The organism is Pseudomonas sp. Irchel 3A5 (assembly GCF_900187575.1).
Classification (GTDB): Bacteria; Pseudomonadota; Gammaproteobacteria; order Pseudomonadales; family Pseudomonadaceae; genus Aquipseudomonas; species Aquipseudomonas folii.
In genome coordinates, this window is record NZ_FYDU01000002.1 from 1 (window position 1) to 115,343 (window position 115,343).

100 protein-coding genes, 1 tRNA gene and 3 pseudogenes (1 of these 104 running past the window's edge) are annotated in these 115,343 nt (G+C 57.4%); 53 read left to right on the top strand and 51 right to left on the bottom strand.

What is annotated here, in order from left to right:
• The coding region (gene tssI, locus CKW31_RS02595; protein ID WP_141230109.1) for a type VI secretion system tip protein TssI/VgrG at nucleotides 1–549 on the bottom strand (549 nt) is incomplete at its 3' end.
• 130 nt (nucleotides 550–679) lie between these two features.
• The gene (gene epsC / locus CKW31_RS02600) at nucleotides 680–1,633 is read right to left on the bottom strand and encodes a serine O-acetyltransferase EpsC (protein WP_095092905.1); all 954 of its coding nucleotides are present in this window, start codon (nucleotides 1,631–1,633) and stop codon (nucleotides 680–682) included.
• A gap of 193 nt (nucleotides 1,634–1,826) precedes the next feature.
• Between epsC and CKW31_RS02605 the strand changes: the two genes are divergently transcribed.
• The 16 genes and pseudogenes from CKW31_RS02605 to CKW31_RS02675 all read left to right on the top strand — a co-directional run.
• Nucleotides 1,827–2,822, top strand: coding sequence for a D-cysteine desulfhydrase (locus CKW31_RS02605; RefSeq protein WP_095092906.1), 996 nt, complete (start codon nucleotides 1,827–1,829; stop codon nucleotides 2,820–2,822).
• A gap of 286 nt (nucleotides 2,823–3,108) precedes the next feature.
• Nucleotides 3,109–3,906 carry a cystine ABC transporter substrate-binding protein gene (gene tcyJ, locus CKW31_RS02610; RefSeq protein ID WP_095092907.1) on the top strand — a complete coding sequence of 266 codons (798 nt, stop codon included), beginning with the start codon at nucleotides 3,109–3,111 and terminating at the stop codon, nucleotides 3,904–3,906.
• The gene (gene tcyL / locus CKW31_RS02615) at nucleotides 3,903–4,571 is read left to right on the top strand and encodes a cystine ABC transporter permease (protein WP_095092908.1); all 669 of its coding nucleotides are present in this window, start codon (nucleotides 3,903–3,905) and stop codon (nucleotides 4,569–4,571) included. Before tcyJ ends, tcyL begins: the two co-directional genes overlap by 4 nt.
• 3 nt (nucleotides 4,572–4,574) lie before the next feature.
• Nucleotides 4,575–5,318 carry an L-cystine ABC transporter ATP-binding protein TcyN gene (gene tcyN, locus CKW31_RS02620; RefSeq protein ID WP_095092909.1) on the top strand — a complete coding sequence of 248 codons (744 nt, stop codon included), beginning with the start codon at nucleotides 4,575–4,577 and terminating at the stop codon, nucleotides 5,316–5,318.
• A 579-nt stretch (nucleotides 5,319–5,897) separates the two neighbouring features.
• The gene (locus CKW31_RS02625) at nucleotides 5,898–6,632 is read left to right on the top strand and encodes a hypothetical protein (protein WP_095092910.1); all 735 of its coding nucleotides are present in this window, start codon (nucleotides 5,898–5,900) and stop codon (nucleotides 6,630–6,632) included.
• Nucleotides 6,633–7,062: 430 nt separating this feature from the next.
• Nucleotides 7,063–8,310 (top strand): SfnB family sulfur acquisition oxidoreductase, encoded by a 1,248-nt coding sequence (locus tag CKW31_RS02630; RefSeq protein WP_095092911.1) that lies wholly within the window; start codon nucleotides 7,063–7,065, stop codon nucleotides 8,308–8,310.
• A gap of 24 nt (nucleotides 8,311–8,334) precedes the next feature.
• Nucleotides 8,335–9,540, top strand: a complete 1,206-nt coding sequence (locus CKW31_RS02635) for an SfnB family sulfur acquisition oxidoreductase (protein WP_095092912.1) — start codon at nucleotides 8,335–8,337, stop codon at nucleotides 9,538–9,540.
• Entirely contained in the window at nucleotides 9,540–10,895 is a 1,356-nt protein-coding gene (locus CKW31_RS02640; RefSeq protein ID WP_095092913.1) for an LLM class flavin-dependent oxidoreductase, read from the top strand. The genes CKW31_RS02635 and CKW31_RS02640 overlap by 1 nt, the downstream gene beginning before the upstream one ends.
• A gap of 152 nt (nucleotides 10,896–11,047) precedes the next feature.
• Nucleotides 11,048–11,836 (top strand): MetQ/NlpA family ABC transporter substrate-binding protein, encoded by a 789-nt coding sequence (locus tag CKW31_RS02645; RefSeq protein ID WP_095092914.1) that lies wholly within the window; start codon nucleotides 11,048–11,050, stop codon nucleotides 11,834–11,836.
• Nucleotide 11,837: 1 nt separating this feature from the next.
• Entirely contained in the window at nucleotides 11,838–12,980 is a 1,143-nt protein-coding gene (locus CKW31_RS02650) for a methionine ABC transporter ATP-binding protein (RefSeq protein ID WP_095092915.1), read from the top strand.
• On the top strand, nucleotides 12,970–13,614 hold the full coding sequence (locus tag CKW31_RS02655; protein WP_095092916.1) for a methionine ABC transporter permease: 645 nt from the start codon (nucleotides 12,970–12,972) through the stop codon (nucleotides 13,612–13,614). The genes CKW31_RS02650 and CKW31_RS02655 overlap by 11 nt, the downstream gene beginning before the upstream one ends.
• A gap of 41 nt (nucleotides 13,615–13,655) precedes the next feature.
• On the top strand, nucleotides 13,656–14,282 hold the full coding sequence (locus CKW31_RS02660; RefSeq protein ID WP_095092917.1) for a class I SAM-dependent methyltransferase: 627 nt from the start codon (nucleotides 13,656–13,658) through the stop codon (nucleotides 14,280–14,282).
• A 205-nt stretch (nucleotides 14,283–14,487) separates the two neighbouring features.
• Nucleotides 14,488–14,979: a hypothetical protein gene (locus tag CKW31_RS02665; protein WP_095092918.1), complete on the top strand. Its 492-nt coding sequence runs from the start codon at nucleotides 14,488–14,490 to the stop codon at nucleotides 14,977–14,979.
• 185 nt (nucleotides 14,980–15,164) lie between these two features.
• Nucleotides 15,165–15,281, top strand: a pseudogene (locus CKW31_RS02670) (SAM-dependent methyltransferase); the annotation flags it as partial.
• A 198-nt stretch (nucleotides 15,282–15,479) separates the two neighbouring features.
• Nucleotides 15,480–15,563: pseudogene (locus tag CKW31_RS29450) on the top strand (SAM-dependent methyltransferase); the annotation flags it as partial.
• 124 nt (nucleotides 15,564–15,687) lie between these two features.
• Nucleotides 15,688–15,807, top strand: a pseudogene (locus CKW31_RS02675) (SAM-dependent methyltransferase); the annotation flags it as partial.
• 124 nt (nucleotides 15,808–15,931) lie between these two features.
• Here the strand turns inward: CKW31_RS02675 and CKW31_RS02680 are convergent.
• Nucleotides 15,932–16,390 carry a transposase gene (locus CKW31_RS02680; RefSeq protein ID WP_095092919.1) on the bottom strand — a complete coding sequence of 153 codons (459 nt, stop codon included), beginning with the start codon at nucleotides 16,388–16,390 and terminating at the stop codon, nucleotides 15,932–15,934.
• A 509-nt stretch (nucleotides 16,391–16,899) separates the two neighbouring features.
• Between CKW31_RS02680 and CKW31_RS02685 the strand changes: the two genes are divergently transcribed.
• Nucleotides 16,900–17,121, top strand: a complete 222-nt coding sequence (locus CKW31_RS02685) for a ubiquitin-like protein (protein WP_095092920.1) — start codon at nucleotides 16,900–16,902, stop codon at nucleotides 17,119–17,121.
• Nucleotides 17,122–17,335: 214 nt separating this feature from the next.
• Here CKW31_RS02685 and CKW31_RS02695 read toward each other — a convergent pair whose 3' ends face one another.
• The 16 genes from CKW31_RS02695 to CKW31_RS02770 form a co-directional block, all read right to left on the bottom strand.
• The gene (locus tag CKW31_RS02695) at nucleotides 17,336–20,434 is read right to left on the bottom strand and encodes an efflux RND transporter permease subunit (protein ID WP_095092922.1); all 3,099 of its coding nucleotides are present in this window, start codon (nucleotides 20,432–20,434) and stop codon (nucleotides 17,336–17,338) included.
• Nucleotides 20,431–21,498, bottom strand: coding sequence for an efflux RND transporter periplasmic adaptor subunit (locus tag CKW31_RS02700; RefSeq protein WP_095092923.1), 1,068 nt, complete (start codon nucleotides 21,496–21,498; stop codon nucleotides 20,431–20,433). The genes CKW31_RS02695 and CKW31_RS02700 overlap by 4 nt, the downstream gene beginning before the upstream one ends.
• On the bottom strand, nucleotides 21,495–22,613 hold the full coding sequence (locus tag CKW31_RS02705) for an efflux RND transporter periplasmic adaptor subunit (RefSeq protein ID WP_095092924.1): 1,119 nt from the start codon (nucleotides 22,611–22,613) through the stop codon (nucleotides 21,495–21,497). Before CKW31_RS02705 ends, CKW31_RS02700 begins: the two co-directional genes overlap by 4 nt.
• A 322-nt stretch (nucleotides 22,614–22,935) precedes the next feature.
• A complete protein-coding gene (locus tag CKW31_RS02710; protein ID WP_095092925.1) occupies nucleotides 22,936–23,148 on the bottom strand; it encodes a DUF6124 family protein in 213 nt (70 codons plus the stop codon).
• 1,088 nt (nucleotides 23,149–24,236) lie between these two features.
• Nucleotides 24,237–25,244, bottom strand: a complete 1,008-nt coding sequence (locus CKW31_RS02715) for an ABC transporter substrate-binding protein (protein WP_095092926.1) — start codon at nucleotides 25,242–25,244, stop codon at nucleotides 24,237–24,239.
• A 140-nt stretch (nucleotides 25,245–25,384) separates the two neighbouring features.
• Nucleotides 25,385–26,251 carry an ABC transporter permease gene (locus CKW31_RS02720; RefSeq protein WP_095092927.1) on the bottom strand — a complete coding sequence of 289 codons (867 nt, stop codon included), beginning with the start codon at nucleotides 26,249–26,251 and terminating at the stop codon, nucleotides 25,385–25,387.
• A gap of 149 nt (nucleotides 26,252–26,400) precedes the next feature.
• Nucleotides 26,401–27,279 (bottom strand): ABC transporter ATP-binding protein, encoded by an 879-nt coding sequence (locus CKW31_RS02725; RefSeq protein ID WP_238599647.1) that lies wholly within the window; start codon nucleotides 27,277–27,279, stop codon nucleotides 26,401–26,403.
• Between the two features lie 15 nt (nucleotides 27,280–27,294).
• Entirely contained in the window at nucleotides 27,295–28,191 is an 897-nt protein-coding gene (locus CKW31_RS02730) for a TauD/TfdA family dioxygenase (protein WP_095092928.1), read from the bottom strand.
• A gap of 279 nt (nucleotides 28,192–28,470) precedes the next feature.
• A complete protein-coding gene (locus CKW31_RS02735; RefSeq protein WP_095092929.1) occupies nucleotides 28,471–29,253 on the bottom strand; it encodes a MetQ/NlpA family ABC transporter substrate-binding protein in 783 nt (260 codons plus the stop codon).
• Between the two features lie 192 nt (nucleotides 29,254–29,445).
• A complete protein-coding gene (locus CKW31_RS02740) occupies nucleotides 29,446–30,654 on the bottom strand; it encodes an RHS repeat-associated core domain-containing protein (protein WP_095092930.1) in 1,209 nt (402 codons plus the stop codon).
• A complete protein-coding gene (locus CKW31_RS02745; RefSeq protein ID WP_176469769.1) occupies nucleotides 30,651–34,202 on the bottom strand; it encodes an RHS repeat domain-containing protein in 3,552 nt (1,183 codons plus the stop codon). Before CKW31_RS02745 ends, CKW31_RS02740 begins: the two co-directional genes overlap by 4 nt.
• A 138-nt stretch (nucleotides 34,203–34,340) precedes the next feature.
• Complete coding sequence (locus CKW31_RS02750; RefSeq protein ID WP_095092932.1) at nucleotides 34,341–35,303, bottom strand: hypothetical protein; 963 nt, start codon at nucleotides 35,301–35,303, stop codon at nucleotides 34,341–34,343.
• 392 nt (nucleotides 35,304–35,695) lie between these two features.
• On the bottom strand, nucleotides 35,696–36,646 hold the full coding sequence (locus CKW31_RS02755) for a sigma 54-interacting transcriptional regulator (RefSeq protein ID WP_095092933.1): 951 nt from the start codon (nucleotides 36,644–36,646) through the stop codon (nucleotides 35,696–35,698).
• A 93-nt stretch (nucleotides 36,647–36,739) separates the two neighbouring features.
• Nucleotides 36,740–37,321, bottom strand: a complete 582-nt coding sequence (locus CKW31_RS02760; protein WP_087274326.1) for an alpha/beta hydrolase — start codon at nucleotides 37,319–37,321, stop codon at nucleotides 36,740–36,742.
• A 506-nt stretch (nucleotides 37,322–37,827) separates the two neighbouring features.
• Nucleotides 37,828–38,508, bottom strand: a complete 681-nt coding sequence (locus CKW31_RS02765) for a response regulator (RefSeq protein WP_095092934.1) — start codon at nucleotides 38,506–38,508, stop codon at nucleotides 37,828–37,830.
• Between the two features lie 24 nt (nucleotides 38,509–38,532).
• Nucleotides 38,533–39,243, bottom strand: coding sequence for a Crp/Fnr family transcriptional regulator (locus CKW31_RS02770; RefSeq protein ID WP_095092935.1), 711 nt, complete (start codon nucleotides 39,241–39,243; stop codon nucleotides 38,533–38,535).
• Nucleotides 39,244–39,326: 83 nt separating this feature from the next.
• On the opposite strand from CKW31_RS02770, the gene CKW31_RS02775 reads away from it, so the two are divergent.
• The gene (locus CKW31_RS02775) at nucleotides 39,327–39,851 is read left to right on the top strand and encodes a DUF962 domain-containing protein (protein ID WP_095092936.1); all 525 of its coding nucleotides are present in this window, start codon (nucleotides 39,327–39,329) and stop codon (nucleotides 39,849–39,851) included.
• 162 nt (nucleotides 39,852–40,013) lie between these two features.
• Here the strand turns inward: CKW31_RS02775 and CKW31_RS02780 are convergent, their stop codons facing one another.
• The 6 genes from CKW31_RS02780 to dibA form a co-directional block, all read right to left on the bottom strand.
• Nucleotides 40,014–41,000, bottom strand: coding sequence for a sulfate/molybdate ABC transporter ATP-binding protein (locus tag CKW31_RS02780; RefSeq protein WP_095092937.1), 987 nt, complete (start codon nucleotides 40,998–41,000; stop codon nucleotides 40,014–40,016).
• Between the two features lie 3 nt (nucleotides 41,001–41,003).
• Nucleotides 41,004–41,876: a sulfate ABC transporter permease subunit CysW gene (gene cysW, locus CKW31_RS02785; protein ID WP_027898479.1), complete on the bottom strand. Its 873-nt coding sequence runs from the start codon at nucleotides 41,874–41,876 to the stop codon at nucleotides 41,004–41,006.
• A gap of 13 nt (nucleotides 41,877–41,889) precedes the next feature.
• On the bottom strand, nucleotides 41,890–42,711 hold the full coding sequence (gene cysT / locus CKW31_RS02790) for a sulfate ABC transporter permease subunit CysT (RefSeq protein ID WP_095092938.1): 822 nt from the start codon (nucleotides 42,709–42,711) through the stop codon (nucleotides 41,890–41,892).
• 189 nt (nucleotides 42,712–42,900) lie between these two features.
• Nucleotides 42,901–43,908 carry a sulfate ABC transporter substrate-binding protein gene (locus tag CKW31_RS02795; RefSeq protein ID WP_095092939.1) on the bottom strand — a complete coding sequence of 336 codons (1,008 nt, stop codon included), beginning with the start codon at nucleotides 43,906–43,908 and terminating at the stop codon, nucleotides 42,901–42,903.
• A 155-nt stretch (nucleotides 43,909–44,063) separates the two neighbouring features.
• Nucleotides 44,064–44,246, bottom strand: coding sequence for a sulfur starvation response protein OscA (oscA, locus tag CKW31_RS02800; RefSeq protein WP_003170956.1), 183 nt, complete (start codon nucleotides 44,244–44,246; stop codon nucleotides 44,064–44,066).
• Between the two features lie 323 nt (nucleotides 44,247–44,569).
• Nucleotides 44,570–46,486, bottom strand: a complete 1,917-nt coding sequence (gene dibA / locus CKW31_RS02805; protein WP_095092940.1) for a phosphodiesterase DibA — start codon at nucleotides 46,484–46,486, stop codon at nucleotides 44,570–44,572.
• Between the two features lie 154 nt (nucleotides 46,487–46,640).
• On the opposite strand from dibA, the gene desA reads away from it, so the two are divergent.
• Both desA and CKW31_RS02815 read left to right on the top strand, forming a co-directional pair.
• Complete coding sequence (gene desA / locus CKW31_RS02810) at nucleotides 46,641–47,825, top strand: delta-9 fatty acid desaturase DesA (RefSeq protein ID WP_095092941.1); 1,185 nt, start codon at nucleotides 46,641–46,643, stop codon at nucleotides 47,823–47,825.
• A 139-nt stretch (nucleotides 47,826–47,964) separates the two neighbouring features.
• A complete protein-coding gene (locus CKW31_RS02815; RefSeq protein WP_095092942.1) occupies nucleotides 47,965–48,951 on the top strand; it encodes a sensor domain-containing diguanylate cyclase in 987 nt (328 codons plus the stop codon).
• 412 nt (nucleotides 48,952–49,363) lie between these two features.
• Here CKW31_RS02815 and CKW31_RS02820 read toward each other — a convergent pair whose 3' ends face one another.
• The 3 genes from CKW31_RS02820 to gabD form a co-directional block, all read right to left on the bottom strand.
• The gene (locus tag CKW31_RS02820) at nucleotides 49,364–50,740 is read right to left on the bottom strand and encodes an HDOD domain-containing protein (RefSeq protein WP_176469770.1); all 1,377 of its coding nucleotides are present in this window, start codon (nucleotides 50,738–50,740) and stop codon (nucleotides 49,364–49,366) included.
• 323 nt (nucleotides 50,741–51,063) lie between these two features.
• Nucleotides 51,064–52,344: a 4-aminobutyrate--2-oxoglutarate transaminase gene (gabT, locus tag CKW31_RS02825; protein WP_095092943.1), complete on the bottom strand. Its 1,281-nt coding sequence runs from the start codon at nucleotides 52,342–52,344 to the stop codon at nucleotides 51,064–51,066.
• Nucleotides 52,345–52,518: 174 nt separating this feature from the next.
• On the bottom strand, nucleotides 52,519–53,961 hold the full coding sequence (gene gabD, locus CKW31_RS02830) for an NADP-dependent succinate-semialdehyde dehydrogenase (RefSeq protein WP_095092944.1): 1,443 nt from the start codon (nucleotides 53,959–53,961) through the stop codon (nucleotides 52,519–52,521).
• 352 nt (nucleotides 53,962–54,313) lie between these two features.
• On the opposite strand from gabD, the gene CKW31_RS02835 reads away from it, so the two are divergent.
• Nucleotides 54,314–54,390, top strand: a tRNA-Arg gene (locus tag CKW31_RS02835).
• Nucleotides 54,391–54,574: 184 nt separating this feature from the next.
• On the opposite strand, the gene CKW31_RS02840 is transcribed toward CKW31_RS02835, so the two are convergent.
• Nucleotides 54,575–54,940: a hypothetical protein gene (locus CKW31_RS02840; protein ID WP_095092945.1), complete on the bottom strand. Its 366-nt coding sequence runs from the start codon at nucleotides 54,938–54,940 to the stop codon at nucleotides 54,575–54,577.
• A gap of 210 nt (nucleotides 54,941–55,150) precedes the next feature.
• On the opposite strand from CKW31_RS02840, the gene CKW31_RS02845 reads away from it, so the two are divergent.
• The 8 genes from CKW31_RS02845 (at nucleotide 55,151) to CKW31_RS30240 (ending at nucleotide 62,354) form a co-directional block, all read left to right on the top strand.
• Nucleotides 55,151–55,393, top strand: a complete 243-nt coding sequence (locus CKW31_RS02845) for a DUF4177 domain-containing protein (RefSeq protein ID WP_095092946.1) — start codon at nucleotides 55,151–55,153, stop codon at nucleotides 55,391–55,393.
• Nucleotides 55,390–55,596, top strand: coding sequence for a membrane protein insertion efficiency factor YidD (gene yidD, locus CKW31_RS02850; protein WP_095092947.1), 207 nt, complete (start codon nucleotides 55,390–55,392; stop codon nucleotides 55,594–55,596). Before CKW31_RS02845 ends, yidD begins: the two co-directional genes overlap by 4 nt.
• A 660-nt stretch (nucleotides 55,597–56,256) precedes the next feature.
• Nucleotides 56,257–57,252, top strand: coding sequence for an AAA family ATPase (locus tag CKW31_RS02855; protein ID WP_095092948.1), 996 nt, complete (start codon nucleotides 56,257–56,259; stop codon nucleotides 57,250–57,252).
• Nucleotides 57,253–57,281: 29 nt separating this feature from the next.
• On the top strand, nucleotides 57,282–59,630 hold the full coding sequence (locus CKW31_RS02860) for a S8 family peptidase (protein ID WP_095092949.1): 2,349 nt from the start codon (nucleotides 57,282–57,284) through the stop codon (nucleotides 59,628–59,630).
• 555 nt (nucleotides 59,631–60,185) lie between these two features.
• Complete coding sequence (locus tag CKW31_RS02865; RefSeq protein WP_095092950.1) at nucleotides 60,186–60,686, top strand: TIR domain-containing protein; 501 nt, start codon at nucleotides 60,186–60,188, stop codon at nucleotides 60,684–60,686.
• A complete protein-coding gene (locus CKW31_RS02870) occupies nucleotides 60,683–61,561 on the top strand; it encodes a macro domain-containing protein (protein WP_095092951.1) in 879 nt (292 codons plus the stop codon). Before CKW31_RS02865 ends, CKW31_RS02870 begins: the two co-directional genes overlap by 4 nt.
• Before the next feature lie 501 nt (nucleotides 61,562–62,062).
• On the top strand, nucleotides 62,063–62,248 hold the full coding sequence (locus CKW31_RS30235) for a DUF3077 domain-containing protein (RefSeq protein ID WP_371856673.1): 186 nt from the start codon (nucleotides 62,063–62,065) through the stop codon (nucleotides 62,246–62,248).
• Nucleotides 62,241–62,354: a hypothetical protein gene (locus CKW31_RS30240; RefSeq protein ID WP_371856674.1), complete on the top strand. Its 114-nt coding sequence runs from the start codon at nucleotides 62,241–62,243 to the stop codon at nucleotides 62,352–62,354. Before CKW31_RS30235 ends, CKW31_RS30240 begins: the two co-directional genes overlap by 8 nt.
• A gap of 43 nt (nucleotides 62,355–62,397) precedes the next feature.
• Here the strand turns inward: CKW31_RS30240 and dmeF are convergent, their stop codons facing one another.
• Both dmeF and CKW31_RS02885 read right to left on the bottom strand, forming a co-directional pair.
• Complete coding sequence (dmeF, locus tag CKW31_RS02880) at nucleotides 62,398–63,330, bottom strand: CDF family Co(II)/Ni(II) efflux transporter DmeF (RefSeq protein ID WP_095092952.1); 933 nt, start codon at nucleotides 63,328–63,330, stop codon at nucleotides 62,398–62,400.
• A gap of 12 nt (nucleotides 63,331–63,342) precedes the next feature.
• A complete protein-coding gene (locus CKW31_RS02885; RefSeq protein ID WP_027899987.1) occupies nucleotides 63,343–63,618 on the bottom strand; it encodes a metal/formaldehyde-sensitive transcriptional repressor in 276 nt (91 codons plus the stop codon).
• 126 nt (nucleotides 63,619–63,744) lie between these two features.
• Between CKW31_RS02885 and CKW31_RS02890 the strand changes: the two genes are divergently transcribed.
• From CKW31_RS02890 to CKW31_RS02900, 3 genes are all read left to right on the top strand, one after another.
• A complete protein-coding gene (locus tag CKW31_RS02890; protein ID WP_095092953.1) occupies nucleotides 63,745–64,647 on the top strand; it encodes a LysR substrate-binding domain-containing protein in 903 nt (300 codons plus the stop codon).
• Nucleotides 64,648–64,967: 320 nt separating this feature from the next.
• Nucleotides 64,968–66,275: an MFS transporter gene (locus CKW31_RS02895; protein ID WP_371856675.1), complete on the top strand. Its 1,308-nt coding sequence runs from the start codon at nucleotides 64,968–64,970 to the stop codon at nucleotides 66,273–66,275.
• Nucleotides 66,272–67,531: an amidohydrolase family protein gene (locus tag CKW31_RS02900; protein WP_095092955.1), complete on the top strand. Its 1,260-nt coding sequence runs from the start codon at nucleotides 66,272–66,274 to the stop codon at nucleotides 67,529–67,531. The genes CKW31_RS02895 and CKW31_RS02900 overlap by 4 nt, the downstream gene beginning before the upstream one ends.
• Nucleotides 67,532–67,918: 387 nt before the next feature.
• On the opposite strand, the gene CKW31_RS02905 is transcribed toward CKW31_RS02900, so the two are convergent.
• From CKW31_RS02905 to CKW31_RS02920, 3 genes are all read right to left on the bottom strand, one after another.
• Nucleotides 67,919–68,110 (bottom strand): hypothetical protein, encoded by a 192-nt coding sequence (locus CKW31_RS02905; RefSeq protein WP_095092956.1) that lies wholly within the window; start codon nucleotides 68,108–68,110, stop codon nucleotides 67,919–67,921.
• Nucleotides 68,111–68,456: 346 nt separating this feature from the next.
• Nucleotides 68,457–68,789 (bottom strand): hypothetical protein, encoded by a 333-nt coding sequence (locus CKW31_RS02915; protein ID WP_095092958.1) that lies wholly within the window; start codon nucleotides 68,787–68,789, stop codon nucleotides 68,457–68,459.
• 133 nt (nucleotides 68,790–68,922) lie between these two features.
• Nucleotides 68,923–69,174, bottom strand: a complete 252-nt coding sequence (locus CKW31_RS02920) for a hypothetical protein (protein WP_095092959.1) — start codon at nucleotides 69,172–69,174, stop codon at nucleotides 68,923–68,925.
• Between the two features lie 220 nt (nucleotides 69,175–69,394).
• On the opposite strand from CKW31_RS02920, the gene CKW31_RS02925 reads away from it, so the two are divergent.
• Genes CKW31_RS02925 through CKW31_RS02935 form a run of 3 tightly spaced genes read left to right on the top strand, consistent with a single transcriptional unit; the run spans nucleotide 69,395 to nucleotide 71,660 of the window.
• The gene (locus CKW31_RS02925) at nucleotides 69,395–69,829 is read left to right on the top strand and encodes a DcrB-related protein (RefSeq protein WP_095092960.1); all 435 of its coding nucleotides are present in this window, start codon (nucleotides 69,395–69,397) and stop codon (nucleotides 69,827–69,829) included.
• A 23-nt stretch (nucleotides 69,830–69,852) separates the two neighbouring features.
• Nucleotides 69,853–71,130: a PAAR domain-containing protein gene (locus tag CKW31_RS02930; RefSeq protein ID WP_095092961.1), complete on the top strand. Its 1,278-nt coding sequence runs from the start codon at nucleotides 69,853–69,855 to the stop codon at nucleotides 71,128–71,130.
• The gene (locus CKW31_RS02935) at nucleotides 71,127–71,660 is read left to right on the top strand and encodes a hypothetical protein (protein WP_095092962.1); all 534 of its coding nucleotides are present in this window, start codon (nucleotides 71,127–71,129) and stop codon (nucleotides 71,658–71,660) included. Before CKW31_RS02930 ends, CKW31_RS02935 begins: the two co-directional genes overlap by 4 nt.
• Nucleotides 71,661–71,674: 14 nt before the next feature.
• On the opposite strand, the gene CKW31_RS02940 is transcribed toward CKW31_RS02935, so the two are convergent.
• From CKW31_RS02940 to tssA, 11 genes are all read right to left on the bottom strand, one after another.
• The gene (locus CKW31_RS02940) at nucleotides 71,675–73,615 is read right to left on the bottom strand and encodes a type VI secretion system Vgr family protein (RefSeq protein ID WP_095092963.1); all 1,941 of its coding nucleotides are present in this window, start codon (nucleotides 73,613–73,615) and stop codon (nucleotides 71,675–71,677) included.
• Nucleotides 73,616–73,662: 47 nt separating this feature from the next.
• Nucleotides 73,663–76,353, bottom strand: coding sequence for a type VI secretion system ATPase TssH (tssH, locus tag CKW31_RS02945; protein WP_095092964.1), 2,691 nt, complete (start codon nucleotides 76,351–76,353; stop codon nucleotides 73,663–73,665).
• Entirely contained in the window at nucleotides 76,346–77,398 is a 1,053-nt protein-coding gene (gene tssG, locus CKW31_RS02950) for a type VI secretion system baseplate subunit TssG (RefSeq protein WP_095092965.1), read from the bottom strand. Before tssG ends, tssH begins: the two co-directional genes overlap by 8 nt.
• A complete protein-coding gene (gene tssF, locus CKW31_RS02955) occupies nucleotides 77,362–79,221 on the bottom strand; it encodes a type VI secretion system baseplate subunit TssF (RefSeq protein ID WP_095092966.1) in 1,860 nt (619 codons plus the stop codon). Before tssF ends, tssG begins: the two co-directional genes overlap by 37 nt.
• The gene (gene tssE / locus CKW31_RS02960) at nucleotides 79,218–79,730 is read right to left on the bottom strand and encodes a type VI secretion system baseplate subunit TssE (RefSeq protein ID WP_371856676.1); all 513 of its coding nucleotides are present in this window, start codon (nucleotides 79,728–79,730) and stop codon (nucleotides 79,218–79,220) included. Before tssE ends, tssF begins: the two co-directional genes overlap by 4 nt.
• On the bottom strand, nucleotides 79,727–80,167 hold the full coding sequence (locus CKW31_RS02965; RefSeq protein ID WP_095092967.1) for a hypothetical protein: 441 nt from the start codon (nucleotides 80,165–80,167) through the stop codon (nucleotides 79,727–79,729). Before CKW31_RS02965 ends, tssE begins: the two co-directional genes overlap by 4 nt.
• On the bottom strand, nucleotides 80,167–80,616 hold the full coding sequence (locus CKW31_RS02970; RefSeq protein WP_095092968.1) for a type VI secretion system amidase effector protein Tae4: 450 nt from the start codon (nucleotides 80,614–80,616) through the stop codon (nucleotides 80,167–80,169). The genes CKW31_RS02965 and CKW31_RS02970 overlap by 1 nt, the downstream gene beginning before the upstream one ends.
• Nucleotides 80,617–80,682: 66 nt before the next feature.
• Nucleotides 80,683–81,171 (bottom strand): type VI secretion system tube protein Hcp, encoded by a 489-nt coding sequence (locus tag CKW31_RS02975; RefSeq protein WP_095092969.1) that lies wholly within the window; start codon nucleotides 81,169–81,171, stop codon nucleotides 80,683–80,685.
• A gap of 137 nt (nucleotides 81,172–81,308) precedes the next feature.
• A complete protein-coding gene (gene tssC, locus CKW31_RS02980) occupies nucleotides 81,309–82,802 on the bottom strand; it encodes a type VI secretion system contractile sheath large subunit (RefSeq protein WP_027900004.1) in 1,494 nt (497 codons plus the stop codon).
• Nucleotides 82,803–82,817: 15 nt separating this feature from the next.
• The gene (tssB, locus tag CKW31_RS02985; RefSeq protein ID WP_027900005.1) at nucleotides 82,818–83,333 is read right to left on the bottom strand and encodes a type VI secretion system contractile sheath small subunit; all 516 of its coding nucleotides are present in this window, start codon (nucleotides 83,331–83,333) and stop codon (nucleotides 82,818–82,820) included.
• Between the two features lie 97 nt (nucleotides 83,334–83,430).
• Nucleotides 83,431–84,447 (bottom strand): type VI secretion system protein TssA, encoded by a 1,017-nt coding sequence (gene tssA, locus CKW31_RS02990; RefSeq protein ID WP_095093269.1) that lies wholly within the window; start codon nucleotides 84,445–84,447, stop codon nucleotides 83,431–83,433.
• 401 nt (nucleotides 84,448–84,848) lie between these two features.
• On the opposite strand from tssA, the gene tagH reads away from it, so the two are divergent.
• The 17 genes from tagH (at nucleotide 84,849) to CKW31_RS03080 (ending at nucleotide 106,874) form a co-directional block, all read left to right on the top strand.
• Nucleotides 84,849–86,276 (top strand): type VI secretion system-associated FHA domain protein TagH, encoded by a 1,428-nt coding sequence (gene tagH, locus CKW31_RS03000; protein WP_095092971.1) that lies wholly within the window; start codon nucleotides 84,849–84,851, stop codon nucleotides 86,274–86,276.
• Nucleotides 86,277–86,324: 48 nt separating this feature from the next.
• Entirely contained in the window at nucleotides 86,325–86,828 is a 504-nt protein-coding gene (tssJ, locus tag CKW31_RS03005; protein WP_095092972.1) for a type VI secretion system lipoprotein TssJ, read from the top strand.
• Between the two features lie 15 nt (nucleotides 86,829–86,843).
• On the top strand, nucleotides 86,844–88,178 hold the full coding sequence (tssK, locus tag CKW31_RS03010; RefSeq protein WP_095092973.1) for a type VI secretion system baseplate subunit TssK: 1,335 nt from the start codon (nucleotides 86,844–86,846) through the stop codon (nucleotides 88,176–88,178).
• A gap of 6 nt (nucleotides 88,179–88,184) precedes the next feature.
• On the top strand, nucleotides 88,185–89,507 hold the full coding sequence (locus tag CKW31_RS03015; protein WP_095092974.1) for a DotU family type VI secretion system protein: 1,323 nt from the start codon (nucleotides 88,185–88,187) through the stop codon (nucleotides 89,505–89,507).
• Entirely contained in the window at nucleotides 89,504–93,010 is a 3,507-nt protein-coding gene (tssM, locus tag CKW31_RS03020; RefSeq protein WP_095092975.1) for a type VI secretion system membrane subunit TssM, read from the top strand. Before CKW31_RS03015 ends, tssM begins: the two co-directional genes overlap by 4 nt.
• Nucleotides 93,007–93,657, top strand: coding sequence for a type VI secretion system-associated protein TagF (tagF, locus tag CKW31_RS03025; protein WP_095092976.1), 651 nt, complete (start codon nucleotides 93,007–93,009; stop codon nucleotides 93,655–93,657). The genes tssM and tagF overlap by 4 nt, the downstream gene beginning before the upstream one ends.
• Nucleotides 93,658–94,377 carry a PP2C family serine/threonine-protein phosphatase gene (locus CKW31_RS03030; RefSeq protein WP_095092977.1) on the top strand — a complete coding sequence of 240 codons (720 nt, stop codon included), beginning with the start codon at nucleotides 93,658–93,660 and terminating at the stop codon, nucleotides 94,375–94,377.
• An 11-nt stretch (nucleotides 94,378–94,388) separates the two neighbouring features.
• Nucleotides 94,389–97,421 carry a serine/threonine-protein kinase gene (locus CKW31_RS03035; RefSeq protein WP_095092978.1) on the top strand — a complete coding sequence of 1,011 codons (3,033 nt, stop codon included), beginning with the start codon at nucleotides 94,389–94,391 and terminating at the stop codon, nucleotides 97,419–97,421.
• Nucleotides 97,421–98,137, top strand: coding sequence for an ABC transporter ATP-binding protein (locus CKW31_RS03040; RefSeq protein ID WP_095092979.1), 717 nt, complete (start codon nucleotides 97,421–97,423; stop codon nucleotides 98,135–98,137). The genes CKW31_RS03035 and CKW31_RS03040 overlap by 1 nt, the downstream gene beginning before the upstream one ends.
• Complete coding sequence (locus CKW31_RS03045; protein ID WP_095092980.1) at nucleotides 98,137–99,339, top strand: ABC transporter permease; 1,203 nt, start codon at nucleotides 98,137–98,139, stop codon at nucleotides 99,337–99,339. Before CKW31_RS03040 ends, CKW31_RS03045 begins: the two co-directional genes overlap by 1 nt.
• Nucleotides 99,332–101,053 (top strand): SUMF1/EgtB/PvdO family nonheme iron enzyme, encoded by a 1,722-nt coding sequence (locus CKW31_RS03050; RefSeq protein WP_095092981.1) that lies wholly within the window; start codon nucleotides 99,332–99,334, stop codon nucleotides 101,051–101,053. Before CKW31_RS03045 ends, CKW31_RS03050 begins: the two co-directional genes overlap by 8 nt.
• An 86-nt stretch (nucleotides 101,054–101,139) precedes the next feature.
• Nucleotides 101,140–102,075 carry a type VI secretion system-associated lipoprotein TagQ gene (gene tagQ / locus CKW31_RS03055; RefSeq protein WP_095092982.1) on the top strand — a complete coding sequence of 312 codons (936 nt, stop codon included), beginning with the start codon at nucleotides 101,140–101,142 and terminating at the stop codon, nucleotides 102,073–102,075.
• 94 nt (nucleotides 102,076–102,169) lie between these two features.
• Nucleotides 102,170–103,075 (top strand): NAD synthetase, encoded by a 906-nt coding sequence (locus CKW31_RS03060; RefSeq protein WP_095092983.1) that lies wholly within the window; start codon nucleotides 102,170–102,172, stop codon nucleotides 103,073–103,075.
• Nucleotides 103,072–103,518: a PspA/IM30 family protein gene (locus tag CKW31_RS03065; protein ID WP_095092984.1), complete on the top strand. Its 447-nt coding sequence runs from the start codon at nucleotides 103,072–103,074 to the stop codon at nucleotides 103,516–103,518. Before CKW31_RS03060 ends, CKW31_RS03065 begins: the two co-directional genes overlap by 4 nt.
• Before the next feature lie 13 nt (nucleotides 103,519–103,531).
• A complete protein-coding gene (locus tag CKW31_RS03070) occupies nucleotides 103,532–103,975 on the top strand; it encodes a hypothetical protein (protein ID WP_095092985.1) in 444 nt (147 codons plus the stop codon).
• A gap of 372 nt (nucleotides 103,976–104,347) precedes the next feature.
• Nucleotides 104,348–105,109 carry a hypothetical protein gene (locus tag CKW31_RS03075; protein ID WP_256582473.1) on the top strand — a complete coding sequence of 254 codons (762 nt, stop codon included), beginning with the start codon at nucleotides 104,348–104,350 and terminating at the stop codon, nucleotides 105,107–105,109.
• Between the two features lie 421 nt (nucleotides 105,110–105,530).
• Nucleotides 105,531–106,874, top strand: a complete 1,344-nt coding sequence (locus CKW31_RS03080) for an MFS transporter (protein WP_095092986.1) — start codon at nucleotides 105,531–105,533, stop codon at nucleotides 106,872–106,874.
• 116 nt (nucleotides 106,875–106,990) lie between these two features.
• Here CKW31_RS03080 and CKW31_RS03085 read toward each other — a convergent pair whose 3' ends face one another.
• Complete coding sequence (locus CKW31_RS03085) at nucleotides 106,991–107,497, bottom strand: GNAT family N-acetyltransferase (protein ID WP_095092987.1); 507 nt, start codon at nucleotides 107,495–107,497, stop codon at nucleotides 106,991–106,993.
• Between the two features lie 336 nt (nucleotides 107,498–107,833).
• On the opposite strand from CKW31_RS03085, the gene CKW31_RS03090 reads away from it, so the two are divergent.
• Nucleotides 107,834–109,075: a nucleoside recognition domain-containing protein gene (locus tag CKW31_RS03090; RefSeq protein ID WP_095092988.1), complete on the top strand. Its 1,242-nt coding sequence runs from the start codon at nucleotides 107,834–107,836 to the stop codon at nucleotides 109,073–109,075.
• Nucleotides 109,076–109,084: 9 nt separating this feature from the next.
• Here CKW31_RS03090 and CKW31_RS03095 read toward each other — a convergent pair whose 3' ends face one another.
• From CKW31_RS03095 to CKW31_RS03115, 5 genes are all read right to left on the bottom strand, one after another.
• Nucleotides 109,085–110,290 (bottom strand): DUF5924 family protein, encoded by a 1,206-nt coding sequence (locus CKW31_RS03095; RefSeq protein ID WP_095092989.1) that lies wholly within the window; start codon nucleotides 110,288–110,290, stop codon nucleotides 109,085–109,087.
• A gap of 287 nt (nucleotides 110,291–110,577) precedes the next feature.
• Nucleotides 110,578–111,960, bottom strand: coding sequence for a pitrilysin family protein (locus CKW31_RS03100; RefSeq protein WP_095092990.1), 1,383 nt, complete (start codon nucleotides 111,958–111,960; stop codon nucleotides 110,578–110,580).
• A 72-nt stretch (nucleotides 111,961–112,032) separates the two neighbouring features.
• On the bottom strand, nucleotides 112,033–113,685 hold the full coding sequence (locus tag CKW31_RS03105) for a Na/Pi cotransporter family protein (RefSeq protein ID WP_095092991.1): 1,653 nt from the start codon (nucleotides 113,683–113,685) through the stop codon (nucleotides 112,033–112,035).
• A 349-nt stretch (nucleotides 113,686–114,034) separates the two neighbouring features.
• Complete coding sequence (locus CKW31_RS03110; protein ID WP_095092992.1) at nucleotides 114,035–114,802, bottom strand: TerC family protein; 768 nt, start codon at nucleotides 114,800–114,802, stop codon at nucleotides 114,035–114,037.
• A gap of 87 nt (nucleotides 114,803–114,889) precedes the next feature.
• Nucleotides 114,890–115,343 carry the final stretch of a CitMHS family transporter gene (locus tag CKW31_RS03115; RefSeq protein WP_095092993.1) on the bottom strand. 854 nt of this gene lie beyond the right edge of the window, so 454 of the gene's 1,308 nt are visible here — the last part of the coding sequence; its start codon lies beyond the right edge, outside the window; its stop codon occupies nucleotides 114,890–114,892.

Sequence of the window (115,343 nt, forward strand, 5' to 3'; positions counted from 1 at the left end):
GTCAGCAAACACCAGCAGATGCTCGTCAGGACTGTGCTGGAAGTGAAAATGGATACCCTCTTCTTCACACAGCCTGCGTACGAAATGCAGATCGGTTTCCTGATACTGGGTGCAGTAATCGCGAGGCCTGCAGGGCTCGCGCAGCCTGAACGCAAACCCGTTGCTGAAGATGGCGTGATCCTTGAGCACCAGCGCGATGATGTCCGGGACAGTCTTGCCTTGAAAGATCCGATGATTGCGGCGGTATTCCAGACGCTTGAGGCTGGGCACCAGCTGGATGAAGTAGTGGGTAAAGCGCTTGCCGGAATCACCCTGCGCGACTTCGCCAATCTGCCCGTGAAAACCATGACCGTCAGCGTCAGTTTTCAGGAAGGCCAGACGGTGCAGCAGATCATCCAGTTCGAGATTGGCCCGCTCGCTGACCAGCTCGATGCGTACGCTGAACGGGCGGCTGATGGATTCTTTGGCGGTAAAAGCCAGCACCCGAAAGTCATGCTCAAGCCCGGCAATTTCCAGCGTGAACGAGGCGCGATTGGCGGGGTTGAACATGGGCAAGTCCTTGGCCTGAGTAAAAGGCGGGACTTTGCACTAACCCTCAATAACAAGAAGTCGGATGCTGCGAACAGCATCCGTAGGATTTATCCCTATTAATAAGCGATAAAACATCAGAGGCCGACAGCTACTTCTGACTCCCATCATCCTGCTGCAACAGATTCGCCTGCGTCAGGTTGCAACCCGCTGGCACGCTGCGCGTCAGCCACACGTTGCCGCCAATGGTCGAGCCTTTACCAATCGTGATGCGGCCCAGAATCGTTGCGCCAGCATAGATGACCACGTCGTCTTCGACGATGGGGTGCCGGGCGTGGCCTTTTTGCAGTTGGCCGTCTTCGTCTGCCGGGAAGCGTTTGGCGCCCAGGGTGACGGCTTGGTAGATGCGCACGCCCTCGCCAATGATGGCGGTTTCGCCGATGACGACACCCGTACCGTGGTCGATAAAGAAGCTCGGGCCAATCTGTGCGCCGGGGTGGATGTCGATGCCGGTGGCGGAGTGGGCGATTTCCGAGCTGATCCGGGCCAGCAGCGGTAAGCCTGCGCGGTACAGATGATGGGCGATACGGTGGTGGATGACGGCGAGAATTCCGGGATAGCACAGCAGCACTTCATCAACGCTGCGGGCTGCGGGGTCACCGTGATAAGCGGCCAGCACGTCAGTGTCGAGCAGCTTGCGCATCTCAGGCAATGCACGGGCAAAGCCCTGAATCAGGTCCAGTGCCTGCTTATCGAGCGCACGAACGTCTTCGGAGCGCTGATGCGCCACGTAGCGCAACTCCAGTCGGGCCTGAGCCAGCAGCGCATTAAGCGCCACGTCGAGGGTATGACCGACATAGAAGTCTTCACTTTCTTCGCGCAGATCCACAGGGCCCAGGCGCATGGGGAACAGCGCACCGCAGAGCGCTTCAAGAATATCGCGCATGGCCGCTCTGGAAGGCAGTTCTCGGCCGCCGTGCTCACCGCTGACCCGCTTGTTGCGTGCTCGCCAATCATCACGCGCCGAGCGCAGTTCACTGACGATCTGCTGCAACTGCCAGTGACTGGATTGGCCTTCGGCGGATGCCTCTGGTGTATCACTCACGCTGACTCTCCTCGGTTCGGGGGCGGCTTTTTAGTGGGGGCCGCTGATACGGCCACTCTACGGCAAACATTTCAGGCGAAAAAATAACAATTTGAGTAGGGCTTTTCTTCTGAGGGCATAAGCAGTGAGAAGTTGCCCTGTAGGGAGTGTCTGCTTATAGTCCTGCGACTCTTTACACGGCTTACCTATCCTCATGATCAAACAACAGCTCGCTCAATTTAATCGCCTGGACTTGATCGGTGCCCCCACGGCACTGGAAAAACTGGAGCGCCTGTCGGTCTGGGCGGGCCGCGACATCTATATCAAGCGCGATGACACCACGACGCTGGCATTGGGCGGCAACAAGGTTCGCAAGCTGGAATACCTCGCCGCCGATGCGCTGGCCCAAGGAGCTGACACGCTGATAACAGCGGGCGCCATTCAGTCCAACCATGTGCGTCAGACCGCTGCCCTGGCCGCCCGCCTGGGTCTGGGCTGTGTGGCGCTACTGGAAAACCCGATCGCCACCGAAGACAGCAGTTACCTGCACAACGGCAATCGTCTGCTGCTGGACCTGTTCGACGCCAAGGTCGAAATGGTGGAAAACCTCGACAACGCCGACGAGCAATTGCACGCACTCGCCGCCCGCCTGCGTAACAGCGGCAAAAAGCCTTATCTGGTGCCGATTGGTGGCTCCAATCCGGTTGGGGCACTGGGTTATGTAAAGGCAGGCTTTGAGCTGGCCGAGCAGATCAAGCAGACCGGGCTGGATTTCGCTGCGGTCGTGCTCGCCTCCGGTAGCGCCGGTACGCATAGCGGGCTGGCCCTTGCTCTGGCTGAAGCCTTGCCGCAGTTGCCCGTGATTGGTGTGACGGTGTCGCGCCCTGAAGAAACTCAACGCCCGAAGGTGCAAAGCCTGGCCGAGCGCACCGCCGAGCTGTTGGGCGTAACGCTGCCCGAAGCTTTTAACGTGGAGCTATGGGACGAGTATTTCGGCCCGCGCTATGGCGAGCCTAATGCCGGCACTCTGTCTGCGATAAAACTTGTAGCGAGCCATGAAGGTCTGTTGCTGGACCCGGTCTACACCGGTAAAGCCATGGCCGGGTTGCTGGATGGCATCGGCCGTGGACGCTTCGATGACGGCCCGCTGATTTTCCTGCACACCGGTGGTGCGCCTGCGCTGTTTGCTTATCCGGGTGTGTTTGCTTAAAGCTCAATACCTGACGCTACTTTGTAGGAGCTGCCGAAGGCTGCGATAGCGGAGTGTCAGACATTGACCTTCGCAGCCTTCGGCAGCTCCTACAAGAACGCGACTAATTATTCAAAAATCGAATATGAATCAGGCTTTTAGTTATTTTGAACCATAACCAGCTGCTCTTATGATCGCCGCCAGCACGGATCAAGCGCTGAAAAAGCTGGATAAACATCCGCTGCCAACGTAGCGTTCGTCAGGTCCGATTCTTGCCTGAAACCAAACAACTTAAATGGGGCTCGTCATGATTATTTCCGCCATTCGGCGTACCGTTCTGCTTTCCACCCTGGGCCTGGTGCTCGGTTCCGGCTTGATGGGTCAAGCGGTTGCAGGTGAGCAACTGGATCAAATCAAAAAGGCTGGCACGATCAAGGTCGGTCTGGAAGGGACGTACCCTCCGTTCAGCTTCCAGGATGAAAGCGGCAAGCTGACCGGCTTCGAAGTCGAGTTCTCCGAGGCACTGGCCAAAGAGCTGGGCGTCAAGGTGCAACTGCAAGCGACCCCATGGGCAGGCATCCTGGCGGCGCTGGAGTCCAAGCGTCTAGACGTGGTGATTAACCAGGTCACCATTTCCGAAGAGCGCAAGAAGAAGTATGACTTCTCCGAGCCGTACACCATCTCCGGTATTCAGGCGCTGGTGCAGAAGAAAGACGCAGACAAATTCAAAACCGCAGCCGACCTCAAGGGCGCCAAAGTGGGCGTAGGTCTGGGTACTAACTACGAGCAATGGCTCAAGGAAAACGTACCGGCCGCCATCGTCAAAACCTACGACGATGACCCAACCAAATATCAGGACCTGCGTGTCGGCCGTATCGACGCCATTCTGGTTGATCGCCTGGCTGCGCTCGAGCTGATCGCCAAAACCAAGGACAGCCTGGCTGTTTCCGGCGAACCCTTCTCCCGTCAGGAATCCGGTATCGCCATCCGTAAAGGCGAGCCTGAACTGGTTGCGGCCATCAATAAAGCCATCGACAAACTGCGCGCTGACGGCACCCTTGCCAAGCTGTCGCAGAAGTATTTCCAGGCTGACGTGACCAAATGATTGAAGAGGGTCTAAAGCTTGCGCTGGACTCCGCGCCCTTTCTGATAAAGGGCGCGTACTACACGGTCTTCCTGAGCCTGGGCGGTATGTTCTTCGGGCTGCTGCTGGGCTTCGGACTGGCGCTCATGCGCTTGTCACCGATGATGCTGCTGCGCGGCATCGCCCGGGTTTACGTGTCGTTCTTTCGCGGCACGCCGCTGCTGGTTCAACTGTTCATGATCTATTACGGCTTGCCGGAGTTAGGCATTGAACTGGAACCCCTGACCGCTGCGCTGATCGGCTTCTCGCTGAACATGGGTGCTTATGCCTGTGAAATCCTGCGCGCCGCGATTGCCTCGGTTGATCGTGGTCAATGGGAGGCTGGTGCAAGTATCGGCATGACCCGCGCGCAGATCATGCGCCGGGCCATTCTGCCTCAGGCCGCCCGCACCGCGCTGCCGCCACTGGGCAACAGCTTTATCTCGCTGGTCAAAGACACCGCGCTGGCGGCCACTATTCAGGTGCCGGAACTGTTCCGTCAGGCACAACTGATCACCGCCCGCACCTTCGAAATTTTCACCATGTATCTGGCAGCCGCCTTGATCTACTGGATTCTGGCGACGGCGCTTTCGTACCTGCAAAACCGTCTGGAAGAGAGAGTAAACCGCCATGATGTGGAGTCTTGAAGCATGATCGTGGTTGAAAAACTCACCAAGGAGTTCAAGGGTCAGCAAGTGCTCAAAGGCATCGACCTGAAGGTCCAGGCCGGCGAGGTTGTAGCGATTATCGGTCCCAGCGGTTCGGGTAAAACCACCCTGCTACGCTGCCTGAATTTCCTCGAAGAACCCACCAGCGGCAAGATCATCGTGGGCAACATCGAAATCGACGGCAACCGCCCGTTGAGCAAGCAGCAAAGCCTGATCCGCGAGCTTCGTCAGCACGTAGGTTTTGTGTTCCAGAACTTCAATCTGTTCCCACACCGCACTGCGCTGGAAAACGTTATCGAAGGGCCGGTCGTGGTCAAGAAGATGCCGCGTGAAAAGGCCTCCGAGCTGGGTCGGCAACTGTTGGCCAAAGTAGGGCTGGCAGGCAAGGAAGACTCCTACCCGCGGCGCTTGTCGGGCGGTCAGCAGCAGCGCGTGGCCATCGCCCGCGCCCTGGCCATGGAACCGGAAGTGATTCTGTTCGACGAACCCACCTCTGCGCTGGACCCCGAGTTGGTGGGCGAAGTGCTGACCGCTATTCGCGCTCTGGCTGAAGAAAACCGCACCATGGTCATCGTCACTCACGAAATGAACTTCGCCCGGGACGTCGCTAATCGTGTGGTGTTTATCGACAAGGGTGTGATTGTCGAGCAGGGCGATGCGAAAGAGCTGTTCGCCAACCCGCGCGAAGAACGGACGCGGCAATTTCTGGAACGAAGCAGGAACTGATCCTACAAAGCACAGCACAGAAACCTGCGCCTTCTGGCGCTGCTCCTGCTGGCTTTACATTTGTACATCAATCAATCGATCAAACCCGTGATTGATGTACTTCCAGAATCGCTGGAAAGCCATCTAAAAACCTGAACAGAAGTCCTCCTCATTTCCCACTCAATGAAATGGAGGGGGCTGCGGCTGCGTGCTCGATTCCTTTGCCTGTTCGGTCGGCTAGCAGGTTTTCATGGCTAGCAAACATAACTGTTTATTTCCTCAGGTAGGACGAACTAAGCCAATACGGTCAACAGTTTGACGAAACTCTGTAGGAAGTATCTTATTTCTTCGTACACGCCCAGCTCAATCCATTAGCGCCTTGACAGATAAGCGTAAACGACATTAGCTCAAGACCAACAGGAACTTCTAACGCCTTCGAATAGTTGCAAGCGGGATTTACCGACACTTTGTAATGCTTCCCATAAGCTCGAACTATACGTTAACTATCCACAGGATGAACTCGAGGTGCATAGCAATGATTCCAGAAATAAATTTGTTACAACTATCAATGATCAACTCAATTATGACGGGCATTCAGACATGACTCACACACTTTGCAAAACAGGCGGTCAAAAGCTGTTCCCACCTTACGTTCCGCAGGCCCACAGACATGGCGTTGGCATTCGCGCCGCTGCCCATTTGCTGGTCAACATTGACCCTTACCCGGACATGGACGCAGGCGACCTGATCGAGTTGTACTGGGGCGGTTGCTACGTCGCGTCAAAAGTTCTGGATAAGTCCGATATTGGCTACACCATGGTGCTGCGGGTACCGGAAAGCTTTCTGCAGAGCGGTACCGTCAAGACCTACTACCGACTGATGAAGATCGGCGGCGCACCGATTACCTCACCCTGCCGCAGGCTGAGAGTGAAGCTGGACATGCCCGGCGGGCTGTTGATCAATGACAGTCGCGAAGAAAACCAGGGGCTGGCCCCCATCTGTCTGCCGGACGCCGTGATTCGAAACGGTCTGATTACCAGTGACGTCAAGAAAGGCCTGCCACTGTCCATCGAGCCGTACCTGAACATGGCGCCTTGCGATGAAATCACCCTGCGCTGGGGCGATCTGCGGATGGACCTGGAGCCGCTGGATGCCGACAACGTTGGTAAACCCGTCAAGCTGATCGTGCCCGCTACCTTGATTCGCGAGGCGGGCGATGAGCCGCAACTGGAGGTGACGTATTGCGTTATTGATCGAGTCGGTAATAACTCTCGCTGGGCGCCGCCACGAGAAATCAGCGTCAGCACTCTGGATAATCGTCCCGGGTATGACTGAAAACTTTTTAATTCAAGCCAATATGCGAAGTTGTTATAACTTCGTGTATTGGCCTACTCACCCTGAAATGCGAACAGGCTCACAAACTCACTACACCCAAGACAATTCCTACAACCAACTGCATCTTCGCCTACAGGCATATTCATAAAATACACAAACAACTGACTAGGCTTTCTGAACGACCTACCGTCATTCGGAATATACGCTCATGAAAGTCAGCAAGCCTATCAAACTGTGCATCCTTATTGTGCTAATTGGCTCATGCCTGACCTACGCTCAAACCGCATGAGCAACCGTGATTTAGTCTTCTATGCTTATTCCAAAAAATTCGTATATTTAAATTTTTAGTCGCCTTAGGGTATATGCACCGGACCACCGGACATCGTGTTTTTTCTTCGCCTTCTTTGGGGGGCGTTTTTGCGAGGTTCGAATGGTCGTTTCAACGTCTCACACCCACTTGGCTGAGCGCGGCTCGGATATCGCGCCGCCGTTGCACCCTGCGCGGATATTACAAAATGACGCCCAGGCAATCGAAGCCGCACACGCACTGGCTGCACAAGCCCGATTGCAGGCTGCCGAGCGTGATGCTCAGCGCTTGCTTCCTTGGCAGCAGATCGAAGCGTTTACCCGTAGCGGCCTGGGCAGCATCTCCATACCGCGTGCGTACGGCGGTCCGCAAGTTTCGTTCGTGACCGTTGCTGAAGTCTTCAAAATCATCTCCGCTGCCGACCCGGCGCTGGGCCAAATACCACAGAACCAGTTCGGCATCATTCATCTGCTGTTGAGCAGTGCCAACGAGCAACAGAAAAAGGCCTTGCTCAGAAGCGTGCTGGACGGCTGGCGGATCGGTAATGCCGGCCCCGAGCGCGGTACTAAAAATACCCTGGAGCTGAAAGCCCGTCTCACTCACAACAAAGGACGCCTCGTCCTCAACGGCCAGAAGTTCTACTCCACTGGTGCGTTGTTCGCGCATTGGGTCGCGGTGAAAGCGTTGAACGACCAGGGTCAGCAAATCATGGCCTTTGTGCCACGGGGCAGCGCGGGATTGAGCATTGTCGACGACTGGTCGGGCTTCGGCCAACGCACCACCGCCAGCGGCACGGTGCTGCTGGAAAACGTAGAGGTGCACAGCGAACTGGTTGTCGAAAACTGGCGCCTGTCACTGACACCCAATATTCAGGGTGCAGTCTCGCAACTGATCCAGGCGGCCATCGACGCAGGTATCGCCCGAGGCGCCATCGACGACACCATCACGTTCGTGCGCGAACGCTCGCGGCCCTGGGTTGACGCTCAGGTAGAGCGTGCCAGCGATGATCTCTACGTAATCGCCGACATCGGCAAGCTCAAACTCGAACTGCATGCCGCTGAGGCGCTGTTGCGTGAAGCGGCGAAAGTCCTGGATGAGGTCAACGCTGCTCCCATCGACGAATTCTCCGCTGCGCGCGCATCAATTGCCGTGGCCCGCGCCAAAGTCCTGACCACTGAAGTGTCACTGCTGGCCAGCGAGAAGCTGTTCGAACTGGCGGGCAGCCGCGCCACCCTGGCCGAGTTCAACCTAGACCGGCACTGGCGCAACGCTCGCGTTCACACCCTCCATGACCCTGTGCGCTGGAAATACCACGCCGTCGGCGCATGGCACCTCAACGGCACCCTGCCCGCCCGCCATTCGTGGATTTAAACCAGACCACTGGAGTACAACGTTATGAGTTTGCAATCCCCGCCGCGGAACCGTGCTGCCGTTATCGAAAACGATGAACAGGCCCTGCACATTGCTCAGGAACTGGCCGCCCACTTCAAACGTGAAAGCGCGGTACGTGACCAGGAGCGTCGGCTACCCCATGTAGAACTGGATCTGTTCAGCGCCTCCGGCCTGTGGGGCATCAGCGTGCCCAAGGCATTTGGCGGCGCAGGCGTGTCGAATGTCACCCTGGCGAAAGTCATTCGCCTGATCGCCGAGGCGGATGGGTCTCTCGGGCAAATTCCTCAGAATCATTTCTATGCTCTGGAAGTCCTGCGCGTCAACGGTAATGCCGATCAGCAGAAGCGCCTGTATGCCGAAGCATTGGCAGGTTTGCGTTTCGGTAATGCGCTGGCCGAGCTGGGTACCAAAACAGCCCACGATCGCACCACTCGCCTAAGTCGCGAAGGCGACGGCTATCGCATCAACGGCCGCAAGTTTTACTCGACTGGCGCATTGTATGCCCAGCGTATTCCGACTTCGGTTGTCGACGAAAACGGTGTGCAGCAGTTGGCGTTCGTGCCCGCTGACAGTGAGGGCCTGACCGTCATCGACGACTGGAGCGGCTTCGGCCAGCGCACCACCGGTAGCGGCTCGGTGGTCTTTGAAAATGTTTATGTGGACGCCCGCGACGTCGTGGCATTCCAGAGTGCATTCGAGCGCCCGACCACCGTCGGGCCATTGGCACAGATCCTCCATGCCGCCATCGACACCGGCATCGCCCGGGCCGCCTTCGAAGACGCTCTGCACTTCGTTCGCACCCGCACCCGCCCATGGATAGACTCCGGCATCGAAAAGGCCGTGGACGATCCGTTGACCCTGAGCAGCTTCGGGAAGCTGAGCGTTCGCTTATTCGCCGCCGAAGCATTGCTGGATCGCGCCGGGGAAATCCTTGATATCGCTCAGGCCGATAGCAACGCCGAGCATGTGGCCGCCGCATCAATTGCCGTCGCCGAAGCCCGGGCCATCAGCACCGAAATATCACTCGCGGCGGGCAGTACGCTGTTCGAACTGGCTGGTAGTCAGGCGACTCTGGCCGAGCATGACCTTGACCGACACTGGCGCAACGCTCGCGTCCACACGCTGCACGACCCGGTACGCTGGAAGTATCACGCCATCGGCAATTACTACCTCAACGACACCAATCCTCCACTGCGGGGGACAATTTGATGGCGAAGAAAAAGATCCTGCTCAATGCCTTCAACATGAACTGCATTGGCCACATCAACCATGGTTTGTGGACTCATCCACGAGACAACTCGACCCGCTACAACACCCTCGAATACTGGACCGAACTGGCACAGCTGCTGGAGCGCGGTCTGTTCGACGGCCTGTTTATCGCTGATATCGTCGGCGTATACGACATCTATCAGAACTCGGTGGACGTGACGCTCAAAGAGTCCATCCAGTTGCCGGTCAATGATCCGCTGCTACTGGTGTCAGCCATGGCCGCAGTGACCAAAAACCTCGGCTTCGGTCTGACTGCGAACCTGACTTACGAAGCGCCTTATCTGTTCGCCCGGCGCATGTCGACGCTGGATCACCTGAGTCGTGGTCGGGTGGGCTGGAACATCGTCACCGGTTATCTGGACAGCGCTGCACGGGCCATGGGCCTGACCGAGCAAGTCGAACATGACCGCCGCTACGATCAGGCCGATGAATACCTTCAAGTGCTCTACAAGCTCTGGGAAGGCAGTTGGGAGGAGGACGCGGTCATCAACGACCGCGAGCAGCGGGTTTACGCCCAACCGGACAAAGTGCACAAGGTTGAGCACAAGGGCGAGTTCTATCAGGTCGAGGGGTATCACCTGTGCGAGCCGTCCACACAGCGCACGCCAGTGCTGTTTCAAGCGGGCAGCTCGGAGCGAGGCCTGCAGTTTGCCGGGCGACATGCCGAGTGCGTGTTCATCAGCGGCCAGAACAAGGCCGCGACCCGGGAGCAGGTCGACAAGGTCCGCGCCAGTGCCGTTGCGGCCGGACGCAACCCGGAAGACATCAAAGTGTTCATGGGCCTGAACGTGATCGTCGGCAAGACCGCAGCCGAAGCGCAGGCCAAGCTTGCGGAGTATCGCGAGTTCGCCAGCGCCGAAGCCGGTGTCGCGCACTTCGCCGCCTCGACCGGCATCGATTTCTCTCTGTACGAGCTGGATGAACCCATCCAGTACGTGAAGAGCAACGCCATTCAATCAGCGACCAGGAACCTCAAGAACAACGACTGGACCCGGCAAAAACTGCTCGACCAGCACGCCTTGGGCGGGCGCTACATCACCTTGGTGGGCTCGCCTGAACACGTCGCCGACGAGCTGGAATCGTGGATCGCCGAAACCGGTCTGGACGGCTTCAACCTGACCCGCATCGTCACCCCGGAAAGCTACGTGGACTTCATCGACCTGGTGATCCCCGAGCTGCAACGCCGAGGCTCATACAAAACCGCTTACGACAGCGGCAGCCTGCGGGAAAAGCTGTTTCCCGAGGGCGGCGCGCGTTTGCCAGAGCAGCATGTCGGGGCCAGTTACCGACGCTGAACCCTGTGGGAGCGGTGCTTGCCCGCGATAAGGACACCGCGACTCTAAAGTGAACCGCGTCCAGCCTCATCGCGGGCAAGCACCGCTCCCACAATAAAAATGCGTTCAACCCTACACACAACTAAACCCCAGCAACACACCGGACACCCACCATGAAAAAACTCATCAGCACCCTGGCCCTGAGCCTGTTAGCCCTCACCGCCCATGCCGCGGACGAACCCCTGAAAGTCGGCACCACCGCCGCTTTCGCCATCCCGCTCGAAGCCGCGGTTCAGGAAGCCGCCAAGCAAGGCCTGAAAGTCGAGCTGGTGGAGTTCACCGACTGGATCGCGCCCAACGTCAGCCTCGCGGCGGGCGATATCGACGTGAACTACTTCCAGCACATTCCGTTTCTGACCAACGCCAAAGAAGCGGCCGGGTTTGATCTGGTGCCGTACGCGCCGGGGATCATCAACAACGTCGGCCTGTACTCCAAGAAGTACAAAAGCTTCGATGAACTGCCAACCGGCGCCACCGTGGCCATCGCCAACGATCCGATCAACAGCGGTCGAGGTCTGCAACTGCTGGCCAAGGCCGGTTTGATCACCCTCAAACAAGGCGTGGGTTACAAGGCCACCGAGGAAGACATCGTCGCCAACCCGAAGAAAATCAAACTGATTCAGGTCGAGGCCGTACAACTGGTTCGCGCTTATGACGACGCGGATCTGGTTCAGGGCTACCCGGCCTACATTCGCCTCTCGAAGACCTTCGATGCCGAATCAGCCATCCTCTTTGACGGTCTTGATCACCCCGAATACGTCATCCAGTTCGTGATCAAGCCGCAGAGCAAAGACGATCCACGCCTGGCCAAATTCATCGACATCTATCAGCACTCGCCAGTCGTGCGCGCCACTCTGGACAAGGTCAATGGCAAGCTCTACCAAGCTGGCTGGGAAGGTTGATATGAATGCATCCGTGCAACGCCAACTGCCACCTGAACGGACGGGCGCAGCGCATTCGGCAGCTTATTCGACGAGCAGCGCCGAGCTGCACGCCGACCTGAATCGCGCGCACGTGCGGTTCATCAATCTGGGTAAAACCTATCAGGGCCAGCAAGGCCCGGTAGATGCACTGCAAAACATCGACCTCGCGATCCAGAAAGGCGAGATCTTCGGCATCATCGGTCGCAGCGGTGCGGGCAAATCCTCGCTGATCCGCACCATCAACCGTCTGGAACAACCCAGCAGCGGACGGGTGCTGATCGAGCAGACCGACATTGGCGAGCTCAACGAAGACAAGCTGGTGGAGCTGCGCCGACGGATCGGCATGATCTTCCAGCACTTCAATCTCATGTCGGCCAAAACCGTATGGCAAAACGTCGAGTTGCCGCTCAAGGTTGCGGGCGTGCCCAAGGAACAGCGTCAGCGCAAAGTCACTGAGCTGCTGGAACTGGTGGGCCTGCAAGACAAGCACAAGGCATACCCGGCGCAATTGTCCGGCGGCCAGAAACAGCGCGTGGGCATTGCTCGCTCGCTGGTGCATGACCCGGCGATTCTGCTCTGCGACGAAGCCACTTCAGCGCTGGACCCTGAGACCACTCAATCGATCCTCGGTCTGCTGCGCGAGATCAATCAGCGCCTGGGCCTGACCATCATTTTGATCACCCATGAAATGGCCGTGATTCGCGATATCTGCGACCGCGTCGTGGTCCTCGAACAAGGCCGTGTCGTCGAGCAGGGCCCGGTCTGGCAAGTGTTTGGCAATCCGCAGCATGAGGTCAGCAAAACGCTGCTCGCCCCGTTGCAACATGGCTTGCCGGAAGATTTGCAGGCGCGGCTTTCAGTTCATCCACAAACAGCGGAGGCCAAGGTGGTGCTGGATCTGCACTTCACAGGGGACGGCGGCGAAGAACCCGATCTGGCGGCATTGTTTGCAGCCTTGGGTGGCCGGGTCAGTTTGCTGCAAGGCGGTGTTGAGCGGATTCAAGGGCGTGCGCTGGGCCACCTGCTGCTGTCAGTGGCTGGCTCGCCACACAGCGTCGACACCCTGTTGAACCAGGCGCGCAAACAAGCGCAACACGCGGAGGTACTGGGCTATGTGGTTTGATCGTTTGCTGCAGGGCGCCATTGATACCTTCCTGATGGTCGGCGTTTCGTCGTTCATCGCACTGGTGTTGGGCATTCCGCTGGCAGTGATTCTGGTCACCAGCGGCAAAGGCGGGATTTATGAAGCGCCCGCACTCAACCAGGTCCTGGGCGGCTTCGTGAACCTGTTCCGCTCCATTCCGTTTCTGATCCTGATGGTGGCGCTGATTCCGTTCACCCGGATGATCGTCGGCACTACCTATGGTGTCTGGGCGGCGGTGGTACCGCTGACCATTGCTGCCACGCCATTCTTTGCGCGGATCGCCGAAGTCAGCTTGCGTGAGGTCGATCACGGATTGATCGAAGCGGCGCAGGCCATGGGTTGCCGCCGCTGGCACATCATCTGGCACGTGCTGCTGCCTGAAGCACTGCCGGGCATCGTCGGTGGTTTCACCATCACGCTGGTGACCATGATCAACTCCTCGGCCATGGCTGGTGCGATTGGTGCGGGCGGCCTGGGAGACATCGCCTACCGTTACGGCTATCAGCGCTTCGATAGCCAGATCATGCTGACCGTGATCGTGCTGTTGGTGATTCTCGTTGCAGTCATTCAACTGGGCGGCGATCGTCTGGCCAGAGGTCTGAACAAACGCTGAGTGGGGTATATTTGGCGCCTCACTGCTCAGACAGAGTCGCCATGAAGCTCCAAGCGCAAGACCTCGCCCAGATCACCGACCAAACCCTCGGCCACTACAACCAGGTGGCCGAGGACTTCCGGGAAGGCACCCGCGACCACGACGTCAGCCAGAACATCGCCGCGTTGTTGCGCCACATTGAAGGCCAGGCGCCGTGGCAGATTCTGGATTTCGGCTGCGGGCCGGGCCGTGATCTGAAAACCTTCAGCAGTATGGGTCATGTACCGGTGGGCCTGGACGGCTCCGAGCGCTTCGCCGAAATGGCCCGCGCTGAAACGGGCTGCGAGGTGTGGCAGCAGAACTTCCTTGAGCTGGACCTGCCTGCTGAACGCTTCGATGGCATCTTCGCCAACGCCGTGCTGTTTCACATCCCCAAACAGGAACTGCCCCGTGTGCTGAGTGAATTGCACGCCACGCTAAAAACGGGCGGCGTCCTGTTCAGCTCCAACCCCCGCGGCGACAACCAGGAAGGCTGGAACGGCCCACGGTATGGCTCGTATCACGACCTGGAATCCTGGCGCGAACTGCTCAATGCTGCGGGGTTTGTCGAGTTGGAACACTACTACCGCCCGGCAGGATTGCCGAGAGAACAGCAGCCTTGGTTGGCGAGTGTTTGGCGTAAGGTTTGAGCTCCATTAGTCTATGTCGTAGAAAAAAACAGCGTAGCGGCCTGCGTTATGTAAATTTACATCTGCACAGGAAAACTTATTAATAGCAAACGGCGATTTAATAAAAATCAACCATTCCAACAATGTATAACCCCCCCTGAGCAACTTCAGAAGACTCAACTAATCTGACTGATAGCAGTTAATTTAAATCTATCAGGTAACGACCATGGCTAACCTCATACAAAACGGAACCTTTCAAAACGCCCAACTGCATCCTTGGACGTTCGACAACCCCAACCCCTCCTTCAAATTTATCCGTGACCCTGACAGCACCACGGGCGGATTCTGCATTGAACTTACGCCCGAGGGGCAACCCATATGGCTTGAGCAAATAATACCGATGACCGGGCCAGGTAAATTTGAGTTCGAAGCCAAACGCGTGGCGCAGAGCGGGGAACCGGCTGAATTCCTGTTGGGCGTTTCTCACAAAGATTCAAACGGCGGTGGAGGCTTAAACTTTGAACAACGGACTGTTGCCTCGGAGTGGGAGCGTTTTTCAATTAGCGTGCCCGAGTCCGAATACCAAATTATTTCAGGCTATGTAATGGTTGATATTTATGACATGTCCAAAGAAGGTGGAAAGTGGGCTCTGAAGAAAATAGGTATTATCACCCCCGTACTCTTCAGAAACTTTACTTTCGAGCAGGACGAGTCATAAAAACAGATAAAATTATTAACCCTCTTTGCAAGTTTAAGTTTAAAGGTACCAGCGCTGGCGAGTGTTTGGCGTAAAGCCTGAGACCGAGTCGCCCTCATCGCGGGCAAGCCTCGCTCCAACGGACGTGATATTTGTTGGAGCGAGGCTTGCTCGCGATGGCCTCGACTCGATCTACGGAATCCGAATCCTGGCAAGAACTGCTCAATGCTGCCGGGTTTATTGAGCGGGAATGCTGCTATCGCCTGGCTAGTTTGCCTCGAGAACAGCAGCCTTGGCTGGCGAGTGTTTGGCGAAAGGCTTAATACCGAGTCGACCTTATCGCGGGCAAGCACCGCTCCCACATTTGAACGCATTCCAACCTGAGAGCGCGATCTCTGTGGGAGCGGTGCTTGCCCGCGATACAGGCGACTCGGTCTAAAGACAGTTAAACCCATGCAGCATCCCAAAGCGGATACCCCCCATGCGCTCGACCAGTGAGGCTTTCACAGGGCTCAAGATCAATTGAGTTGGAGCATCACTATCGCCCGGCTAGTTTGCCGAGAGAACAGCAGCCTTGGCTGGCGAGTGTTTGGCGAAAGGCTTAATACCGAGTCGACCTTATCGCGGGCAAGCACCGCTCCCACATTTGAACGCATTCCAACCTGAGCGCGCGATCTCTTGTGGGAGCGGTGCTTGCCCGCGATGGCCTCGACTCGATCTACGGAATCCGAATCCTGGCAAGAACTGCTCAATGCTGCGGGGTTTGTCGAGTTGGAACACTACTACCGCCCGGCAGGATTGCCTCGGGATCAGCAGCCTTGGTTGGCGAGTGTTTGGCGCAAGGCTTAACACCTGGTCGCCTGTATCGCGGGCAAGCACCGCTCCCACATTTGATCGCATTCCAACCTGAGCGCGCGATCTCTTGTGGGAGCGGTGCTTGCCCGCGATACAGGCGACTCGGTCTAAAGACAGGTTAAACCCAAGCAGCATCCCAAAGCGGATAATCCCCCATCCGCTCGACCAATCCAGCCCGCACCGGGTTCATCACCACGTAAAAAGCCAGCGCTCTCAAATCCTCCTCCTTGCGAATGGAGCGGTCATGAAAGCCGGGTTGCCAAATACTCCCCGTACGACCTTGCGCAGCATTCACCGTCAGGTTGACGAGGGATTTAGTTCGCCCAACGACATAGCTCAAAGAGTCACTCTCGAGCTCGAACAACCAGTGAAAATGATCAGGCATCACCACCCAGGCAAGTGACTTAACAAGACCATCACGCTCAGCCTGTTGGAACTGCTTCGCTATGAGACGTCCGACTATCCAGTCACCAAAAATAGGCTGGCGGTCTTTGGTGTTAGCAGTTATGAGATAAATCCGGCCTTTTTCACTGTGGCGGCCAATGCGTAACTGTCGAGATTGATGAGGTGATCGCATTCCATTGCCTTTGAGCTCTAGTGGAACTCAAAAGGTAGGTCAGACAGGTGACATACAGCGCTGGATTAATTGGCTGGATGTGTCTGCTCCTCGAATCGAGGCGCGGCCATCACGAGCAAGCTCAGCTCCCACAGCGCTTGCATTACTGTGGGAGCCGGGCTTGTCTGGGCGGCATTCCGACGATTGAGTCAATGATTTACAGCTGGCTCACCACCTTTTTCAGCCTGCTCCCGCTGCCCATCACCCGGCTCTTTAATTCGGTGCCACGCCACCTGCAACGCGGCTACAAAGATAAGGTTCAGTCCATAACATCTATTTAATAGCGTCGAGCAATTAAAACAATAGCAAATAAATCTATGCATCCATGCGGTTGCGCACAGCTCACCGCGTATATCGAGCTACTCTTATAAAGAGAAAGGCCTATGACCGCATCTCGTGTTTATAACAACAGCAGCATATGAATGTGATAGCTGAAACCTAGCACGCAAAGAACATACAGAGATATAAAAATGATTATCCAGGTCCAATTCTTAGCACCACCGAAAATCATAGAAATTGATGTCGAACCGAACGACAGCATCCGGATCACGAAAGAAAAAATCGAGGATGCAGAAGGCATTCCGCCTGAAAAAATGCAATTAATTTTTAGCGGAAATAAACTCGAAGATATTAGGACGCTTGCCGACTACAACATTCTGCCTGGAAGTAAGATTCAGGTGGTGACATTATAAAAATCTGGAGGTCAGCACGTTACTCTTTAACGCTTTAATCCAGAAGTCCGCCCAGACTGTTTTCATGTCAAAGCGCAATTGCCTGGCGGAATGTTTCCACTCAAACAAAACGAGTCGTTCTCTTTGCGGGCAAGTCGGATCGATGCCCGCTCCCTCCAGCACAACCAACACCTGTTGGAGCGGGCGCGCATCGATCCGACTTGCCGCGAAAACCTTAACTCGATTGCGCTGGCTCACCACCCTTTTCAGCCTGCTCCCGCTGCTCATCACTCGGCTCTTTAATCCGATACCACGCCACATACAGCGCGGGCAGGAACAGCAGCGTCAGCAGGGTGGCGATGATGATGCCGCCGATCATAGCGTAGGCCATCGGGCCCCAGAAGACTTCGCGGGCGATGGGGATCATGCCAAGGCTGGCAGCCGCGGCGGTCAGCAGGATCGGACGGCGGCGGTGTTGGGTCGCTTCGGCCACGGCGTCCCATGGCAGGTATCCATCACGCTCATAAGCATCAATCTGTGTAACCAGAATCACTGAGTTTCGGATGATGATGCCAATCAGCGCCAATATGCCGAGGATCGCCACAAAGCCCATGGGCGTGCCGGTCGGAATCAGCGCCAACACCACGCCAATCAAGCCCAACGGCGCAACGCTGGCCACCAGGAACATCTTCTGCACACTGTGCAGTTGAATCATCAGGAACGTCGCCATCAGGAAGATCATCAGCGGCACGACACTGGCAATCGGACCTTGCGCCTTGCCACTTTCTTCGACTGTACCGCCAGTCGCGACCTTGTAACCCGTCGGTAAACCCGCAGCAAACTTGTCGATCTCAGGCTTGAGCTGCTTGACCAGATCGGTTGGCTGCATGTCATCAGCTACCGCCGCCTTAACCGTGATGGTCGGCTTGCGGTCACGACGCCAGACCAGTGGCTGCTCCAGTTCGTATCGCACCGTCGCAAACGCCAGCAACGGAATTGACGTACCGCCCGGCGTCACAATCTGCAGATTCTGCAGGGTTTCCGGCGAGCCACGCTCTGCATCTTCAGCACGGCCCACGACATCAATCAGGTAAATATCATCGCGAACCTGCGTGACAGGCGAGCCGCTGACGATGCTGTTCATCAACTTCGCGACGTCCTCGGACGACAAGCCCAACTGCCGCGCCTTGTCCTGGTTAATGTCGATACGCAGGACTTTGCCCGGCTCGTTCCAGTCGTAAATCATCTCGCCGACATGCGGGTTGGCGTCCAACAGAGTGGCCAGTTCGATGGCGTGCTGGCGGACCTTGTCGATGTTTTCACCACTGACCCGATACTGCAGCGGACGCCCCACCGGCGGCCCCATTTCCAGCGGCTGAACGAAGCTGCCGATGCCGACAAACTCTTCGCGCAGACGCTTGTTCAAGCGATCAGTCAAACCGGCGCGCTGCTCCAGGCTTTTGCTGACAATCACCAACTGCGCGTAATACGGATTTTCCAGTTGCTGGTCCAGCGGCAGGTAGAAACGCAAAGCGCCCTGACCGATGTAAGTGCTCCAACGCTCGATATCCGGATCGTCCTTGAGCGTGGCTTCAAAGCGGTCCACGACCTTGCGGGTTTCATTGATCGAAGCGTTCTGCGGCAGGTTCAGGTCGACGAGAACTTCCGGCCGGTCCGAGGACGGAAAGAACTGGTTCTGCACGAACTGCATGGAGAACACCGCCCCCACAAACAGCAGAATGGTGAAGATGATCGTGACCCAGCGATGTCGCATCGCCCAGAACATGCTGTTGTTGAAGCCTCGGGCAATGCGCCCTTCCTTTTCTTTTTCGTCTTTCTTTTTGATGTTGGCACTCAGGATGTGCACGCCAATCACCGGCGCGAACAACACCGCCACGACCCACGACACGAGCATCGCCACCGCAATCACCGCAAACAGCGTGAAGGTGTATTCCCCCGCCGAGCTGGCATTGAGGCCGATGGGCACGAACCCGGCGACGGTCACCAGCGTACCCGTGAGCATCGGAAACGCCGTCGAGGTGTAGGCGTAAGTCGCGGCCTGCTCCTTGGTCTCGCCCATTTCCAGGCGCGTGACCATCATCTCCACCGTGATCATCGCGTCATCCACCAGCAAGCCGAGGGCGATGATCAACGCGCCGAGGGAAATCCGCTGCATCGTGATGCCGCTGTATTCCATGAACACGAAGACCATCGCCAGCACCAGCGGGATCGAACAAGCGACCACCAAGCCAGCACGCACGCCCAGGCTGACAAAGCTGACGATCAGCACGATCACCACCGCCTCGAACAACGCGCTGGTGAAGCCACCGACAGCCTTCTCAACCACTTCGGCCTGATCCGACACGTTATGCACGCCGACGCCAACCGGCAGATTAGCGGTGGCGGCGTCCATGCGCTCGTGCAGCGCCTTGCCGAATGACTGAATGTTGCCACCCTTCTTCATGGCAATAGCCAGACCGATGGCTGGTTTGCCGTTGAAGCGGAACGACGGTTTCGGTGGATCGGCGTAGCCACGGGTGATATCAGCGATGTCACTCAAGCGGTAGAAACGATCATTGAGGCGCAGATTGACCTCAGCCAGATCCTTCTCCGACGCAAACTGCCCCGAGGTTCGCACCGAAATCCGCTCCGGCCCGGCCTCGATCACACCCGCTGGCGTGACCGCGTTTTGCGATTGCAGGCTTTGCACCACCTGGCTCTGATCCAGGCCTAGCGCCGCCAGCTTGCGGGTGGAGAAATTCAGGTACAGCACTTCGTCCTGCTGGCCGATCATTTCGACCTTGCCCAACCCCGGCACGTCGCGGATTTCCGTGCGGACCTGCTCGACGTAATCACGCAACTGGCGCATGGAAAAACCATCCGCCGTGAACGCGTAAATCGACCCGTAAACATCACCGAATTCGTCGTTGTAAAACGGTCCTTGGGTGCCTTGAGGGAATTGCGCGCGGATATCGTCGATCTTCTTGCGCACCTGATACCAGATCTCCGGGATGTCCTTCGCAGATGTGGTGTCGTGCAGGAAAATCATGATCGTAGACTCACCTGGACGCGTGTAACTCTTCACGTAGTCCAGCGAGTCCAGCTCTTCGAGTTTCTTCTCGATGCGGTCGGTGACTTGCTCAAGGGTTTCATCCACCGTAGCGCCCGGCCAGCGGGTTTGTACGACCATGGTTTTGATGGTGAAGGAAGGATCCTCTTCACGCCCAAGATTCATGTAGGAAAACACGCCCATTAACAGCGCGACGAACATCAGGTACCAGACAAACGACTGGTGTTTGATGGCCCACTCGGACAGGTTAAAACTCCCTTTCATCGCGGGCTTTCCTCATCGACTTTGACTTTTTGGCCCGGCTTGAGGCTGTTGACCCCGGCACTCACCACCCACTCGCCGGGTTTGATCCCGTTGCTCAACACAAAACTGTCACTGCTACGACTGACAACGTTCACTACCCGGGGATTAACAGTCTGGTTCTGCCGGTCAATGATCCACACCTGAGCCTTGCCATCGACTTCCTGCAACGCATTGATCGGTAGCTCAGTGCGCGAGGCAATGGCCGAACTGAGGCTAACGCTGATGGCGGTGCCCAGCCTGAAGGCTTCCGGCGTGTCTGACAGAGTCAGGCGTGCGCGACGGGTACGCGTGGCGCGCTCGGCTTGCGGTTCGATTTCGCGCAGCTTCGCAGTGGTATTGATCTGCGGATCCAGTTGGCTGGCGACCTTAAACTCGACGCCTTCGGGCAACTGGTCAGCCAAGGTTCCAGGCAAATCGATCACCGCTTCTTTGACGTCCGGGCGGGCCAGGGTCACGACTTCCTGCCCGGCCGTGACCACTTGCCCGGCCTCTACCTGCCAGCGAGTGACAACGGCCGCGTGATCGGCTCGTAACTCGCTGTAACCCAGTTGATCCTGAGCCTGGCTCAGTGCTGCGCGGGCTTGCTCCAGGGACGAGTTGGTGGTTTTCAGATCGGTCTGGGCGATATCCAGCTGCGCTTGGGCGCCCACGCCACGGTCGAACAACTCCTGTTGACGACGGGCATTGGCTTGCGCGTTGATCCACTGCGCCTGAATGCGGGCAAGATCGCCTTGGCGAGCACGTACGTTGTTCTGTTGATCGGTAGGGTCCAGCGTGGCGAGCAGTGCGCCTTTGGCAACTTCACTGCCGACGTCCACGCTGCGTTGCGCGATCCGTCCGCCGACCCGAAAGCCCAGGGTGCTTTCAAATCGAGCCTCGATGTTGCCTGCAAAACGCCCAAGGCTTTCCTCGGAAATCGCGTTGGCTTCGACATGCAGCACGGGGCGTACCGGTTCCGGCGCAGGCTCTTCCTTGCTGCACGCAGTCAACAGTGGCAGCAACAGCAACCACGACAAACGCTTCATGGCTGCACCTTCGCGGTTTTCTGTTTCTCGCTGGCGGCTATTTCCACCTGCATGTCCGGGTGCAACAACTGTCCACCCGCCACGACCACTTTCTCACCCGCCTTCAGGCCATCGGTGATGATGACTTTGGCGGTCAGGTAACGGCCAACGGTGACGGCACGCAAATTGGCTTTGCCTTGATCGTCCACCACCCACACGGCTGGCTTGCCCAATTGATCGCCCAATCCCTTGGTCAACGCGGCCCATGGCAGTTCGATGCTGGCCTTGCCCGGCGTGTTCAACGCCCCGCTGACCACTGAACCGAGGTCCATGCCAGCGGGTAATTTTTCGAGGGCGATTTTTACTTGCACGGTGCCGGTTTCGGCTGACACGGCGGGTGTGACTTCACGGACTTTGCCGACCGTTTTGATTTGCGGGTTATCCAGCAGCGTCACCACCACCGGCTCATCACCGGATGCCTGGGCGAACAGTGACTCATAGACGTTGAAGACGGCATCACGCTCGCCATCCCGGGCCAGGCCAAAAATCGGCACGGTGGCCTGCACCACTTGCCCGACTTCTGCCTGACGCTGGGTAATCACGCCCGGCGCGTCGGCGATCAGTGCGGTGTAGCTCAGTTGTTCACGGGCATTGGCCAATTGCGCTTGCGCGGCATGAAGCGCGCTCTGGCTACTGCGCAATGAGGCCTGCGCCGAATCGTACTCACTGCGGCTGGTATAGCCCTTGGGCAGCAGTTTTTCCTGCCTCACGAATGCCGCTTGGGTTTGCGTCACCCGCGCCTGTTCGGCAGCGACGGCAGCCACGGCGGAATCGACGTTGGTCTGTAAGTCCTTGGGGTCAAGCTTCGCCAGCACTTGCCTGGCCGTGACCCGATCGCCCACATCCACCATGCGCTGAATGATCTTGCCGCCCACACGGAATGAAAGCTGCGTCTGCACCCGCGCCTGAACATCACCGGTCAGGGCCACCTGAGCGGCGTAATCGGTGGTTGCGACTTCTTGCACATAAACACGCGGCAGATTGGCCGGAGGGGCTTCTTCTTTGCCGCAGCCGGCGAGAATGGCCAACGCCAACGTCAGACCGGACAACGCCAATTTAGAGGGGGAAACGGGCATGCAGACTCCTTATGCGGATGCCGTGCGCGTGCCTCGCTGTAAACAGTGGGTGGCGCCGTGACTATGCGACTCTCAGCGTAGATCAGGGTTCCTTGGGGTGTGCGATTGGTTGTGCAGAACAGGGCAACACGATCGGAGTCAGGGCGTCGGCTGGCGCTGGACCTGTGGGAAATTCTATGTCGGCCTGCAGGTTGATGAACGACGTGGGACCGGCTTTAGCCGGGAAAGCGGTCTTCCTGACGATAAAGATGTACTGAATGTACCGGCCTCTTCCCGGCTAAAGCCGGTCCCACGTCATCATTGGTTCCTGTCAGAGCTGGGCTCAGCGGGGTTCGACGCGCTCCAGTGAGCGGTCGAGTTCGGCTTTGGCCATGGCGATCAGATGGACAACCGAGAAGGCCAGGTCGCGTTTGGGGCCGTTGAGGGTGTCGCCGGTTTCGTAGGCGGTGGCGGCTGCGCAGCGCAGTAGATCGCTGACGTGGAGCAGCGATTCTTCGAGGGTTGGCAGCGGTGGATCGGGTGTTAATTTTTTCATCGTTGATTCCTTGTGTTAACGGAGCCACCGAATGTTCGCTGCTAAACAAATAGAGGGTGGCGGCTTTGTCGCGGGTTAGCAGACCGGTGGAATCAACAAGACCGGCGCACCCGAAGATGCCCCACGCAAAGCCGCCATAACGCGGTACTTGCGCTGTCAATTCACAAAGCAGGCTGCTAAACCCGATCACTGATGAGTCAGTGACGGACGCAGCCTAGTGTCCGAATTTGGCACGCGCAAGGGCTCAGGATTTTCTAGGAAACTTCACACAGAAGAAAGGGAAACGGCCGCAGGAAAGGGCCTTCAAAGGTGGGCTTTTCGTGAGATGAAGTTACAGATGTAATGCACATCCCTTGTGGGAGCGGTGCTTGCCCGCGATAGGAACGCTGCGGTCTAAAAGGTAAACCGCGTCATCGTTCATCGCGGGCAAGCACCGCTCCCACAGGGTCAGCGTCAGCCAGTGGATGGATATTCCAGACCGGTATCAGCTACCCGCACCACCATAGGCTAGGTGGGTTTTTCGTGAGGTGAAGTTACAGATGTAATGCACATCCCTTGTGGGAGCGGTGCTTGCCCGCGATTGGAACGCTGCGGTCTAAAAGGTAAACCGCGTCATCGTTCATCGCGGGCAAGCACCGCTCCCACAGGGTCAGCGCCAGCCAGTGGATGGATATTCCAGACCGGTATCAGCTACCCGCACCACCATGGGCTAGGTGGGTTTTTCGTGAGGTGAAGTTACAGATGTAATGCATATCCCTTGTGGGAGCGGTGCTTGCCCGCGATAGGAACGCTGCGGTCTAAAAGGTAAACCGCGTCATCGTTCATCGCGGGCAAGCACCGCTCCCACAGGGTCAGCGCCAGCCAGTGGATGGATACTCCAGACCGGTATCAGCTACCCGCACCACCATGGGCTAGGTGGGTTTTTCGTGAGGTGAAGTTACAGATGTAACGCATATCCCTTGTGGGAGCGGTGCTTGCCCGCGATAAGGTCTACGCGATCTAAAGTGAACCGCGTTCAGCCTTATCGCGGGCAAGCACCGCTCCCACAGGGTCAGCGCCAGACAGTGGATGGATACTCCAGACCGGTATCAGCTACCCGCACCACCATGCGCTTCTTCGAAGAAGTAATCCTTCCAGCTCGCCGCCTTGTTTTTCAAGACGCCCAGCTCTTGCAGCTTTTCGGCATAAATAAAGGTTCGCTGCGGGGTGATGGTGAAGTCGATTTCCGGATCGGAAACGATCTTCTCTACAAACGGTAGCGCCAGTTTGGATTGCTCTACCCGGATGTAGGTCTGGGCAGCGGCAGGCTTGTCGGCCTTGATGATCTTCTCGGCTTCAGCCAGGGCGTCGTAGAACGCCTTGTAGGTTTTCGGGTTTTCGTCGTGGAATTTCTCGGTGGTGTACAGCACGTTGAACGTCGCCTGGCCACCCAGCACGTCGTACGAACTCAGCACTTTATGCACGTTCTTGTTTTCCAGCGCCTGGTACTGGAACGGCGGGCTGGAGAAGTGCGAAGTGATTTCCGAACCGCCCGAGATCAGCGCCGACGTGGCGTCCGGGTGCGGCAGGCTTACCGAGATGTTGTCGAATTTCTTGAAGTTTTCGTTACCGAACTCTTTGGCAGTTTCGATCTGTAAGGTGCGCGACTGGAAGCCCACGCCTGCGGCTGGCACGGCGATGCGGTCTTTGTCGGTGAAGTCCTTGAGGGTTTTCACGTTCGGGTTGTTGGTCAGCAAGTAATTGGGCATCGAGCCCAGTGACGCAATGGCTTTGACGTTCTGTTTGCCCTTGGTACGGTCCCAGATGGTCAGCATCGGCGGTACGCCTGCGGACACCACGTCCAGCGCACCGGCCAACAGCGCTTCGTTCATGGCGGTGGCGCCGGAGATGCTGTTCCAGTCAACCTCAATGTCGATGCCCTGCTCTTTACCGTGCTTCTCGATCAGTTTTTGATCGCGCACCACGTCCAGGATCAGGTAACCGATACCAAACTGCTGGGCGATGCTGATCTTGCCTTCGGCTTGTGCACCGCTGCTGAGCAGGCCGATGGTTGCGGCGAGCGCAATGATGGCTGAGCGCTTGAAAGGAATTGCCATTTGAAACCTCACGAGAATTCGAATGTTTGTTTTTGATCTTGTGGGAGCGGTGCTTGCCCGCGATAAGGTCTACGCGATCTAAAGTGAACCGCGTTCAGCCTTATCGCGGGCAAGCACCGCTCCCACAGGGGAATTGCATTTCAGCGCTGCATACCCCAACGCTTGACGGTCAGGCGTTCGATGTTGGCAAACAGCAGGTTTTCCACCAGCAGGCCGATCAGGATGACTGCCGCCAGGCCAGCAAATACTTTGTCGGTGTATAGCTCGTTGCGGTTTTGAAAGATGTACCAGCCCAGGCCGCCTTTACCGGACGATGCGCCGAACACCAGTTCAGCCGCGATCAGGGTCCGCCAGGCGAATGCCCAACCAATTTTCAGACCGGCCAGAATTGATGGCAGCGCCGCCGGAATCAGGATGTGCCAGACGAAGCGCAAGCCTTTGAGGCCGTAGTTGCGACCGGCCATGCGCTGGGTTTCCGAAACGCCGAGAAAGCCCGCGTAGGTATTGAGCGCCAACGCCCACAGCACCGAGTGGACCAGCACAAAAATCAGGCTGTTCTGCCCCAGGCCAAACCACAGCAACGCAAGTGGCAGCAGCGCAATGGCAGGCAAAGGGTTGAACATCGCAGTCAATGTGCCGAGCAGGTCGCGACCCAGCTGAGTTGATACCGCCAGGGTGGTCAGGGCAAAGGCCAGGACGATACCGATCACGTAGCCCTGAATCAGCACGGTCAGGGAAATCCAGACCTTGTTGATCAGTTCACCCGACAGGATGCCTTCATAAAACGCGGCAGCGGTTTGCAGGAAGCTGGGCAGCAACAGGTCGTTGTTCTGAATCCGCGCGGCGACTTCCCAGAGCACGGCCAGCAAGATCAGAATCACGGTCTTACGGACCCAGCTCACTTGCCAGATACGTTGCGCCAGCGGGATGTCACGGGCCAGGTCTTCCTGAGTGAAAGGCTCCAGCGTGATTTCGTACTCTTCACGAATTGGGGGGGAAAGGCTCATGGTGTGACTCTCTTGGTATCTGTTGGCGCTGTTCCCCTGTGGGAGCGGTGCTTGCCCGCGATAAGGTTTCGGTGATTTATCTGCAACCGAGGTGTTCTTATCGCGGGCAAGCACCGCTCCCACAGGGGGTCAACGCCAGCAAGCAGAAATTAATAAGCGATCCGGATGTCCTGGAAGTTCAGCTCGCGGTCAACCGCCTGCTCTTCGCCTTCATCAAACAGCAGCCGGTGTATGCGCTGGGCGGTGTGCTGGAAACCGACGCCGCCGAGGCTTTTCAGGTCGTATTGATGGCTGTTGATTTCAGCGCGAACACGGCCCGGATGCGGCGACAGCAGCAAGATGCGGTTGCCGACCACCAGCGCTTCTTCGATGGAGTGCGTGACAAACAGCAGGGTGAAGCGCACTTCTTCCCACAGCTCCAGCAGCTCTTCCTGCATCTTGCGACGGGTCAGGGCATCCAGCGCAGCGAAGGGTTCGTCCATGAGCAGAATTTTCGGTTGCATCGCCAAGGCCCGGGCAATCGCCACACGGGCTTTCATGCCGCCAGACAAGGTGTGCGGATAAGCATCGGCAAAGGCGCTCAAACCGACTTTCGCCAGGTAGTAATGCGCACGCTCTAGTGCTTCCTTGCGCTTCAACGTGCGCGAGGCCAGCAGCGGGAAAATCACGTTTTCGATGACGGTTTTCCAGGGCGGCAGTTGGTCGAACTCCTGGAACACCACGATGCGGTCCGGGCCTGGCTCATGAACTTCAGCGCCAGCCAGACGAATCTGCCCTTCGCTGGGTTTGATGAAACCCGCCACAGCCTTGAGCAAGGTGGATTTGCCGCACCCCGAAGGACCAAGCAATACGAACCGATCAGCCGGATCAACTTCAAAGCTGACTTGATGAGTCGCCCGCACCACCCGCTCGGGCGTGCGGTATTCCAGACTCACATTCTGGACTTGCAGCAGGGCTTCAGCAGCGGGCTGGTCGACCTGTTGCGCAATCGAGTTTGCGCTAGCCGTGTGGCTTTGCAGAACAGTCATTAAAAGCTCCCGGTATTAGAACGGCGCATCGCCCTGAATGGTGGTGCGGTGCAGGCGGCGACGCAGATGGTCAGGGGTGCCGCCCGCCAGGTGGATCAGCGAGCGGTTGTCCCAGAAGACCATGTCGTTGGACGCCCACTGGTGGCGATAGACCCCTTCAGGGCGCACGCTGTGGGCGTACAGTTCATTCAGAATCTGCTGACTCTCGTCTTCCGGCAGGCCGACGATATGAGTGGTGAAGCCTTCACTGACAAACAGCGCCTTGCGGCCGTTTTCCGGGTGCGTACGCACGATCGGATGGCTGACCACCACTACTTGCGCCAACTGCTCGGCGGTCAGGGTCGGCCGCCAGTTTTGTGCGTTGTGCCCGTCGCGATAGCGCGAGGTGTAGCTGTGTACGGCAGAGCGGCCTTCAACAGCTTTGCGCAAATGCTCCGGCAGGGTGTCCCAGGCCAGGTGCATGTCGGCGAACAGGGTGTCGCCGCCTTCGCTTGGCAGTTCCTGGGCGTAGAGCATCGAGCCCAGGCTTGGCAGCTCTTTGTAGGAAAGATCCGAGTGCCAATATTTGCCCGCGTCACCAAGGCCCAAGGGCTGACCGTTTTCCACGATGTTGGAAACGATGAGGATTTCCGGGTGGTTGGCCAGCAGGAATTGCTTGAGGACGTGGATCTGCAGCACGCCAAAACGACGGCTGAAGTCGATCTGCTGTTGTGGGGTGATCTGCTGATCGCGGAACACCACGACGTGGTAATCCAGATGCGCGCGGTGTACGCGAGCGAAGTCGGCGTCATTCAGCGGTCGGGACAGGTCCAGCCCAACGATTTCCGCGCCCACTTTCTCGGCGAAAGGACGCACCTCGAACTGTTGAGGTGCCGCGTGAACAGGTGATGACGCGAGGGACGCTGCTGACATGACTCAGACTCCAGAAGACTGGTGGTGATGAGCCATGACTTTATAGGTATAAGAATCGAAATTTAAATATCGTTATCGCATATGGATAGTCCGGATTGAGCTAGGCACTCAAGGCGGACACCTGTAGGAGCTGACCGAGGTTACGAGGGCTGCGAAAGCGGTGTATCAGACAGACCGCAATTCGCAGCCTTAGGCAGCTCCTACAGATTCTCGCCAGAAACAAAAACGCCGACGCTGTTGCCAGCGTCGGCGTTGGGTATTACGTGTTCAGCTCAGCAATCAGAACGCTGGCAGTACCGCGCCTTCGTACTTCTTGTTGATGAAGTCTTTGACTTTCTGGCTGGTCAGGGCCTTGGACAGTTTCTCGATAGCGTCGGTGTGAGCGTTATCGGAACGGGTCACCAGGAAGTTCACGTAAGGCGAATCAGCACCTTCGATAATCAGCGCGTCTTTCTTCGGGTTGAGCTTGGCTTCCAGCGCATAGTTGGTGTTGATCAGCGCCAGATCAACCTGGCCCAGAGCACGCGGCAATACGGCCGATTCCAGCTCGCGGAACTTGAATTTCTTCGGGTTGGTGGCGATGTCTTTCGGAGTCGCCAGTGCGTCGGTCGGGTTTTTCAGTGTGATCAGGCCATTCTTCTGCAACAGCAGCAGAGCACGACCGGCATTGCTGCCTTCGTTAGGGATGGCGATGGTTGCGCCTTCAGGCAACTCGGAGATCGCCTTCCACTTCTTGGAGTAGCCACCGAACGGTTCAACGTGTACGCCGACACCGGTCACCAGTGTTGCGCCTTTACCTTTGTTGAAGCCATCCAGGTAAGGCTTGGTCTGGAAGTAGTTGGCGTCCAGACGCTTTTCATTCAGTTGCACGTTTGGCTGCACGTAGTCGGTGAAGACCTTGATTTCCAGATCCACGCCTTCTTTAGCAAGGTCCGGCTTGATCAACTCAAGGATTTCCGCGTGCGGAACTGGCGTAGCACCAACCACCAGTTTCTCGGCTGCTTGAGCCACGCTTACCGAAAATACGGCCGCCAGAGCGGTCAACAGCAATGTCTTTTTCATGCAATGTCCTTGGAGAAAATCGAGGTCGGTCTGTACGACAGCTCTTCAATGAGTTGCCCCCGGCGGCTTGTGCAGTCGGGGGCGTGGAGCGGACATTACCGATTTTCTTTATTCCAGGACAATATTTTTTTAGCGAATGCTTATGCTTTTTTTGAAGCATCAGTGTTGAGTAATCCCCGCGACCTGCGCATATCAAAATTCGCGTATTGCCTGCATCCGGTCGTCATCCACAGTAAGGAAGTCGCCTGGCTTGATATTGACTTGTCCAAGGCCTTTCGAGCCCTCATCGGCATCGCCGCGCACAAAGGCGTCGAGTATCGAGGGCGCTTCGTCAGACTGGCTGGTAGCCGGGGGGGCAATGTAAGGGATGACGTAATTATCAGTGTAAAAAACGCCTTTGGCGCCATAGCCGAAATATTTCGCCGCCTTCAAAACCTTCTCCGCATCGATCAGGCGATTCTGGATTGCGACCGTATTCCTTGCCCCCTTGCCCAGTTTTGCGACACCTCCAAGGCTTTTAAGCGAATTCCCGTTAGAGACCCTGACCGCACCTTGTCGAGCAACAGAAACGGGGCCGGCGTCGAAAAAGCGGGCCGCTGCCCGAGCACCGCGAGAGGAAACGGCCTTTGCTGCAGACGGAGATGCAAGTGATGCAAGTGACAGCCCCAGGCTGAGTTGCCCCAGGATTGCCCCTGCACTGGAGTCAGGCGCCAACTCGCCCGCCAACTCGCTGGCGATACTGAGCACCTCGCCTGCGATCCCGACGACCGCCGCGAAAATCAGCGGGCCTGTCAGTGGTGCGCCAGCGCCGAGCGTCGCAACCGTAATGGCTACGGCGGCAACCGAAATCACAATGCTTAGAATAGACTTCCAGGAAAAGTGCCCGGTGGGATCAGTCATGTTTATCGGATCGCCCAGACAATAGGCGTAAGGATTTACACCGCCCGATTCGAATGGGCTCATGCTGTCGGGGCTGTGAAAGCGCATCAGGACCGGGTTGTAAGCCCGATATCCGTTGCCCAGCAAATAACAACCAGTCACCGGGTCGGGTTGCTCGCCATTGAAGCCCAGCAGACTTTGCAGACCGCCTTCCACGGCACCGCCTCCGTACGGGGTGTAAACGCTGCGCTGGATCTGATTGCCCGTGACTGACTGCAAAACGCTGCCTTGCTGGTCGCACGCCAGCAGACTGTTCACTACGGTGTTACCTGATTGGGTCGACTGCGCCAACACATGACCGTCCGACTCCATCAGGCTGAGCCGTCGCCCGCCCTCTAGCTGTGTGGCAATACGGCCATCCCGATAAACCCGCGTGCTGACGGGGGCGCCCGTCGGCTCTACGCCAATCAGGCGATCCAGAGCGTCATAGCGGTAACTGATCAATAGTCCTTGATGATTCATAATTGCTCCTGCGCGACCGAGGCCAGACGGCCCAGCTCGTCGTAATTCTGGCGACGACCACGCTCGTCATTGATTTGGTTGCCATCGCGGTCGTAAGAAAATCTCGCTTGTTGTGCTGCATAGTCCGGATGGCTATGGCGAACGCGGCTCAGTTGAGTTTTGTCGAATTTCTCGTATTCGTACGTTGCGATGTTTTCGCCACCCATGAACATGCTTTTCAACTGGCGGATGTTGTCCAGCTCATCAAACTGGTACTCCTGTACACGAATCGCTTTGCCCGCCGCATCGACCGGCAAGTGCAGGCCGCTGCACGCGTAGCGCTCCAGACGACCACGCGAGTCATAGGCAAATGTCTCATCGCGCAGCACGGAGCTTCCGCGCAGCAAGACACGCTTGATGAGCTTGTCGTTATTATCGAATTGCTGGGACAGTTCTTCCGGTGGATTGGAATCAACCACCAGTACACGACGCACCTCACGGCCGAAATCATCGTATTCGAGCTGCGTGATGAGTTTGCGTTTACTTTGGGTATCGACAGTTTCGATCCTGCTGACACGTCCGTACGAGTCATAGCTGTAGTCCGCCCTGACAGTGCCGCGTACCACTTGGGCAGTGCGACAGAACGCGTCATAACGGGTGATCTGGGTGACGCCCGTTGCATCTACATATTCCAGCGGCAAACCTTTGAGAGAGGTGCGATGCAAGGCATTCAATGTGTTCTGGGCTTCAGTTATCTGATCGTTCTGCAATTTGCCGGACGGTAAATAGCGGCGCTGCTGCTGGTTACCCGGGCAGGAGGCCTGAATCAGCTTCGCATGAGCGCTGTCGTAGCGATAACTGGCAGCCAGGTTGCTATTGCCGCCAACGCTGCGCTCAGTCATCTGATTGTTCAGTGAAGGGTCATACTTATAGGAAATGACCTTGCCGCTGGCTTTGATATGGGTCGCCGGGTTCGGCTGAGCCCCCTCATACGTGAAGAGTTCCGTACGGCCGCCCACGGTGATGCTGGTTACGCGCATAAGACCGTCATACGTCCGTTCGCCAGCCAGATAATCATTGACCCAGATGTGGGTCGCCAGATCTTCCGTACTGTGTCGCACGAATGCTTTTCTGATCCGCGTACCATCGGGCAATTGCGTAATGACCAGGCGATCAGCAAAGTCGTACACAAATCGCGTCGTGCGTCCCAACGGATCGATTTTTTGTACACAGCGTCCCAAGCCGTCGTAGAGATACGACGTGATACCGCACGAAACACCTTTGCGATCAAAGCGCTCAACCGAGTCGTTTTTACCGAACACGTTTTTGGTGATAACTGTTTTACCGGCCTGATCGATACCTTGAGTCTGGACTAACGTAACTGGATCAAATTGATCGTGACTCACTACGCCATCAGGCCCGGTTGTCGAGACGCGATGCCCCCAATCGTCGTAGCGGTATTGGGTCTGTAATGCAAACGGTCTGCCGTCGAGCCAGTCGGTACTAACCTCTTCAACCAGTTGACCACGGGCGTCGTATTTAGCGTTATAAGTGGCGCGCATCGGCTGTCCGGTGGAGTCCATGTCTTGAACTTCAACAGCACACTTGCGGCTCATGCCATCAAAACGGGTTAGCGTTGCGGCGCCATTGGGCGCAACCGTCCGCGTTTGTACTACATCGCCGAGCGCATCAGCCAGATGGTAACTATGGGTTGTGGATACCTGGCTGGAGGTCTTCGGTGCAAGCCGCTCCAGGATCTTGCGGCCAAGCAGGTCATGGGCCGTTTCAAGGGAGACACCCAATTGCTCGACGGTTTTTACTTCTGCGCCGGTTAAACTGTTCTGCCATAGAGACTTGGTGCTGCGTGAACCATCCTTGGCTGCCAACGTAGTGTGTGTGCACAAACTGCCGCCAAGCAGCTCATAACGGTAGTGCATGGCAGTATCAATGCCATCTACAGTCTCGACCTGTTGTTTTACGCGGCCAAAGAAAGGGCTGTTAATTTCGCTCTCATACTGTCGAGTGATAGTAATGAGTGGGGTCGACTGCCCGCTTTGCGAAACCGCCTGTTGCGCCAGCGCTATAAAACGTCCCCGCTGCGGGCTGGCCGACTGTAGATGGGTGTAGCGGTAGCTCGTGATCAACGTAGGGGCGGGCGCGCGATCAGCAGCGGGTATCAGGGTTTTACGTTTGAGCCAGCGCACCGCTCCGAACGCATCTGCCGGGCAACCATCGGACTGTCCAATCGGATAATACTCAAAAACTTCAGTAATACCCGTGGGTGAAACCTTTTTGAGAATGTTGCCGAATTCGTCGTATTCAGTAAGCGTCGTTTCCTTGCGAACATGCCCAGGCTTTGCCGCATCGGACCACGACACCTCAACCTTTTTGGGTAATAAGAAGTTCAGAGGTTGATTCTCAAACGTCAGACCTGGCTTTTCATAAAACTCAGTAATGTTACTCACGGTTTTGCCGTTCTGACTTACGGTTTCTTCGACCTGTAGGTGGAAGCGGTTGTACGCCCTCTTGGTCCTGCGCACGCGACGCTCATTCGCACCGGTGCCCTCAACCAAATCCTCATAAACCTCGTATCTGTAATCACCGGTTGCTTTGTAGAGGCTGTCGCCGTCCTTGTTCCATGGGGCATTGGAGCGGTACCCGAAATAATTTCGATCCGAGTAACTATATTTCTTCGTAATCGGCGCCTGATTCATACGAGGGAAGGTCACATGCGATGCAACAGCAGGCAGGGCCTTAAGAGGCGCACCGTTGGGCAGCTTTAAAGCGGACGTACGATAGGTGAGTTGTTCAACGCCATCGGTGGGTGATTCCAGTCGGCTGATCAGACTCAAGCCTTCAACGGTCTGATACCGCAAGCGCCACGAAGCACTGGTGTTATTGTCCAGTAACATCGTTATTTTGGTGAGCCGACTGTTCTCTTGCTGAAATCTGAAGACCAGTTTTTCGGCCGGATTATCAGGCCATAGCGTCATGCTCAGCACGCGCGCTGAATCGTTACGAACGTCTAAAGTTAATAGCGTGCGGCTTTCATCTTTGATCTCGCGCAAGACACGGCGTCCTGCAACTGAAATATATGAAAGATTAACGACCCGCCCCTCAGGCGAGTAGATTTTCGAAACCAGCCACTCGTCCCGACTCGCCCCGGGATTACTAAGCACCTCCATAACCCCCGACTTATGCTCGATAATCAAGTCGCTGCCCAAGCGACTGGTTTTCAGGTCATTGACCTTTTTATCAGTAACGACCAAAGCATTACTAGAGAGGATCGCCCTGTGGCTGGCACCACTGGACAAGTTCAGTATTTTTGTTTTTTGGTTGTAGCTGGAGAACGGAATACCCCAGCCAACCCCGAAGCCAAGATTTTCTGTCTGTAGCGCGTTGGATCTTAAAGCCAAGGGTAATGAAGGACCACTCAATGTGTTCGCTAACAGATTAGACAGCGACAAGCTGACACTATAAGTACCCGTCCTCGGGTCTACACCCGAGCTAATAAAGCTGAGAAAATTGTACGCACCAGAGCGCACACTAGAAGACACTGAAACAGTCATATGCATATTCCAAATGGCAGGCAGGGGGGAGCCTTTAACAAACCCCCGCTGCACTTAAATTATTTGATGATCAGTTTTTTTGCAGGTGAGAAACCTGACACTTCTGAGACCAGCCCATAAATGGACAGGACAGACCGATCAATACAGTTCTAGTTCCGCATCAGAATCATTAACTGTTTTGAACCGCACATTAATACTGTGCTTGTTGCCATACATATCGATAGCGGCTATAGGCGCCTCTCGTCTCTGAGCCGATAACTGATCTGGACGCGCAAGAATTGGTTTTGATACCGCCACAATAGGTTGACCTTTTTTTACGTAGCCGGACTTGATCTGTCGAGGCCCGATCAAAATTGGGTGGGTGTAGCGAATCTCGGTTTGACCGGGTGCGGCATACCCCGTAAAAACAACCGGTATCAGCGACCCTTTAGCCCCATGCTTAACAAGGGAGGGCATGGAAAAGTCTATGAACTCAATATTGACACCCCCCACATTTAAAGCAAAAGGCCTGTAATCAAGGGCATTTTCTACTGCAAGCGGCTGAAAGGTATAGTCTGCAGCACGATAGGTAGGAGGCGTCACAGGGGTAAGGGTCACCGAAGAATCAAAATGCGCGGTAAAAGCCACGCCATCATCCCTCTTAATCCTTGCAGAGAGGTGAAGGGGTGCATCAGCCGTGGTGCGCACATAGACGTCCCGATACTGGGTAGAACTGTTGATTGACAGGTCCGTCATCGACATTTCGCCATTGAGGGACAAAGAGCTTTGTCCCGTTGGGAAGAAGCGATAACTATTATTTCTTTTATAACTCCAGCGCCACTTCGAAGCGGGCGGCCTTGGAAAAATTGCTCCAGTTGTCTGCACTACCCGTTCCGCATTGTGATAATCAATCAACTCAAGACTATCAATTTCTTTACTGCTCAATTGAACAGGATCGCCGTTTACATCCACAGCCTTAATGGCGACCCTGACTTTCACCTCCTGGCCACCATTCGCAAACAGCCGAGCAGGGCCCGAGCTGACCGCCAGCGAAAAGTCATCAAGAGTTTCCCAACGTTTAGCACTATTCACATTATTCATATCATCATCCTTAATATCCAAAATGGACGTTCCTTAGAGAAAAACCACTTCAGCCAGATACGCCGAAGATTGAGTGATCGCAATACCAAGACAGCCACTACCGAGATAATCCTGAGTACTTAAACAACTTTTGGACATCGTTGGATAGTTGAGTATCGCGCCTTGAATTCCAGCTTTATCCAATTCCGAATTTATGTCTACCGCATGTAATCAATAGCAATAAACGACCGTGAAAAAGGGTCAAAAATCACGACTTCAATGGTGAAATAACAACTTTCGACGGGGAATAATGAGCCGAGATATGTAGGAATTAATCCCTGATCGTGAAGGACTCTCAACTCTACCTTTTTACCCACCATAAAAAACGCCGCACCCTGACCAAGGATGCGGCGTTGAAAAACCGGGGATGTGGGTTAGCGGGTGAGATCGTCCAGCCTGGATTCGACCGTTTCGAGCACCCTTCGCAGTGCAAAGAGTTGCTCAACCTTTGCGTCAAGGAGAAGCTTTCCTACAAGCTGCTCCACTTGCGCTAATGGGTCTGCGCCAGCAGGCAGGTTCAAGTGCTCCGGCAAGATCTCGTCACCACTGCTGACCAGCAGCGCAAAGTGGATGACGTTTTCCAGTTCACGGGTATTGCCCGACCAGTTATGGGCTTCCAGAACCTGCTGCGCTGCGTCGCTGATCAGTGGCACGGCGAGGTTAAGGCGCTGGCTGTAAATGCCGAGGAAGTACTCGGCCAGCGGCAGAATGTTACCCGGCTGTTCGCGCAGTGGCGGCAGCTCCAGTCGCCCTTCACTGAGGTAATGGAACAGTCGCTCATGGAACTTGCCCGCCGCCACGGCCTGAGCCAGATCGATGCTGGTAGCAGCGACTAAGCGCACGTCCACCGGGCTTGGCTGATGCGCACCCACGCGGGTGACTTCATGAGTCTCCAGCGCCGCTAGCAGCTTGGTCTGAATCGGCAACGGCAAGTCGCCTATTTCATCCAGATAAAGGGTGCCGCCATTGGCTGAACCGAACCAACCGGCGCGGCTGCTGGCCGAGCCGCTGTGAGCGCCCGCGGCATAACCAAACAGTTCGGCGTCGGCATAGGTCGGGCTGATCGCGCCGCAATTGACCGACACGAACAAGCCTGTGCGGTCGCTGCCACGATGAATGTGCCGCGCCAGTAATTCTTTACCGGTACCGGACTCGCCCCGGATCAATACCGGCAGCGCCCGAGGTGCCAGTTGCTCCATTTCTTCACGTAACTGGCGGGAACGCGGATCGATGAATACCAACGCCTTGGCACGGATGCTTAGCGGACTTTTTTCTGCATCGGGGAAGGTCAACAAAGGCTGACCGAAGGGTTCATTCAGGCTCATGGCAAACTCCCGCCCGAGCCTTGCGACGGCTCAAACGTTAAAAAATCAAGTGGATCGGTGAGGCAAGCGCGATATGTCTCGCGCTGCATAAGTTCATGCGCGACGCCGTGCGTGTTGTTCCATTCGGCTCTGCAGGCGGTACAGGTAAGCGAATCCTTGTTCCCAGCGGCGATGACCTGATTTGACGTTGATATGTCCCGCCTCGCTGAGAATGCCGGTTTCAGCCCCCCAGTCGCGGGCCATTTCCAGGGCACGTTGAGTACTGACCGCCGCGTCGTTATCCGAGGTGACGATCTGCGTAGGAAACGGCAGCAGATCCTTGGGGATGGGCGCGAAGTTGCGCAACGCAGGCGAGCAGTTAGGTCGCTCGACATCAGCGGGCGCGACCAGCAAAGCCCCCTGCACCTGACGCAGCGACTCCAGCGGAGCCAGCCGCGCCCAATGCGCAACAGTGATGCACCCCAGGCTGTGCGCAATCAGAATCACGGGGGTACTGTCCGCCGCGATACTGCGCTGTAGTTCGCCGACCCAGTCTTCGCGACGCGGCTTGAGCCAATCGGCTTGTTCGACGCGAGCACTGTTCGGCAGGCTGTTCTGCCAGTGGGTTTGCCAATGCTCATCGCCTGACCCTTGCCAGCCTGGCACGATCAAATAGCGGATCGACTCGTTATGCATGGGGTCAGCCTCCTGCATGGGTGCGTTCATTGAGCGCAGTATAAGGAGGTGACATATATTCGTTAAGGAATAAGAAGCTATCAAACAATAGCTAAAACGAATATGCAGGGCAAAAAAAGGGATTGTCCCCTGCCTAAGGAACAACCCCGATAAAAACTGCTCTATGCGTGCCCGCCATCAGTGGGCACCGTTGAAGGTACTCAAGATTTGTTACAGATAGACGACTTTGTCTCTATCTGGACGAGCTGCTCCGCGACACCGCGCTGTCTCGCATCAAACCGCAGATCTGCAGGAGCAACCGGGGTGGCGCTCCACCGAGCAACGCGAGGCCGCGATGGCGGTGTGTGGGAGATTCCATGAGCTGACGTGGGACCGGCTTTAGCCGGGAAGGCGGTGTTTCTGACGATAAAGACGTAGTGAATGTGCAGGCCTCTTCGCGGCTAAAGCCGGTCCCACGACAGAGCGCCGATATCGGGAACACATCAAAACCTATGGAGGCGGTGCCTTCACCGCAAATCAAACGCCTCATCGTCCAGCAACGCCAGTTGATAGCCATCGTCACCCACGGCGTGAATCAGCTTGGGCAGATAGCGCTCGTCTATTTTGGAGCGCAGGCGCTGGAGGGCGACGCTGACAGGACGAGGGTCGTCATCAAAAATCTCTGCCGCGATTTGCTTGCGGGAGAGAACTTCGCCCTGACGGCTCGCAAGCAGCTGCAACAAGGCAAACTCCCTCTCTCCCATTGAAATCCGCTGTCCACCACGGCTGACACGTTGCAATGTCATGTCGATTTCCAGATCAGCAATGCTGATGCTGGCCGCGTCGCCTGTCGGGCCACGACGCAGCAGCTTGTGCACGCGTGCCAGCAGCTCTTCGTAACTGAAGGGCTTGAGCAGGTAATCATCGACGCCTAGCTCCAGACCGCGCAGACGGTCTTCGATGGCATCCGGAGCGGTCAGGAACAGCACGGGCGTTTCGCCGCGCTGACGGATCAGTTGCAATAATTGCCAGCCATTGAGGCCGGGCAGCATGACGTCGAGGATGATCAGGTCGTAGTGTTGCTCTTCGACAAAATGGCGCCCGTCCAGGCCATTGAGCGCTACGTCCAGGGTAAAGCCCGAGTCGGCGAAGCCTTCGGCCAGTTCGTTCGCCGTGCTGGCATCGTATTCAACTAACAGCAGCCGCATGGCTCACCTCGTTTGTTCAGGCCCTCAGCATAACGATTTGGCGCGCAGGGCGTTGGCCGCTTTACGTAATTTGACCACATCGAAGATTTCCACTTGCTCGTCAATCAGACGCAGGATCTTGCGTTGATGCATGTCTTGCAGCACGTCATATAGCTCGTGCGGCGACACGTCCAAGGTGCCTTGCGCGTCAATTTCGGCAAAGTTTATCAAACGCCGTGCATGGCTGAGGGGGCCGTAACCTTCAGCCAGCATTAACAGACGCCAGGCCACGCGGGCCTTGGCGGGTAGCAATTTGATGCGCTCCGGCCGCAGCAGCGTGATGCCCATCTTCTGGCTGAGCAGATCAGCGAAGGGACGCCAGTGAGCAGGGTTTTTCTCCAGCAGTTCATTGAGCACCGGCTGTGACACGTGAAGGAAGATGCTCTGCTCCATGGAGTAAACATCGAACCGGCGAGGCATGCCGTCGAACAACGAGACTTCGCCGAACCAATACGGCGTGCGGATGCGCTCAAGACGCGGAACCAGACGTTGATCGGCGGCACCGCCAAAACGCACAGAACCTTCTACCAGCGCATACAGCCCACAAGGTTCGTCACCCTTTTCGAACAGGAATTTACCTGGTGTCTTACGCGTCTGGCGAGCAGCGTCCAACAAGCTATCCTGCAAGGCGGCCGGTAGATGACTGAACCAAGGGTCGTTCATCAGACGCGAGCGCCATCCAGCTCCATTTGTCATGTATTGCTCCCTGTTACTGCTGATCACATCGCGTTAAAGACGAAACCGTAGCAGAATCGTTTATCGCTCAAAGAGGAATAATAATGAAAACCCTCACCGACCACCTCAGTCAATACGCGGCTTACCACCGCGACTCGCGGAATATCGCGACACACTTTGTAGGAATTCCACTGATCGTTGTTGCCGTCACGGTGCTGCTGTCTCGCCCCGGCTGGATGCTGGGCGGCTTTTGGCTCTCCCCGGCAGCCGTCGTCGCGGCAGCCTCGGTGATCTTCTATTTACGCCTTGATCGGCAGTTCGGCGTGTTGATGGGCGTATTGCTGGGCCTTTGCCTGTGGGCAGGCGCACTCCTCGCTCAGCAAACGACCATGGTCTGGCTCAGCGCTGGTGTGGGGTTGTTTGTGGTGGGCTGGGTCATTCAGTTCGTCGGCCACTATTACGAAGGCCGCAAACCGGCGTTCATTGATGACATCAGCGGGTTGATTATCGGGCCGTTGTTTGTCGTGGCGGAGCTGGCGTTTCTGGCAGGCATTCGCAAGCCGTTGCAGCATGCGATCGAAGAAAGATCAGGGCCCGTGCGCAAGCGGGATTTGAAGCAGGTGGTGTGAGGGCCTCACAAAACATCTGCATACGACCGACGTGGGACCGGCTTTAGCCGGGAAAGCGGTATTTCTGACGAGGCCTTTTCAGCGCCTGTTCCTACCTCTTCCCGGCTAAAGCCGGTCCCACGACATCGTGTCGATATTTGCGATTGATATCCTCACCAACCTTTAGATATTCGCAACCTTCTGCCAAACCTTCGGCTTGAAGTACAGCGTTTCGCCCCGCGCCAGACCGGTCAGGCTGTCGTGGTCTTTCACCACTTCGGCTTCGATCAGCTCGCTCTGGCCTTCAACCCTCAGGGTGATCCGGGTGGTCGCGCCCAGCGGACGGATGTCGCGCACTTCGGCGGCGTGGTGGTCTTCCAGCTCCGAGCGTGACAGCGACACTTCATGGGGACGGAACAGCACGTGCTCTTCGCCCACATGCAGACGGTTGGAGTCGCCCAGGAAGTGGTAAACGAAATCGCTGGCCGGGTTCTCGTACACTTCGCCCGGCGAGCCGATCTGCTCGATCACACCTTTATTCATGACCACGATGCGATCCGCCACTTCCATGGCTTCTTCCTGGTCGTGGGTCACGAAAACCGAGGTCAGGTTGATGTCTTCGTGCAGGCGCGCCAACCAGCGACGCAGCTCTTTACGCACCTTGGCATCCAGCGCACCAAACGGCTCATCAAGCAGCAGCACCTTAGGCTCAACCGCCAAAGCGCGGGCCAGGGCAATACGCTGACGTTGGCCACCGGACAACTGCTCCGGATAACGATCAGCCAGCCAGTCCAGCTGGACCATGTTCAGCAACTCGTGAACCTTGACCGCGATCTGGCTCTCATTCGGGCGCTGATTCTTGGGTTTCATGCGCAGGCCAAATGCGACGTTGTCGAACACGGTCATGTGACGAAACAGCGCGTAGTGCTGGAACACGAAACCGACGTTGCGATCACGCACATCATGGCCGGACACGTCTTCCCCGTGGAAAACGATGCTGCCGTCATCGGGGGTTTCCAGGCCGGCAATAATTCTCAGCAAGGTAGTCTTGCCGCAGCCGGACGGGCCTAACAACGCCACCAGCTCGCCACTCTGGATATCCAGATTGATGCTGCTCAGGGCTTTGAAGGCATTGAAGTTCTTGCTGACATTACGGACTTCGATTGACATGAATTATTCCTCCGCCGCACTTTGGCGCAGACGGTTAATGCGCGCTTCGCTCCACTGCTTGAGCAGCAGGATAAACAGCGCAAGGATCAGCAACAGGCTCGCCACGGCAAACGCTGCGACGTGGTTGTACTCGTTGTAGAGAATTTCGACGTGAAGCGGCAGGGTATTGGTGACGCCGCGGATGTGCCCGGAGACCACCGACACCGCACCGAACTCACCCATGGCCCGTGCGGTACACAGCACCACGCCGTAGATCAGGCCCCACTTGATATTCGGCACGGTCACGTACCAGAACATTTGCCAGCCATTGGCACCGAGCAGACGAGCCGCTTCCTCTTCCTGAGTGCCCTGCTCCTGCATCAGCGGGATCAGCTCGCGAGCCACAAAAGGCACGGTAACGAAGATGGTCGCCAGAATGATGCCCGGCAAGGCGAACACGATCTGGATGTCATGATCCTGTAGCCATGGGCCGAAAAAGCCCTGAGCACCGAACATCAACACATAGACCAGACCGGCAATGACCGGCGAGACCGAGAACGGCAGATCGATCAACGTCACCAGGATACTTTTGCCCCGGAACGAATATTTGCTCACACACCACGCAGCGCTGACGCCGAAGACCAGATTGAGCGGGACCGAAATGACGACCGCGATCACGGTCAGCTTGAGGGCTGACAGTGCGTCGGGTTCGAGGATCGCCGTGAAGAACGCGCCGAGGCCGTTTTTCAAACCCTGGGACACCACGATAAACAGCGGCAAGCCGAGGAACAGCAGAAACACAAGCCAGCACAGGATGATCAGAATCCGGCGCGACACCGCGCTGCCACGACGGGCGGCGTTGGCAGAGGCGGCGGCTGAAACAGATGAATGGGACATGTTCTGCGCCTCCTCAGGATGGGGTTTCGATACGCCGCTGCAGCAAGTTGATCAGCAGTAGCAGAATGAAGGAAACCACCAGCATCATCACGCCAATAGCCGTTGCACCCGTGTAATCGTACTGGTCGAGTTTGACCATGATCAGCAACGGCAGGATCTCGGTTTTCATCGGCATGTTGCCCGCAATGAAAATCACTGAACCGTACTCGCCCACGCCCCGGGCAAACGCCAATGCAAATCCGGTTAGCCAGGCAGGCAGCAAGGCCGGTACGAGAATATGACGGAACACTTGCAGCGGACGCGCGCCGAGGCAAGCTGCAGCTTCTTCGACTTCACGGGGAATATCGGCCAGCACCGGCTGCACCGTGCGCACCACGAATGGCAGCGTGACGAAGGTCAGCGCAAGGGTGATACCCAGTGGTGTGTAAGCGATCTTGAAGCCCAAGTCTGCAGCAAACTGCCCGACCAGACCGTTAGGCGCATACAGCGCGGTCAGGGCGATACCGGCAACAGCGGTAGGCAGGGCGAACGGCAGGTCGATCATCGCATCGATAATCTTGCGCCCCGGAAAGGTATAGCGCACCAACACCCAGGCCAGCAAAACACCGATCACACCATTGATGACAGCGGCATAGAACGCTGCGCTGAAGCTCAGTTTCAGCGCCGCAAGCACACGGGGTGCGGTAATGATTGCCCAGAATTGATCCCAGGTCAGCTGTGCGGCATGGATGAACATGGCCGCCAGCGGAATTAACACAATCAGGCTGAGATACACCACGGTGTAACCCAGCGTCAGCCCGAAGCCGGGTATGACGGGGGAGATGCGACGTGACATAAGTGTCCTTGGTTAACACACGGAACCCGCAAACGAGTGCGGGTCCTTTAGTTCAGCGAATACAACCGACTTGAAATGCCGGTCCGGTAGGAGCCAACTGGTTGGCGAGACAGTGGGCGCGGTGTGTCAGGCTCGCCGCCTCGCGAACAAGTTCGCTCCTACCGGGTCAACACGCTGCAATCGCCTGCATTACTGCGGCGTATAAATCTGGTCGAAAATGCCGCCGTCATTAAAGAACTTGGGCTGCGCAGTTTTCCAGCCGCCGAAGTCTTTGTCGATAGTCAGCAGGTCCAGTTTCGGGAACTGCTTTTCGTACTTGGCAGCCACTTCCGCGTCACGTGGACGATAGAAGTTCTTTGCGGCGATTTCCTGGCCTTCCTTGCTGTACAGGTGCTTCAGGTAAGCGGTCGCGATTTCGGTGTTGCCTTTCTTCTCGGCGTTCTTGTCGACCACTGCCACTGGGGGCTCAGCCAGGATCGACAGCGAAGGCACGACGATGTCGAACTTGTCCGCGCCGCCGTCTTCTTTCAACGCCAGGAACGCTTCGTTTTCCCACGCCAGCAGCACGTCGCCCTGACCGTTGTTAACGAACGTAATGGTAGAACCGCGAGCACCGGTGTCCAGCACAGGCACGTGCTTGAACAGTTCTTTCACATATTCGTTGGCTTTGGCTTCGCTGCCGCCGGTTTTCAGGCCATAGCCGTAGGCCGCCAGGAAGTTCCAGCGAGCGCCGCCGGAGGTTTTCGGGTTAGGCGTGATGACAGAAACGTCTTTCTTGACCAGATCGCCCCAGTCCTTGATGCCTTTCGGGTTGCCTTTGCGCACCAGGAACACGATGGTGGACGTATAAGGCGTGCTGGCGTCCGGCAGACGGGTCTGCCAGTTCTCCGGCAGGGTTTTGCCGAGCTTGGCGACTTCATCGATGTCGCCAGCCAGTGCCAGCGTCACAACGTCGGCGCGTAAACCGTCGATAACCGAACGAGCCTGTTTGCCCGAACCACCGTGGGATTGCTTGATTTCAACCTTGTCGTCCGGATGCGACTTTTTCCAGAAGTTGACGAACTCAGCGTTGTATTCCTGATACAGCTCGCGAGTCGGGTCGTACGAGACGTTCAACAGCTCGTAATCCTTTGCAACTGCAGAACCGGCAAAAACGGCACTGGCAAGTGCGGCCAGCGCGTAACGGCGTATGGACATGGGTCAAGCTCCTGGAAATCGGGTGGTGGTGTTGGCTTTTCTAATTTTTGGTTTGAGGCTTTTTGTAGGAGCCAACTTGTTGGCGAAGCGGTTTCCCTGAAACACCGCATCAAGCATCTCGCCAACAAGTTGGCTCCTACCGTGTTTTGCGTGTTTCAGCTCGGTTTGTTACCCGGATTCTGTAAACGAAACTTTTCTTTGCGTTCGATCTGGACGACCTGGGCGTTGTGCACCGTGATTTCAACAGCGCCGAAACGCAGGTCGCGCAGCGCACTCTGTATCTCGCGCAGAATCGCCGCTTCGTCCTGACCGTCAACGCTACGCAGAGATGCACTCATGATCGAACTCCTTGAAATTGATTGGCCTGCAGCCGCGACCGCGTGGATCTGCTAATGGCATGGAGGCAATCTTAGAGACGTGCGGATATTCTTAAAAATACTATTTAAGAATCTGCATATAACCAAAGTGCATTTACGGCAATTCCGCTGCCCAGGCATGACCAGGCGATAGACCTGTAGAAGCGCACGAGCACCGCGAGGCCGCGATACCGGTGTGTCAGGCATTCCGCCATCGCTGCCTCGCGGTGCTCGTGCGCTCCTAAAGGATGTATCTCAATTCCGTGGTTTGCAGGTAGTTTGAAAAAAGCCGCCACTTCGGCTAACTAAAAATTCGGCGCATGGGACCAGTCAATCTGCTCAGCCGGCGTTGGTCGCGCAAACCAGTAGCCTTGGCCCATCGGGCAATCGTTGGCCAGCAGGAACGACGCCTGATCCACCGTCTCGATGCCTTCGGCCAGCACCCGCATGCCCATGCTTTGCGCAAGGGCAATGATCACGCGCACGATGGCAATGTCATCGTCATCGCTGGGCAGACCTGCGACGAAGCCCTGATCGATTTTCAGCTTCTGCACCGGCATGCGCTTGAGGCGCAACAGGGAGGAATAGCCCGTGCCGAAATCGTCAATGGCCAGGCTCAGCCCCAGCGCGCGCAAGCGGTGCATCTGTTCAATGGCCTGATCAGGGTCTTCCATGACCGCGCTTTCGGTCACTTCCAGCTCCAGATGCGTGGGGTTCAGCCCAGTGTCGCGCAACACCTTCGCCACCCGCTCAACCAGATGACCACTGGCAAACAGTCGGCTAGAGATGTTGACGGCCACAAAGGAAATATCCACGCCCGCTGCCAGCCAGGCGCACATTTGCTGGCATGACGTGTTCAACACCCAGGCATCCAGCTCGGCAATCAGGCCACTCTGCTCGGCGATGGGGATGAACTCCCCTGGGGACACCAGACCCCGCTCGGGATGTTCCCATCGCACCAGCGCTTCGACGCCCAGAATGCGGCTGTTGTACAGGTTGTGAATCGGCTGATAAAACACCCGCAGTTCATTTCGCTCAATGGCCCCACGCAACTCACTGGCCAGATGCACACGCTGCTGGGCGTGAGCGGTCAGCTCTTCGGTATAGAGAGCATAGGTTTCGCGACCATCGCCTTTGGCCTTGAATAGCGCCGAGTCGGCATTGCGTAACAGTTGCGCAGGACTGGCCGCATCGCCAGGGAACAGGCTGATCCCAATGCTTGCACTGATGAACAGCTGTCGGTTTTCAAGCACGAACGGAGTTTTGAAACCGTCCAGAATCCGCTGTGCATACCCGGCCACCTGCACCACCTGCTGACAATTTTCGATCAGCAACGCAAATTCGTCGCCGCCCAGCCGCGCGAGGGTCATTTCATCATCAAACAAAGACCGAAGCCGCTCGGCGACCGCTTTGAGCACATCATCACCAACGTTGTGCCCAAGGCTGTCATTGATGTTCTTGAAGTGGTCCAGGTCGATCAATAACAGCGCACAGCCGCGCTTGTTCGAACGTGCGTAGCTGAGCGCTTGAGTCGTACGGCCGATGAACAGCAGGCGGTTGGGCAAATCCGTCAGCGGGTCGTAGTGAGCGAGTTGCAGCAGGTCCTGCTCAGAACGCTTGATGGCCGTGATGTCGGAAAAGACAGCGACGAAGTTTTTTATCTCACCGCTGTCGTCCTTGACGCTACGGATGCTTTGCCATTGCGGGTAGATTTCGCCACTTTTGCGTCGATTCCAGATCTCGCCGCTCCACTGCCCGGCACTGAGAATCGAGCGGTACATTTGCCGGTAGAACTCAGGACCATGGCGACCGGATTTGAATTTGCTCGGGTTGGCGCCCAGCACTTCATCCAGCTGGTAGCCGGTGATTTCCATAAAGGCGCGATTGACGTGAACGATTTTCCCCTCGCCATCGGTGACCACCACGCCCTCCAGGGTGCTGTCAAAAACAGCAGCCGCCAAACGCAAGCGATCAAGATCTTCGCGTTGCTGGCTCCGGGTGACTTCGATGCCCATGAAACGCAGCAGTTGGCTGCGAACCACGAAGATAAAAATCGCGCTGACCGCGACCCAGACGTAACCGCTCATCTGTTGAGCCAGCTCCAATCGGGCTGGATCTTCGATCAAACCGGGCAGCAAATGGTCGCACATGACGAACCAGAAAATGGACAAAACCCCGTAAAACAGGGCTGTTCGCAGTGCGTCACGCGAGGAGTCAGTCATAAGAAAGCTAGTAACCTTATGAAGTGCGGGATTAAAGATTAGGAAACATCTGGCGACTCTTATCTCTAAGGCCGACTGGTTTTATCTGGTGGCTCAGTGATAATGCGCACTGTTGGTTTTTTTTCAAAGCGTCTTTTCGAGGGCCCTATAGCCTATGTGGTACAACGGTTTGCTTGACCTTTCCGTCTGGCAGTTAATAGCAGTCACGCTGGCGATGACCCATGTGACTATCGTCGCCGTCACTATTTATCTTCACCGCTACTCCGCCCACCGCTCACTGGAGCTGAATGCGGGCCTAAAACACTTTTTCCGTTTCTGGCTGTGGCTGACCACGGCGCAGAACACCCGCGAGTGGACAGCCATCCACCGCAAACACCACGCCAAATGCGAAACCGTCGATGACCCGCACAGTCCGGTCGTCAAAGGCCTTTCTACTGTACTGCGCAAGGGTGCGGAACTGTATCGGGCCGAGGCGGAAAACCCGGATACTTTGCGAATTTACGGCAAAAACTGTCCGGAAGACTGGATCGAACGCAAAATCTATACGCCTTACCCGTTGCTGGGCGTGGCGATCATGGCAGTCATTGACCTGCTGCTGTTCGGTGCGCTGGGTATCACCGTCTGGGCGATCCAGATGATGTGGATTCCATTCTGGGCCGCTGGTGTCGTGAATGGCCTAGGGCATGCCGTGGGTTATCGCAACTTCGAATGCCGCGATGCGGCGACCAATCTGGTGCCATGGGGCATCATCATTGGCGGCGAAGAGCTGCATAACAACCACCACACCTACCCGAACTCGGCCAAGCTGTCGGTCAAGAAGTGGGAATTCGACATCGGCTGGGCGTGGATCAAAGTCTTCAGCGCCTTGCGTCTGGCCAAAGTCCAGCGGGTTGCCCCCATCGCGCATCGCGTCGAGGGCAAAGGCAGCATCGACATGGACACCGCCATGGCGATCCTCAACAACCGATTCCAGATCATGGCTCAGTACCGCAAGCTGGTGATCGGTCCGTTGGTCGCCCAGGAACTGGCCAAAGCCGATGCGTCGGTACGTCACCAGTTCCATCGCGCCAAACGGTTGCTGTCCCGTGAAACCAGCCTGCTGGATGACAAGCACCATCTGCGCATCCAGACCATGCTGGAGCACAGCCACGCGTTGAAAGTAATTTACGAAAAACGCCTGGCCCTGCAACAGATCTGGGTCAAGACCAGCAGCAACGGCCACGATATGCTGGCCGCCATGAAAGACTGGATTCACGAAGCAGAGGCCAGCGGTATCCAATCCCTGCGTGACTTCGCCGACCAACTCAAGACCTACTCGCTGCGCCCTGCGCACGCTTGAAGCCACTGATCAGCGCGCCTCAATTGGGGCGCGCCTGATTTGAACTTCATCTCCTAAATCCACTCAGAACAACTGCCCGCCACCCCTTGCGGGAAATGTTGTGGCTGTGCGCCGCACCTTATTTCTGAGATGCAGTGCCATGGACAACAAAAATCTACTGACACCCAATACCGACACCCCCGCCGCTGCCGAGACGCTACTGGCTCTGATGCATGCCCAGGCAGAGGTTGCTCGCCTGAGTGAGCGCGAGCAACTGTTCAGTTCGCTGCTGGTCAGCGTCAACGCCGTGCTCTGGGCGTTCGACTGGGCGACCCAACGGATGATCTACGTCAGCCCCGCTTACGAACGCATCTTCGGCCGCTCTGCAGGTTTGTTGCTGGCCGACTACGGCGAATGGCGCGACAGCATCTACCCCGATGACCTCAACTACGCTGAGCGCAGCCTCAACGAAGTTATCGAGAAAGGCGCTGTAGAAGATCGCGAGTACCGAATCATTCGTGCCGACGGCGAAGTCCGCTGGATCAGTGACAAATGCTTCGTGAGTCACCAGACCGACGCCGAACAGCGTCTCGTCGTGGTGGGCATCGCCGAAGACATCACCGAAAAGAAAGAGCTGGAAAGCGAGCTGCAGCGCTTGGCGACTACTGACGTTCTGACGCAAAGCAGCAACCGTCGGCACTTCTTTGAATGCGCCCAGCGCGAATTTGAACTCGCTCGCCTGCATGGCACGCCGTTGGCGTTTCTGTTGCTGGACATCGATGACTTCAAACTGGTCAACGACACCTACGGTCACCAGGAAGGTGATCTGGTGCTGCAGAAGATCGCGGAATGCGGCAGGACCACGTTACGGCGCGGTGATTTGTTCGGACGTATTGGCGGCGAAGAGTTTGCGGCGGTGTTCCCGGGTTGCGCACCTGACATGGCCAAACAGATCGCCGAACGGCTGCAACGTGAAATCCAGCGCTTGAGTTTCCAGCGCGGCGACAAAAGCTTCGGCATCACCGCCAGTCAGGGCCTGACCAACATGGGTGAAGACGACCAGAGCCTGGAACTCCTCTACGCCCGCGCTGATGCTGCGATGTATCAGGCCAAACGTCAGGGCAAGAATCAGATTGTGTTGGTGTAAGTGATTCGCGCAAGAGCCTGTTGGAGCGAGGCTTGCCCGCGAAAAACGATAACGCGCCATGACTGAAACACCGCAGCGCCTATATCGCGGGCAGGCCCGGCTCCCACAGTAAAACTCGGTTCCTGTTGGAGCGAGGCTCGCCCGCGAAGGACGATTACGCGGTATGCCTGACACACCGCAGCGCCTAAATCGCGCGTAAGCCTCGCCCACACAGGACACTTATGACGTGGGACCGGCTTCAGTTGGGAAAGCTGCCTGACAGACGCCACACACTCATCGGCTGTCCCGGCCTCTTCCCGGCTAAAGCCGGTCCCACGTCGTTACATTAGCTTGCAGGCAGACATAGCATTCCCAGCAGGAAAACGCATTCCAATTCAAATGAATGCGTGATGGCATCCTATAGCCAATGAAGCTACCTCGACGAATCCTGCTCAGCCGCTGGCGTCTCATCGGCAACCCCTTCAGGCTCCACTTCCGGCGTACCGTCCAGCAGATCCGGACCTTCGTCCTCGTCATCATCAGCCAACGTTTCCACCACCAGCCCCACCGGCGCTGCCAACAGACTTGGATCAGTCACGCCAGTCAGCTTCTTGCGGAGCCGCTGCAAGTCCGCGACGGTCAGCTTCAACAAGCGGGCGGGCTTGGTCTTGAGCAGGGTCGTCACGCTATCCTCGTCACTCAGGCGCGCCATGTGTCCGGCCAGGTTCATGACAAGCACTTCGCGGGTATAAACCCCGGTGTTGTACTGATAAACCGACGAAGTCAGCTCCCGCAGTTCAAGCGGCAAACGCCAGCGAACACGCAGCGCCGAACCGTAAGCCGCAGAGTACTGCTCCAGCGCTTTCTCGATCTGTTGATCATCCAGCTTGCCACCGGCCAGCAGCCATTCCTGCAAACAACCCAGCACCGCGAGATCGCCCAGCGAAAGGAGTAGCCCTGCACAGAAACAACGTTCGGGGTCGACTTCAAGCATGCCCGCCAACACCCGCGCGTATTCCGCGGTACGTTGCGACATCTCCCAGAACTCGCTGGCCTTCATCTGCAACGCATTGTTGGTCAGGATCGACATGCGCTTCTTGGTCAAACCGGAAACAATGCTGGCACTCTGCGGAGCCCCCAAAAGCGCCAGCGCCGCACCCAGCGTCTGCACAGGCTTGACCAGATGTTTGGCCGCCGTATTGGCAGCCGCAATCAGCACCGCAGTGATATGCGGGTCAGCGCGCAACTCCTGCTCAAGCAACACAGCATCGACGCTGCCGCCGACCTGGCTAAGCTTCAGCGCAGTGGCGACATCAACAAACAATGGCGCACCGTCGGCAGTGTCCCGGTGTTTTTCAAGGTACTTGCTGAGCGTCTGACCCGGTGCGAGCGCTGGCACTGCACCCGGCACCGGACACGCCAGCAGCAAGCCTTCAATGCGCTGGCGCAGCTTTTCAGTGTCCAGCGGCTTGGTCAGGTACGCCGTAGGCGCCAATGGCACGACCTCGCGAACACTGGCCGTGTCACCGCGATTACTGATCAGGATAAAAGGCAATGGAGGCTGACGACGCAAACCGCGCACGCCACGCAACAGACTCAAACCGTCGACAACAGGCAACTCTCTGGCGGCGATGATCAGATCAGGGATGTGTTTCTTCATGAACTCGACGGCCTGCTTGCCATCGCTGCAAATCTCGAGCGCAACATCGTCACGCACGCTCAGGATCAACTCACTGAGCGTTTCACGAATCCATGGATCGGACTCAGCAATCAATACCCGAGGGCCCGCAGGTAAATCTACAGCTGTCATCAGAACTCTCTCGTCGAGCAACTCATAACCAATGAACTGAAATGTATTTCCGTAGGAGCTGCCGAAGGCTGCGAAGCGGTGTATCAGACACTACGCCATTCGCAGCCTTCGGCAGCTCCTACACGTTCACGTCTTGCAGCACGAACGTACTGTGTCAGGAGCATTTTTAAATCCTCAACAGCAATGCACCCACCTTAGCCAATGCATACGAAGGGATATAGATAAAAACCCTCATTTACCCCTTTTAAACGCAAAAAAACCCGCCGAAGCGGGTCTTTTTTGTCCGTTTGGTCACATTTTAATCAATTGCGACCCTGGCATTTTCACGCCAGCTCAGCGAAACATTCTTCGATGATAGCCAGACCTTTATCCAGTTGCTCATCCGGCGAGGTCAGCGGTACCAGCACGCGCAACACGTTGCCGTAGGTGCCGCACGACAGCAGGATCAAACCCTTGTCGCGGGCTTTGGCCACAACCTGCGCAACAGCAGCGGCGTTGGGCTTGTGGGTGTCGCCGTTTTCGAACAGCTCAACCGCGATCATTGCGCCCAGCGCACGGACTTCACCGATCACCGGGTATTTGGCCTGAATGGCTTTAAGACCCGTCACCAGACGCTCGCCGACCGCTTTGCAACGATCCAGCAGATGCTCTTCTTCAAAGACCTGCAACACCGCCAGCGCAGCAGCACACGCCACCGGGCTACCGGCATACGTGCCGCCCAGACCGCCTGGAGCAATGGCGTCCATGTATTCAGCTTTACCGCACACACCGGCCAACGGGAAACCGCCAGCGATGGATTTGGCAAACGTAGTCAGGTCAGCGGTCACGCCCATCTGTTCCATGGCGAAGAACGTACCGGTACGACCCGCGCCCGTCTGCACTTCGTCAGCGATCAACAGGATGCCGTGCTTGTCGCACAGTTCGCGCAGGCGAGCCATGAACGCTTTCGGCGCCACGTAGAAACCACCTTCGCCCTGAACCGGCTCGATGATGATTGCTGCGATGTCTTTAGGCTCAGCATCGTTCTTGAAGATGCGCTCGATGCTGGCGATGGAATCGTCAACGCTGATGCCATGCAGTTCACACGGGTACAGCGCACGGAAAATACCGCCCGGCATCAGGCCCATGCCTGCCGAGTAAGGCACGACTTTACCGGTCAGGCCCAGGGTCATCATGGTGCGACCGTGGTAAGCGCCGGTGAACGCGATCACGCCAGCACGGCCAGTGGCAGCGCGAGCGATTTTCACGGCGTTTTCTACTGCTTCGGAACCGGTGGTGACCAGCAGGGTTTTCTTGGCGAAATCACCTGGCACCTTGGCGTTGATCTTTTCGCACAGCTCAACGTACGGCTCGTAGGCCAGAACCTGGAAGCAGGTGTGTGTCAGCTTGGTCAGTTGCTCTTGCACGGCGGCAATGATTTTCGGGTGCAGGTGACCGGTGTTCAGTACGGCGATACCGCCCGCGAAGTCGATGAACTCACGACCTTCAACATCGGTAACCGTGGCGTTCTTCGCGGACTCAGCGAAGATCGGGTGGATCTGGCCAACACCGCGTGGAACAGCGGCTTCGCGGCGTTGCATCAATTCTGCGTTTGTCTGGGTCATGTTTCCTCATTCGCCGCTCATCGGTCGGCGTGGTTCAAGGATCAAGCGGCGGATCAACACGTGACAGCATTCGATGATCGACTGTCACGGCCTCCGGCCACCAAAAAGGTTTTGGGTGCCACTAAAAACCGCCGAAACGTCGCTCTCGCGCCCCGGCGGCTGCAAACCCCTGCGTTAAACCGACAGGCAGAGGTATTTGATTTCCAGATAATCTTCGATGCCATACTTCGAGCCTTCACGGCCCAGGCCCGAGGCCTTGATGCCGCCGAACGGCGCGACTTCGTTGGAGATCAGGCCGGTGTTGATACCCACCATGCCGTACTCCAGCGCTTCAGCGACGCGGAACACGCGGCTCATGTTCTGAGCATAGAAGTACGACGCCAGACCGAACTCGGTGTCGTTGGACATGGCGATCACTTCGGCTTCGTCTTTGAAGCGGAACAGCGGCGCCAGCGGGCCGAAGGTTTCTTCTTTGGCAACGGCCGCATCTTTTGACACGTTGACCAGAATAGTCGGCTCGAAGAAGTTGCCTTCAATACTGTTGCCACCGAACAGCACTTTCGCGCCTTTGCTCACCGCGTCGGCAATGTGCTCTTTAACCTTCGCCACAGCCTTGCCGTCGATCAGCGGGCCAGTGGTGGTGCCGTCTTCCAGACCGTTACCGATCTTCAGCTTGGCCACTGCGACCTTGAGCTTTTCCGCGAACGCATCGTAAACCGCGTCCTGCACGTAGATCCGGTTGGCGCAGACGCAGGTCTGACCGTTATTGCGGTACTTGGAGATAATCGCGCCTTCAACGGCCTTATCCAGGTCCGCATCGTCGAACACGATGAACGGCGCGTTGCCGCCCAGTTCCAGCGAAACCTTCTTGATGTCCTTGGAGCATTCAGCCATCAACTGACGACCGATCTCGGTCGAGCCGGTGAAGGACAGCTTGCGCACGATCGGGTTGCCGGTCAGCTCGCTGCCGATATCGCCAGCACTGCCGGTGACAACGCTGAACACGCCAGCCGGAATGCCTGCACGCTCGGCCAGTTCAGCCAGCGCCAGTGCGGAGTAAGGGGTTTGCGAAGCAGGCTTGAGCACCATGGTGCAACCGGCAGCCAGCGCCGGGCCTGCTTTACGGGTGATCATCGCAGCCGGGAAGTTCCACGGCGTAATCGCGGCGGTCACACCAATCGGCTGCTTGAGCACGATCAGACGCTTGTCCGGCTGATGGCCCGGAATCACATCGCCGTACACGCGCTTGGCTTCTTCAGCGAACCACTCAATAAAGGAAGCGGCATAACCGATCTCGCCTTTGGCCTCGGCCAGCGGCTTGCCCTGCTCCAGCGTCATCAGGCGAGCGAGGTCATCCTGATTCTCGATCATCAGCTCAAACCAGCGACGCAGCTTGTTGCCACGATCCTTGGCGGTCAGTGCACGCCAGGCGGGCAACGCCTTGTCGGCCGCTTCAATCGCACGACGGGTTTCAGCAGCGCCCATCTTCGGCACGGTGCCCAGGACTTCATCCGTTGCCGGGTTGTTGACCTTGATCGTCTCGCCATTGTCCGCATCCAGCCAGGTGCCATTGATATAGGCTTGCTGGCGGAACAACGTGGAATCTTTGAGCTGCATGTCGGCCTCCGCTTTGATATACCGAAAATGCCCCGCACACCGGCGGTGCAAGTTTTTGATCGTTCAAAAGGCGCCTCGAACAAGGCCGCCATCAGGAAATCATTCGCCGGCCCCCGCAACGCAGGGTCACAAAGTGCAGGAAAACCGGACAAGAGCGTTTGAAATCTCAAACGAATCCTAGGGACTGCTAGGGCAAAGGACAATAGGCCGTTCGAAAAAAAGAACGCAATTGCTAACATCCGGCGGATTTTCTGATCAACGTCGTCCAAACACCTTGAAACGTGCGAAATCAACAACAGCACTCACCAGCATGGACGCCCGCCAACCAGATGAGTATCATGGCGCCCGCATTGCACCAGTAGCTCAGCTGGATAGAGTACTGCCCTCCGAAGGCAGGGGTCGTGGGTTCGAATCCCGCCTGGTGCACCATATTTGATTTCAGGGCTGGATTAGCAGCCTGAGATTCACTCGAAGCCCGCCTTGTGCGGGCTTTGTTGTTTTTGCCATATAGATTGGTCAAGTCCAGCGCAAAAAAGACACCCTAACCAAGGCAGCATGATCGAGGCTTGGAGCTAAAGAGGTCGAAATCGGCCTCGCACCTGACCGCGAGCGCTCAAAAGGGTGCTGGCGGTAGGTAGCGCCCCCATGCGGAAATACGTTCAGCGGTGAGCAGCCCCAACATGATCAAGGTGAGAAAGATCAGACAAAGGACTACAAGAGGCAATTTGGTGACTGCAAACCGGACACCACCCATTAGTCCAGGATATTGCCTCAGATACGCTTTGGCGACGCGCCGGTAAGAGACTCCAGACAAAAATCCCCACAGAAAAAATAGAGCTGTAACGATCATCGCGAAAGGGCGCGGGTCCTCGAATTGCAGGCAGGTAAGCCCTGCACTGATTCCAAACAACGCGCCAACGTCTTGGGAAGAGCGAAAATATCTCTCGGCAATGATTTCTTCGTCAGTTTTGAAAAGCATCGTCTCTCCTAAAATAAATCCGTTACGGTTAGCTCTCTATTTTATCTGTGACACGCCATTGATCATCGCTTGGATTTAAATCTGCCAAGACGAGCAACTCTTCAAGAAAATCCATATTTCTGACGATGCTTTTCAACCGCCACAGGGCGGGCTATAAAGCAGCGGCGATTTGTGTTCAAGGGAATGCAAGCATTTGCAGGGTTATCACGGATGTATATCTACAAAATGGTTCAAGTGCCGCCGAACATTGAGGTTCGAGCAAAGGAACAGCGCGGCAATGAGGCAGCGGCCTACCTACAGAACGTAGTGAACTCTCACGCGGAGGACGGCTGGGAGTTTTATCGAATCGATACCATTGGTGTTTCGGTGAAGCCCGGGTGCTTCGATGCGTTGCTCGGCAAGAAAGACGTATTGAGCCACTACTACGTCATTTCGTTGCGCAAGCCCCGGTGATCAAGAGCTGCGCCCTTGCTGCAATTCGCTGGTATCAGCGAGTTGCACCGGCCCGATTGCGAGACGCATGCCGGTTCGAACCGACCTGCTCAAACTACGCAATTCAGGCGATCGAGATGCATGGTGTTGTGAATGGCTGCCTTAAGGCAGCCGGACGCATTTGCAGGTGCCGGTATCCGAATGGTGGTCAGGATCTCCCGTGAACCCGCGCATGATCGGGGGAACACATCAACTGCGGGAGAGCTCGTCGCGCTGCGTACATCGGCACCGGCCGTCGACGCAAACCTCTAGAGACAGTCACGCCTCTAGGTTTGAGTCGGTTCGCAGCCTGATCGCGCTCACGTTGCCAATGCAGATACACCTCATATAAGCACGCGATAACCTGATCATTGGTAAGGTCAGGGGAGATTGCCCGGCGTTTGAGGGTGTTCAATATTGCTCGCGCAAAGCTGAGCAGCTTCTTGCTAATAAGATCGAAAACCAAATCGCGTGCCTCGCATTGTGATCCATCCGCTCAATAACGCCGATAGCGTCGACCAAACTGTAATATCCGAGACTGATCTCCGCCATGTTCAAATGACAGAATGGGCCAGAATTTACTGCCGAATGGCTTTCGAATTTAGGTCTGATTTCGTATGTCAGATCACATGGACAATAGGTTATGACGCGGCCTGAGCATGCCATCTATACCTACTGGCCCTGATATGTCCGCTTAGGTCCTCTGGTACTGGATGAAGGGTTGATGTGCGAAAGCACCATTATGTATAGAATTCGGCTATATTTTTCCAAGGGCTCGTCTCCAAAGTGTTTTGATCTGGAGAAAGGAATTGAGCTCTTATCTAGGGTATACAGGTAGAGGACTTATGGCTCGCGGCGAACTGATGAAAAAGCTTCTGGCAAGCTACGGACGTGAGGACGACTTCCGGGCAGTGGCAGAGCAAATCATTCTCGAGGAAGAGCAGAAGAACAACCGTGTTCTGGCTCGCTCACTTCGCAAGACCCTCGACCACGCAACGGCAACGTCTGGAAACACTTCGAAACCTGCTCAACCCAAGAGCCTCGGGGCGCTTATCACGTTTCCCGATGCTGGGAGCGACTTTGTCGAACGTGTTGAACCTACGCACACCAAGTCGGATATCACACTGTCGCATGCCAACATAAGGGTTTTCACTGGACTGATTCAAGAGTTCAGGCGCTCAGACGAAATTCGCAGAAACGGCTTGCCTGTACGCTCAAAACTCCTTTTTTGTGGCCCCCCCGGCTGCGGTAAAACCTTGTGCGCGGAGGTGTTCGCAGTCGAACTGGGATTGCCTTTGTTCGTGGTTAAGCTCGATCAATTGATTTCTTCATATCTTGGAGAAACCGCAGGTAACGTCCGCAAAATATTTGAATTCGCACGTAAACAGCCATGCGTTTTGTTTTTGGACGAATTTGATGCACTGGCCAGATCACGAGATGACTCTGCGGAGCACAATGAATTGCGCAGAGTCGTTAACAGCCTTTTGCTTTTCATCGACCGGATGCAAACTAGGGGCTTTATGATTGCAGCCACAAACCTGGATAGCTCTCTTGATGCAGCTATATGGCGTAGATTTGATGAGGTGGTGTGGTTTGATCGCCCAGACCTCTCCTTGATAGCTAAATTTGTCTCTTCAAAATTTTGCAACTCACCGGTTGATTTTGAAGCAACCAAGCATATCCATCTTCTCGAAGGCTATTCTTACGCAGAAATCGAGCGAGTCTGCATTCAAGCTATCAAGTCTCCAATCATTAAAAGACGTAAAAAAATTACCGAGCAAGATTTCATAGCTGCAATCGGCGATGAGACCCGGCGTAGAACCGGACGAGCTCGACTATAACCACTGCTAGTTCGTATTAAGAGGTCAGGATGGCCCGTTATGAGCATTTGCGTCTTGTTCGTTTATCCCAGCAACTACCTAGAAGAAAGAAACCGGGCTTTGGAGCCTCAGTTGAGAGGGACCGAGGTGGACATGCTGGGCAATTAAGCGCTCAACTTGATGAGGCTGTTGAGGTTCAGACTCAGCGAAAAAGGCCCGGGTTTGTTGATCCATCCCTAATACTTCGTGTATCAATGACCGGATCGTCATTAGAGGCTGACTGGGTTAGCGCGGGCTTTGAGATACTATCAAGTGATTCAGATAGAACTCTAATTTTATTTTCTTCTTCGGGTGACCTTGAGCATTTTAAGAAGCAGATTGCGGGATATGGAGGAGAGATTCCGAAAACTCAGAAAAGTGCGCCTTACGCAAATTTTGTGTCCTCTATTGAGAGAATTGGCACTCTTGAGCCACGCGACCGACTGGGGACTCGTCTGCGTGAAGATGGATTTAACGATTTAGGTGACTTTGACCTGAATGCTTTTTATCTCTTGGACTTGGAGCTATGGCAAGTTGGAAACGCTACATTACGCAGGGCAAAGCTAGAGCAAATCTCCGGCCTTATTGAGAGCGGCGCCGGGCAAGTTCTAGATGAGTATATAGGGCCAGCGATTTCATTACTAAGAATCAGAGTTAGCGGGTCGCAACTCCTCGAGATTCTATTATTGGATGACGTAAGCCAAGTCGAACGGCCACCGCAGCCAGATACCTTTTCCTCCGAATCACTCTTGCTAACAATTTCTGACCTACCCGAAATCCAAGACCTTGATGATAACCTTGAACTCATCGGCATCATTGACAGCGGCGTGAATGATCATCCTCTTCTAGCGGGCGCTCTGGTCGGTGCGATTGGCGTCCCTCAGGAGCTAGGATCGGAAGACAGCTTCGGACATGGAACCCGAGTTGCAGGCATCGCTGCCTTTGGCGATATTCGAGCCCAGCTATTAATGGGAGGCCCACTCATTCGCAGTGCTCGAATTTGCTCGGCGAAGGTAGTTAACGCCCGAGGCGGGTTTGACGATGGAAAACTTGTGCCGCGCCAAATGCGAGACGCCATTTACTCGCTTCACGAGCAGTTCGGCTGTCGGATCTTCAATATCTCGCTAGCAGACATCCACAGCATTCCCTACGCAGGGGGGAAGGTTGGGGCATGGACTGCAACACTTGATGAGCTTGCCAGTGAACTGGATATTCTCATTATTGTTTCTGCGGGTAACCGACTACCACGGCAAGGCGAGCTGCGTGAAGAAGGCCTGACAGGCTATCCCAATTATCTTTTGGAGGATGACAACCGGTTCCTTGAGCCATCAGCCGCGCTTAACGTACTAACGGTCGGCTCTATATCTCACGGAAATGGCATGGATGAAATCCTCGCTGACAGCGTTGGCGTTCGCCCCATTACGGAAGTTTCAGAGCCGTCTCCTTTTACCAGGGTCGGCCCGGGTATTGGCGGCGCGATTAAGCCGGACATCGTAGACTTGGGGGGCACCATGATCTACGACCCCCTTTCTGGCATGCGGTGGACTGACTTGCCGAGTACCGGTCTGATAACTTTGAATCACCAACCTCATAGAGGGCCCTTAAGGTCTGGCGCCGGCACCTCGTACTCAGCGCCCATGGTTGCGAATAAAGCAGCGCAGCTCCTACGTCGCCTTCCGGGGGCCTCTGCAAATCTACTAAGAGCACTTCTGATCGGTTCTGCACAGATACCCGACGAAATTCACACCTGTCTCCGCAAGGTAAAGCAAGGTTATCACCAGCATATTCGCGGTAACGGCTATATCAGCCTAGAGCGCGCAACCTATTCAGACGACTCTCGCGTAGTGCTCGTCGCAGAAGATGCACTGCCGCTGGATAATTTTGCAGTATATGAAATTCCGATTCCCGAGCCCTTTTATGCACAGGCGGGAACACGTACGATTCGTATAACCTTGGCATTCAATCCTCCTGTAAGGCACACCAGGGTCGATTACGCAGGAGTCAAAATGAATTTCAGGTTGGTGCGAGGTAAGGACTCAGATTTCATATTTGAGTATTTTCGACAGCGTACCAAGCAGGAGACTGCCGCTCCTAAATTAGATGGCCGATTCGATTGCGATCTTCAACCGGGACCACAAACGCGTGAAAAGGGAACAGTCCAGACTGCGACAGTTACCTTCAAAAAAGGCGAGCTTGGCCAGTATGGGGATAGGTATTACTTGGTTATAAGATGCGAGTCTGGATGGGCAGACTATCTCCCAGTGCAAAATTATGCCGTGGCTGTAGAAATCGCTCACGAAGCAGATGTACAGATCTATCAGCGCATACAACAACGAGTGAGAACGAGGATTTTGCAGTGAGCTGGGAAGCGTTCAGTGATTCAGCTGTGAAGTTATTTATACCGGACCTATACCGAGTGATGCGCGTATTTCATGCATCTAGCATTACTGGGCGGGTCCAAATAGGCCGGACGAGACGGTCTCAAGCTCGTGACATCCCATCGCCTTGGTAAAAAAAGACGCCGTGCAGATGCTTTTGGCCGTAACAGGGCTGGGCCTTCTTCTTCAATCCGAGGGATCCTTTAAATGTGGTCTGCCCCCGATTTTACGGCTTGGCCAGTCGTTTGCATCGAACTTGATCAGTAAAAGTTGAGGACCTCAACCCGCAGAAGTAGACCCGCTACGATCATTGGTCAACGGCAGAAATGGACTCAAAGCAGTCACTGATAGCTAGCTTGGCGGCGGCTTTACAGCGGGTGGTAAAGCAAAGGTTTGCAAGCAAGGACATCGAACTGGGCCTTTGCTTTGGGTGAATGCTTCGACCTGAGTTAAGCTTCCTAAAAGGTCCTAGTTTCTTCTCTAATGAGCACCGGCCTACACGCCTAAAAATCAATAAATTTATCAAAAGGAATTCTAATGGCGTATAGAAACCAGACCTACATCGCCTTTGACGGCGACAAAGACATGCACTACTACCGTCTTATGGCTGCGTGGAAAGCGCATGACGGTTTCTCTCTCAATTTCCACAATGCGCATGACCTAAATACTGCGCGAGATTCGAGCCAGGAAGAAAGCATTAAGCGCCAGCTTCGAGAGCGATTCGCTAATTCCAAGCTGCTTGTGGTGCTAATCGGCGAGAGCACTAGATTTCTGAAAAAATTCGTAAAGTGGGAGCTTGAAGTGGCGTTGCGACTTGATCTACCCCTCATCGCCGTAAACTTGAATGGAAGTCGACAGATGGATGACCGTTGCCCGTCAACAATTCGGGATCGACTCGTGCTTTACACCTCGTTTAATCACAACATTATCGAACACGCGATGTACCACTGGCCCGACGAGTTCCACCGGTTGAGCAGCGCGGGCACGACAGGGGACCGTTACTACTCCGATGATGTTTATAGAGGGCTCGGGCTATGAGGTACTTCTTCGAGTCGATTAGAACGCGAGCTTATTGGCGCTACGCACTATTCTCCGGCGAAGCGATCGGGAAATTCTTTGCTGTCGTGGGTATCTTGTACCTTTGCGTCGACTTGGCTGATGCCTTCAACATCTACAAGAAGGATCATCACAGTTACTATGGCCTACTTATTTTAGTCGGGCTCGCATTGCTTTATGTGCTTTCTACGCGCAGGCCCCTTTCACGCGTCAGTTATAAGGTTCCGCAGAAGGACTTCGCTGTCGAGGTCATGATTGGCGATCTGTTCAAAATTCCTGGCGAAGTCATCATCAGTACTAGCTCAACGTTCGATACAGATATGTCGTCGGGGCTCATCGCTGTGACGAGCTTACAGGGTCAATTAGCCACTAACTACTTCAATGGTCAAACGACAGAGATTGATCGTCAAATCGAAGTGTCACTTTCGGGGGAGCAGTTCACCATCAATGACAAGCGCCCAGGTAAGAAGAAGGAGTATCCAATTGGCACCGTCGCGCGCGTGAGCGCGCATAGTAAGAATTTTTATCTTGTGGCTATGTCGCACATGGACGAAACCGGTAATGCTTCGTCAGACTTGAAGATAATTGACGAGGCACTCGACAAACTCTGGATTAACCTGGCGTCCAAGGCCGAGGTTGGCGACATCGTAATGCCGTTGATGGGCACGGGTCGTGGACGTGTCCCGTATCCTAGAAAGAAGATGATTGAGCGCATTGCTCAGTCGTTCGCGGATGCCTGCAACCAGCGAGCGTTCTCCAACAAGTTGATTATTATAGTGCGCCCTGAAGACGCGTCGAGGTTCTCGTTAAATCTGTTCCAAGTCCGGGATTATCTAGGACAGAGCCTTCACACCTAGTAGATGTCGGCGCCCTCATGCGATCCGGTATGGTGAGCCAAGTGTAGCTCGCAGTAATGATTAATCCTGCCCGGTGGGGGTCATGGGTTGGAGTCCCACGGGTCTCAGAGCTCTCAGAGCTGGATTGATCGCCTTAGATCACCCAAAGCCCGCCGCGTGCGGGCTTCGTTGTTTTTGGCGGCGGAATTGACGGAATCCCCCTACACCCTCCGTCCACTTCCCACCATTGCCGCTCCCGCCCCACAACCCTAAAGTCCACCCCTCGCCGCAAACGCAGCGACCGGGCTTGGCGGTCCGACAGATATAGGCGAAAACAGCGCCCCGATTTAAGATGGCAGGCGCTGTTTTTTCGCGTGTGACCTGGCTTTATGACGGGTTGCGCAGGGACTCTTTCGGGAGTGCCGGGTTCCTATATCTCCGGTCCGCCAACCTTGTGCAATCCGTCACCCTTCTCTGCTTGGCGGCAGAGATGACGGTTCATCAAGATATAGGAACGCGACCATGACTACCTTTGACGACTTACACCCAACCAAAACCCTCGGCACCACAACCTTCTCCCATTGCGGCCCATCCCGTCAGCCGTTGTTCCGCATCAATCCCGACATCCCCATCGAATCTGCACTGGAGCACGCGTCCAGCTTATTGGCGTGTATCCATGAATTGAGCCCTCGACGCCGCGTTGGGTGATGCGGGCAAGCAGAGTGTCTGGGCGGTTCATCATTTGAGTGATATGGCGAAGGCGATTCTGGAGGATGCGTTGTCGGCTGGCGCGGCAAACAGACAGCTGGGCTGAACGGCCTTGGCTAGTACCTTGGGCCGTTGTGGCCGGTAATGAATTACGCGCTACGAAGCTCCACGGTCAGGTGTGTCACTTCGTGCACCGGCACCAGGCGCTCGCGAATCATATCGGCGGTTACGGACGCGTTGCCAACCACGCTGACAATGGCGGCACGGGCTTCGGGGCCGACCTGCCAGACGTGCAGGTCGGTAATTTTTGTATCACCTGACTGCTCGATTATGTCGCGGATTTCCTGGGCGACATGTTCGTCTGTGCGGTCGAGCAGAACACCTGAAGTGGTGCGTATCAGCGACCAGGACCAGCGGGCGATAACCAGTGCGCCGACGATGCCCATGACAGGGTCAAGCCAGACCCATCCTAGGTAGCGGCCAGCGAGCAATGCAGCGATGGCGAGGACGGAGGTCAGTGCGTCGGCGAGCACATGCACGTAGGCCGAACGCAGGTTGTTGTCCTGACCGTGTGCGTGGTGGGTATGGCCATGGTCATGCCCGTGGTCGTGTCCATGGTGGTGATTGTGGCCGCCGGACAGCACCAGTGCGCTGACGATATTGACGATCAGGCCGACAACGGCAATCCACGTGGCCGTGCCGAACGCGACTTGGGTGGGCTCGAAAAGACGCACCACTGACTCGATACCGATGCCGATGGCAACCAACCCGAGGATCAACGCAGAGGCGAAGCCGCCCAGGTCGCCTACCTTGCCGGTGCCAAAGCTGTATTGGGCGCTGGCGGCGTGGCGTTTGGCGTAGCTGTAGGCAGCGGCGGCGATACCTAGGGCCCCGGCGTGAGTCGCCATATGGAAACCGTCCGCCAGCAAGGCCATGGAGCCGGTGATGTAACCGGCAGCGATTTCGGCAACCATCATGACAACCGTCAGCGCTACCACCCACAGGGTGCGCTTGGCGTTCTCATCATGGGATGAGCCCAAAAATACGTGATCGTGGGCGTAGTCCGCGTGCAAGTTGCTCATGTCGGTGCGCTCCTATTTGGTGTATCGGCGGATGGCTTCGATCAGTTCCTCAACGCCTTCGGCTCGCTCTTCATCACTCAAACCCGGCTTGGCGACGTGCTCGCGGGCGTGGGCTTCGATGATTTCGTCCATCAGGCCGTTGATAGCACCCCGCGTTGCCGCCACCAGATGCAGGGTTTTGGCGCAGTCGTCTTCGGCCTCAAGCGCCCGCTCCACCGCCTGGATTTGTCCAGCGATGCGTTTTACCCGCTTGAGCAAGTCGTCTTTGCCCGTTTTGATGTGCGACATACCATACCCCCCCTACCTATACACATCGCGCATGCTCCGTGATGTCGATCGGGAACGCAACCAGCAGATGAAACTCCCGCGCATTTTTGTTCTGATGGCCGCAACCATGATCACTCCGGACGACCCATGCGCATCGAACCCCTGCCGCCGCTGCAAACACTGATCGCTTTCGAGGCGGCGGTGCGCCATGGCAGTTTTACCCGTGCCGCCACTGAGCTGCATCTGACGCAAAGCGCTATCAGTCGGCAGGTGCAGCAGCTTGAGGAGTTTCTGGGGCGGGCGTTGTTTCGGCGTGAGCACAAGCGCATTCATTTAACGGTGGCCGGGCAGGTGTATGCCGAGCAGGTGCATCGGGTGCTTGCTCAGTGCGCTGAAGCGACGGCGCAAGTCATGACCCACAGCGGCGAGCAGGAGTTGACGCTGGCGTGTTCCAGTGGTGTCGCCGCGTTATGGCTGGGGCCGTTGATGGGGCGTTATGCCGATGAGTTTCCCAATGTGGACGTGCGTCTGCGGGTGGTCGACGGGCTGGATTCGCTGGTGCGTGCGGAGTTTGATCTGGCGGTGTACTTCCTGCGGTCAGGGTCGCCGCCGGGGCTGGACAGTCGGCTGTTGTTTGCAGAGTCGGTGGGGGCGTATTGCTCGCCGGGCTATCTGCAAGGCCAGATGCTCAAACCGCAAGCGTTGTTCGAACATCGCTTGTTGATGCTAGAGGATGGTCAGCGCCAGTGGCTGTCCTGGACAGACTGGTTTGCGCGACAGGGTATCGATGCTTCGGCGATTCCTAAACGCCTGACGGTTAATAACTATCCGGTGATGGTGGACCTTGCCATCGAAGGTCGCGGCATTGTGTTGGGTTGGAAGCCGATGATTGACGGGCATCTGAAATCCGGTGCGCTGGTGCCTGCTTGTGGCGTCCATGTGGGCGAGATCGGTGGTTACTATTTGCTCAATCCTTCGGGGCAGTTTCCGAGTCGTGCGGCGCGGTCTTTTGAGCAGTGGTTGGCGCTGCAGAATGCAGAGGCTGAGTAAGACCTTCTGTTGGAGCGAGCGGGCGGCGTGTCTGTAATACCGCCATCGCGGCCTCGCGGTGCTCGTGCGCTCCTACAGGTTCTATGTTTGCTGCGCGACGTGGTGTCAGGGACACCGGGACGACTCCTACATATCTACGACTTCTTGCATGCACCCAGCGCATGCATATCTTCCCAATGAGCGTTTTCCTGCATTCAATTTCGCGAGTTATTCTCGGGCCTACAAGGGCACAAGACCCTGACGATGTTTCACCCGATTGCTTCTCTGCCCCACTCGTGCGCGGGACCACTCCCTGCGTAATTTGCATGCAGGAGTTCAACGTGAACGCTATAAAAAACACGCCAACCCACAACCAGAAAGCACGCAAAGCCGTCATCGCGACCGTGATCGGCAACGGTCTTGAATGGTTTGACTTCACGGTCTACAGCTTCTTCTCGGTCATTATCGCCAAGGTGTTTTTCCCCACCGACAGCGAACTCACCTCTTATCTACTGGCATTGGCGACTTTCGGCGTAGGCTTTTTCATGCGTCCGGTCGGCGGCATTGTGCTGGGCGTTTACGGTGACAAGCACGGGCGTAAAGCCGCGCTGTCACTGACCATCCTGTTGATGGCGCTGGGTACGCTGATCATTGCGATCACCCCGAGCTATGCACAGATCGGCATGATTGCGCCGGTGTTGATCGTGCTCGCACGGCTGCTGCAAGGTTTCTCCGCGGGCGGCGAAATGGGCAGCGCGACGGCGTTCCTGACCGAGCACGCCCCTGACGGCAAGAAGGCGTTCTACTCCAGCTGGATTCAGGCCAGTATCGGCGTCGCCGTTTTGCTGGGCTCGACACTGGGCGCCATCCTCTCGAACTATCTGACTCAAGCGCAGCTGGAAAGCTGGGGCTGGCGGATCCCGTTCATCATCGGCACGCTGATCGGTCCGGTCGGTTTCTACATTCGTAGCCGCATCGACGAGACGCCGGTCTACAAAGAGTCCAAAACCACCGAATCGCCACTGCGCGAAGTCTTCCGCACCTACCCTCGGGAAACCCTGATCAGCTTCTCGCTGGTTGTGCTGTGGACGGTCTGTACCTACGCGATTCTGTTCTACATCCCGTCCTATTCGACTCGGGTTCTGGGCCTGCCAAGTGGTATAGGCTTCAGCGCCGGAATGATGGGCGGTGCGGTGTTGATCGTGGCGACGCCCATTGTCGGCATGCTGGCTGACAAAACCGGTCGCAGGCCTTGGCTACTGGGTTCGGCGGCGGCAATTTTCGTCGCGGCTTATCCGATGTTCCTGTTCATCAACCAGATGCCGGGGCTGGCCTCGCTGCTTATTTTTGAAGTGGTGATGGGCCTGCTGATCGCCGGTTACATCGGCTCGATTTTGGCGGCGTTCAGCGAACTGCTGCCGACTCACGTGCTGTCCACCGGCCTGTCCGTGGCTTACAACTTTGCGGTCACGATCTTCGGCGGTTTCGCCACGTTCACCATTACCTGGCTGATCGCCAACACCGGCAGCAACGTCGCGCCGGCCTTCTACATCATGTTCGCCGCCGTGGTCAGCGGTTGCGGCGCATTTCTGTACCGCGACCGCAAGACCACCGCCAATGCCACCTTCAAGGGAGCCGCTCTGCAATGAGTACTCAAAACGCTGCACGCCTTATCCTGCGCAACGGCCAGTTGCTCGACCTGAACAAAGGCGAGTTGCTGGGTGGTCTGGAAGTTGTGATCGAGGGTGAACGCATCAGCGCTGTACGCCCACAAACTGACGCTGTCGAGGCCGATGCCCAAGTCATCGATCTGAACGGCCGCACGCTGATGCCCGGCCTGATCGACTGCCATGTACACGTGCTGGCTTCCAACGCCAACCTGGGCATGAACGCGCTGCAACCCAACGCGATCATCATGTACCGCGCCTTGCCGATTCTCGAAGCGATGCTTAATCGCGGCTTCACTACCGTGCGTGATGCGGGTGGTGCAGACTGGGCGCTGGCTCGCTCTATCGCGCTGGGCCTCGTGCCGGGGCCACGTATTTTTGCAGCGGGTAAAGCGCTGTCCCAAACCGGTGGTCATGGAGACATGCGCGCACGCGGTGAACTGCTGCTGAGCGAGCCGTGTTCGTGCTGCTTCCGCGCTGGCGCTATCGCCCGCGTCGTGGACGGTGTTGATAACGTGCGTCTGGCTGTGCGTGAAGAACTGCAACAAGGCGCCAACCAGATCAAGATCATGGCCTCGGGCGGCGTGTCTTCACCGACAGACCCGATTGCCAACACGCAGTACAGCGAAGCGGAAATCCGCGCCATCGTCGATGAGGCCGAAGCCGCCAACACCTATGTGATGGCTCACGCTTACACCGCCCGGGCGATTCGTCGCGCTATCGAATGCGGCGTGCGCACCATTGAACACGGCAACCTCGTTGATGCAGACACCGCAAAACTCATGGCCGAAAAAGGCGCGTTCGCTGTACCGACCCAAGTCACCTACGAGATGCTGGCCAAACATGGCGCCGAGGCAGGTCTGCCACCTGACTCCGTGGCCAAGATTGAAGACGTGCGCTTGGCCGGTCGCAACGCGCTGAAGCTGTTCGCGGAAGCAGGCGTGGAAATGGGCTACGGCTCAGACCTGCTAGGCGACATGCATCAATACCAAAGCCACGAGCTGCAGATCCGCGCTGAAGTGCTGGGCAACCTCGCCGCCCTGCGCAGCGCCACCACCGTCGCCGCCAAAATCCTTCAGCGCGAAGGCCAACTCGGCTGCATCGCCGAAGGCGCGATTGCCGACCTGCTGGTGGTCGACGGCAACCCGCTGGAGTCCATCGAGTGTCTGGTGGGCCAAGGGGAAAACCTGGCGATGATCATTCAGGAAGGCAGCATCAAGAAGAACACCTTGGTGTAAATGCTGAAGTGCTTCAGAGCCCGCCTTGTGCGGGCTTTGTTGTCTTTGGGAGCCCGAAGTCCACAAACCCCGGACCTGTAGGAGCGCACGAGCACCGCGAGGCCGCGATAGCGGTGGGTCTGAAACTCCGCCATCGCTGGCCTCGTAACCTCGGTGAGCTCCTACAGAATTTGGGGCCAACTCACAAAATGCATGTTGATTGCTGGAGCGCCCCGTCGTCCAGACACTTCGCTGTAGCGCAGCAAACCCCAGACCTGTAGGAGCGCACGAGCACCGCGAGGCCGCGATGGCGGTGTGTCAGACAAAACGCTATCGCGGCCTCGCGGTGCTCGTGCGCTCCTACAAGTACGGGTTTAGCATCCTGATCGCGCACAGGCCCGAGCAAGGTCACTCGTCCAGGTAATTATCTTTGATACCTTTGGATCTACGGTACAGGTAGAGGCCGACCCGTAAAAAAATCAGCACCACAGCAAACACCCCAACCGTCATCCACGTGTCGCCGAAATACTTTTCCAGAAGGTTATAAAAGTAGGCAACGGGAATGGCTACTGCGGTCATTATCAGAAAGTATTTGATCACTGGTTTTGACACTCCTTGTCTTCATCCCTCAAAGGACATTTGACGATCGCTTTACCGGTTTGCCAGCGCAGTCACTCATCCAGCCATGTGTCCTTGATGCCCTTTGATCGGCGGTATAGGTACAAGCTGACTCGTGCGATGACCATAAATGAGATCACAATAACTGCTGGCCACCACGAACCTGGCAGGTAGATATCCAGGATGTAGAACAGGACAGCAAACGGTAGTCCGACTACAAAAACGACTAGAAACTGCTTAAGCATTACAGCTGGCACTCACTTCGATAACTGCGTTCCCCGCGATAATACTGCGGTTCGATGAACTGGCGATCAGCACAGGACGTGCATCAAACAAACTCAAGTCGATACTGCCCCGGTTGCGTCCACGAAACCCTGACAAATTCTCCACTGAGCAACGCCTTATCACGCAGATACTCAAACACCTCTGCGGGACACCACTCCTTGCCGCCGGAGAAGGCGATGTGGAGCAAACGAAGTGAGTCAAATACTTTGGCTTTTTCTACATCATCAGCGACGTAACGCTCAAAGACCCCATCCTCAAGCGCTCCAACGAACCCGACAGCACCTAACTCGATGTAAAGATCGCGGTCGCTGACCTTCACACGAATAACATCGCCATCTGCTTTTTCAACAAAAGCCTTCAACGCTTCGTTGATCAATCAAAACCTCCGCTTAGGTTCAACCCCATCCGTATCAGCAGGGAAATGATTCAACAGCAGCTTCATCCCCTTTTAAGACCGCCGCAATAATTTTTCTCAGCCAACGTTCTACGGGAGCGAAGCCTCAGCGATTTTAATTGCGGCTTCTGATCGCCGCGTCCACAACCTCCTCCAGTAGCCGCTCTTCGCTGAAAGTGAAATCGCCATACTGTGCAATTGCGCTACAGGTCGAAAGTTCTTGAATCGCAGCATCGGCAGTGACACCTGCCTGAAGCTCGATACACTTCTTCGCAAAGAATTCCGCAGGCCCCATTTTGCCTGTGCTTTTCAATGCCAGAATTAGCTTGTCCAACGCAGCCAGCAATTCAGATGCCTTATTCACCATGGAACTCCCATTGTTTTGGTCACCCACGTGCCTTTTGGAACGAGGATGCAATTGCCGATGCGGCTAATTAAAACTCTCCACCCACTGCCAGCGGTTTCCAAAAACGAGAACGACACTACGAACAGGGATTTCTATTGGCCTCAGGTCCTTGATTACTCCCCCTTATTGCTTGAAAATTCTCCTCCATCCGAGCCCCATAATATGGAAAGTGATAAGCACCATGCCGTTATACAGACTGCAGGAAGCTGACCTGGACATCCCTGATGCCTGGCAGGATCAAAGCATCAATATTTTCAAGCTGCCAGCTGTAGGCACTGCGAAAGAAGCCAGCTTTGTTATCAGCCGTGACCCTAGCCAGGGCGACGCGCTGTTTGCTGACTACATCGAGGCTCAACTGTCGAGCGCTGAACAGCAGCTACCAGGCTTCAAACTCATCAAGCGTTGGGATTTCGTTCTACATGCCCATGCTGCAACACTCCTCGATTACAGTTGGCAACGCGAAGGTCGTGAGTTGATGCTCCGTCAGGTGTTCGTCGAACGTAAACCCGCCGTGCTGATTACAACACTGACGACGACCGTGGATGACCTCATCCATCATGAACCCGCCTGGAAACAGGCTATGCAATCCATGATGCCTTTACCCCCGGCTGTTTAATCCACTCAAGAACTTTTCAGCGCATGGATGCACAAGCAGCAGCTCGTTTAGGCGACGAAATAGCCCACGGTTTTGGCGTTGCGGCCATGATCGGTGGGGCTGTTATTGGCGCGATGGTGGGTGCTGCAGTCATCGCCGCAACCGTCGCCACCGGTGGCGTAGCCCTGGCGATCATGGCTGGCTCTGTGGCTGCGGGTGGGCTATCGATGTTCCAGATCGTCAAAGGTCTGAGCACGATCTTCAATTTGCCCGAACCCGCCACAGGAACGCTCATAAGGGGCAGTTTCAACGTCTACATAAATGACCGCGAAGCAATGCGGGCAGGTGAGGATGCGTCTTCGTCATGCAGCGGCTTCCCGGCCAACCATCCTTACTGGCCATTCCCCGTACTGATCGCCGAAGGCAGTGCCACGGTCTATATCAACGGTAAACCCGCCGCCCGGCTGCACAGCAAAATGGTCTGCGGTGCCCACATCAAAAGCGGTAGCGACGACACCTTTATTGGCGGCCCCACAATCGCGGTTGCGTTTGTCCTCGATATTGAAGGCTGGATGCATACCGGCCTGGAAGCGCTTGGCATGCTGGCCGCCGGAGGCGGTTTGGTGTTGGCGGCGATGGCCGGCTGGGCTGCGCTCGGCACTGCGGTGTTGATTGGTGGCGCGACCATGGGCGGCATGGCGTTGCTAGGCGAACTCGGTGATCGGCTAGGACCAGGCTACCGAGACTTGCTGCAGGGTGTGGCGGGAATGGCGCTACTAGGCCTCAGCCCGAAAATGGCAAGGCTCGGCAAAGACCCGCGTTACCTGCCTGGCCGGACTGAACAAGAAATCATGGCCATGCCGAAAGGTAGCCGACCACCGCCTCACGAGTATCTAGAGAAATCTTACATAGACGCACACATTCAAAAATTCGAGGAAGGCGGCAGTTTTCTGTTTACAGAGACTGAGGTCGTCACTTCAAGCCGCGACGGATTCAACCCGAGTAAATTCGTCATGGCTAAATCCGACATGGAAGGCGCGGTGGCGGCTTACAAAAAAAGCGGTGATGTGTCAGTGCTCGAGTCCGCACTGGGGTACGAGCCCGGATCGCTAGTAGGCGAAAAAATATATATGGTGAACCTCGATGCGCCAAAAGTGCTGATGCCAACCGGCAACGAGGGTGGTGTCAACAATCTGTGGCGACCGGGCGGCGTGACCCATCCAGGCGGAATGCGCGAGGCCGTACTGGACAAGGTGCCCATCTATCACGGCAATAATCCTGACGTGGTTATGGCCACGCAAAAAGCAGTGAGAATTCAATGACCTATGACCCAAACAATGTTCTTGCTCTGGCGATGGCCAACGACGAACTCGACAAATTCCTGGTGGGCGAGCCGTTTTACTTTTTCGAAACCAAGGACGAAAACGACGAGCCGCAAAACGTCCCCGTCGCCTTCAAACTGCTGATCCTGCCTTACTGGCGCGAAATCGGCGATCCGGATTTTCCGGAGCAATTCGTTCAGGCGCTGCTAAAAATGCTGAGGACCTACCCGGATAGAAACCGCGCCATGTATATGGCCCAAAGATGGTTGTTGTGTTACCGGTACTTCCTGAGCGAGAAGCACTCGGAGCCGACCGGTTTATATGCCGGGCTATTTGAAGTTGACATGAGCCCTGTAGCCAAAGAGCTCAAAGCACAGATGGAAGCTAACAAGACAGAGCTAATGGCGGACACCCGATGGGCCGGTGAACCATCGGGTAGCCAGAACGGGCTATGGGATCCGATGGTTCGCACGGCTTTGAGAATACTTCACCAGTTTGGCGGACCGGACCAGGTGCCCTCCAATATCTGAACGCACCCTTGGTTTCACGCGCCCGGCTTCTTCGGAAAAAATGCAGCAACCAATGAATCAATGGTGCCCTTGATGCCCTTGCCTTTGGCATCCAGGGCCGTTGCTCCTCCGGAGTTAAGGTCCAGTCGCCCGCCGGTGTCGATGTCACCCTTGCCACTGGCGTAGAGTTTGAACGACGTACCGGAGATGTTGATCTCGCCGCTGGCGTTCATCTCCAGCACGCTCTGACCGCACACCAGGCGAATTTGCGCGCCTGCCTCGATCAGGTACTGGGTGCTGACGCTGTCGCTCTTGGTGCCGCCAACTTGCAGGACGTCATTGCACTGCACCGCCCGAACGCGATCCGCACCAATCGTCACCGTCTCGTTATTCCCCACACTCTTATTCCGGTCATGCCCCACCGAGTGACTTTCATCCACTTCGACGACGATGTCCTGATTACGCTCGGCGTGGATGTACAACTGCTCCTCGCCCTTCCTGTCCTCCATCCGGATTTCATTGAAGTTGGCGGGCGTACCCCCCTTGCTGGACCGGCTTTTCATGCCGCTTTGAGTCGCGTTGGCGGGCAGGTCGTAGGGCACGGTCTGTTCCGCGTTGTACACGCGACCGGTGATGATCGGGCGGTCCGGATCGCCTTCCAGAAAGCTCACAATCACTTCCTGACCGATCCGTGGAATCTGCATCGAGCCCCAGTTCTTGCCCGCCCATGCTTGAGACACACGGATCCAGCAGGAGCTGTTTTCGTTGGACTGGTCGTGCCGGTCCCAGTAGAAATGCACCTTGACCCGGCCAAACTGGTCGGTCCAGATTTCCTCGCCGCTGGGGCCTACGACGATGGCGGTTTGTGGGCCTTTGACGATGGGCCTTGAGGTGCTGGCCAGCGGTCGAAAGCTTTGCTGGGCATCGATGCAGGTCAGGGCGCTTTCGAATTGTGGACCGGCTGAGCCCGCGCCCGATTCGTGGCTTTCCTGGGCGACGTAGTAGCGCGCGCCGACGATCAGGTATTCGCGGTTCTGATCTTCGCGGCCAAAGCCGGTCATGCTGAACAGGTGCCCTGTGCCCAGGCCTCGGGCGTTGCCGCTCAGCTCGACCCGCTCGTGCAGGCTTTGCAGCGCTTCAATGCGCGTGCGGGCGTAATGCTCGCCATCCTGACTTTGTACGTAGGTGCCGGGGTAGTCGTACAGCGGATAATCGCCCGCCGTGTGCGGCCGGGGCATGGCCGAGCGCACGTTGATGCTGGCGGACGGACGCTGGAAGTCGTAGTCGTTGAGTTCCAGCGAACCCGGTTGGACTTCCTGAGCCAGCCGCCAGTCATTGATGTGGTCGCGTTCGCGGTGCTGACCATCAGGCGGGAAATACGGCACCGAGGCATAACCCGGAGCGTTTTGATGTGCGCCATAAGCATCGGCGAGCACCAGCACGTGACGGTCCTTTTCATGGCGGAAGAAGTAATAAATACCCTCCTGCTCCATCAGGCGGCTGACGAAGTCGAAGCTGCTTTCCCGGTACTGGACGCAGTATTCCCACTCCCGATAAGGGCGGCTCAGGGCATCCTCGAAATCCGAGAAACCCAGATCGCGAAAGACCTGCTTGATGATCTGCGGAATGGTCTGGTTCTGGAAAATCCGGCAATCGGACGTCCGCGTCAGCAGCCACAGCCAAGGGCGCAACGTGACTTGATAGCTGGCGAACTGGCCCTGGCCGACCTCCTGACTGCAACGCGCGACAATCCCGTGAAAATAGCGCTGGCTACCGTCGTCCAGGCGCAGCGACAGGCTCATGGGCTTGCCCAGTAACTGGTTGAGGTCGATGGCGCCATCTGTGGACGTGAGCTGCAGGGTGTAATCAAACATCCGCCCCAGCTCATCGCCGCCGCCCATGTTCTTGAGCAGCAGCACATCCGGCCCGAGCGGGCTGTTGATCTGTGCCAGACGTGTGAGTTGGGTGAACAGCATGGGTTATTCCGTTAAATAGCCAGAGTAGTTAGCTAGAGCTCGCACGCTCAGTTGGCATCGCCAAACTGATAATCGAATTCGCCGTCCAGCGCCCTGATGCTCACGCTCGCCATGGGCTTGCCGTCGAGCATGCGGGTAAGGAATTCGCGGCTCATGTCGGGCAGCAGTGTGTTGGTCAGAATCGCGTCGATCATCCGTCCGCCGCTTTCAGTTTCGGTGCAGCGGGAAACAATCAGGTCGACCACCGCGTCATCGTAATCGAACGCAACTTTGTGAGTGCTTTCAACGCGTTTTTTGACCCGGTCGAGTTGCAGGCGGGTAATGGCCTTGAGCATGGTGTCGCTGAGCGGGTAGTACGGAATCGTTACCAGTCGGCCGAGCAGCGCGGGCGGGAAAATCTCCAGCAGCGGCTGACGCAGGGCCTTGGCGATATCCTCGGGGTCGGGCAGATTCTGCACGTCTTTGCACAGGTGTGAAATCAGTTCGGTACCGGCATTGGTAGTCAGCAGGATCAGGGTGTTCTTGAAGTCGATGACCCTGCCCTCGCCGTCCTCCATCACGCCTTTGTCGAAAACCTGGAAGAAGATCTCATGCACGTCAGGGTGGGCTTTTTCCACCTCATCCAGCAGCACCACGCTGTAAGGTTTGCGGCGCACGGCCTCAGTCAACACACCGCCTTCGCCATAGCCGACATAGCCAGGAGGTGCGCCCTTGAGGGTCGAAACGGTGTGCGCTTCCTGGAACTCGCTCATGTTGATGGTGATGACGTTCTGTTCGCCCCCGTACATGGCCTCGGCCAGCGCCAGTGCAGTTTCGGTTTTACCGACGCCCGATGTACCGGCCAGCATGAACACCCCTACCGGCTTGCTCGGGTTATCGAGACCAGCGCGGGAGGTCTGGATGCGTCGGGCGATCATCTGCAGGGCGTGATCCTGACCGATGATGCGTTTCTTCAGGTGCTGATCAAGGTTGAGCACGGTCTCAAGCTCGTTGCGCGCCATACGACCGACTGGAATGCCGGTCCAGTCGGCAACCACTGAAGCCACTGCCTGATAATCGACCGTGGGCAGAATCAACGGCGTCTCGCCCTGCAAAGCGCTCAGGCGCTTTTGCAGATCAACCAGCTGCTCACGCAATCCAGCGTGGGCTTCGGGTTGTGCTTCGCGGCCTGCATCGCTGTCGACAACGCCCGCGCTTTCACGCAATTGAGCGCGGGTCGCAAGCAGCTCATCCACAAGCGCTTTCTCTTCAGCCCAGCGACCTTCAAGTTCCAGCAAACGTTCGCGCTCGCTGCTCAGCAACTCAGAAGTGTTGCTCTGCCGCGCGCCAATATCCACGCCAATCGCATGCTCGCGGGCGATGATTTGCAGCTCGGTTTCCAGCGCCTCGATACGACGACGGCTGTCATCGACTTCAGCCGGGACCGCATGCAAGCTGATCGCAACGCGAGCGCAAGCGGTGTCAAGCAGGCTGACGGATTTGTCCGGCAACTGACGGGCCGGAATGTACCGGTGAGACAGCTTGACCGAGGCCTCCAGGGCCTCATCGAGAATCTGCACCTGATGGTGTTTTTCCATGGTCGACGCCACGCCACGCATCATCAGCAGGGCCTTGTCTTCCGAAGGCTCGGCGACTTGCACGACCTGAAAGCGACGGGTCAGTGCCGGGTCTTTCTCGATGTGTTTTTTATACTCGGCCCACGTCGTCGCGGCGACGGTTCGCAAGGAGCCGCGAGCCAGCGCCGGTTTGAGCAGGTTGGCAGCATCGCCAGTGCCTGCCGCACCGCCAGCACCCACCAGGGTGTGGGCCTCGTCGATAAACAGAATGATCGGCTTGGGCGACGCCTGAACGTCCTCGATCACCTGACGCAGACGTTGTTCGAACTCACCCTTCATGCTCGCCCCGGCCTGCAGCAGGCCGACGTCCAGGCTGCGCAACTCGACGTCCTTGAGCGACGGCGGCACGTCCCCGGCGACGATGCGCAAGGCAAAACCTTCGACCACGGCGGTTTTACCCACGCCCGCCTCACCGGTCAGGATCGGGTTGTTCTGGCGACGGCGCATGAGGATGTCGACCAGTTGGCGGATCTCCTCATCGCGCCCCACGATAGGGTCCAGTTTGCCGCTGCGGGCTTGCTCGGTGAGGTCGACCGTAAAGCGCTTGAGTGCCTCCTGTTTACCCATGGCGCTTGGGGCCATGGCACCGCTGGCTTCACCCGGCACAGCACCGGCATTGAAACCGTCGCTGGCACTCAGGGCGTTTTCCGGCGAATCACCGACGTACTCGTCAAAACGCTCACTCAAGGTTTCAACTTTGACTTTGTTGAACTCGGACGACAGCCCCAGCAAGGCGTTACGCAGGCTGGGGGTCTTGAGAATGCCGAGCAGCAAATAGCCGGTGCGCACCTGGTTTTCACCGAACATCAGGCTGCCGTAAACCCAGCCACGCTCAACAGACTCTTCGACTTGCGAAGACAGGTCCGTGATGGACGTCGAGCCGCGCGGCAGGCGGTCCAGTGCTTCGGTGAGGTCACGGGCAAGGCGCGCAGGCTCGACATTGAACTGACGAATGATGCGATGCAGGTCCGAGTCCTGAAGTTGCAGCAATTGGTGAAACCAGTGGGCAAGCTCCACATACGGATTGCCCCGCAGCTTGCAGAAGACCGTAGCCGCTTCGATGGCCTTGTAGCCGACGCTGTTGAGTTTGCCAAACAGCGCGGCGCGACTGATTTCACCCATGTTCATTGCTCCTTGAAAGTTGTGCTGACGTGGCCTGCTCGGCGTAGTGCCGGGCCAGAATCAAGTCCTTGGCGTCTGTTTGTGGCTGACCGAGCCAGGTATTGAACCCCAGCCGCTGGCGCCCGTTGAGTTGGAATTTCGGAACCTCGGGCTGCTGAAGCACCAGGTTCAGATCCCAATCCAGTTCGTGCCCGAGGTATTCGGCGACCCAGGCCACCAACTCCTTGAAGGGTTCACCGTCGGGCAACATGCCCATGTAATCGTTGAGTTTGAGCGGCCCGAGGCGAATGCGGAATTTGTGCTGACGATCCCAGACGTGACTGCCCAGGCAAAAATCGATGCCCAGTTGATGGCCGCTGACGCCGACGCGAGTGCGCTCCGGCAACTCCAGCCATTGGCCGACGTATTCCTCGATCTCCACCGGCAAACCGAAATAGTGGGAGAGGATCGCCCGCAGCCCATCGGGGTAACGGGTCTGAGCCGAAAGATGGCCGCTGTAATGCAGCTTTGCAGTGTCGGGAATCAGCCCCTGCTCCAGCAGGCTCGGCATACCGCGCCCGCTCAAGGCAGCCAGGCGAGCCGCCCAGTAATCGTCGTCAGGACGATCATGGCTGACGGTCGGGCTGGCTTCTGCCCATGCGCGGTAGAACAGGCTCAACAGCCGGTGGTGGAACACGTCCAGAAAGCGTTTGCTGGTGCTGTCGCTGTTGTTGCGCTGACGTTCGCGCACGTATTCGGTGATGTGCAGCGGCAACGGACCATTGGGTCCGCCCAGACCAAAGAAGAACTGCTCCAGTCGCGGGGCTTTGCCGTCTTCGGCCGGGCTCATGGAGGCCAGTGTCGACGGCGCGAAGGCGCAATCGGGCTGTTGCCCTAGACGCAATGGATCATCTGCAAGGCGCAACGAATGGCCGAATCTGGGCAGGTCCGGGGATTCGCATTCGATACGTCGCAATGCCTGGAAGAAATCGTATTCCCAGGGCTCGCTCTGCATTGACGTTATCGTGCTCACAGAGTTGGGCGGCGTCCGGGCTTGGCTTTCCATCGCATGATCTCACCGCGTTCGGTGGTATGAATCACCGTTTCGGTAAAGCTGTTGATCGACACGTAACGTGCCAGGAAGCGCTCGAAAACGGCACCGAGCAAAAACACGCCCGTGCCTCGAAACGCGTTTTCGTCGAACTCAAGCGTGATTTCCAGCCCTCGGCCAAACACGATCGGCCCGGGCATCGGCAGTCGGCGAGTCACCGCTTTGCTGCTGACCTCTCGCAGGCCTTCGATCTGCAACTGGAGGGCGGCGTCGTTACTGTCGCCATACAAGCGCAACAGTTCGCGCAGCGCCGCAGCACCCTGGCCCTGTTCGCTGAGCGAAAGATAATTGAGCGATAACTGGCTGATCAGACGCCAGGCCTTGTTGTCGTGGGCATGACTGGCCCGCGGACGGCTCGGGCCGGTCAGACAACGTACGGCCGACACCGGCGCGCTGTCGGCCAGCGTGAAGTCGGTATTGCCGCTCCCCACACTCATGAACAGCGGCAGGTCGCGGTTGGTGCACAAGGCACTGACGCCCAGTTGCCGCAGATCCTGACGATAAGGTGCCTGCTGACCGTCTACCAGGCTGACGAACGTTTCGCTGCCAACGTACGTCGAGCGCGTGCCGTTGCGGCGCTGTTCACTGGACAGCACCCGCGGCTCGCGCCTTACCGTGTAATACGCTTTATCACGGCCATAACGTGAAGGATCGCGCACGGCGTAGAACGGAAGAAAAGGCTGATCCGGCCCGGTGCCGTGGCCCGTTACGCCGGTCAGGGAGTGAATTTCAAAATCCATCGGCCGGGTGCGGTCGGCAATCACATGGTGCTCATTGACCCGGTCAGACAAGTGAATCCGGTCCACGCGACGCGGGAACAGGTTGATAGCCGGTGAGCAGAACGGCACGAACTGGTCGCGGCCGACGGAGCCTTCAAGACTCTGGTCAAAGCGATCAAAAAGAATGATCAGCTCCAGTTCCTGTCCGTCACAACGCTGCACGGCACGGGCCAGCTCGGCAAATTCGACGAACAGAAAACGTTGTGGCAACGCGAAGTATTCCTGCAACAGCCGATAGCCCTGAAACGCCTGCGGCACGACCGGCAGCGCGGCTTCACGGTCATCAAAACCACAGGAGCGCAGCGCATCTGCGGGCAGACGCTCGACCCAGTCGCTGCCGGGCTGACGAGCGAATACCGCACAGGCGCTGCCCAGCAGTTGCTCGTAAAGACGGAACGGTTGCTCATCGACCCCATTGAGATAGAGCGGAAGGCTTTCCAGGCTCAGCTTATTGAAGGCCAGCTCGGCCCCAGTGCGCAGGGTAATGCGCAAGCCCGCCTTGGCCTTGGGTTCGCTCGCCGCGAGACGCCCCAGCACCGCTGAAGGGTTGCCGAAATACTCTGCCTGGCTGACCTGCAACGGCCACAACGTGACGGCGTGAGCAGTGCGGTATTCGCAGGAAGTTTGCGAGTCACGGCCAAGGGCCGCGCGCAGGACACTGTTTCGCGGCAGCGTAAAACCGCTGGCCAGGGAACCTTCGTCGGTATCGGCCTGCATTTGCACCACGGTCATCGACGGTGTAGGTGCGAGGTAATGGGGGTAGGCGATTTCCAGCAGGTTGTGCGTGAAGGTCGGGTATTGCGCATCGAGCTTGAGCTGCACCCGCGCCGTCAGATAGGCGAAACCTTCCAGCAGGCGTTCCACGTAGGGATCGGCACAGTCCATGCCCGAAAGCGTCAGGCGGCCCGCGATCTTCGGGTATTCCTTGGCAAACTCCGCCGCGCTTTCGCGGACGTGCTGCAGCTCCTGGTTGTAGAGGGCCAGCAGGCGCGGATTCATGAACGTCTCCGCTGTTCAGCAGGCGCTACGGTGACGTGCCCGGACTCAAGATCAAGATCCGTGCGCAGCAGCAACGGCAAGGCCACCGGCTCGGCCCACAAGTCCCCTTCGATCTCGAAGCTCAGGGCATTGTGGTTCATTTCGCCCTGCCCGACCCGTGCCCTCACCCGCAAGGTATTGCGCAAAATGCGCGGTTCAAACGTGGCAATAGCGCGATGGATCAGTATTTCCAGCGCGCCGATATCGATGCTCGAAGCACTGTTGCCCGCCAAAGCCGGCAAGCCAAAATTGATCACAGAAGTACCCGCTGGTGTATTGAGCGTCGCGTCGGCATCGAGCAGTGACGTGGTATTGAGCAACCACGCCAGGTCGCGCAGCACTGAAGCCTTGAGCTGACTCAAGGACAGGACACGTTTGTCGGCACTTTCCTGAGGGTTGCTCGGGTCGTGGTCAGTCAGGCGGTCAAGCAACGACGGTTGCAGACGCTCGCGCAGGGTCAGGTCGCTCACCAGTCGAACTGCCAGGTAAAGGTTTTCTGATCCCAGAAGCCTGGGCCGCAAGCGGCAATCCGACTCACTGGCGCGGCCTCAAGTTTGCCCTTGTAGAAGCGAACAGGCTGTAAATCGGTCAGGCAATCAGTACTTGGCGGCGGCATAGGCTCGCTACGCTCGACCATGACGATCAGTGCCTTGCGAAAATCCTCCACTCGCACTTTGTGTTGCCGATCTTCACTGAAGCGACATGGCCACTGCATATCCAGCGTTAGCGCTGCGCTCCCTTTGCGAGTCAGGACGCAACGGCCCTGCCCGTCGCTCAGATGGACAGGCTGACCGGCAATTTCGGCCGTCGTCAGCGTGCTGCTACTGGTGGCAGACGGCTGAGCTGCACATGCAGTGAGGCTGAGCAGGCTGGCAGACAGCAACGTAAACCCGGCGAACAGGCGCATCAGTTCAGCTCCCAAAACCAGACACCCTTGGCGCGAACGAAGTAGTCACTGCCCTTGCTTGCAGTTAGACCACGATTCCACAAGTCGATGTGGTCACCGCTCGGACTGCCGTCTGGATCGTTGGGCTGATAGTAGAAATCTTTATAGAAAATGATCCCGGTCTTGTTAATCAAGCTGAGCCGGTCAGCCGGGCTGTTGGTGTAAATCTTTGGCGGCCCAAGCTGCTTCTTCTTCCACAGCCAGTTAGCCAGGGACTCAGCCCCACGCGCATGGCCATGAGCACAGCGCGGCTCGGTGTAGGTTGACGAATTGACCGGCAGAGTTCGCTCAGCGCACAGCGCGATACTCATCCGAATGGCGCATTGATTGGACCATGGCCCGTCACACGCAGCTGGCCCGGGATACGGGGGATAGCCATTCCACAGATTGATAAACGAAGGCTTGGCCATGGTTCAGGCATCCGGCAAAAGATCGAACGTGAAGTTGCGCCCCCGAGTGAACGGGGGCGCCTGCGATCAACGCTTGGTATTCGAACGAATGTTCCAGCCGTATTTGACCGCACCGCCATCTTTGGTGCCGTCAGCTTTCTGTGGCTGATAGTCGACCAGAACCTGAGCGAAGTTCAGGGTCACGTTTTCAGTCAAACGATCATCGCTGCCCGAGCCGCCGGTGCTCAGCGAGGTGATCAGCACTTCTTCGAGGTTGATGATCAGGTACTCGACCTGGCTTTCACCACCGGCCTTGCGCACGGTGAGCGTAACCTTGTCGATGTGTTTACCGGAGCTGCACAGCATCATCAGATTTGGCGTGGACTTGTCGACGTACTTGGTGATCGACAGGTCCTGAATGTTCACCTTGCCAGCACCGCCACCGCTGCCGACGTGCATGTTGCCGGACTGGGACATGCCCCAGCTCCAGTTGAGCACGTCGATTTCGTCCTTGTGGGCCTTGTCCATGGACTCGCCCTTGATGTCACCGATCTTGATGAAAATATCGACAGCCATGTTCTCTCCTGATGTGGCGATGGCCACTGGTTGTGTAAGACGGCAGCGCCGTTTGGTCTACGACACAGGAGCGGCTTTTGGGCGGGAGCAGTGAGTGCTGACTCCCGGTTAAAGCCGGTCCTGCGGTAACTGCTGAATCAGGCGCTTTTTGCCGACGGCAGCTTCGAAACCAGACGCAGCGATACCGTCAGGCCTTCAAGCTGGTAGTGCGGGCGCAAGAAGAATTTCGAGGTGTAGTAACCCGGATTGCCTTCTACGTCTTCAACGACCACTTCGGCCGCAGCCAGCGGGTGCTGGGCCTTGGTGGTTTCGGTGGAGTGCGCAGGGTCGCCGTCGACGTAGTTCAGAATCCAGTCCTGCAACCAGCGCTGCATCTCGTCCTTCTCTTTGAAAGAGCCGACCTTGTCGCGCACGATGCACTTCAAGTAATGCGCGAAACGGCACGTGGCGAACAGGTAAGGCAGACGTGCTGCCAGATTGGCGTTGGCGGTCGCATCCGGATCGTCATATTCGGCAGGCTTCTGCAGCGACTGGGCACCGATGAACGCGGCAAAATCCGTGTTCTTCTTGTGCAGCAGCGGCATGAAACCGTTCTTGGCCAGTTCTGCTTCGCGACGGTCGGAGATGGCAATTTCGGTCGGACATTTCATGTCCACGCCGCCATCGTCGGTCGGGAACGTGTGCGCAGGCAGGTTCTGCACTTCACCACCGGACTCGATACCGCGAATCCGCGAGCACCAGCCGTAGTGTTTGAACGAACGGTTGATGTTCACCGCCATGGCGTAGGCCGCGTTGGCCCAGGTGTAATTGGCGCTGTCGGCACCGTCGGTGTCTTCTTCGAAGGCGAAGGCTTCCACCGGATCAGTCTTGGCGCCGTAGGGCAGGCGCGCCAGGAAGCGCGGCATGGTCAGGCCGATATAGCGGGCGTCCTCGGACTCACGCAGCGAGCGCCAGCCGGCGTATTCCGGGGTGGTGAAAATCTTGGTCAGATCACGCGGATTGGACAGTTCCTGCCACGAACCCATGCCCATCACGGTCGGCGATGCGGCCGCAATGAACGGCGAGTGCATGGCTGCACAGACCTTGGACAGTTCACCCAGCAACTCGACATCCGGCGGCGACTGGTCGAAGTAGTAATCGCCTACCAGGCAACCGTAAGGTTCGCCGCCGAATTGGCCATATTCTTCTTCGTACATTTTCTTGAAGATCGGGCTCTGATCCCAGGCCGTGCCCTTGAATTTCTTCAGGGTCTTGTGCAACTCCGGCTTGGAGATGTTGAGCACACGAATCTTAAGTTGCTCATCGCTTTCGGTGTTGTTGACCAGGTAATGCAAACCACGCCAGGCGCTTTCCACTTGCTGGAATTCCGGGTGGTGGATGACCTGATTCACCTGCGCGGTGAGTTTGGCGTCGATGGCCGCAATGATCGACTCGATCGATTTGATCGCGTCGTTGGAGATGAGGTCAGTCTGTGCCAAAGCGTGTTCGGCCAAGGTACGGACGGCGGTTTCTACCGCTTCGCGAGCACGCTCAGTCTTGGGTTTGAATTCTTGCATCAGCAGCGAAGCAAACTCGCTGGTTTCCTGAGTGGAGCCCTGTGGCGCCTGATTGTCACGCATCAAATCGGTCATGATCATTTGTCCTGATTAAGCACTGGGCTCGGAGTCCTGCGGCTTTGGCGCACTTGCCAGAGCCTGGAGCAACGCCGGATCCTTGATGGCTTTCATGATGATTTCTTCGGCGCCGGTCTTGCCGTCCATGTAGGTCAACAGGTTGGCCAACTGGGTGCGGGCTTCAAGCAACTGGTTCAGCGAATCGATCTTGCGAGCAACGGCGGCCGGACTGAAGTCGTCCATGCTTTCGAACGTGATATCCAGACTCAGGTTACCTTCACCGGTCAGTTCGTTCGGCACATGAAACGCAACACGAGGCTGCATCGCCTTGAGGCGTGAGTCGAAGTTATCGACGTCGATTTCCAGAAACTTGCGGTCGGCAACAGCCGGCAGCGGCTCAGCCGGCTTGCCAGCCAGATCGGCCATGACGCCCATCACGAACGGCAGCTGGACTTTTTTCTCGGCACCGTAAAGCTCTACGTCGTACTCGATCTGGACCCGTGGCGCGCGGTTGCGCGCGATGAATTTCTGAGAACTGCTGTTCGCCACGTTGCTCCTCCTGGTCGCTGATGCGACGGTGTTAGCGTCATCGGCCGGTGCCGGTAACGGTGTTGCGTAACTCGGGCCAGAACAACTCGATTACGAGTCAGTCGGCCTCGGGTCCGCGCAAATTTTCAAATTGGGTCATACCGTCGGGAATCAGATTGCGCACGATGGTTGCGAAGTCCGCATTGACCAGCAGCTTTGCCCGATTCAACAACACCGGAAGCGGGCTCGAAGGCTCGTGACGGGCGTAATAACCGAGGATCAGATCCAGGCTACGCAACACGTCTTCACGGCTACTGATCGCACCAGCAGAACGAGCTGAAATCGGAGCGCTTGATTCGCTGAAAAGTTCGCGAGGTTCGTTTGATTCTGTGAGCGGCGTCTCGGACTCGCTGTAAGCGGCTGACTCACCCAGCACTTGCAGTGCCTGTTTGAGTGGCTGCTTCAAGGCCGACAGATCAACACCCTGAGCCGAACCCACCCGCCCGGAGACGATTTGCTCGATGGCTTCAGCAGCATCACGAGCAGTCCCCAACGCGGCACGGATGCTCTCCAGTTGCTCGGCGTCTACGTCCTGCAGCGCGCCCGCCAACTCATCGGACGTCAGGCGCTCATCCGCAAAATGCTGCAGGCCACCGGCATTCAGGGCGGCCCGAAGACTGATCGGACCAAACGCCCGGGAGCGAATCAGAATACTTTCACGCAGCAGCTGGATATTGGTGTCGCAGGTCAGACCGGCCAGCGCGTTGATTCTGACGGTCGGGTCGTTGTCGTCATCGGCGTCGAGCTGCGGGTAAAGATCGGCCCAGTACTGCGTGAGCAAGTCACGCGTCAGAACAAGGACGTTGCTCAGGCCATGGATGCCATCGAGGGCAAGGGCGCTTTGCAGGAGGAAATGGGTGATGCGCAGGTCTTTGCTGCGCTGCAGGAGAGCGGTGCTGGACTGCTCGATCTTGCGCCATTGGGGCGGCTCAGCGGGCTGAATTGAATCGCCCATGACGCGCTCGGGCTTGCCCAGTGCGTCGCGCTCCAACTGCAAAAAATCGGCGTCATATTCCAGATCTTCGCCACACGGAGAATTCGCGGAAACAGCGGCGAGTAACAACGGAACATCCACCAAATCGATCTCCCTATCGAGGTCCGGGAATAGTTACGAAAATATCGCAATCACTTTGCATAAATTCTTCAGAGCAACTTCGGAACTTTGCTGAAAACGTGCGATCTGTGATGTCACGTCGATATCACAGTAATTTTAGAAGTTGTGCATTTTTGGTGTAGGAAACAGCCAATGTCAAGGTAAGCTGTAAAGCTCGTGAAACAGTTGTGACAGGGCTGGCATCTCACTGAACTCTGCGGTCACAATCTGTACGATGTTCATGAAGGTGTGTTTACAATCGCGAAATTCAGCGAAATGGCCGATATAAAGGGATATTTTTGCTGTTTTGATCAAACTGTAATCGTTTTGTCGCAGAAACAATCTTTCCGTTTTTTTGTTCGCGATGCATGCAAGGAGGCGCGATGTCGCTGCGTTTGACCATTACGAGTTATCACAAGATAACGCCAGGCCAATGTCCCGAAAAATCAATGGACAATGGCGTGATAGCGATTGGCCGCAGCACGGACAATGATTGGGTATTACCCGATCCGGAACGCCTCGTTTCAGCCAGACATTGCGTCATTCAATATAAAGACGGCCGTTATTATTTGACCGATAACAGCACCAACGGTGTTGAATTGGTCAATGCAGGTATCAGGCTGCGTCGCGGAAACAGTGAGCCATTACAAGACGGCGAAGTTATCCGGATTGGCGAATACGAAATTCAGGCGCGCATTGATTTCAATCTGCAAATGATTGAAACCGGCCTCGGCAACGTGGACGCTTCAAACAGCTTTGAAGCGCTGATGGGTCGCCAGCAGGCCCCGTCGCCCTTCCCCGCCTCTGCATCACTGGATACGCCGAACCCGTCAGGTTTCCAGGGCGCGTCCTCGTTCGATACCCTGCCCGACCTGTTCGACTTTCTTGCGCCGGCTGCCGTCCCGCCGGTTACTCAGCCGGACCATGTGCCCGCTGAGCGACATGACTTTCGGCCGCCGACGGCCACTCATGCGCCCATAGCGCCTGCTCCAGTGTTCGACACACCAGTGCCCGCCGCGGCCGCGCCGGGTGTCATCCCGGAAGACTGGGATCTGTTTGCAGATACGCCTGTGCCAGCCAGGCCAGCGGCAGTCAGCGCTGAACTTGTGCCAGAAATCCCGCCAGCGCCGATTCCTGTGGCTGTTGCTGCGCCCGTCCCGGCTCCGGCCCAGGAGCAACCGACACCGCCGCGGGTGACCGAACCCGCCGCCAATCACGCTCAACCTCAATTGCTGCAAGCCTTTCTGCGCGGCGCAGGGCTGGATCAATTGCGCATCGATCACGCTCAAGCCGAAGCGCAAATGGAAGCCATCGGCCGCAGTTACCGGTTGATGGTCGAAGGCCTGATCGATGTACTGCGGGCGCGCAGCAGCCTCAAGGGCGAGTTCCGGATGCAGCAAACCATGATCCGCCCGGTGGAAAACAACCCGCTGAAGTTCGCGCCCAATGCCGATGAAGCGCTGCTGCTCCTGCTGCGCCATGGCAATCAGGCATTCATGCCACCGGACCAGGCGATCAGCGACAGTTTCGACGATTTGCGCGCGCATCAACTGGCCGTCATGGCAGGGGTCGAAGCTGCAATCAAACACCTGCTCAAACGTTTCGAGCCCAGTGAACTGGAAACACGGATGAGTAAACCCGGTGGGCTCTCCAACCTCCTGCCTGGATCGCGTCAAGCCCAGTATTGGCAGCAGTTCAGCGAGCTTTACAACAATATTTCCCGCGAGGCGGAAGATGATTTTCAAGACCTGTTCGGTCGTGAATTCAGCCGCGCCTACGAGGAGCACAGCGCCCGACTACGGCGTCCGTGACAATACGTCAAGCAACAGACAACGCCCCTGGATATTGAGGAAAAATGGATGTTTCGTAGTGCTGTAGCAGCTCTTTTCATCATGCTGCTGACCTCTTGTGCAAAAGACGCTGCACCTCCTGCCGACGCGACGCAGCGTGCAAACGATGCCAACGCGTTGACGTTGAATTTCCAGGCGATCGCCGGCCTCAATCCCGGCGCCAGCGGCCAGCCAGCACCCGTGCGAGTGCGGATTTTTGAACTCAAGAACACCGCCAATTTCACCCGTGCCGATTACTTTGGCCTCGTGGAGCGCGCGCCTGCGACTCTTGGCCCGGATCTGATCGACCAGGACGAAGTGCTGCTACAGCCCGGCGAACAATTGAGCATCAAGCGCTCTCTTGACCCTGCAACCCGTCATGTCGGGCTCGTTGTCGGTTACCGCGAAATAGACCAGGCGCAATGGCGTGCGGTGCTTGATGTCGCCCCCGGCCAACGCCGCGAATATCAGATCAGCCTCGACGTGCGAGCCATACGCACCGACGCCGCGATCCCAACCCGTCCCGCTCAATAGGCAATCGGAGAACTCATGTCCTGGAACAATCGAGTGGTCTGGTCGGAAGGCATGTTCATTGGAACACAGCATTTCCAGCAACATGACCGTTACCTGGAAAACCTCATCGATGCCCGCAGTCGGCCATTGTCGGCCGGTGCCTGGGGGTTTTCCGAGTTATTGATCGATCAGGGCCTGCTTGCTCAGGGCAAACTCGCGATTATTTCGGCCCGTGGACTTTTGCCGGATGGGACGCCGTTCAACATCCCTCAGGACGACCTGGCGCCAAGCCCGTTGAGCATTGATGACAATCTGCGTGACGGGCTCATTTACCTGGCCTTGCCGCTGCGCCGTGCTGGCGCGCGCGACACGGTCGATGAAGGCGAAGAACCCGGCGCGGCACGTTACATCAGCCAGGTGCGCGAAGTGCGCGATGACAATGCGCCGTTCGAGAACCGCGCACCGGTAGCCATTGGCTCCCGTGCGCTGCGGCTGTTGACCGCCCAGGATGGCCTGGGTGATTACGCCGCCATCGGCATGGTACGCATCAAGGAAAAGCGCGCCGACCGGGCGCTGGTGCTGGATGACACTTACATCCCGCCGGTGCTGGATATCGCGGCCAGCGCGCTGCTGAGCGCGTTTCGCAGCGAGCTGTTGGGCTTGCTGCATCAACGCGGCGAAGCATTGGCTGGGCGGGTGGTAGCGTCCGGCGCGGGCGGGGCCTCGGAGATCGCTGACTTCATGCTGTTGCAACTGGTCAATCGGGCTCAGCCTCTGATCCAGCACCTCACTCACCTGAGTCCGCTGCACCCCGAGCGGTTGTTCAGCGAGCTGGTCAGCCTGGCAGGAGAGTTCGCTACGTTCTCGCTGGCCGAGCGCCGTCCAGCGGAGTATCCGCCGTACCAGCATGACGATCTCGCATTGAGCTTCACGCAGGTCATGCATGCCCTGCGCGAAGCACTGTCGATGTTGATCGACAGCAAAGCCACGCCGATTCCGATTGTCGAGAAAGCCTACGGTATTCATGTCGCGATGCTGGCTGACCGCAGCCTGATCGACAGCGCCAGCTTCATCCTGGTGGTCCGCGCCGACGTGCCGGGGGAAACCTTGCGCGGGCGCTTTGCCCAGCAGAGCAAAGTCGGCTCGGTGGAACACATTCGAGACCTGGTCAACCTGCAATTGCCGGGCATCGGCCTGCTGCCATTGCCGGTTGCGCCCCGTCAGATTCCGTATCACGCAGGCTCCACCTATTACGAACTGGACCGCGGCAGTGAACACTGGCAGCAACTGATGAAGTCCGGAGGTTTTGCCTTCCATGTGGCCGGTGATTTTCCGGGCCTGAATCTGGCTTTCTGGGCCATCCGAGGATAACTGGCGATGACCCGGAACGACGATCCTTCGAACCCGTTTGCATCCCCCAACGACCGCACGCAGTTCATGCCGCGCCCTGGTGGACGCGGACCGCAGCCGGCAAGTCCGGAGCAACCGACGGCTCCACCTGCTGCTCCCGCTGGCCCTGCGCTGACCGGCAAGGCACAAGGCCTGAACCCGCTGGAGTCTGCCGCCGGTCCATTGCTGGCCTTGCTCACGCGCCTGCGCAGCACCATCGCTCATCCGGCACCGGCAAGTCTGCGCGCACAATTATTGGGTTATCTGCGCCAGTTCGAACAGGACGCCGAAGCTGCGGGTATCGCTCGCAATGAGGTGCTGCTGGCCCGTTATGCGCTGTGTACCGCGCTGGACGAAGCGGTGCTGAGCACGCCTTGGGGCAGCACCAGTGAGTGGGGCAAACAAAGCCTGCTGATCACGGTGCACAACGAAGCCTGGGGTGGCGAGAAGGTCTTTCAACTTCTGGAGCACTGCCTGCAAAGCCCGCGTGAACGGCTGTATCTGCTGGAGTTGCTGTACCTGTGCATGTGCCTGGGCTTCGAGGGTCGCTATCGGGTCATGAATGACGGTCGCAGCCAGCTGGACGCTTTACGTGAGCGGACCAGCGCGGCCATCCGCAGTGCGCGGGGTGAATATGAGCGCGAGTTGTCGCCTCATTGGCGCGGGCTCAGCGTGGCCCGTGATCGCCTTTCCCAATTCATGCCGCCCTGGGTCGGCGTAGCCATTGGCCTGGCGTTGCTGTTACTGCTGCTCTTCGGCCTGCGCCTGAAGCTGGCATCCGATGCCGAACCGGTCTTCAAGAACATCCATGCACTGGGCGAGATTCCAGTGCAGGCCATTGACCGTCCCGTCGTGCAACCCAAGCTGGTAGAGCGGCCGCGTCTGGCGGGCTTCCTCGCTGACGAGATCAAGGCAGGTCGGGTCGCCGTGGAAGACGCAGTGGATCGCTCGGTGGTGACCATTCGCGGTGACGAGCTATTCGCTTCCGCCAGCGCCAACATTGTTGACGATTTCCAGCCGCTGATGCTGCGCATTGCCGACGCGATTCGCAACGTCAAAGGCCAGGTGCGCGTCACCGGCCATAGTGACAATCGTCCTATTGCCACCCTGCGTTTCCCGTCGAACTGGGCATTGTCCCAAGCACGCGCCGAGCAGGTCTTGCAGATCCTCGCCGCTAAAACCGGTCAGCCGCAGCGCTTTACCGCCGAAGGGCGTAGCGACACCGAACCGCTGGCACCGAATAACACCAGCGAAGGCCGGGCGAAGAATCGCCGGGTTGAAATCACTGTTCTGGCGGAGGGGGTCGAGTGAAGGCGTTTTTCGGTTTTTTCATTCGCTGGATCGTCCCGGTTCTGGGCTTGATCGCGTTAAGTCTGATTATCTGGTTTGTCGGTCCGCTGCTCGAAGCCCTGGTGCCGGAAGGTCGTCGCTGGGCGCTGATCATCCTGCTGTTCGCGGCATGGCTGGCGTACCGGGTATTCCGCATCGTTCAGGCACGTCGTCAGGCCGCCAGAGTCATGCAAAGCCTGGCTGAGCAAGAGGCTCCTGACCCGGCCAGTGTGGCCACAGCAGAAGAACTCGCCACCTTGCGCCAACGCATGGACGAAGCGCTGGCACTGCTTAAGAAAGCCCGGTTGGGCGGCGATGAGCGACGCAATCTGTACGAACTGCCGTGGTACGTGATCATCGGCCCACCCGGTTCGGGCAAGACCACTGCGCTGGTCAATTCCGGTCTGCATTTTCCGTTGGCAGCGCAGATGGGGGCGGGCGCGATTCGTGGTGTAGGCGGAACGCGTAACTGTGACTGGTGGTTTACCGATCAGGCCGTTTTGCTCGATACAGCGGGGCGCTATACCACTCAGGACAGCCATGCGCAGGTTGATAAAGCCGCGTGGCTGGGCTTTCTGGACCTGCTGAAAAATCAGCGTTCGCGGCGTCCCATAGACGGCGCTTTCATTGCCATCAGTCTGTCTGACCTGTTGCTTGGTACTGACGCTGAGCGTGAGGCGCATGCCGTTGCAATCCGCGCCCGTATTCAGGAGCTGTATACCCAGCTCGGCGTGCGTTTCCCGATCTACCTGATGCTGACAAAGCTGGATCTGGTACCCGGCTTTATGGAGTTCTTCGATGCCTTGAGCAAAGAGGAACGTGAGCAGGTCTGGGGAATGACCTTTGCCCTCGACGACGGCAAGAACGCACAGGGTCCGCTGGCTGAATTCCTCAGTGAATTCGCCCTGCTGGAGCAACGAATCAACGCACGCCTGGTGGAGCGCTTGCAGCAGGAGCGGGACCCGGCCCGGCGCGACTTGATTTACGGCTTCCCTCAGCAATTCGGCGCGTTGAAGGATTGTCTGCAAAGTTTCCTGGACGGCGTCTTCAAACCCAACGCCTACGAAGACCGTGCTTTGCTGCGTGGGGTGTACTTCACCAGCGGCACCCAGGAAGGCAGCCCGATTGACCGCCTGATCGGCGCCATGGCCCAAAGCATGAGCCTGGACCGTCAGCATCTGGCGCGCCAGAGCGGCACCGGGCGCAGTTATTTCATCCACAAGCTGTTCACCGCCGTGGCGTTCGCCGAGCGGGGGCTGGTGGGCGTCAACCCGAAAGTCGAACGGCGCCGCAAATGGATCGCCCGCGGCGTTCTGGCAGCGACCATCGCGGTGGTGCTGGCGGTCAGTGTGTTGTGGTGGGTCAGTTATCGCGCCAACCAGGCGTACATCGCCCAGGTCGATCAGAAGGTCGCGCCCTTGGGCCAAAGCGTACAAAACCTGAGCCCGGCACAACGCGATGTGCTGGCGGTGCTGCCACTGCTCAATGCGGTCAAGCATCTGGCGGGCGATGCACCAGACTGGTCCGAGGGGCTGGGGCTTTATCAAGGCGACATGCTTGAGGCAGAGTCCGGCAGCGTCTATCGCAAACTCCTCATCGCGGTATTTGCCCCCCGTCTGGTGACACGCATTGAAGAGCAGCTGCACAGCGGTGGCAGCTCTGATTACCTTTACGAGGGTTTGAAGGCCTACCTGATGCTCGCTGACAACGAGCATTACGATCCCGACTTCATCAAGGCCTGGATCGCCCTGGACTGGGACCAAAACCTGCCCCGCGATCTGCCGCCGGAACAACGCCAGCAATTGGGTGAACATCTGCAGGCCCTGTTCGAGCGCCATCCGCCCAATGCACGACTGGACCAGCGCCTGATCGACGACCTGCGCCGCCAGTTGCAACAGTTGCCCGTTGCCCAGCGGGTTTATGACCGGGTCAAACGGCACAAGCTGCCGGAAGGCGTCGCTGACTTTCGCCTCAGTGAGGCGGCCGGTCGCGATGCACCACTGGTGTTTGCGCGCAAGAGTGGCAAGCCGTTGGGCGATCCTTTGAGCGGCTTTTTTACCGCCAAGGGCTATCGGGAAGCCTTTCTGGCCACCAGCCTGACGCAAGCGGGCACGCTGGCAGAAGAGCAATGGGTGCTGGGCCGCGATCAGGCTGATCAACAGAACGTTGCCAGCCTCGCCGCAGACGTAAGGCGTCTGTATTTCCAAGACTACCTGCGGAACTGGGACGCCCTGCTCGCCGACATCGACTTCGTGCCCATCACCAGCGTGGCGCAGGCCGCAGACGTGTTGCGTGTCCTCTCCGGACCTTCGTCGCCCCTGAAGAAACTGCTGGTCGCAGTCGCCAAAGAAACAGACCTGCAACAGGAAGAAAAACTGCTCGCCGCTCAAGGCAAGAAAGTCGACGGCAATGTCGATCAGCTCAAGCAAAAGCTCGGCTCGTTGCTGGGTCAGGAACAACCGGCGAGCAACACCGCAACGCCGGTCAGCAGCGAAGACCCGGTCAGTGCGCACTTTGCCGAACTCAACAGTCTGGTCAGCAAGGGCGAAGGCGAACCGGCCGCCATTGACGGTCTGTTGGCGGACATGAATGCGCTGTATGTACAGGTCAGCGCCATGGTCGGTGCCAGCGGTGATGCGCTGCTTGGCGAGGCGAAAAACTCGGCCACTGCCGCAGCTCAGCGCGTCAGTCTGACGGCAGAGCGCCAACCGCCTCTGGTGCAAGGCCTGGTCAAATCCGTGGTCAGTTCCACCACCAATACGATGATGGGCGGGGTGCGTAACCAGTTGAACGCCGCCTGGGTAAGCGAAGTGGTCAACGTTTATCGCCAGTCCCTGAGCGGGCGTTATCCCTTGTCGCCCGGCAGCAATCGCGATGCCACGCTGGATGACTTCGGCCAGTTCTTCGGGGTTGGCGGAGTGATGGACAACTACTTCCGCAGATACCTGCAACCTTACGTCGATACATCGGCTTCCACCTGGCGCTGGCAGCCCGGTGCGGCACAGAAACTGGGGATCAATGCGGGCGTGCTGCAAACCTTCCAGCGCGCTGCGGCGATCCGCGATGCGTTCTTCCGCTCTGGTGGAACCCAGCCGATGGTGCGCTTCGAGCTAAAGCCCGTGGCCATGGATGCTTCGATCACCCAGTTCCTGCTCGACCTTGATGGCCAGCAGATCAGTTACGACCATGGCCCGAGCCGCCCTGTAGCGATGCAATGGCCGAATGCCGGGAGCATCGGCGTGGTCCGCATGTCGATTTCGCCGCCATCGGCCAGTGGTCGCTCGGCCATTACCCTGGACGGTCCCTGGGCCTGGTTCCGCCTGCTGGAGCAATCGGATCTGGTCGCGGGCAGTTCGCCGGACCGTTTCAATCTGCGCCTGCGGGTCGACAGCGCGAGCATCTCCTACGAGCTGCGCGCCAACAGTGCTTTCAACCCATTCAAGAGTCGCGTTCTCAGCGGCTTCAGCCTGCCGGAGCGGTTATGACGACAGGGTTTTACGGCAAGCTGGCCAGCCGCGGCGATTTTGTCAGCCGTGGCCTGCCACAGAGTTTCATCAAGCCTTGGGACGCCTGGCTCGCTGCCGGGTTGCTCGCCAGCCAGCAGCAACTGGGCAGCCGGTGGCTGGACGCCTATCTGGTCAGCCCGCTCTGGCGTTTTGCAGTCGCCCCCGGTGTGTGCGGGCCTGATGCCGTGGTGGGTGTGCTGATGCCGAGTATTGACCGGGTTGGGCGTTATTTCCCCCTGACCATCGCTCAACCTCTGGCCAACGATCACAGCCTTGGCGCAGTGGTTACCGGACCCGAAGACTGGTTTGAGCAGACCGAATCATTGCTGCTCTCGACGCTGGACGAAGGCGCCAGCTTCGAAGCCTTCGACAGCGGCCTGCAAGGGCTTGGCGCACTGCCTGTCACACCGCGACGGCCTCACGGCAACTTCGCCGGTTTGCAGCGAATGACAGCGACCGAACCTGCGCAGCGTAGCGCTGCACTGGTGGACAAGGCCTGTGACCACTCGAGTCTGTGGTGGGGCAAAGGCTCGGAACAGATCGCGCCGGGCCTGCTGCATTGCGCAGGACTGCCAGCCGCCGCGCAATTCGGCAGTTTTCTGCTTGGGCAAGGAGCCACGAACTAGATGTCTCGCATCACCTATAAATCTGCCTGCTACAGCCACGTCGGCATGGTGCGCAAGATCAATGAAGATGCCTCACTGGAGCTGGCCGAAAACGGTCTGTGGGCTGTGGCCGACGGCATGGGTGGTCACGCCGCCGGGGACTATGTCAGCAGCCTGATCGTGGACAGTCTGCGAGGTATTCCGGTGTCGCAGGATCTGTCGCTGTACACCCGCGAGTTGCGGTCCCGGATGGCCGAGGTCAACGCGACGGTGCGCGAAGAAACCAAAACCCGTGGCGTGAGCATGATGGGCAGCACCCTCGTGTTACTCGCCGTAAGGCAAGACGAAGGCGTGTGCCTGTGGGCCGGTGACAGCCGCCTGTATCGCTTGCGCGACGGTGTGCTGGAAAGCCTCTCCCGTGATCACAGTTACGTCCAGGACTTGCAGGACAGCGGCCTGCTCAGCGAAGCACAGGCCAGAGTGCACCCGCGCGCCAACATCGTGACCCGCGCCATTGGCGTGGAGGAAGGACTGGAGCTGGCCATGGTGCCGCTTCAGATCGTTTCCGGCGACACCTATCTGCTGTGCAGCGACGGCCTGAACAAGACCGCTGAAGACCATGAAATTCGCGACGTACTTGGCCACAGCGACCCGTATCAGGTGGTGCGCAGCCTGATACACCTCGGGTTGACGCGTGGTGCACCCGACAACATCACGGCAATCGTCGTCAAAGCCAACTGAAGAAAGCATCCATGGATATCTCGATACCCGGTTTTGACATAGAAGGTGAGATTGGCGAAGGCGCCATGGCCACGGTCTATCTGGCGACCCAGCGTTCACTGCAACGCAAGGTGGCGCTGAAGATCATGGCCGCGTCGCTCGCCGCCGACCCCAGCTTCTGCGAACGCTTCCTGCGCGAAGGACGCACCCTCGCGCGGTTGTCGCATCCGCACACGGTCACCATCCATGACATCGGCAATGTGGACGAGCTGTACTACATGGCCATGGAATACTTGCCCAACGGCACGCTCAAGGAACGCATCGCTGCGGGCCTGAGCCCTGAGCAGGGCTTGCTGTTCATCCGCCAGATCGCCTCAGCGCTGGGTTACGCCCATGCTCAAGGGCTGGTCCATCGCGATGTGAAACCGGCCAACATCCTGTTCCGGGCCGACGGCACAGCCGTGCTGTCGGACTTCGGTATCGCTAAATCCCTGGACGACCGCACGCAGTTCACTCAGGCCGGTTTTACCGTGGGCACCCCCAGCTACATGAGCCCCGAACAGGCGCGTGGACAGGACATTGACGGGCGCGCCGACCTGTATGCCCTGGGCGTGGTGCTTTACGAGATCCTGGTCGGCAAGCTGCCTTACACCGGTGTCGACGCACTCTCCACCGCGCTGGCTCACCTGACGGAGCCGTTGCCAGAACTGCCGATTCATCACGACCGCTATCAGGACATTCTGCGTCGGCTGTTGGCCAAGGACCCGGCGGAGCGTTTTGCCAATGCCGAACAACTGATCGCCGCGCTGGATAATCTGCCAGCGACAGCCACTGAAAGCACAATTGTTCAACCGCTGCCGATTCCACCACAGGCTGGTCTTGATCTGGCCGGGATCACCCCGGAGTCCATCGAGATTCCCCGCAGCGCACCAACGTCTCCGCCGCCCCCACAGGCAAAACCGACAGCAGAAAAGACAGAGGCTTCCGGACAGCGTCGAGGCCCGATGCTGGCGTTGCTCGGTGTCGCAATTGCTGCTGCCCTCGGCCTCGCGGGCGGGGGTTACTGGTGGATGAGCTCGCAAAGCTCAACGGGAACGACCCAGGCAGACAACACACCGACAACACCCCGCTCGTCAGCGGCAAATACTGCGCCTGTCGGTCAATCGCCAGCGGTAAATCCGGCCCTTGCGGCCAATGCCGATGGCGGGCAGCGCCCACTGTTGATGCCCGGCAAGAAAACCCTGTTCCAGCGTGTGTTGAGCAAGCCCGGTGCAAGCTATGCGAGCGAACCGGGTGGTCAGGCAAGCAAGTCGCTGCCGTCGTTTTCGGTGCTTTACGTTTATCAGCGCCAGACCGTCGATGGCGCCCAATGGCTGCGCGTCGGTGCGGCCAGTGATGGACGCAGTGAAGGCTGGTTACCTGCCGCTCAGGTCAGCGACTGGAAGCAAAGCCTGGTGCTTAAATTCACTGAGCGCTCCGGTCGTTCACCCGTGATGTTCCTGCGCCAGCCCGGCGAGCTGGAAAACATGCTGGGCAACACTACTGCCGCGAGAAACCTCTTGCTCAAGGCGCAAAACGACCCTGACGATAGCCAACAGGTTCTGGCATTGGAGCCAAGCGCCAGCGCAGTACCGCCGGATCAGTTCTACCTGTTGCCGATTTTCGAATCCCGGGAAACCTTCGATGAAAACGGCCAGCCTGTTCAGTTGTTGAATGTGGCGTCCATCGACCCCGGCAGCGAGCAACGCAAATCTGCCGAGAGCGCGAACGCTAAACCACAGGCCAGCACCGACAGCTTCCGCACAGCCGTGGTGCTGGTTGTGGACACGTCGGTGTCGATGCAGCCCTACATTGATCAGGTTCGCACCGTCGTGCACGAACTGCAGAGCAAGATCGCTCAGCGCGGCGAGCTGGACAGTGTCAGCTTCGGGATGGTCGGGTTTCGCAACAACGTCACTAAGACCCCTGGGCTGGAATACTTGAGTAAAACCCTGATCACCCTTGATCAGGGCCGCGATCCAGAGCGATTCATGCGACTGGCCAGTCAGGTCAAGGCAACCTCGGTATCGAGCCATTCCTTCAACGAAGATTCGTTCGCCGGGGTCATGCGGGCGGTCAACGACATGGATTGGTCCGGCTACGGCGGGCGCTTGATCCTGCTGGTCAGTGATGCCGGTTCTCTGCGCAAAAACGACCCTTACAGCAGCACGCAAATGAACGAGGCGGAGGTCCGTCAGGCGGCGCTGAGCAAGCAGATCAAAATCTATGCACTGCACCTGCGCACTGACGCAGGCAAGAAAAACCATGCGCAGGCCGAGCAGCAATACCGCACGCTGACCGCCGACGCCAATCCGAAAATCGGCGATCTCTACATCCCGGTGGCGGGCGGTGACGTCAACAAATTCGGCGCACAGGTCGATGAGATCGGCACGGTGTTCGCCGACCTTGTGCATCAGGTGCGCAGCAATCAAACGCAAGCCGTACCGAATCTGGCCGCTGCGCCCAGCGTTGCCGACAAATCAGCAGCCATCGGTTATGCGATGCATATGGATTTCCTGGGTCGTAAATCTGCCAGCCAGGCCCCCCAACTGGTCAGCGCCTGGGCCGCAGACCGCGATCTGACTAACCCGACACTGCCCGCGTTTCAGGTTTGCGTGATGCTGACCAAGTTGCAACTCAACGACCTGCAGCAATCCCTGAAACTGATCGTTGATGCCGCACGCAAAACCAAGACATCACCAAAGGACTTTTTCCAGGAGATCGCCAGCGCCAGCGCGTACATGAGCCGTGATCCTTCGGCCCTGCGCAAAGGCGCAAAACTGGCCGAAGGCGGCATTCTTGGTGAATACCTCGATGGCCTGCCTTACCGCAGCAAGGCGCTGAGCATGACTCAGGACCTGTGGCTGTCCTTGAGCGTGGCCGAACAGGAAGACTTCATTGACGAACTGGATTCGAAGATCCGTCTGTATGAAACCTTCCACAATGATCTGGCCAACTGGGTCCGGTTCGGTGACGCCGAGCCGGGCGACGCGTTGTATCGCGTCCCGCTGTCGACGCTCCCCTGATGCTCAGTCTGCGAGATGTGCGCAAGACGCGAGGCTTGGGTAGCCAGCGTTACAGCCTGGTGATTCCGCGCCTGGAGCTGATTGCTGGCCAACAATGGGCGTTGCTCGGCCCAAGCGGCAGTGGCAAGAGCACGCTGCTGGATCTGCTGGCGCTGGTGTTGTCACCGGATCATGCCCAGCGTTTTGACTTCTCGACGTCACAAGGCGAATTCGACATCGGCGGCCTGTGGCGTAACGCGCAGCAAAACCATCTGGCGCAATTGCGTAGCCGTCATCTGGGCTACGTGCTGCAAACCGGCGGCTTGCTGAGTTATCTCGATGTGCGCGGCAATATCGCCCTGCCCCGACAATTACTTGGCCTGAAGGACGACGGTCGCGTGCAGCGCCTGGCTGAACAACTGGAAATCGCCGATCAGCTACACAAGAAGCCCTCGTTGCTTTCCGTTGGCCAGCGCCAACGAGCCAGTTGTGCGCGGGCGCTGGCTCACTCGCCGCAGTTGTTACTGGCCGATGAACCCACCGCAGCACTGGACCCGTTCAACGCCAATAGGGTCATGCAGCTTCTGCTCAGAGGTGCGGCAGATCAGCAGACCTGCTGCGTCATCGCCACCCACGACGAAACGCTGGCCCGTACGAACGGCCTGCGTTGCCTGCGGATTGCTTGCCGACGCGATGCGGACGGCGGTGTCACGGCAACCCTTGAGGAGGCCCGCTGATGCGCCCTTCTCTGGTGGCCAGCCTGGCCTGGCAAGATTACCGCGCCGATGCACGCCTTTCGGCCTGCGCCGTGCTGGCGTTGGTGGCCGTGATCGCACCGCTGCTGGTGCTGTTCGGCCTCAAGTTCGGTTTGATCACTAGCCTGACCCAACGGCTGGAGAACGACCCCGGCGTGCGCGAGGTGATCCCCATGGGCGGCGGCCGCTTCACCCGAAGCTTCGTCGAGCTCCTGGCACAACGGCCCGATGTGGCATTCGCCATCCCGCGCACTCGACAAATCGCAGCCACCGCAGATTTGAACAGCCAGGCGGCAGGTCCCGCGGTGAACGTGGAGATAATCCCCACGGCGGCCGGTGATCCGCTGCTGGAAGGTTTGAAAGTGCCCGTGCAGATCAACAGCGTGGTGCTCAGCCACACCACCGCAGAAAAACTTGGCTCCAAAGCCGGAGATTGGCTGGACGCCTCCTTTACCCGGCAAGTCGCCGGGCAGGCACAGGTGCAACGCACTCGTTTGCAAGTGCTGGCGGTGTTGCCGCTGGCGGCCTTCGAGCGCGATGCAATGTTCGCGACTTTGAGCCTGCTGGAGGCAGCCGAAGATTACCGCGATGGCCGTGAAGTCACAGCACTAGGCTGGGCTGGCGACCCGACAACGTCTGCGCAAAAGCGGGTCTACCCGGCGTTCCGGCTGTACGCAAACGACCTCGATGGCGTTGAGTCCCTGCGCCGGTATTTCGCTGACAGCGGACAACTGGTTTCCACTCAGGCCCAGGCTATTGATCAGGTTCGGTCCCTGAGCAACAACCTGTCCATCACCTTCTGGATCATTGCCGGGCTGGCCGTCACTGGCGCATTCGCCGCCATTTTCGCCGGGGCGCTGGCGGCCGTTGAGCGTAAACGACGTGAGCTATCGGTATTGCGTTTGCTCGGTTTCAGTACCGGCGCGCTGCTCCTGTTCGTGGTGCTCCAGGCCCTTTACAGCGGCGGGCTGGCGGCCCTGCTCGCGGCGGGCGTGTATGGCCTGGCCGAAACTGGCCTGAACCGATTGTTCGCGCAAGCAACCAATGAATACGCCAGCCACCTGCTACCTGTTCACTACTTCGTCGCCCTGCTCGCCGTGCTCGGTGCCAGCCTCAGCGCTGCGGCGATGGGCGGCTGGCGCGTGGCCCGAATTGAAGCTTCAGAAGGAATTCGAGATGTTTGAGTTGCGCAGAGCCGCGCTGGCACTGGCTGTTGTCTCGCTATGTATGGCCGGTCAGGTACTGGCCGACGACACCGACAAACTGGACAACCCCAAGCCACTACCGGATGACGTCAGCCTGCCGTTGCCTTGCGACGGCGAAATGGTCTTCCGCTACGTCTACATCCTCGCGCAAGGCAGCCTGGATGATCGAGAAATCAGCCTCGGCTATCCGTTCAGCGAAGGCGAGCCTGGCTACAAACAATCGTTTATTTCCGGCTACCGACGCGACTTCATCAACGGTCAGTTCACCCTCAAGGACTTGTCCAGTGACTGGGGCAAAACCATTGGCCCCGTACTGCCCAAAACTGACAAGGGCACGCCGCTCAAGCCGATGATGTACTTCATCGGCAAATACGAAGTCACGGCGCGTCAATACGCGCAAGTGATGGCTCAGGCTCAGTCGCTGGCCAGCGGTGAACCTGCCCCGGCATGCGAAGTGCCCCAGGGCATGGCCGCACGCTTACCGAAGGTCAAACTGTCACGCTTCGAAGCCGAACGCTTTGCGGCGGTCTACAGCGCCTGGTTGATGAAGAACCATCGCGACCTGCTGCCGGTCAGCGGCCGCGGCAACGATGCCGAGGACGGTGGTATCGGATTCGTTCGCCTGCCCACTGAAGTGGAGTGGGAGTTCGCGGCGCGGGGCGGTCAGGCGGTCAGTCGGCAGGAGCTTGAAGCCCGGCTGTTCCCTCGACGGGTTGAAGGCAGTGAAAGCGACGGCCCGCTCGCAGACTGGGCGGTCTTCAATCAGGTGGCGGGCGGGACCGGCCAGGCCGCAAGACTGACGCCCATTGGCACCAAATTGCCTAACCCCATCGGCATGTTCGACGTCATCGGCAACGCGGCAGAAATGGTTCAGGAATCTTTCCAGCTGGTACATGCCGGACGTCGTCAGGGCACTTATGGCGGCTTCGTGGCCAAGGGCGGCAACTATCTGGAGGGCGAAGGCACGCTGTTTACCGGCATGCGACGCGAGTACCCGCTGTTTGCCGCCGACGGTACCGAACAGAGCAATGAAACCACTGGTTTCAGGGTTGCCATCGGCGCGCTGTCGGCACCCCGCTCACGCTACAAAGAGCTGTTTACCCAGTGGGAAAAGGAAGGTCGCCTGGCCTCGCTGACCGACGCCATTGATGACGCTCAGGACCCGACCAAACGCCTCGACAGCATCATCGCTGCCAGCACCGATACACGTCTGCAAGCCGAGCTGGGACTGGTCAACGAAGAGCTCAAGCGCAACGTCTCGCTGATCGCCCGACAGCGCGAAGAGGCCGCGGGAAACCTCATCCAGTCAGCGGCGCTGGTGGCTGAAACCATCAGCAACTACAACATTCGCCTGACCAATCTCAAAAAGAGCCAGCAGCAGGCGCTGGACGCCAAGGATGAGGCGACCGCCAAGCTATTCGGCACGGCGCTGGATAACGGCCGCAGCGCGCTGGATGGCGCCGTGGCGATCTACATCGACAACCTGGCCACCGGCACCCGCTACACCGATGCGGTGATCCAGGCGCAATTCCAGCGCATCAAGGAAGAACTCAATCGCAAACCGATCATCGGCAAGAGTCTGGTGACACGGGCAACACTATTCGTGCGTCATGTCGGTAACTACCGCCAGCAAAAGCGGGCCGATCCGGCGGCGATATTGAAGGAATTGCTTGCATCGGCAGGTCAGCAATGACCCGTCGTAGTCTTGCAAATACAGAGGGGACTCGGGCGGCTGTAAGCCGCGTCGGGCTAGTCCAAACTAAAGAAGAGAACGCAAATATGCTTTTGTCCCGTAAACCCCTGCTCACCCGTTCCACTGGTCGCGCTCTGATGATGACCGCGGCTGGTTTTGGCGCGGTCATTCTTACCGGTTGCGCCAGCTCCCCAGTCTCCAAAGTAGGCGCGACCACCAAGGTCGAGTACTACCCGACATGCTACGAGCCGGTTCAACACCTGCGCAGCACTGATTCGGACATGACCAAATCGGTCGCTACCGGTGCCGCACTGGGCGCTGTGGGTGGCGCACTGGCCGGTGCATTGACCGGTGACTCCGAGAAGCGTGGCCGCAACGCCGCCATCGGCGCGGCGGGCGGGGCGTTGGTCGGTGGCGCAGCCGGTTACTACACCGAGCGTCAGAAGCAGATCACCGATGACAAGCAGCGTATCGCTTCGTATGCAGGCGACATCAACAAAAGCGCCGCTGACATCGACCGCAGCACGGCTTACGCTCGTGCTTCGCAGTCCTGCTATCAGCAGCAGTTCGCCAACCTGATGACGGCCCGCAAAGCCAAGACCATCAACGACACCGAAGGCCGTAAGCGCCTGGCGGAAATCGTATCGGGCCTGAAAGAATCCAACGACCTGATCGCTGCCGTAAACGGTCGTGCCAGTGAAGACCTGAGCAACTACACCCAGGCTTACGAAAAAGACCTGCAACAAGTCGGTGTACAGCGCACCGACGTAGCAACCGTGGCTGCAGCCGACGCTGCTCCAGCTGCCGCAACGACCACCAAGAAAAAGACCAAGCAGCCAGCGAAAGCCAAACTGCCGGTCGTTCCACAAGAAGCCGTGAAGACCGAGAAAACCCTGGTCGACGCCAAAGCCAAGCAGGCTGAAAGCGACAAAGTCGCTACTGCTGGTAAAAGCCAGGTTGAGGGCATGTGCAAAAGCCCTGACGTAGGCGACTGGGCTCCGGTTCCTTGCCCTAACGTTTGATTGACTGGTTGTCGCTGTAATCGATAACCGCCATCGGCCCTCTCTGCATGAGAGGGCTGCTGGCGGTTATCGTGCATGACAAGGAAGAAATAACATGACCCAGATTCTCACCGGACTGAGCAACAACCCTTCTCAATTCCTGGCCCGCCAACGCATCGAAAGCCGCATCAACCTGCCCCGGCTGTTCGCCGCGATTGATGCCGACCCCGGCATCGTGGGGGCTGGCGTGGTCTACATCGACGCCGACTTCAACGTTGTCACCCTCCGTGAATTCACGCCAATCTGCAGCATCCAGCCCAAGCGCATCATCCTGCGCGAAGCCAAGAAATACATCGCCCCCGCCCAGTTTGCCCACGAAGTGCAAAACAACCCGCGCGAATCACGTGTGGTCAAGGAAGCGGTCGGCGCCACCCTGTCCTGCGCTGGCGCAATACTGGGCTGGCTCGTGGTGTTCAGCGGAACAGTGGCGGTGCCGTTTACGGCGGGCGCTAGTATTGTGGTGGCGGGGATTGGGGTTGCTGCTGCGACTGCAAGCAGTGTTCAGTGCGCTGTTGGCGCCGTACGCACCTTCAAAGAAGCTGAAAACCCTGCGGCTAATGACGCAATGGATAACGAAGAGTGGTACCAAACACTCATGCCGGTTCTGGATGCTGTCTCTCTGCTGGGAGTTGGAGCATCAGGACTGACTACTTTTAAATTTCTAAAAGCTCGTAAAGCGGCGACTGGCCGAAGCTGGTATGAGACCTCCAAAGGATTGTCCCGGCAACAGCGAAAGGCGCTTACAGATGAATTGTTATCACTTCGACAGCCGGAGCTGACTAGCAAGCTCTTAAGACTAAAACAGGCGGCAGGTGTATTGCCCAAGCGCTTCACTCCCACCCAGATACAGCATGCAACTACGACTCAAATCAGAGATGCGTTAGGTGCATCCATTGGACTGGCTGGTTCAGGGACAGTGCAATCCATAGCGGTTGGGCTTTATGAGGAACTTGCCCCATGAATTACACAGATGGCCTCAGAGACTTTCTGGCCCGGTTTTTCCCAACGTTCATCAGCACATTTTTCCTCGCGCTGTTTTCCTTGAGTTGTGCGATTTCACTGGTTGGCAGCACTTATTTTCGAGGACATCCGCTTGAGGCTCGCTACACACTCGTAGCCGTGATTGCTGTGACAGTGCTCCTGTGTTTCGGTAATTTCATGATGATTCGGGGCCGCACCTGGGGTGTCTGGATCATCGTCGCATTGCTGATAATCAGCTTGCTCACGGTGCTTCTCACCTACGGCTACAGGCCCCACATATTCTCCTACACCACCGGCATACTTCTACCCTTGCTTGGGCTGCTGATGCTCAACTCGAAAAGACATCGCGAGATGCGGGAGGAACTGGTCAAAGTTCGTGAGCAACGCGTGAAAGCCCGGAAAAAAGGCCTTAAGCGTCAGTGAGTCGATACCATCGATGAACCATACCGACAGCTTGCAGGCATTTCTCGCTCGTTATTTCCCAACATTCATCGGCGCATTCTTTCTCGCGGTATTTTCCATAAGTGTCGCCATCTCATTGGCGAGCAGTACTTACTTTCGCGAGTATTCCGAGCGGGGTAGCTACTCGGCGATGGCAGCCATCGCGCTCTCGGTGGTCCTGTGTTTCGGTAATTTCGTGATGATTCGGGGGAGGACCTGGGGTGTCTGGATCATCGTCGCATTGCTGATAATCAGCCTGCTCACGGTGCTGCTTACCTTTGGCTACAGGCCGCACATGTTCTCCTACACAACAGGTCTGTTGTTTCCTCTGCTGGGTTTATTACTGCTCAATAGTAAGCGGCATCGCGAGATGCGGGAGGAGTTGGTCAAAATCCGCGAACAGCGCATAAAAGCCCGGAGCAAAGGCCGTAAGCACTAGTGATTCGACACCGTCAGATTTTGTGGGAGCTGGGCTTGCCCGCGATACAGACACCGCTATCTGTCAGATAGATCACCAAAACCCTATCGCGGGCAAGCCCGGCTCCCACAGAGACCGCGCTCATCCCGCAGGACCGGCTTTAGCCGGGAGAACGTCAGGGCAGTCGCTAAATTTTCTTCTGCAGAAATACCGCTCTCCCGGCTAAAGCAGAGTGCCGCCCGGCAGTCCTACAAGAGCAAGACAACGCAGTGTCAGTACATCGAAAAGCTCCTGAGCACCGCACCCTGTGTAACGCTGGCGAAACACTTTCAATCGGTTTACCCTCGACTCACCTGGCGCAAAGGATGCGCAGCCCACATCAAGGAAGAGTGTATGGATTCAAGCGAGAGCCAGCCTCGGGACAAACTCAATCCCTTTGACCATTTGCACGCTCAGGCTGATGACGCGCCTCGGGCGTATAGACGCCACTCTTCCAGCACTGCACGAACCTGGCGGCGCATTTTCGTGCCGTTGCTGGTCGTCGTTGCCGCAGGCTATCTGCTGGTGCATTTCAGCGACCTGATAAGCAGCACCGTTAGCCGTGTGACCGTGCACCATACCCCCGCGCCCACGCTGCCTATCAGCTCAAACCCGGTGCCGCCGATTTACACGCAGGATGCCTTGATCACGACCAAACCGCTGGCCGACTGCATAAAACCAGACAACATCATCGACGAAGCCGTAGCTACTTGCCGCTACGGTCAATTCCCCCGCGCAACCGAGAACCCAGACGCACGCGGTCTGGTGAGCGCGTCCTACATGGCGAAGTACAAAAGCGACCAGCAACAACCTGCGCGCACCAAGCGCGTGACAGCCTTCAACGTCGAGCGGGCCACCGTTTGGCAATGGGACGGTAAACGCACCTACGCTGCCGAGTGGGCGATCAATAACAACCGTATCGACGGCACCAGCGTCTGCGCCAACTATCGGCGCGGCTCAATCGAACACCGGGAATGCCGCAAAGGCGCCAAAGTTTACTTCCGGGAAAAATGTCGCGAATGGGGCAAGCGTCGCGACAGAGATGGCAGCGACGCCAGCCAAGCGGTTCAGGAGCGTTTCTGCTCGGCCGGGGATGGCTTTAATCCGCTGAGTTAAACGTGTGTCGTGATGGCAGAAATGCCGTTATGTCCATCGATATTGCTAGCAATCCACTGGATTGATATTTTTTTGCCACTTTTTTCCGACATCTTTTGTAACGCCCTTCCCCCTATAAACTGGGGATCATATGCAAACCGGTGCGTCATCCCGCCACAGGTGGCCCGGTCTAGAGCGGTTGCCATCATCGTCCCCAGATGGGATAAACAAAAAGCAAACGGGCTCGAAAATCTATAAAAAACATAGATTCATGGGTCATTGAAGTCGTATAGCGGCGATCCTGCATCAGATGAAAGTCCACACGTTCTGTGTTCGCGCATTTGCCAACAGCGTGTCGGGCAACCCTGCCTTTCAACCTCATTGAGGCCATTCATACGGCGTCACCAAACGCCGTGCTGTACCTAAAAGAAGGACCGGAAAATTGAGCGATCAATCCACTCCGAACACTGCACTCGCCAGATTCTGCGAGAAAACCGGCATCCCCTATCCAATGTTCTGGGGCTTCGTCGGCCTGCTTATCTTCATGATCGGCGATGGCGTCGAACTGGGTTATCTCTCCCCTTTCCTTAGCGAACGCGGCATGCCTGCCGACGAAATCGCCATGGTCTTTACCATCTACGGTGTCACCGTCGGTGTCTCCTCCTGGCTGGCCGGCGCGCTGTCGAACATCTGGGGCCCCAAGCGCGTGATGATTCTCGGCTTGCTGATCTGGAGCGCCTTCGAAGTTCTGTTCCTGATCTACGGCCTGCAAGAACTCAGCTACTCGATGATTCTGCTGACCTACGGCCTGCGTGGCTTCGGCTACCCCTTGTTCGCCTATGGTTTCCTGGTCTGGATCGCCGCAGCAACGCCTTCCCGCAAAATGGGCATGGCCGTTGGCTGGTTCTGGGTTGCCTACGCAGCCGGGCTGCCAACCCTTGGCTCGCTGGTCGCCAGCGTGAGCATCCCGTTGATCGGTGCCATGGCGACTTTCTGGTTGTCGTTTGCGCTGGTGGTTGTGGGTGGCGTGATTGGTCTGGTGGGCATGCGCGAAGCACACGGCATGCAGCGTCTGGCACCGGAAGGTGAAAAACCGCTGGTCTCGATGGCCAAGAACATCACCATCATGTGGGAAATGCCCAAGGTGTCGCTTGCCGGTCTGGTGCGCGTGATCAACACCTCGTCAATGTTCGGCTTTCTGGTGATCATGCCTGGCTTCTTCATGCACACCGTAGGCTTCAGCCTTGAAGAGTGGCTGCGACTGCTGACCATCGTGTTTGTGTTCAACATCATCGGCAACCTTGCTTCCAGCATCATCAGTACCCGGATTGGCTATCGCAATACGATCCTGTGGCTGGGTGCCGTCGGCAGCACGATCAGCACGCCGCTGTTCTTCTTCATGCCGCAGGCTTTCCCGAATGACTTCCTGATCGCTTCGATCTTCGGCGCCTTCTACGGGCTGACGCTGGCATGCTTCGTACCGCTGTCGGCACTGGCACCAGCCCTCGCGCCGCAGAACAAAGCCGCTGCATTGTCGGTCCTGAGCCTCGGCGCAGGCGCATCGACCTGGGTCGGCCCTGCCGTCGTCGCGATCTTCCAGGACAGCTTCGGCCTTGCTGGCGTGGTCTGGGCATTCACTGGCCTATATGCCCTGAGCGCAGTAATGACCGCCTTCCTGCGCGACCCTGAGCCTGTGTTCGAACCGACACTGACCAAGACCAAGCGCAAAGTTAAAGTCCGCGCACCGCGTCTTGATTATCGTTGGGCGCATGCAGAGCAGAAGTAGGTAAGAGTTATCGCAATCTTTGTGGGAGCCGGGCTTGCCCGCGATACAGGCGACGCGGATTTCAGGCTCACCGCGTCAGCTTCATCGCGGGCAAGCCCGGCTCCCACAAAAGCCAATCAGACACGCCGCAAAACATAAAACTTGCTGTCCACCTTCATCACCGGAAAGCTCTCCGGCAACGCTTCCTTCGCCACTTCAACAAAACCGTGCTTCTCGTAAAACCAGTGCGCGGCGAGGAATTTGTCGGTGGTGCCCAGGTAGATTTCCTGCACACCTCGTTGCCACGCGTCTTCAAGCAATGTGCTGAGCAACTGCGCCGCCACTCCAAACTCACGCCCACGAAACGGCGCTGCAACGAACATTTTTCGCAAGGCGGTCTGCTGTGCGCCGATGTCTTTGAGGCCGATGGTGCCGATGACCTGGCCTTTATGTTTCGCAACCCAGAAGTCGCCATGCCCCACCTGATAGAAGTCGGGGATGGCTTGCAGATCAGGCTGATCCTCAGCGCTGATAGCAATGCCAAACTCTTCACGTTGAATCGGCAAGATGACGCCAATCACGCCTTGCTGATCAGCGGGTTCAAAACGGCGAATCTGGATGTCACTTATGGCTAATGTAGACAAAACAAGGCTTTCCTTCTGATCCGGTGCTTAGACAGTTACGGGCCTTGGGGGAATCTAAGGCAATTGCTTTCTTTCCGCGCTTTGCAGGATCTCGCTGGCAAGCGCGAGATGCAATGGGAAACGCTGCAGGTGCCCGAATGCAGTTCACGACGTGGGACTGGCTTTAGCCGGGAAGAGGCCGGGATATTCAATACATCTGTATCGTTAGAAATGCCGCCTTCCCGGCTAAAGCCGGTCCCACGCCATCGCAGTCTCCATGGCGAATGAAAATCTCTTCAGGGTTTGTTGTTTGCCCTCGCACCGCTATCATCGCGGCATCTTGCGGGGGACTTGTGAATGCTTAACGCTCTATGGCTCGGTTTTTTTCTGATTGCAGCAATTTCCGCATTCGGCCAGTGGCTGATTGGCGGTAACGCCGGCATTTTTGCGGCCATGGTCGAAAGCATCTTTGCCATGGCCAAGCTGTCGGTTGAAGTCATGGTGTTGTTGTTCGGCACGCTGACGCTGTGGCTGGGTTTTCTGCGGATTGCGGAGAAAGCCGGGATCGTCGACTGGCTGGCGAAAATTCTGGGGCCGTTGTTTCTGCGCCTGATGCCGGAAGTCCCTGCAGGCCACCCTGCTCTTGGTCTGATCACCCTCAACTTTGCCGCCAACGCGTTGGGCCTGGATAACGCGGCAACGCCGATCGGCCTCAAGGCCATGCGCTCGCTGCAAGAGCTCAACCCCAGCCAGACCGCGGCCAGTAACGCGCAGATTCTGTTTCTGGTACTCAACGCGTCTTCGCTGACCCTGCTGCCTGTCTCGATTTTCATGTACCGCGCACAGCAAGGCGCGGTAGATCCGACGCTGGTGTTTCTGCCGATCCTGCTGGCAACCAGTGCCTCGACGGTTGTGGGTCTGCTGTCCGTGGCATTCATGCAGCGACTGCGGCTGTGGGACCCGGTCGTATTGGCCTACCTGATCCCCGGTGCGTTGATACTCGGCGGTTTCATGGCGTTGTTGGCGACCATGTCGGCAGCGGCGTTGGCGGGCCTCTCTTCTATCCTCGGCAACCTGACGCTGTTCGGGCTGATCATCCTGTTTCTGGTGATCGGTGCGTTACGCAAGGTGCAGGTCTATGAGGCATTTGTTGAAGGGGCGAAGGAAGGTTTTGACGTCGCCAAAGGCCTGTTGCCCTATCTGGTAGCGATGCTCTGTGCGGTCGGCGTGCTGCGTGCTTCGGGCGCGCTCGATATGGGCCTGGAAGGTATTCGTCATCTGGTTCAGTGGCTGGGGGTGGACACACGCTTTGTCGATGCGTTGCCGACGGCAATGGTCAAGCCGTTCTCGGGCAGTGCCGCCCGGGCGCTGCTGATCGAAACCATGCAGACTCAAGGCGTAGACAGCTTTGCAGCGCTGGCTGCCGCGACGATTCAGGGCAGTACCGAAACCACGTTCTATGTGCTGGCGGTGTACTTCGGTGCCGTTGGCATCCAGCGCGCACGCCACGCCGTAGGCTGCGCGCTGCTGGCCGAGCTTGCCGGTGTGATCGCGGCAATCATGGTCACTTACTGGTTCTTCGGCGCAACTGCGCAGTAAGCGTCAGGGTTATTGAGCAGCGGGCTCGGTATTTTCAGGTTTGACGTCAGGCTCAGCCGCCTCAGGCTGAGCCTTTTCAGGCTCTTTTGCCTCGGGCTCTGAACGCTGCGGCGCAGGCTCATCAGCCGCACTGTTGCGGTCATCGCCACCCGGTTTGAGACGGATTATCCGGCCAGAAGGTCGAGTGACAGGCGCCTGATCAGTCGCGGTCACTTCGAAACGCAGCACGCCGATCATCTGCCCGTCTTCGGTCAGCACCCTCACCTGCCATTTGCCCACCGCATCCTGTGGGAAATTGCGTTTGTGGGTCCACGCTCGGTAGCCTTCTTTGCGGCCACCATGGATGTCCAGCGCAATCCTGTCGACTTCTTTGCCGTTGTGCCGCCACACGTGGTAAATCCGCTCATCCAGACCACGCGGCGCATTGATCGAGGTGTAGGCATACAGGCCACTGTTGCGCACCTGGTTAGCGCTGACCTCAGTAACACTGTCGGTTGGCGTGCGATTCTTGTTATCAAAGTCAGTACTGACCGCCACTTCGGTCAGCCACAGCGTCGCGGGCGGCACCCACGAACGCAGCAACCAGCCTGCGCCGCCGATCACCAGAATCGTGACCACAACCCCTACTCCGCGCCGCCAACTGGTGACCGGGAAGCTCGATATCAGGCTGGGGAATGAAAGCAGCATTGCGATGCCCAGCGACAGCTTGTAACTCTCTGCGGTGGTCAGGTGCAGGATGATGGGCAGCGCGGTCAGCAAGGCGGCAAACAGCGTCAGCGTGTGCAAGGCCATGAACAGCCAGCGCCGCGGAGCGAGCCATTTGTAGTACAGCGGGTCAATGATGGAAATCAGCCCCGCTGCGCCGAGCATCCCGGTAAAAATCGCCTGGGCGCTGTTCCATGTGGTGGTGATGAAGAAGAACGGCAGAACGAAGAACAGACTTTCCTGGTGAATCATCTGCGTGCCGTAACGCAGTATTCCTTCAGGAATCTTGCGTTTGAACACTTTGGTGAACAGCACCATGGCGCTGCCTTCGACCATCAGCCACAGCCAGCTGAGCAGCATCACCACGGCGATCCAGGTCGCCAGGCCTTCCTGACGGTCCACCAGAATGAAGCTGGCGATACCCGAAATGAAACCACCCGCCGCAATAAGCCCCGGATAACGTTTCATCAGTTCAACGATGCGGACGATCAGGGATTTCCATTGAGGCATTTCAGCGATTCACTTGGTGATGAGGTAAAAGGGTCAGCAGGATAACAGCGCTGCTGGATGATTCATTGCTCGATGTTCAGCTACTTTTATCTCCGGCGCTATGCTGTCGCGCGGCGAACACAAAACCCTGTGGGAGCGGTGCTTGGTCTGGGCGGCATTCCGACGATAAAACGTCAACGCGGTATATCGTCTAGCTGCGTCTCATGTATCGCGGGCAAGCACCGCTCCCACAGATACAGCATTCCAAGCTGGCTAATCATGGCAGGCTGCTACAGCTCAACCGCTGCTCAGCGGCGTCGACGAAAAACACTTATTCGCCATCCCACCAGCAACACCAGAAAACCCACCACGGCCGTCGTCAGCCAGAACAAGCCGTCATAACTCAGCAACGACTGCTCAGTGCGCCAGTAGCTTTTCTGTTTGAGCAACTCGCGCATCGCGCGGTTGGCGCTGTCGAGGCTGACGGCCTTGTAACGCTTGACCGGATCAGCAAACCGGCCTTTCTCGTAATCGTTGAGCGCGCCCCAGTAATAGTCCGCCAAAGCGCTGTTACCCTGTACGGCCCACGCCTGCTTGGCGATGGTGGCTTGTTTGATCCGGGCGAAGGCGGCCGGATCGAGGCCGTCCACTTGCAAGCGGTCGAGCATCACGCGGATGTATTCCTTGGCCCGATCAACGTCGTCGCGTTCGAGGTCGGCATTCAGGCTCATGAAGCCCGTGCCGCCGAATACTTCCCGGTCAACCCACGGCCCGTATGACAAACCGTGCTTGAGACGCAAGTCGCTGTAGAGCGCCCACTCGAGATAGTCGCTGACCAGCTCCAGCGTTTCGTCATGCTGATCGTCCAGCATCGGCTCGTTGAAGATCAGATGCAGTCGCGCAGCATCGCCCAACGCTCCACGAATCAAGGTGCGGTCTTTTTCAGTCGCGTCATTGGGCTCGGCCAACGGGGGATGATCGATGGGATCAAGTGCATCAAGCTCACCGAAGGTACGCTCCAGATAGCTTGGCAACAGCCGGTCCAGATCGCCGACCACGATCAGCGTCATGTTGTTCGGCGCATACCAGGAGCTGAACACCTCTTGAACCTGGTCCAGTGTGATGTGATCGACCTGCGGACGCTCGGCGCATTTGAGGCCCATTTCCACCGCCAACTGACTGCTGGCGTTGTGGCCCAGATCCTTGCGATCCAGCCAGCGTTGAAGGTGCGAGTAGTGGCCGCCATCTTCGCGCTCGACGATACGTTTGACGGTGTCCAGGTCCGGTTGATCGAAGTGGGTCTTGGTCAGCACGTCCAGTAACAGATCCAGCACCTTGCGCTGATTCTGCGCCGGAGCCTCAATCACGAACGTGGTGTCGGTGTTGCTGGTGAATGCGTTCCAGTCGCCGCCCAAGGCCTGCATCCGCTCTTCAAGCCCTCCTTCACCCGCGTCATCGATACCGCTGAACAGCAAATGCTCCAGCAAGTGCGGCAGCTCTTTGTCTTCACAGGGGAAGTCATCGAAACCAATGCCGACCACCAGACGAATGGCCACATGACCTTTTTCGTAGCCAGGCTTGAGCAACAATTGCAAACCGTTGGGCAGCATATAGCCCTCGACCTGAAAACGGTCGAGAGCAGAGGAAGGTAGTGCGATCAGAAACAGACAAGCGAACAGCAGGCAACGCATAAAACATTGCTTCCTTGCGGGCCGGTATGTCTAACAGACTTCGATGTGCCCGGTACGTTCACATCGCATCTTTCAGGCTGGCTGCTCGGGCTCGCTTTCGCTGGACAGCGCGCCGGTGTCGGCGGTTTCCAGCACGGCGTAAGCGCTGCTGCAAAACAGTGAGTTGAGGCGTTTCATGTCGGCGATCAGTTCGAGGTGCAGCGAACTGGTTTCAAGGCTCTGCACCACTTTGCGTTGCAGGCGGCTGACGTGGGCATGGGCCAGACGACGCTCCTGAGCGCGGAAGCGGCGTTTTTCACGCAGCAACTGGCGAGCGCTTTCCGGATCACCGCTGAGGAATACCGACAAGCCCAGACGCAGGTTGGCCAGCAACTGCGATTGCAGGCCCGCCAGTTCTTCCAGCCCGACCTCGGAGAAAGAGCGACGCTGGGAGGTTTTCTGCTGCTGGATTTTGCGCAGCATGCGTTCGATCAATCCCGCAGCCAGTTCCAGGTTGATGGTCAGCTCGATGATTTCCGCCCAGCGCCGGTTGTCCTGCTCGCCGAGATCCTCGCGGGGCATCTGCGCCAGATACAGCTTGATTGCGCTGTACAGCGCTTCGACGTCATCGTTGAGGCGACGCATTTCCTGAGTCATGGAGGTTTGCGTACCTCGCAGCACTTCCAGCATCGAGCCAAGCATGCCTTCGATCAGGTCACCCATGCGCAGGGTTTCCCGCACGGCATTGGCCAATGCAAGGCTGGGCGTAGACAGTGCTGTCAGGTCCAGATGTCGCGGCGTGGCCAACCCGTTGACCTCAGGACGCTCCGGCAAGATGACGGAACACAGCCGCGCCATGGGGCCGACGGTGGGCAGCATGATCAGGCAGCGTGCTGTGTTGTAGATCAGGTGGAAGCCAATAACCATGTCTTGCGGGCTGAAGCCAAGGCTGTCAATCCAGCGCACCAACGGGTCGAGTACCGGAATGACTAACAGCAGGCCAAACAGCTTGTAAAGCAGGCTGCCCAACGCCACCTGGCGACCGGCAACGTTCTGCATGCTGGTGCTCAGGAAGGCCAGCATGCCACTGCCGATATTGGCACCGATCACCAGACCGATAGCGACCGGCAGACTGATGATTTCAGCGCCTGCCAGCGTAGCGGTCAGCAGCACCGCAGCAAGACTCGAGTAGGAAATCATCGCGAACAACGCGCCCACCAGCGCATCCAGCAACAGATCGCCAGTCAGCGACGCAAACAGTACTTTCACGCCAGCGTTTTGCGTGATCGGGGCCGCAGCGGCGACGATCAGTTGCAGCGCGAGCACAATCAGGCCCAGGCCTATTGCAACGCGGCCCATCTGACCAAGACGAGTCTGCTTGCGTGACAGAAAGAACACCACGCCCAGGAAAATCAGCAGTGGCGACAGCCAGGACAAATCGAACGTCAGGATCCGCGACATCAGGGCCGTGCCGACATCAGCGCCCAGCATGATTGCGAGGGCAGGCGTCAGCGCCATCAAGCCCTGACCGACAAATGAAGTCACCAGCATGGCGGTGGCGTTGCTGCTCTGTACAACCGCCGTCACCAGAATGCCGGCGATGAACGCCAGCGGACGCTTGGACATGTTCTGGCTAATGACCTGGCGCAACTGCGCACCGTACACGCGCAAGATGCCGGTACGAACGATGTGAGTGCCCCAGATCAGCAAGGCCACGGCCGAAAGCAAATCGAGCAGGGTCAGCATACGGAAAGCCCCCTGAGGTGTGCCCATATGGGCAATGAATTGAAGGTGCAGCGGATGTCGCTTGATAGGCCTTACTAACCTTTAGTCGGCCTTTGGCTTAAATGCCAACATTGATTGGCACGGCCCCCATTGAAACAAATATGTAATAAATCAGCCATATACATTTCCCTGACACAACACTTTCGCGCAGCAAATATTGGACCCGTAGGAGCGGATGAGCACCGCGAGGCCGCGATAGCGGTGTATCAGACAGGCCGCCATCGCTGCCTCGCGTTGCTCGTGAGCTCCTACAAATACTGCAAAAAAAAGGGGCGCATCAGTGCGCCCCGTTTTTCAGCGACACACCGGCTTACTGGCCCGGAACGTCCTTACGCAGTTTTACAGGCTCGCTTTGCGCCTTCTTCTTCGCATGCGCGATGCGCATTTTGATGTTGATAGCTTCAACAGCAAGCGAGAACGCCATGGCGAAGTACACATAGCCTTTAGGCACATGCACATCGAACGCTTCGGCGATCAAGACGGTACCGACGACGATCAGGAACGACAGCGCCAGCATCTTCAAGGATGGGTGCTTCTCGATGAAGTCGCTGATGGTGCCTGCGCACAACATCATCACCAGTACGGCAACAACGATGGCCGCAACCATGACCGGCACGTGGGACACCATGCCGACAGCAGTGATCACCGAATCCAGCGAGAACACGATGTCGATGATCGCGATCTGGATGATGGTGTAGATGAACTTGCCACCTTTGCCACCTGGTTCGTCTGCCGACTCTTCTTCGCCTTCCAGGCCGTGGTAAATCTCTTGCGAGCTTTTCCACAGCAGGAACAGACCACCGAAGAACAGGATCAGGTCGCGACCCGAAATACCCTGCCCCATTACCACGAACAGGTCAGCGGTAAGGCGCATGACCCATGTGATGGACAGCAGCAACAGGATGCGCGTGACCATGGCCAGCGCCAGACCGAAAATCCGGGTGCGCGCCTGCATATGCTTCGGCATGCGGCTGACCAGAATCGAGATCATGATGATGTTGTCGATGCCCAGGACGATTTCCAGGGCAGTCAGGGTAAAGAAAGCAATCCATATTTCAGGATTGGTCAGCCATTCCATTTTGTAATCCTTTGAGCGTTTAAACATTTGCGGCCCAGGCCCGACGGTGAAGACCGGGACATGGGCCGCAAAACAAGTGAGCCGACTTTATAGACTGCTGTAGAAAGGAAAGATCCCCATCAGCAAAGCGGCAACCATTATGCACAGGCAAACCAGAACTGCCCACTTCAAGGTGAAGCGCTGGTGATCGCCAAATTCGATACCGGCCAGAGCTACCAGCAGGTAAGTCGAAGGAACCAGCGGGCTGAGCAGGTGAACCGGCTGACCGACAATGGAGGCACGGGCCATTTCCACCGGCGAGATGCCGTAGTGAGCAGCCGCTTCAGTCAGTACCGGCAACACGCCAAAGTAGAACGCGTCGTTGGACATGAAGAAGGTAAACGGCATGCTGACCAGTGCAGTAATGACCGCAAGGTACGGGCCCATTGCGTCCGGAATCACCGCCAACAGGCTCTTGGACATGGCATCAACCATGCCAGTGCCGGTCAGAATACCGGTGAAGATACCCGCAGCGAAAATCAAACCAACCACTGACAGCACG

Bases quoted from the DNA above. Each gene is read 5' to 3' on its own strand.
- CKW31_RS02815 (WP_095092942.1), top strand. From the start codon at position 47,965: ATGGACAACAAAAATCTACTGACACCCAATACCGACACCCCCGCCGCT.
- CKW31_RS03090 (WP_095092988.1), top strand. From the start codon at position 107,834: ATGCTTAACGCTCTATGGCTCGGTTTTTTTCTGATTGCAGCAATTTCC.
- CKW31_RS02650 (WP_095092915.1), top strand. From the start codon at position 11,838: ATGAATGCATCCGTGCAACGCCAACTGCCACCTGAACGGACGGGCGCA.
- cysW (WP_027898479.1), bottom strand. From the start codon at position 41,876: ATGTCCCATTCATCTGTTTCAGCCGCCGCCTCTGCCAACGCCGCCCGT.
- CKW31_RS03075 (WP_256582473.1), top strand. From the start codon at position 104,348: ATGGATTCAAGCGAGAGCCAGCCTCGGGACAAACTCAATCCCTTTGAC.
- CKW31_RS03100 (WP_095092990.1), bottom strand. From the start codon at position 111,960: ATGCGTTGCCTGCTGTTCGCTTGTCTGTTTCTGATCGCACTACCTTCC.
- CKW31_RS02730 (WP_095092928.1), bottom strand. From the start codon at position 28,191: ATGTCAGCAGCGTCCCTCGCGTCATCACCTGTTCACGCGGCACCTCAA.
- CKW31_RS02865 (WP_095092950.1), top strand. From the start codon at position 60,186: ATGGCGTATAGAAACCAGACCTACATCGCCTTTGACGGCGACAAAGAC.
- CKW31_RS02745 (WP_176469769.1), bottom strand. From the start codon at position 34,202: ATGACTGTTTCAGTGTCTTCTAGTGTGCGCTCTGGTGCGTACAATTTT.
- tssJ (WP_095092972.1), top strand. From the start codon at position 86,325: ATGTTTCGTAGTGCTGTAGCAGCTCTTTTCATCATGCTGCTGACCTCT.
- CKW31_RS02725 (WP_238599647.1), bottom strand. From the start codon at position 27,279: ATGACTGTTCTGCAAAGCCACACGGCTAGCGCAAACTCGATTGCGCAA.
- CKW31_RS03105 (WP_095092991.1), bottom strand. From the start codon at position 113,685: ATGCTGACCCTGCTCGATTTGCTTTCGGCCGTGGCCTTGCTGATCTGG.
- CKW31_RS02940 (WP_095092963.1), bottom strand. From the start codon at position 73,615: ATGCTGTTCACCCAACTCACACGTCTGGCACAGATCAACAGCCCGCTC.
- CKW31_RS02700 (WP_095092923.1), bottom strand. From the start codon at position 21,498: ATGAAGCGTTTGTCGTGGTTGCTGTTGCTGCCACTGTTGACTGCGTGC.
- CKW31_RS03095 (WP_095092989.1), bottom strand. From the start codon at position 110,290: ATGCCTCAATGGAAATCCCTGATCGTCCGCATCGTTGAACTGATGAAA.
- CKW31_RS02855 (WP_095092948.1), top strand. From the start codon at position 56,257: ATGGCTCGCGGCGAACTGATGAAAAAGCTTCTGGCAAGCTACGGACGT.
- tcyN (WP_095092909.1), top strand. From the start codon at position 4,575: ATGATCGTGGTTGAAAAACTCACCAAGGAGTTCAAGGGTCAGCAAGTG.
- CKW31_RS02965 (WP_095092967.1), bottom strand. From the start codon at position 80,167: ATGCGCCTGTTCGCCGGGTTTACGTTGCTGTCTGCCAGCCTGCTCAGC.
- tssK (WP_095092973.1), top strand. From the start codon at position 86,844: ATGTCCTGGAACAATCGAGTGGTCTGGTCGGAAGGCATGTTCATTGGA.
- cysT (WP_095092938.1), bottom strand. From the start codon at position 42,711: ATGTCACGTCGCATCTCCCCCGTCATACCCGGCTTCGGGCTGACGCTG.
- CKW31_RS03060 (WP_095092983.1), top strand. From the start codon at position 102,170: ATGACCCAGATTCTCACCGGACTGAGCAACAACCCTTCTCAATTCCTG.
- CKW31_RS02925 (WP_095092960.1), top strand. From the start codon at position 69,395: ATGCCGTTATACAGACTGCAGGAAGCTGACCTGGACATCCCTGATGCC.
- CKW31_RS02975 (WP_095092969.1), bottom strand. From the start codon at position 81,171: ATGGCTGTCGATATTTTCATCAAGATCGGTGACATCAAGGGCGAGTCC.
- CKW31_RS03065 (WP_095092984.1), top strand. From the start codon at position 103,072: ATGAATTACACAGATGGCCTCAGAGACTTTCTGGCCCGGTTTTTCCCA.
- CKW31_RS03015 (WP_095092974.1), top strand. From the start codon at position 88,185: ATGACCCGGAACGACGATCCTTCGAACCCGTTTGCATCCCCCAACGAC.
- CKW31_RS02605 (WP_095092906.1), top strand. From the start codon at position 1,827: ATGATCAAACAACAGCTCGCTCAATTTAATCGCCTGGACTTGATCGGT.
- CKW31_RS02775 (WP_095092936.1), top strand. From the start codon at position 39,327: ATGAAAACCCTCACCGACCACCTCAGTCAATACGCGGCTTACCACCGC.
- CKW31_RS02695 (WP_095092922.1), bottom strand. From the start codon at position 20,434: ATGAAAGGGAGTTTTAACCTGTCCGAGTGGGCCATCAAACACCAGTCG.
- CKW31_RS02680 (WP_095092919.1), bottom strand. From the start codon at position 16,390: ATGCGATCACCTCATCAATCTCGACAGTTACGCATTGGCCGCCACAGT.
- dmeF (WP_095092952.1), bottom strand. From the start codon at position 63,330: ATGAGCAACTTGCACGCGGACTACGCCCACGATCACGTATTTTTGGGC.
- CKW31_RS02860 (WP_095092949.1), top strand. From the start codon at position 57,282: ATGGCCCGTTATGAGCATTTGCGTCTTGTTCGTTTATCCCAGCAACTA.
- CKW31_RS03040 (WP_095092979.1), top strand. From the start codon at position 97,421: ATGCTCAGTCTGCGAGATGTGCGCAAGACGCGAGGCTTGGGTAGCCAG.
- desA (WP_095092941.1), top strand. From the start codon at position 46,641: ATGTGGTACAACGGTTTGCTTGACCTTTCCGTCTGGCAGTTAATAGCA.
- CKW31_RS02780 (WP_095092937.1), bottom strand. From the start codon at position 41,000: ATGTCAATCGAAGTCCGTAATGTCAGCAAGAACTTCAATGCCTTCAAA.
- CKW31_RS02705 (WP_095092924.1), bottom strand. From the start codon at position 22,613: ATGCCCGTTTCCCCCTCTAAATTGGCGTTGTCCGGTCTGACGTTGGCG.
- CKW31_RS02795 (WP_095092939.1), bottom strand. From the start codon at position 43,908: ATGTCCATACGCCGTTACGCGCTGGCCGCACTTGCCAGTGCCGTTTTT.
- CKW31_RS02625 (WP_095092910.1), top strand. From the start codon at position 5,898: ATGACTCACACACTTTGCAAAACAGGCGGTCAAAAGCTGTTCCCACCT.
- CKW31_RS03045 (WP_095092980.1), top strand. From the start codon at position 98,137: ATGCGCCCTTCTCTGGTGGCCAGCCTGGCCTGGCAAGATTACCGCGCC.
- CKW31_RS02840 (WP_095092945.1), bottom strand. From the start codon at position 54,940: ATGCTTTTCAAAACTGACGAAGAAATCATTGCCGAGAGATATTTTCGC.
- CKW31_RS02710 (WP_095092925.1), bottom strand. From the start codon at position 23,148: ATGAAAAAATTAACACCCGATCCACCGCTGCCAACCCTCGAAGAATCG.
- tagF (WP_095092976.1), top strand. From the start codon at position 93,007: ATGACGACAGGGTTTTACGGCAAGCTGGCCAGCCGCGGCGATTTTGTC.
- dibA (WP_095092940.1), bottom strand. From the start codon at position 46,486: ATGACTGACTCCTCGCGTGACGCACTGCGAACAGCCCTGTTTTACGGG.
- CKW31_RS02640 (WP_095092913.1), top strand. From the start codon at position 9,540: ATGGCGAAGAAAAAGATCCTGCTCAATGCCTTCAACATGAACTGCATT.
- CKW31_RS03110 (WP_095092992.1), bottom strand. From the start codon at position 114,802: ATGGAATGGCTGACCAATCCTGAAATATGGATTGCTTTCTTTACCCTG.
- CKW31_RS02715 (WP_095092926.1), bottom strand. From the start codon at position 25,244: ATGGCAATTCCTTTCAAGCGCTCAGCCATCATTGCGCTCGCCGCAACC.
- CKW31_RS30235 (WP_371856673.1), top strand. From the start codon at position 62,063: ATGACTACCTTTGACGACTTACACCCAACCAAAACCCTCGGCACCACA.
- CKW31_RS02635 (WP_095092912.1), top strand. From the start codon at position 8,335: ATGAGTTTGCAATCCCCGCCGCGGAACCGTGCTGCCGTTATCGAAAAC.
- CKW31_RS02900 (WP_095092955.1), top strand. From the start codon at position 66,272: ATGAGTACTCAAAACGCTGCACGCCTTATCCTGCGCAACGGCCAGTTG.
- oscA (WP_003170956.1), bottom strand. From the start codon at position 44,246: ATGAGTGCATCTCTGCGTAGCGTTGACGGTCAGGACGAAGCGGCGATT.
- CKW31_RS03050 (WP_095092981.1), top strand. From the start codon at position 99,332: ATGTTTGAGTTGCGCAGAGCCGCGCTGGCACTGGCTGTTGTCTCGCTA.
- CKW31_RS02735 (WP_095092929.1), bottom strand. From the start codon at position 29,253: ATGAAAAAGACATTGCTGTTGACCGCTCTGGCGGCCGTATTTTCGGTA.
- CKW31_RS02935 (WP_095092962.1), top strand. From the start codon at position 71,127: ATGACCTATGACCCAAACAATGTTCTTGCTCTGGCGATGGCCAACGAC.
- CKW31_RS02920 (WP_095092959.1), bottom strand. From the start codon at position 69,174: ATGGTGAATAAGGCATCTGAATTGCTGGCTGCGTTGGACAAGCTAATT.
- CKW31_RS02890 (WP_095092953.1), top strand. From the start codon at position 63,745: ATGCGCATCGAACCCCTGCCGCCGCTGCAAACACTGATCGCTTTCGAG.
- CKW31_RS02685 (WP_095092920.1), top strand. From the start codon at position 16,900: ATGATTATCCAGGTCCAATTCTTAGCACCACCGAAAATCATAGAAATT.
- tssF (WP_095092966.1), bottom strand. From the start codon at position 79,221: ATGAATCCGCGCCTGCTGGCCCTCTACAACCAGGAGCTGCAGCACGTC.
- CKW31_RS02930 (WP_095092961.1), top strand. From the start codon at position 69,853: ATGGATGCACAAGCAGCAGCTCGTTTAGGCGACGAAATAGCCCACGGT.
- CKW31_RS02870 (WP_095092951.1), top strand. From the start codon at position 60,683: ATGAGGTACTTCTTCGAGTCGATTAGAACGCGAGCTTATTGGCGCTAC.
- CKW31_RS02820 (WP_176469770.1), bottom strand. From the start codon at position 50,740: ATGACAGCTGTAGATTTACCTGCGGGCCCTCGGGTATTGATTGCTGAG.
- CKW31_RS02770 (WP_095092935.1), bottom strand. From the start codon at position 39,243: ATGACAAATGGAGCTGGATGGCGCTCGCGTCTGATGAACGACCCTTGG.
- tagH (WP_095092971.1), top strand. From the start codon at position 84,849: ATGTCGCTGCGTTTGACCATTACGAGTTATCACAAGATAACGCCAGGC.
- CKW31_RS02765 (WP_095092934.1), bottom strand. From the start codon at position 38,508: ATGCGGCTGCTGTTAGTTGAATACGATGCCAGCACGGCGAACGAACTG.
- CKW31_RS03030 (WP_095092977.1), top strand. From the start codon at position 93,658: ATGTCTCGCATCACCTATAAATCTGCCTGCTACAGCCACGTCGGCATG.
- CKW31_RS02630 (WP_095092911.1), top strand. From the start codon at position 7,063: ATGGTCGTTTCAACGTCTCACACCCACTTGGCTGAGCGCGGCTCGGAT.
- CKW31_RS02740 (WP_095092930.1), bottom strand. From the start codon at position 30,654: ATGAATCATCAAGGACTATTGATCAGTTACCGCTATGACGCTCTGGAT.
- CKW31_RS02665 (WP_095092918.1), top strand. From the start codon at position 14,488: ATGGCTAACCTCATACAAAACGGAACCTTTCAAAACGCCCAACTGCAT.
- CKW31_RS02755 (WP_095092933.1), bottom strand. From the start codon at position 36,646: ATGAGCCTGAATGAACCCTTCGGTCAGCCTTTGTTGACCTTCCCCGAT.
- tssH (WP_095092964.1), bottom strand. From the start codon at position 76,353: ATGGGTGAAATCAGTCGCGCCGCGCTGTTTGGCAAACTCAACAGCGTC.
- CKW31_RS02720 (WP_095092927.1), bottom strand. From the start codon at position 26,251: ATGAGCCTTTCCCCCCCAATTCGTGAAGAGTACGAAATCACGCTGGAG.
- tssG (WP_095092965.1), bottom strand. From the start codon at position 77,398: ATGGAAAGCCAAGCCCGGACGCCGCCCAACTCTGTGAGCACGATAACG.
- CKW31_RS02760 (WP_087274326.1), bottom strand. From the start codon at position 37,321: ATGCATAACGAGTCGATCCGCTATTTGATCGTGCCAGGCTGGCAAGGG.
- CKW31_RS02970 (WP_095092968.1), bottom strand. From the start codon at position 80,616: ATGGCCAAGCCTTCGTTTATCAATCTGTGGAATGGCTATCCCCCGTAT.
- CKW31_RS03070 (WP_095092985.1), top strand. From the start codon at position 103,532: ATGAACCATACCGACAGCTTGCAGGCATTTCTCGCTCGTTATTTCCCA.
- tcyL (WP_095092908.1), top strand. From the start codon at position 3,903: ATGATTGAAGAGGGTCTAAAGCTTGCGCTGGACTCCGCGCCCTTTCTG.
- gabD (WP_095092944.1), bottom strand. From the start codon at position 53,961: ATGCAGCTCAAAGATTCCACGTTGTTCCGCCAGCAAGCCTATATCAAT.
- gabT (WP_095092943.1), bottom strand. From the start codon at position 52,344: ATGACCCAGACAAACGCAGAATTGATGCAACGCCGCGAAGCCGCTGTT.
- CKW31_RS02660 (WP_095092917.1), top strand. From the start codon at position 13,656: ATGAAGCTCCAAGCGCAAGACCTCGCCCAGATCACCGACCAAACCCTC.
- tcyJ (WP_095092907.1), top strand. From the start codon at position 3,109: ATGATTATTTCCGCCATTCGGCGTACCGTTCTGCTTTCCACCCTGGGC.
- CKW31_RS02885 (WP_027899987.1), bottom strand. From the start codon at position 63,618: ATGTCGCACATCAAAACGGGCAAAGACGACTTGCTCAAGCGGGTAAAA.
- tagQ (WP_095092982.1), top strand. From the start codon at position 101,140: ATGCTTTTGTCCCGTAAACCCCTGCTCACCCGTTCCACTGGTCGCGCT.
- CKW31_RS02655 (WP_095092916.1), top strand. From the start codon at position 12,970: ATGTGGTTTGATCGTTTGCTGCAGGGCGCCATTGATACCTTCCTGATG.
- CKW31_RS02845 (WP_095092946.1), top strand. From the start codon at position 55,151: ATGTATATCTACAAAATGGTTCAAGTGCCGCCGAACATTGAGGTTCGA.
- tssC (WP_027900004.1), bottom strand. From the start codon at position 82,802: ATGACCGATTTGATGCGTGACAATCAGGCGCCACAGGGCTCCACTCAG.
- CKW31_RS02645 (WP_095092914.1), top strand. From the start codon at position 11,048: ATGAAAAAACTCATCAGCACCCTGGCCCTGAGCCTGTTAGCCCTCACC.
- CKW31_RS03035 (WP_095092978.1), top strand. From the start codon at position 94,389: ATGGATATCTCGATACCCGGTTTTGACATAGAAGGTGAGATTGGCGAA.